At 51.6% G+C, this 115,343-nt stretch carries 96 protein-coding genes, 1 tRNA gene and 2 pseudogenes (1 of these 99 running past the window's edge); 36 read left to right on the top strand and 63 right to left on the bottom strand.

Annotated elements, in window-relative coordinates; genetic code table 11:
* The 7 genes from K7X24_RS00490 to K7X24_RS00460 form a co-directional block, all read left to right on the top strand.
* Positions 1-1,231 carry the 3' portion of a phage tail protein gene (locus K7X24_RS00490; RefSeq protein WP_224552241.1) on the top strand. Its footprint begins 428 nt before the window's first position, so only the last 1,231 of its 1,659 coding nucleotides appear in the window; the start codon falls outside the window, past its left edge; it ends in the stop codon at positions 1,229-1,231.
* Positions 1,231-1,848 carry a tail fiber assembly protein gene (locus K7X24_RS00485; RefSeq protein ID WP_224552239.1) on the top strand — a complete coding sequence of 206 codons (618 nt, stop codon included), beginning with the start codon at positions 1,231-1,233 and terminating at the stop codon, positions 1,846-1,848. Before K7X24_RS00490 ends, K7X24_RS00485 begins: the two co-directional genes overlap by 1 nt.
* A 540-nt stretch (positions 1,849-2,388) precedes the next feature.
* Positions 2,389-3,966, top strand: a complete 1,578-nt coding sequence (cydA, locus tag K7X24_RS00480; RefSeq protein WP_224552237.1) for a cytochrome ubiquinol oxidase subunit I — start codon at positions 2,389-2,391, stop codon at positions 3,964-3,966.
* A gap of 14 nt (positions 3,967-3,980) precedes the next feature.
* Positions 3,981-5,120: a cytochrome d ubiquinol oxidase subunit II gene (gene cydB, locus K7X24_RS00475; RefSeq protein WP_224552235.1), complete on the top strand. Its 1,140-nt coding sequence runs from the start codon at positions 3,981-3,983 to the stop codon at positions 5,118-5,120.
* Between the two features lie 19 nt (positions 5,121-5,139).
* Positions 5,140-5,244 (top strand): cytochrome bd-I oxidase subunit CydX, encoded by a 105-nt coding sequence (cydX, locus tag K7X24_RS00470; protein ID WP_010295317.1) that lies wholly within the window; start codon positions 5,140-5,142, stop codon positions 5,242-5,244.
* 141 nt (positions 5,245-5,385) lie between these two features.
* Complete coding sequence (locus K7X24_RS00465) at positions 5,386-5,751, top strand: YidH family protein (protein ID WP_039506273.1); 366 nt, start codon at positions 5,386-5,388, stop codon at positions 5,749-5,751.
* 3 nt (positions 5,752-5,754) lie between these two features.
* Positions 5,755-6,081, top strand: coding sequence for a DUF202 domain-containing protein (locus K7X24_RS00460; protein ID WP_029367413.1), 327 nt, complete (start codon positions 5,755-5,757; stop codon positions 6,079-6,081).
* A 53-nt stretch (positions 6,082-6,134) separates the two neighbouring features.
* On the opposite strand, the gene fdhE is transcribed toward K7X24_RS00460, so the two are convergent.
* The 8 genes from fdhE to hutW form a co-directional block, all read right to left on the bottom strand.
* The gene (gene fdhE / locus K7X24_RS00455) at positions 6,135-7,064 is read right to left on the bottom strand and encodes a formate dehydrogenase accessory protein FdhE (RefSeq protein ID WP_095995016.1); all 930 of its coding nucleotides are present in this window, start codon (positions 7,062-7,064) and stop codon (positions 6,135-6,137) included.
* Positions 7,065-7,164: 100 nt separating this feature from the next.
* Positions 7,165-7,290 (bottom strand): hypothetical protein, encoded by a 126-nt coding sequence (locus tag K7X24_RS21955; protein ID WP_263499209.1) that lies wholly within the window; start codon positions 7,288-7,290, stop codon positions 7,165-7,167.
* Positions 7,291-7,300: 10 nt separating this feature from the next.
* Entirely contained in the window at positions 7,301-8,752 is a 1,452-nt protein-coding gene (locus K7X24_RS00450; RefSeq protein WP_103862154.1) for a PLP-dependent aminotransferase family protein, read from the bottom strand.
* A 108-nt stretch (positions 8,753-8,860) separates the two neighbouring features.
* The gene (locus tag K7X24_RS00445) at positions 8,861-9,583 is read right to left on the bottom strand and encodes a glutamine amidotransferase (protein WP_010295329.1); all 723 of its coding nucleotides are present in this window, start codon (positions 9,581-9,583) and stop codon (positions 8,861-8,863) included.
* Between the two features lie 225 nt (positions 9,584-9,808).
* The gene (locus K7X24_RS00440) at positions 9,809-10,285 is read right to left on the bottom strand and encodes a YlaC family protein (RefSeq protein ID WP_010295331.1); all 477 of its coding nucleotides are present in this window, start codon (positions 10,283-10,285) and stop codon (positions 9,809-9,811) included.
* Between the two features lie 160 nt (positions 10,286-10,445).
* Positions 10,446-11,075, bottom strand: a complete 630-nt coding sequence (locus tag K7X24_RS00435; RefSeq protein WP_010295335.1) for an NAD(P)H-binding protein — start codon at positions 11,073-11,075, stop codon at positions 10,446-10,448.
* Complete coding sequence (gene hutX / locus K7X24_RS00430) at positions 11,072-11,572, bottom strand: heme utilization cystosolic carrier protein HutX (protein WP_010295337.1); 501 nt, start codon at positions 11,570-11,572, stop codon at positions 11,072-11,074. Before hutX ends, K7X24_RS00435 begins: the two co-directional genes overlap by 4 nt.
* A gap of 14 nt (positions 11,573-11,586) precedes the next feature.
* Positions 11,587-12,900 (bottom strand): heme anaerobic degradation radical SAM methyltransferase ChuW/HutW, encoded by a 1,314-nt coding sequence (gene hutW / locus K7X24_RS00425; protein WP_010295340.1) that lies wholly within the window; start codon positions 12,898-12,900, stop codon positions 11,587-11,589.
* 408 nt (positions 12,901-13,308) lie between these two features.
* On the opposite strand from hutW, the gene K7X24_RS00420 reads away from it, so the two are divergent.
* The gene (locus tag K7X24_RS00420) at positions 13,309-15,477 is read left to right on the top strand and encodes a TonB-dependent receptor plug domain-containing protein (RefSeq protein ID WP_224552233.1); all 2,169 of its coding nucleotides are present in this window, start codon (positions 13,309-13,311) and stop codon (positions 15,475-15,477) included.
* An 11-nt stretch (positions 15,478-15,488) separates the two neighbouring features.
* Positions 15,489-16,313 carry a hemin ABC transporter substrate-binding protein gene (locus K7X24_RS00415; protein WP_224552814.1) on the top strand — a complete coding sequence of 275 codons (825 nt, stop codon included), beginning with the start codon at positions 15,489-15,491 and terminating at the stop codon, positions 16,311-16,313.
* A 48-nt stretch (positions 16,314-16,361) separates the two neighbouring features.
* On the opposite strand, the gene K7X24_RS00410 is transcribed toward K7X24_RS00415, so the two are convergent.
* On the bottom strand, positions 16,362-17,954 hold the full coding sequence (locus tag K7X24_RS00410) for an ABC-F family ATPase (RefSeq protein ID WP_224552231.1): 1,593 nt from the start codon (positions 17,952-17,954) through the stop codon (positions 16,362-16,364).
* 479 nt (positions 17,955-18,433) lie between these two features.
* Complete coding sequence (locus K7X24_RS00405; protein WP_224552229.1) at positions 18,434-23,692, bottom strand: inverse autotransporter beta domain-containing protein; 5,259 nt, start codon at positions 23,690-23,692, stop codon at positions 18,434-18,436.
* Between the two features lie 1,655 nt (positions 23,693-25,347).
* Here K7X24_RS00405 and K7X24_RS00400 point away from each other — a divergent pair.
* The 4 genes from K7X24_RS00400 (at position 25,348) to treC (ending at position 30,705) form a co-directional block, all read left to right on the top strand.
* Positions 25,348-26,244, top strand: coding sequence for a PhzF family phenazine biosynthesis protein (locus tag K7X24_RS00400; RefSeq protein ID WP_224552227.1), 897 nt, complete (start codon positions 25,348-25,350; stop codon positions 26,242-26,244).
* 30 nt (positions 26,245-26,274) lie between these two features.
* Positions 26,275-26,820: a GNAT family N-acetyltransferase gene (locus tag K7X24_RS00395; RefSeq protein ID WP_224552225.1), complete on the top strand. Its 546-nt coding sequence runs from the start codon at positions 26,275-26,277 to the stop codon at positions 26,818-26,820.
* A 699-nt stretch (positions 26,821-27,519) separates the two neighbouring features.
* Positions 27,520-28,938: a PTS trehalose transporter subunit IIBC gene (gene treB, locus K7X24_RS00390; RefSeq protein ID WP_224552223.1), complete on the top strand. Its 1,419-nt coding sequence runs from the start codon at positions 27,520-27,522 to the stop codon at positions 28,936-28,938.
* Between the two features lie 75 nt (positions 28,939-29,013).
* On the top strand, positions 29,014-30,705 hold the full coding sequence (treC, locus tag K7X24_RS00385) for an alpha,alpha-phosphotrehalase (protein ID WP_224552812.1): 1,692 nt from the start codon (positions 29,014-29,016) through the stop codon (positions 30,703-30,705).
* Between the two features lie 148 nt (positions 30,706-30,853).
* Here treC and elaB read toward each other — a convergent pair whose 3' ends face one another.
* From elaB to lrhA, 15 genes are all read right to left on the bottom strand, one after another.
* Entirely contained in the window at positions 30,854-31,165 is a 312-nt protein-coding gene (gene elaB / locus K7X24_RS00380; protein WP_224552222.1) for a stress response protein ElaB, read from the bottom strand.
* Positions 31,166-31,426: 261 nt separating this feature from the next.
* Complete coding sequence (gene nuoN / locus K7X24_RS00375) at positions 31,427-32,884, bottom strand: NADH-quinone oxidoreductase subunit NuoN (protein WP_010295367.1); 1,458 nt, start codon at positions 32,882-32,884, stop codon at positions 31,427-31,429.
* Positions 32,885-32,890: 6 nt separating this feature from the next.
* Entirely contained in the window at positions 32,891-34,426 is a 1,536-nt protein-coding gene (gene nuoM, locus K7X24_RS00370) for an NADH-quinone oxidoreductase subunit M (protein ID WP_224552220.1), read from the bottom strand.
* Between the two features lie 100 nt (positions 34,427-34,526).
* On the bottom strand, positions 34,527-36,374 hold the full coding sequence (gene nuoL / locus K7X24_RS00365; protein WP_103941011.1) for an NADH-quinone oxidoreductase subunit L: 1,848 nt from the start codon (positions 36,372-36,374) through the stop codon (positions 34,527-34,529).
* Entirely contained in the window at positions 36,371-36,673 is a 303-nt protein-coding gene (gene nuoK, locus K7X24_RS00360; protein WP_005969835.1) for an NADH-quinone oxidoreductase subunit NuoK, read from the bottom strand. The genes nuoL and nuoK overlap by 4 nt, the downstream gene beginning before the upstream one ends.
* Positions 36,670-37,230 (bottom strand): NADH-quinone oxidoreductase subunit J, encoded by a 561-nt coding sequence (gene nuoJ / locus K7X24_RS00355; protein ID WP_039491528.1) that lies wholly within the window; start codon positions 37,228-37,230, stop codon positions 36,670-36,672. The genes nuoK and nuoJ overlap by 4 nt, the downstream gene beginning before the upstream one ends.
* A gap of 9 nt (positions 37,231-37,239) precedes the next feature.
* Positions 37,240-37,782: an NADH-quinone oxidoreductase subunit NuoI gene (gene nuoI / locus K7X24_RS00350; RefSeq protein WP_010278884.1), complete on the bottom strand. Its 543-nt coding sequence runs from the start codon at positions 37,780-37,782 to the stop codon at positions 37,240-37,242.
* Between the two features lie 17 nt (positions 37,783-37,799).
* Entirely contained in the window at positions 37,800-38,774 is a 975-nt protein-coding gene (nuoH, locus tag K7X24_RS00345) for an NADH-quinone oxidoreductase subunit NuoH (protein ID WP_010278889.1), read from the bottom strand.
* Positions 38,771-41,497, bottom strand: coding sequence for an NADH-quinone oxidoreductase subunit NuoG (gene nuoG, locus K7X24_RS00340; RefSeq protein ID WP_224552218.1), 2,727 nt, complete (start codon positions 41,495-41,497; stop codon positions 38,771-38,773). The genes nuoH and nuoG overlap by 4 nt, the downstream gene beginning before the upstream one ends.
* Before the next feature lie 187 nt (positions 41,498-41,684).
* Complete coding sequence (gene nuoF / locus K7X24_RS00335) at positions 41,685-43,034, bottom strand: NADH-quinone oxidoreductase subunit NuoF (RefSeq protein WP_224552216.1); 1,350 nt, start codon at positions 43,032-43,034, stop codon at positions 41,685-41,687.
* On the bottom strand, positions 43,031-43,576 hold the full coding sequence (nuoE, locus tag K7X24_RS00330) for an NADH-quinone oxidoreductase subunit NuoE (RefSeq protein ID WP_103862163.1): 546 nt from the start codon (positions 43,574-43,576) through the stop codon (positions 43,031-43,033). The genes nuoF and nuoE overlap by 4 nt, the downstream gene beginning before the upstream one ends.
* A 2-nt stretch (positions 43,577-43,578) precedes the next feature.
* Entirely contained in the window at positions 43,579-45,378 is a 1,800-nt protein-coding gene (gene nuoC / locus K7X24_RS00325) for an NADH-quinone oxidoreductase subunit C/D (protein ID WP_039484051.1), read from the bottom strand.
* A gap of 98 nt (positions 45,379-45,476) precedes the next feature.
* The gene (locus tag K7X24_RS00320; protein ID WP_005969846.1) at positions 45,477-46,151 is read right to left on the bottom strand and encodes a NuoB/complex I 20 kDa subunit family protein; all 675 of its coding nucleotides are present in this window, start codon (positions 46,149-46,151) and stop codon (positions 45,477-45,479) included.
* Positions 46,152-46,168: 17 nt separating this feature from the next.
* A complete protein-coding gene (locus K7X24_RS00315; protein ID WP_010278904.1) occupies positions 46,169-46,609 on the bottom strand; it encodes an NADH-quinone oxidoreductase subunit A in 441 nt (146 codons plus the stop codon).
* A gap of 677 nt (positions 46,610-47,286) precedes the next feature.
* On the bottom strand, positions 47,287-48,237 hold the full coding sequence (gene lrhA, locus K7X24_RS00310; RefSeq protein ID WP_224552214.1) for a transcriptional regulator LrhA: 951 nt from the start codon (positions 48,235-48,237) through the stop codon (positions 47,287-47,289).
* A 502-nt stretch (positions 48,238-48,739) separates the two neighbouring features.
* Between lrhA and K7X24_RS00305 the strand changes: the two genes are divergently transcribed.
* Positions 48,740-49,954, top strand: a complete 1,215-nt coding sequence (locus tag K7X24_RS00305) for a pyridoxal phosphate-dependent aminotransferase (RefSeq protein ID WP_039484049.1) — start codon at positions 48,740-48,742, stop codon at positions 49,952-49,954.
* A gap of 142 nt (positions 49,955-50,096) precedes the next feature.
* Positions 50,097-50,696 (top strand): 5'-deoxynucleotidase, encoded by a 600-nt coding sequence (gene yfbR / locus K7X24_RS00300; protein WP_103862164.1) that lies wholly within the window; start codon positions 50,097-50,099, stop codon positions 50,694-50,696.
* 44 nt (positions 50,697-50,740) lie between these two features.
* Here yfbR and K7X24_RS00295 read toward each other — a convergent pair whose 3' ends face one another.
* The 4 genes from K7X24_RS00295 to yfbV all read right to left on the bottom strand — a co-directional run bounded on the left by K7X24_RS00295 (position 50,741) and on the right by yfbV (position 54,689).
* Positions 50,741-52,573 (bottom strand): SLC13 family permease, encoded by a 1,833-nt coding sequence (locus tag K7X24_RS00295; protein ID WP_224552212.1) that lies wholly within the window; start codon positions 52,571-52,573, stop codon positions 50,741-50,743.
* A gap of 323 nt (positions 52,574-52,896) precedes the next feature.
* Positions 52,897-53,553 carry a sugar phosphatase gene (locus K7X24_RS00290; protein ID WP_224552210.1) on the bottom strand — a complete coding sequence of 219 codons (657 nt, stop codon included), beginning with the start codon at positions 53,551-53,553 and terminating at the stop codon, positions 52,897-52,899.
* Between the two features lie 21 nt (positions 53,554-53,574).
* A complete protein-coding gene (locus K7X24_RS00285) occupies positions 53,575-54,069 on the bottom strand; it encodes a YfbU family protein (RefSeq protein ID WP_010295396.1) in 495 nt (164 codons plus the stop codon).
* Positions 54,070-54,233: 164 nt separating this feature from the next.
* Positions 54,234-54,689 carry a terminus macrodomain insulation protein YfbV gene (yfbV, locus tag K7X24_RS00280; RefSeq protein ID WP_224552208.1) on the bottom strand — a complete coding sequence of 152 codons (456 nt, stop codon included), beginning with the start codon at positions 54,687-54,689 and terminating at the stop codon, positions 54,234-54,236.
* Positions 54,690-55,120: 431 nt separating this feature from the next.
* On the opposite strand from yfbV, the gene ackA reads away from it, so the two are divergent.
* From ackA to K7X24_RS00265, 3 genes are all read left to right on the top strand, one after another.
* Positions 55,121-56,323 (top strand): acetate kinase, encoded by a 1,203-nt coding sequence (ackA, locus tag K7X24_RS00275; protein ID WP_224552206.1) that lies wholly within the window; start codon positions 55,121-55,123, stop codon positions 56,321-56,323.
* Between the two features lie 79 nt (positions 56,324-56,402).
* A complete protein-coding gene (gene pta / locus K7X24_RS00270) occupies positions 56,403-58,541 on the top strand; it encodes a phosphate acetyltransferase (RefSeq protein WP_039491517.1) in 2,139 nt (712 codons plus the stop codon).
* 319 nt (positions 58,542-58,860) lie between these two features.
* Positions 58,861-59,721, top strand: a complete 861-nt coding sequence (locus K7X24_RS00265) for a DUF817 domain-containing protein (RefSeq protein WP_039506189.1) — start codon at positions 58,861-58,863, stop codon at positions 59,719-59,721.
* Between the two features lie 72 nt (positions 59,722-59,793).
* On the opposite strand, the gene yfcD is transcribed toward K7X24_RS00265, so the two are convergent.
* Both yfcD and yfcE read right to left on the bottom strand, forming a co-directional pair.
* Complete coding sequence (gene yfcD, locus K7X24_RS00260; protein WP_107333160.1) at positions 59,794-60,462, bottom strand: NUDIX hydrolase YfcD; 669 nt, start codon at positions 60,460-60,462, stop codon at positions 59,794-59,796.
* A gap of 123 nt (positions 60,463-60,585) precedes the next feature.
* Positions 60,586-61,137 carry a phosphodiesterase gene (gene yfcE, locus K7X24_RS00255; protein ID WP_224552204.1) on the bottom strand — a complete coding sequence of 184 codons (552 nt, stop codon included), beginning with the start codon at positions 61,135-61,137 and terminating at the stop codon, positions 60,586-60,588.
* Between the two features lie 265 nt (positions 61,138-61,402).
* Between yfcE and yfcG the strand changes: the two genes are divergently transcribed.
* The 3 genes from yfcG to K7X24_RS00240 all read left to right on the top strand — a co-directional run bounded on the left by yfcG (position 61,403) and on the right by K7X24_RS00240 (position 63,446).
* Entirely contained in the window at positions 61,403-62,029 is a 627-nt protein-coding gene (gene yfcG / locus K7X24_RS00250) for a GSH-dependent disulfide bond oxidoreductase (protein WP_103862168.1), read from the top strand.
* Between the two features lie 124 nt (positions 62,030-62,153).
* The gene (folX, locus tag K7X24_RS00245; protein WP_103941009.1) at positions 62,154-62,525 is read left to right on the top strand and encodes a dihydroneopterin triphosphate 2'-epimerase; all 372 of its coding nucleotides are present in this window, start codon (positions 62,154-62,156) and stop codon (positions 62,523-62,525) included.
* A gap of 15 nt (positions 62,526-62,540) precedes the next feature.
* Complete coding sequence (locus tag K7X24_RS00240; RefSeq protein ID WP_224552202.1) at positions 62,541-63,446, top strand: TIGR01777 family oxidoreductase; 906 nt, start codon at positions 62,541-62,543, stop codon at positions 63,444-63,446.
* A 178-nt stretch (positions 63,447-63,624) separates the two neighbouring features.
* On the opposite strand, the gene hisP is transcribed toward K7X24_RS00240, so the two are convergent.
* From hisP to pdxB, 14 genes are all read right to left on the bottom strand, one after another.
* On the bottom strand, positions 63,625-64,398 hold the full coding sequence (gene hisP, locus K7X24_RS00235) for a histidine ABC transporter ATP-binding protein HisP (RefSeq protein WP_103862171.1): 774 nt from the start codon (positions 64,396-64,398) through the stop codon (positions 63,625-63,627).
* Between the two features lie 17 nt (positions 64,399-64,415).
* Entirely contained in the window at positions 64,416-65,132 is a 717-nt protein-coding gene (locus K7X24_RS00230) for an ABC transporter permease (RefSeq protein WP_103971291.1), read from the bottom strand.
* Positions 65,125-65,814, bottom strand: a complete 690-nt coding sequence (locus tag K7X24_RS00225) for a histidine ABC transporter permease HisQ (RefSeq protein WP_010298525.1) — start codon at positions 65,812-65,814, stop codon at positions 65,125-65,127. The genes K7X24_RS00230 and K7X24_RS00225 overlap by 8 nt, the downstream gene beginning before the upstream one ends.
* A gap of 140 nt (positions 65,815-65,954) precedes the next feature.
* Complete coding sequence (locus K7X24_RS00220) at positions 65,955-66,734, bottom strand: lysine/arginine/ornithine ABC transporter substrate-binding protein (RefSeq protein ID WP_224552200.1); 780 nt, start codon at positions 66,732-66,734, stop codon at positions 65,955-65,957.
* Positions 66,735-67,265: 531 nt separating this feature from the next.
* Positions 67,266-67,838, bottom strand: a complete 573-nt coding sequence (locus tag K7X24_RS00215; protein WP_010285043.1) for a UbiX family flavin prenyltransferase — start codon at positions 67,836-67,838, stop codon at positions 67,266-67,268.
* A 231-nt stretch (positions 67,839-68,069) separates the two neighbouring features.
* Positions 68,070-69,587 (bottom strand): amidophosphoribosyltransferase, encoded by a 1,518-nt coding sequence (purF, locus tag K7X24_RS00210; protein WP_010285044.1) that lies wholly within the window; start codon positions 69,585-69,587, stop codon positions 68,070-68,072.
* Positions 69,588-69,608: 21 nt separating this feature from the next.
* Entirely contained in the window at positions 69,609-70,109 is a 501-nt protein-coding gene (gene cvpA / locus K7X24_RS00205; RefSeq protein ID WP_010298532.1) for a colicin V production protein, read from the bottom strand.
* A gap of 332 nt (positions 70,110-70,441) precedes the next feature.
* On the bottom strand, positions 70,442-71,209 hold the full coding sequence (gene dedD / locus K7X24_RS00200; RefSeq protein WP_039545286.1) for a cell division protein DedD: 768 nt from the start codon (positions 71,207-71,209) through the stop codon (positions 70,442-70,444).
* Positions 71,199-72,467 carry a bifunctional tetrahydrofolate synthase/dihydrofolate synthase gene (folC, locus tag K7X24_RS00195; RefSeq protein WP_224552198.1) on the bottom strand — a complete coding sequence of 423 codons (1,269 nt, stop codon included), beginning with the start codon at positions 72,465-72,467 and terminating at the stop codon, positions 71,199-71,201. Before folC ends, dedD begins: the two co-directional genes overlap by 11 nt.
* Positions 72,468-72,572: 105 nt before the next feature.
* Positions 72,573-73,490: an acetyl-CoA carboxylase, carboxyltransferase subunit beta gene (gene accD / locus K7X24_RS00190; protein ID WP_224552196.1), complete on the bottom strand. Its 918-nt coding sequence runs from the start codon at positions 73,488-73,490 to the stop codon at positions 72,573-72,575.
* Between the two features lie 224 nt (positions 73,491-73,714).
* Positions 73,715-74,377, bottom strand: a complete 663-nt coding sequence (locus tag K7X24_RS00185) for a DedA family protein (protein ID WP_010285058.1) — start codon at positions 74,375-74,377, stop codon at positions 73,715-73,717.
* A gap of 194 nt (positions 74,378-74,571) precedes the next feature.
* Entirely contained in the window at positions 74,572-75,423 is an 852-nt protein-coding gene (gene truA / locus K7X24_RS00180; protein ID WP_224552194.1) for a tRNA pseudouridine(38-40) synthase TruA, read from the bottom strand.
* A complete protein-coding gene (locus tag K7X24_RS00175) occupies positions 75,423-76,433 on the bottom strand; it encodes an aspartate-semialdehyde dehydrogenase (RefSeq protein WP_224552192.1) in 1,011 nt (336 codons plus the stop codon). Before K7X24_RS00175 ends, truA begins: the two co-directional genes overlap by 1 nt.
* 130 nt (positions 76,434-76,563) lie before the next feature.
* Positions 76,564-77,700 carry a 4-phosphoerythronate dehydrogenase PdxB gene (pdxB, locus tag K7X24_RS00170; protein ID WP_224552190.1) on the bottom strand — a complete coding sequence of 379 codons (1,137 nt, stop codon included), beginning with the start codon at positions 77,698-77,700 and terminating at the stop codon, positions 76,564-76,566.
* Positions 77,701-77,891: 191 nt separating this feature from the next.
* Here pdxB and K7X24_RS00165 point away from each other — a divergent pair, with 191 nt between their 5' ends.
* Together K7X24_RS00165 and flk are read left to right on the top strand one after the other, a co-directional pair.
* Entirely contained in the window at positions 77,892-78,863 is a 972-nt protein-coding gene (locus K7X24_RS00165; protein ID WP_103940999.1) for a DMT family transporter, read from the top strand.
* A gap of 103 nt (positions 78,864-78,966) precedes the next feature.
* Entirely contained in the window at positions 78,967-80,217 is a 1,251-nt protein-coding gene (flk, locus tag K7X24_RS00160; protein WP_224552189.1) for a flagella biosynthesis regulator Flk, read from the top strand.
* Between the two features lie 118 nt (positions 80,218-80,335).
* Here the strand turns inward: flk and fabB are convergent, their stop codons facing one another.
* A complete protein-coding gene (fabB, locus tag K7X24_RS00155) occupies positions 80,336-81,553 on the bottom strand; it encodes a beta-ketoacyl-ACP synthase I (protein WP_039532308.1) in 1,218 nt (405 codons plus the stop codon).
* Positions 81,554-81,726: 173 nt separating this feature from the next.
* Here fabB and mnmC point away from each other — a divergent pair, with 173 nt between their 5' ends.
* Complete coding sequence (gene mnmC / locus K7X24_RS00150; protein WP_224552186.1) at positions 81,727-83,754, top strand: bifunctional tRNA (5-methylaminomethyl-2-thiouridine)(34)-methyltransferase MnmD/FAD-dependent 5-carboxymethylaminomethyl-2-thiouridine(34) oxidoreductase MnmC; 2,028 nt, start codon at positions 81,727-81,729, stop codon at positions 83,752-83,754.
* Between the two features lie 68 nt (positions 83,755-83,822).
* Here mnmC and K7X24_RS00145 read toward each other — a convergent pair whose 3' ends face one another.
* From K7X24_RS00145 to prmB, 6 genes are all read right to left on the bottom strand, one after another.
* Positions 83,823-84,107 (bottom strand): YfcL family protein, encoded by a 285-nt coding sequence (locus K7X24_RS00145; protein WP_224552185.1) that lies wholly within the window; start codon positions 84,105-84,107, stop codon positions 83,823-83,825.
* A 33-nt stretch (positions 84,108-84,140) separates the two neighbouring features.
* A complete protein-coding gene (locus tag K7X24_RS00140) occupies positions 84,141-84,686 on the bottom strand; it encodes an elongation factor P hydroxylase (protein WP_010285076.1) in 546 nt (181 codons plus the stop codon).
* A 24-nt stretch (positions 84,687-84,710) separates the two neighbouring features.
* Entirely contained in the window at positions 84,711-85,511 is an 801-nt protein-coding gene (locus tag K7X24_RS00135) for a sulfite exporter TauE/SafE family protein (protein ID WP_010298556.1), read from the bottom strand.
* Positions 85,512-85,545: 34 nt separating this feature from the next.
* Positions 85,546-86,391: a penicillin-insensitive murein endopeptidase gene (mepA, locus tag K7X24_RS00130; RefSeq protein ID WP_224552183.1), complete on the bottom strand. Its 846-nt coding sequence runs from the start codon at positions 86,389-86,391 to the stop codon at positions 85,546-85,548.
* Between the two features lie 6 nt (positions 86,392-86,397).
* A complete protein-coding gene (gene aroC, locus K7X24_RS00125) occupies positions 86,398-87,483 on the bottom strand; it encodes a chorismate synthase (protein ID WP_224552181.1) in 1,086 nt (361 codons plus the stop codon).
* Positions 87,484-87,570: 87 nt separating this feature from the next.
* On the bottom strand, positions 87,571-88,503 hold the full coding sequence (gene prmB, locus K7X24_RS00120; protein ID WP_224552179.1) for a 50S ribosomal protein L3 N(5)-glutamine methyltransferase: 933 nt from the start codon (positions 88,501-88,503) through the stop codon (positions 87,571-87,573).
* 171 nt (positions 88,504-88,674) lie between these two features.
* Between prmB and smrB the strand changes: the two genes are divergently transcribed.
* Positions 88,675-89,217 (top strand): endonuclease SmrB, encoded by a 543-nt coding sequence (smrB, locus tag K7X24_RS00115; RefSeq protein WP_103160755.1) that lies wholly within the window; start codon positions 88,675-88,677, stop codon positions 89,215-89,217.
* A gap of 88 nt (positions 89,218-89,305) precedes the next feature.
* Here smrB and sixA read toward each other — a convergent pair whose 3' ends face one another.
* Positions 89,306-89,788 carry a phosphohistidine phosphatase SixA gene (sixA, locus tag K7X24_RS00110; RefSeq protein ID WP_224552177.1) on the bottom strand — a complete coding sequence of 161 codons (483 nt, stop codon included), beginning with the start codon at positions 89,786-89,788 and terminating at the stop codon, positions 89,306-89,308.
* A 934-nt stretch (positions 89,789-90,722) separates the two neighbouring features.
* On the opposite strand from sixA, the gene K7X24_RS00105 reads away from it, so the two are divergent.
* From K7X24_RS00105 to K7X24_RS00085, 5 genes are all read left to right on the top strand, one after another.
* Positions 90,723-91,271, top strand: coding sequence for a spore coat U domain-containing protein (locus K7X24_RS00105; RefSeq protein WP_224552176.1), 549 nt, complete (start codon positions 90,723-90,725; stop codon positions 91,269-91,271).
* A 183-nt stretch (positions 91,272-91,454) separates the two neighbouring features.
* The gene (locus tag K7X24_RS00100; protein WP_224552174.1) at positions 91,455-91,991 is read left to right on the top strand and encodes a spore coat U domain-containing protein; all 537 of its coding nucleotides are present in this window, start codon (positions 91,455-91,457) and stop codon (positions 91,989-91,991) included.
* Between the two features lie 35 nt (positions 91,992-92,026).
* A complete protein-coding gene (locus K7X24_RS00095; protein ID WP_224552172.1) occupies positions 92,027-92,800 on the top strand; it encodes a molecular chaperone in 774 nt (257 codons plus the stop codon).
* Positions 92,801-92,858: 58 nt separating this feature from the next.
* Positions 92,859-95,225 carry a fimbria/pilus outer membrane usher protein gene (locus K7X24_RS00090; RefSeq protein WP_224552170.1) on the top strand — a complete coding sequence of 789 codons (2,367 nt, stop codon included), beginning with the start codon at positions 92,859-92,861 and terminating at the stop codon, positions 95,223-95,225.
* A 4-nt stretch (positions 95,226-95,229) separates the two neighbouring features.
* Positions 95,230-96,240: a spore coat U domain-containing protein gene (locus K7X24_RS00085; RefSeq protein ID WP_224552168.1), complete on the top strand. Its 1,011-nt coding sequence runs from the start codon at positions 95,230-95,232 to the stop codon at positions 96,238-96,240.
* Here K7X24_RS00085 and fadJ read toward each other — a convergent pair.
* From fadJ to K7X24_RS00050, 7 genes are all read right to left on the bottom strand, one after another.
* On the bottom strand, positions 96,233-98,470 hold the full coding sequence (fadJ, locus tag K7X24_RS00080; RefSeq protein WP_411961306.1) for a fatty acid oxidation complex subunit alpha FadJ: 2,238 nt from the start codon (positions 98,468-98,470) through the stop codon (positions 96,233-96,235). The genes K7X24_RS00085 and fadJ overlap by 8 nt on opposite strands.
* Positions 98,467-99,780, bottom strand: a complete 1,314-nt coding sequence (fadI, locus tag K7X24_RS00075; protein ID WP_224552165.1) for an acetyl-CoA C-acyltransferase FadI — start codon at positions 99,778-99,780, stop codon at positions 98,467-98,469. Before fadI ends, fadJ begins: the two co-directional genes overlap by 4 nt.
* Before the next feature lie 210 nt (positions 99,781-99,990).
* Positions 99,991-101,190, bottom strand: a complete 1,200-nt coding sequence (locus K7X24_RS00070; protein ID WP_224552163.1) for a M20 family metallopeptidase — start codon at positions 101,188-101,190, stop codon at positions 99,991-99,993.
* 82 nt (positions 101,191-101,272) lie between these two features.
* Positions 101,273-102,127 carry a MetQ/NlpA family ABC transporter substrate-binding protein gene (locus tag K7X24_RS00065; protein WP_039491483.1) on the bottom strand — a complete coding sequence of 285 codons (855 nt, stop codon included), beginning with the start codon at positions 102,125-102,127 and terminating at the stop codon, positions 101,273-101,275.
* 54 nt (positions 102,128-102,181) lie between these two features.
* Positions 102,182-102,844 (bottom strand): methionine ABC transporter permease, encoded by a 663-nt coding sequence (locus K7X24_RS00060; protein WP_039491480.1) that lies wholly within the window; start codon positions 102,842-102,844, stop codon positions 102,182-102,184.
* Entirely contained in the window at positions 102,834-103,859 is a 1,026-nt protein-coding gene (locus tag K7X24_RS00055) for a methionine ABC transporter ATP-binding protein (protein WP_224552161.1), read from the bottom strand. The genes K7X24_RS00060 and K7X24_RS00055 overlap by 11 nt, the downstream gene beginning before the upstream one ends.
* A gap of 264 nt (positions 103,860-104,123) precedes the next feature.
* A complete protein-coding gene (locus K7X24_RS00050) occupies positions 104,124-104,420 on the bottom strand; it encodes a YfcZ/YiiS family protein (RefSeq protein ID WP_010298581.1) in 297 nt (98 codons plus the stop codon).
* Positions 104,421-104,800: 380 nt separating this feature from the next.
* On the opposite strand from K7X24_RS00050, the gene fadL reads away from it, so the two are divergent.
* Complete coding sequence (fadL, locus tag K7X24_RS00045) at positions 104,801-106,069, top strand: long-chain fatty acid transporter FadL (protein ID WP_224552158.1); 1,269 nt, start codon at positions 104,801-104,803, stop codon at positions 106,067-106,069.
* Positions 106,070-106,200: 131 nt separating this feature from the next.
* Here fadL and K7X24_RS00040 read toward each other — a convergent pair whose 3' ends face one another.
* The 3 genes from K7X24_RS00040 to mlaA all read right to left on the bottom strand — a co-directional run bounded on the left by K7X24_RS00040 (position 106,201) and on the right by mlaA (position 111,218).
* On the bottom strand, positions 106,201-108,117 hold the full coding sequence (locus K7X24_RS00040) for a hypothetical protein (protein WP_224552157.1): 1,917 nt from the start codon (positions 108,115-108,117) through the stop codon (positions 106,201-106,203).
* Positions 108,118-108,507: 390 nt separating this feature from the next.
* A complete protein-coding gene (mqo, locus tag K7X24_RS00035) occupies positions 108,508-110,088 on the bottom strand; it encodes a malate dehydrogenase (quinone) (protein ID WP_224552155.1) in 1,581 nt (526 codons plus the stop codon).
* A 368-nt stretch (positions 110,089-110,456) separates the two neighbouring features.
* Positions 110,457-111,218, bottom strand: a complete 762-nt coding sequence (gene mlaA, locus K7X24_RS00030) for a phospholipid-binding lipoprotein MlaA (protein WP_224552153.1) — start codon at positions 111,216-111,218, stop codon at positions 110,457-110,459.
* A gap of 766 nt (positions 111,219-111,984) precedes the next feature.
* Between mlaA and K7X24_RS00025 the strand changes: the two genes are divergently transcribed.
* From K7X24_RS00025 to K7X24_RS00005, 5 genes and pseudogenes are all read left to right on the top strand, one after another.
* Positions 111,985-112,059 (top strand) — tRNA-Arg (locus K7X24_RS00025).
* 161 nt (positions 112,060-112,220) lie between these two features.
* Positions 112,221-113,141: pseudogene (locus K7X24_RS00020) on the top strand (tyrosine-type recombinase/integrase); the annotation flags it as partial.
* 57 nt (positions 113,142-113,198) lie between these two features.
* A pseudogene (locus K7X24_RS00015) lies at positions 113,199-113,613 on the top strand (transposase); the annotation flags it as partial.
* Positions 113,614-114,019: 406 nt separating this feature from the next.
* On the top strand, positions 114,020-114,259 hold the full coding sequence (locus tag K7X24_RS00010; protein WP_224552151.1) for a YgiW/YdeI family stress tolerance OB fold protein: 240 nt from the start codon (positions 114,020-114,022) through the stop codon (positions 114,257-114,259).
* Between the two features lie 217 nt (positions 114,260-114,476).
* The gene (locus tag K7X24_RS00005) at positions 114,477-115,286 is read left to right on the top strand and encodes a DMT family transporter (RefSeq protein WP_224552149.1); all 810 of its coding nucleotides are present in this window, start codon (positions 114,477-114,479) and stop codon (positions 115,284-115,286) included.
* Positions 115,287-115,343 lie beyond the last annotated feature (57 nt).

The following is a 115,343-nucleotide window of genomic DNA, read 5'->3' as shown; positions in this document are numbered from 1 at the left end:
GAAAACTGACGTAGCCAATAAGCTGAATGCCCATGTTTCCATCCTCGATGCGCATCCTCAGTATGCCCCAAAAGCCAGTCCTGCATTCACGGGCACGCCAACAGCGCCGACTGCTGCATCCGGTTCTAATGACACACAGTTGGCTACCACAGCCTTTGTGAAAGCCGCCGTAGCAGCATTGGTTAATGGATCTCCTGCGGCACTCGATACGCTGCAAGAACTGGCTACCGCGCTGGGTAATGATCCGAACTTCAGCACAACTGTGTTGAATGCACTGGCGGGGAAGCTGGCAAAAGATCAGAACGGCGCGGATATTCCTGATAAGGCGAAATTCCGTGTAAATATGGGATTGGTGAAGCAAACATCGGTATCAGACTATACGTCCGGTTCGGTGCTAATTAACGGAGCGTGGGGACTGGGTGGCTCAGGGATAATGGCAGATGATGCGAATGAAATCATCCAGTCTGGGCAGTCTAAGTTCTTCAGAAGTTCAGCAAACAAAGACGTAAACATTAATTGGCCCAATAGTGATGGGTATGCATGGCGAGGAATTAATGTTGCCTGGGATACGAATGCGTCGTCAATGTTGGCATTTAACCAATCAAACGGCACAGCACCTGATCAGCCCCGAATGCATTACCGCACCCGCGCTGGAGGAATGAACAGCCCGTGGCTTAACGTATTGATGTCAAATCAATACACGGTTGATACCAATGGATATTTAAAAACACCGACTAGTGCAACGATGACATCTACCTCAATCGGTGCAATGTCTATCAATGATTTAGCTGGCATCCCACTGCCATTCCCCGGCGCTGTCGCGCCCGCTGGTTGGCTCAAATGCAACGGCCAGCAATTCGACAAAGCGCAATATCCCATTCTGACCTCTCGCTATCCCAGCGGTTTCCTGCCCGATCTGCGCGGCGAATTCGTACGCGGTTGGGATGACGGACGCGGCGCTGATGCTGGGCGTGCGTTGCTATCAGTACAGGGCGATGCGATACGCAGCCACAAGCATGCGCTCAAACTATCACACGAGGGAGGGGGTCAGTACGACGGAGGGGGGTTCCCGCCGCTGGATGCAACTGGCCCATTTGTTGTTCACAGTGAAAGTCAGCCTGACGGGTCATCATCATCATCATCTGGAGCGGGTAACCCGATGCATTCGTTTGGTGAGAGTGAAACCCGTCCCCGCAATATCGCATTTAACTACATCGTGAGAGCAGCATAATGAGCAACTATTCAACACAAATTAAAAACGCAGAACTGAACGAACGTGGGCTGGCAATCGATTCCGGCTGGATTACCGTTTATCACGTTAATTCCGAGACACGGGAATACCTGTCAGCGAGCTATGAGTATGTTATGCAAGGTGTTGGCCTGCCAGCCGACAGCTACGCAGACGAACCGCAATTGCCGCCTGTCGGCCAAGCCTTGCGCCGTAGTGCAGACGGTAAGGCATGGGAACAGGTGCCAGACCATCGCGGCCAGACGGTTTACAGTACGGAAACTCGACAGGCGCAGACGATGATGCAGTTCGGCGAACTGTCTGAAAATATGACATTTCTGGCTCCAGCAACCGAGTTTGATCAGTGGAATGGGGCGGTCTGGGTGACAAATCAGGAGGCCCAACAGCTTGCCGCAACCAAAAGCCTACAGCAGGAGCTGGCGGCACGGCGAGCGACGGCAAATACCCGAATTGCCGAGCTGAACTACGCAGTGGACTTAGCCATTGCCACGGATGAAGAGCAAGAGCGGCTAACCCAATGGAAAATTTATCTGGTGACGTTGAACCGCATTGATCTCACTGCGGCATCCGTCGTGTGGCCAGAAGCCCCTTCCGTGTAATCGCTGGCACCTGTATTTCATCATATCAATTAGGTGTGCCGTATTTAGCATACGGCACACGCACATCATCTCCACCTCATTAGTAAGGATATTCTGATAATTCCTCATTACTTTCATCGCCAAATGTAAAATTAAATAAAAAATGAAACTGTTATATTTATACATCTCAAATCTGTACTATTTTAATTAAATTAAATTCCCAACACCAATAAATATACAGAACAAAAAGCTAGAAAATAAAATTAAATAAAACTAAACACCAGGAGAAAATGTAAAATTAAAATATAAAACCAAAATAATGACATAAAAGATAAAAAAACCGAATCAACAAACTGTACTATTTATCCTTCAGTTTTTGCACGCTATAATCCCCGCACGTTTTATTCACTATTCATTCTTATCTCACTTCAATCAGTGACGTTAATTTCTGACGGATGCAAATACCGTCTGGCGGTAATTTATTCGCATTTTATTCATCACTATTTATTCCGGCAAGCATCGGAATAACAGCATTTTCCTGCCTGAAGCTAGGAGCCTAACATGTTTGATGTCGTTGAGCTGTCGCGGCTGCAATTTGCCCTGACTGCCATGTATCACTTTCTTTTCGTCCCGCTGACGCTGGGGTTGTCTTTCCTGCTGGCCATTATGAACACGACTTATGTGTTGACCGGCAAGCAAATCTATAAGGATATGACCAAATTCTGGGGCAAGCTGTTCGCCATCAATTTTGCGCTGGGCGTGGCAACTGGTCTGACGCTGGAATTCCAGTTCGGCACTAACTGGTCTTACTATTCTCACTATGTGGGCGATATTTTTGGTGCGCCGCTGGCAATGGAAGGACTCATGGCGTTCTTCCTCGAATCCACGCTGATCGGCCTGTTCTTTTTCGGCTGGGATCGTCTGACCAAAGTTCAACATATGCTGGTGACCTGGTTCGTCGCGCTAGGCTCCAACTTTTCCGCCCTGTGGATTCTGGTCGCCAACGGCTGGATGCAAAACCCGATTGCCGCCGAATTCAATTACGAAACCATGCGCATGGAAATGCTGAGCTTCGCCGAACTGGTGCTGAACCCGGTCGCGCAGGTGAAGTTCGTCCACACCGTGGCTGCGGGCTACACCGCCGGCGCGATGTTTGTACTCGGGATCAGCTCTTACTATCTGCTGAGAGGCCGCGATATCGCCTTTGCCAAACGCTCGTTCGCGATTGCCGCCAGTTTTGGTCTGGCCTCGGTACTGTCCGTAATCGTGTTGGGTGATGAATCCGGCTATGTGATGGGAGACGTACAAAAAACCAAGCTGGCCGCGATCGAAGCCGAATGGGAAACACAGCCTGCACCAGCCTCTTTCACGCTGTTCGCCATCCCCAATCAGGAAACGATGCAGAATGATTATGCGGTCCACGTTCCCTACCTGCTGGGGCTAATCGCCACCCGTTCGCTCGACAAACCCGTCGTCGGTATTAAAGATCTGATGGCACAGCATGAGATTCGCATTCGTAACGGCATGACGGCCTATGGTCTGCTGGAGGAACTGCGCTCAGGTAATACCGACCCCGCCGTTCGCGCGCAATTTGAGGCTGCCAAGCGCGATCTTGGCTACGGCCTGCTGCTTAAGCGCTATACCGATGACGTCGCCAACGCCAGCGAAAACCAGATCCAGCAGGCAACCAAAGATTCGATTCCTCGCGTCGCACCACTGTATATCGCTTTTCGCCTGATGGTGGGCTGTGGCGTGCTGATGCTCGGCATTTTTGCTCTGTCGTTCTGGAGCGTGATACGCGGCCGCATGGGGCAGCGCAAATGGCTACATCGCGCCGCGCTGTACGGGATTCCCCTGCCCTGGATCGCGATTGAATCCGGCTGGTTCGTCGCCGAGTACGGCCGCCAACCGTGGGCAGTCGGTGAAGTTCTGCCTACCGCCATCGCCAATTCGTCTCTGGAAGCACACGACATCTTGCTGTCGATGGGACTGATTTGCGGACTGTACTCGCTGTTTCTGATCGCAGAAATGTATCTGATGTTCAAATTTGCCCGACTGGGGCCAAGCAGTCTGAAAACCGGCCGCTACCACTTTGAACAACCGACGACACAATCCCTCGCGACACCTGCAAAACCTTAACGGGAGCCATAATAATGCTGGATTATGAAACATTACGTCTGATTTGGTGGGGATTGATTGGCCTGTTATTCATCGGCTTCGCCATCACTGACGGCTTTGATATGGGCGTGGGCATTCTGCTGCGCCTGCTGGGCAAGACCGATACCGAACGGCGAGTGATGATTAACGTGATCGCCCCACACTGGGACGGCAATCAGGTCTGGCTGATCACCGCGGCGGGCGCACTGTTCGCCGCCTGGCCGATGGTTTATGCCGCCGCTTTTTCCGGTTTCTACTTCGCCATGATTCTGGTGCTGGCCGCTCTGTTTTTCCGCCCGGTTGGCTTTGACTATCGCTCCAAGCTGGAAAACCACCGCTGGCGCAACATGTGGGATTGGGGCATTTTCATCGGCAGCGTCGTCCCCACGCTGGTGTTCGGCATCGCATTAGGCAACCTGTTGCAAGGCGTGCCGCTGAGCGTTGATAAGTATTTGCGCCTCACCTACCACGGCGGATTCTTTGGCCTGTTGAACCCGTTCGGGCTGCTGGCAGGCGTCGTGAGTGTCGCGATGATCGTCGCACACGGCGCGATTTACCTGCAAATGCGCACCACAGATGCACTTCAGCGTCGCGCGCAAAAAACCGCCCTAATAGCCAGCGCGCTGATGAGCATCACCTTCTTACTGGCTGGCCTGTGGGTCGTTACCGGAATCGACGGCTACCTAATTACCTCCACGCTGGATAAAGCGGCTCCGTCTAATCCACTGAATAAAGACGTGGTCCAGCAGGCCGGTGCCTGGTTAACCAACTTTAATGCGCATCCGTCGCTGTGGGCGATCCCCGCATTGGGTGTGGTTCTGCCGTGGTTCACCTGTCTCTTCTCGCGCGTGAACCGCTGCGGCTGGGGTTTTCTGACCTCGTCATTGACGATTGTCTGCGTGATTCTGACGGCAGGAATTACGCTGTTCCCGTTTGTGATGCCCTCCAGTTTCGATCCCAATGTCAGCCTGACCATCTGGGATGCGACGTCCAGCCAGCTTACGCTTCAGGTGATGACCATTCTGGCCTGCATTTTTGTTCCCACCATCCTGCTTTATACCAGTTGGTGTTACTACAAGATGTTTGGTCGGGTCGATGCGCGTTACATCGAAGAAAATAAGCACTCCGTTTACTAACGATTTGAGGAGAAAGAAAATGTGGTATTTCGCCTGGATACTGGGCACGCTGCTGGCCTGCGCGTTCGCGCTGGTCACCGCGCTGGCCGTTGAGAACCATGAAGCGGGCAAAGACGCCCCTTGAGAGAACGAAGCGCCGCCATCGGGCGCTTCATCATTTCGTACTGAGACAGTCATCAGGGCAGACGAAACTCGCCAAGGGCGCTAGAATGCAGACGCTGCGCCCAATCAGATGCCCTCTTTTAACCTGAAATCAGACGACGACATGACAACACCCAGACAGGACAAAACGCCGTGGTGGAGTCAGGGGAAAACCCCGGACTACCGCTTTTCATTAGCGAATGAGCGCACCTTTCTAGCGTGGATTCGCACCGCGCTGGCGTTTCTTGCAGGTGCGGTGGGTATCGACCAATTTACCGTTCATCTCGATCCGCTGGTGCGTCAGGGGCTGGCTCTGCTGCTGGTCGTCTGTGCGGCATTGCTCGGCGGTCTGGCCTATCGTCGCTGGGTCAGCAATGAGAAAGCCATGCGTCAGGAAAGTGATATGCCGTATACGCCGATGCTGCTGATCGTGACGCTATTTATCACCCTCATTGCCATCGCGCTTGCCGCCATGATCCTGTTCGGGTAGCACATGGAAACAACTCGCGATCCCGGTTTACAGCCGCAGCGAACCGGTATGGCCTGGACACGCACCCTGTTTGTGATGCTGATAAATAGCCTGCTGTGTTTTCGTTTAAGCATGGTAGATGACAGTCGCGCCGTTTTTGCCTGCGCTATCCTGCTTTTGTGCGTCTCCGCTCTGATGTCGGTGCTGGCGATTTTGCGCTACCGCTTTAACGCCTCTTGCCAACCGGTGTTATCACGCGTCAGCCACGGACTGATCGTCCTTACGTCATCGTCAATCGCGATAACTGCGCTGGTCTTGTTGCTGCACTTCAGCGGCGTGTGGCAAGGATAGGTTTTTTGCAAGAAAGGCGGTGAAGCCCGAACGTGCTTCACCGATTAGACTGGCTATTCGATCGAACTTTCCGGGAACAGGAAGGGATTGATGCTACTGCGAGAAAAACCTTCTTCCTCCATTTTCACATCCAGTACCAGCGATGCCAAATCGTCAGCGACGGCTTCTACACGGTGATCTTTTTCCTGATACAACAGTTTCAGATACGTGCCACAGTGACCACAGCTTTCCGCTTTGATAGCGGAATTCTCGCTATCCAGCGACCAATAGTTCAGCTCGCTCGATTCTTCACAGTTGCTGCATTTCACCCGCACCATGTGCCATTCGCTCTCGCACAGATTACAGTGCAGATAACGCAGCCCGCTGGAGGTACCTAACTGCACCACACCCGATACAGGAATACTGCCGCACACGGGGCAGAACTGGCGATGTTCGCCGGGTACGGCGCGCGCTTTACCGGGCAGTTGGCTTGCCATCTGCGCCCAAAACAGCGATAGCGCTGCCCAGATGAACGGGGCTTTATCATTGCTCTCGGCACGAAACTCGTGTTGCAACAGTGCCGTTGCCTGTTCTTCCAGCTCCTGCTCTGAGGCTTTTTCCAGATTCTCCAGCGTGGATAACACCTGTCCGCTGGCATCCGGTTTTAATTCTTCGATCAACGCACGCAGCAGCGTGTGCCAGTGCGCATCACGCGGGAACACCGCGATATCGAGCGGTGGACGTTCACCGGACTGTTTCAGCACATCACTCAGGTCAAGCTTCAACGGATGATCGTGCAATACCTTCTGCTGGGCTTCCACCACGCCTGCGGCGAAGGTGAGATAGTCCCCCAACGGGTGCTCTTCAGCTAACTGACGCAGACGCTCCGCGCGGCTGCTGTACAGGCTTTTCAGATTAGCAAAAAGCAGCGGAGGGATGTTCCCTTCCGGCATCGATTTTTCGTTCTGTTCTAACTGTTCCTGAGGAACAATGCGAATACTCATCAGGGTGGTTTTTCCTGTTATTTACGTTGTCTATCCGATAGATTTCGGGGTGCAGGAAGGCCGCCAGCGCGGTCCGAAAGATAGCAGGTATCGCTCAGCTTTAGCCGAGATTATACGCATCGTGCCTATCGACTTCCTGATTTCCGGCAAGGTTATGGCTGTTTTTCGCCATCAATGCCGCCACCTTCCGCCATGACGGAAACAGTAGCAGAAAAGCGGCAAACATCTCCACACCTCTAAAGGGGTGATCGGGTCAGACGTTCGCCTATCTGCGTCCGAATCAGCGATGCTAAGACGATCACACTTTGTTCGCAGCGATCGTCCCATTCGTAGGACGCGTTAAAGCGGAAATAGCGATCGTATTTGTCGCCGGTCGTGAACATTTTCCCCGGTGCAATGCTGACGCCCCGCTCCAGCGCACGACGGTATAGCTCCGTGCTGCTGACACCTTCAGGCAACTCCAGCCAGAGAAAATAGCCGCCTTGCGAATGATTAATGCGGACCTCGCCCGGAAAGTGTCGGCGTAGCGACTGTAATGCCGCATGTTTGCGCTGCTCCAGCGCTCGCCGCAGGCGGCGCAGGTGGCTGTCATAGCTGCTGGTCGCCAGATAATCCGCAATCGCCAGCTGCATCGGTGCACTGGTTGATAATGTACTCATCAGTTGTAAACGCTGAATGCTGCCCGCATGGCTCCCTGCCGCTACCCAGCCAATGCGGAACCCTGCCACCAGATTTTTAGAAAACGAGGAACAGTGCAGAATCGTGCCTTTTTTATCCAACGCCTTCGCGGGTAGCGGGCGTTGCAGGCCAGTGTAAAGCTCACTGTAGACGTCATCTTCTACCAGCCCAACACCGTGTTTCTCCAGCATCGCCACCAGCCGCTGTTTCTTCTCCCAGGACAGCGTGCAGCCAAGCGGGTTATGAAAATTGGTCATCAACCAACAGGCTTTGATCGGATAATCATTCAGCGCCTGCTGCAACGCGTCAAGATCGATGCCCTGCTGCGGATCGGTCGCTATCGCAATCGCTTTGAGTTTAAGGCGTTCGATCGCCTGTAGCGCACCGTAAAAAGCCGGGGATTCGATCACCACGTAATCGCCCGGCTCCGTCAGTACCTGAAGACTGAGATTGAGGGACTCCATCGCCCCCGCCGTAATCACAATCTCATCGGGCGAGACGGCAATCCCCTGCAACGCATAGCGCTGGGCGATGTTCTTCCTCAGGCTCTCATTACCCGGCGGCAAATTATCCAGCGCGCTCTGTGGCTGCATATGACGCGCCACCGAGGCCAGCGAGCGCGTCAGTTGACGCTGTGGAAAGAGCTGCGGATCGGGAAACGCCGATCCGAACGGCATCACCGCCGGATCTTTGCTGGCCTGAAGCACATCAAAAATGAAGGCATTGACGTCCACGTCTTCGGTCAACTGAACGCGCTCCTGCCCCACGGGCGAATGCAGGCTGTCTGCCGGTAATGCGGACAGCTGCGGTGCCGCGTAATAACCCGACTGCGGACGCGACACAATCAGCCCCTGACTTTCCAGCAGCTGATACGCGTGCAGCACGGTCATCAGGCTCATGCCCGAGTGCAGTGATTTTTCCCGCAGCGAGGGCAGTTTATCGCCCGGCTGCCAGATCCCTTCCTGAAGCTGCTCACGGATTTGGTGAGCGAGCTGTTCAAACTTTGCCATAGCGCTACGGTTTCGGTGGATGAGTCTGTCATGATTTTTGGCTCGACCATCACCGATGAGTGACGATCGAGAAGGACGCTTTATCGACAATAACGCGTTGTTCGAGGGCTATTTCGCCGCGTAGCGTTGTACAAAATCCAGCAGGATCTTGCGCGCCCAGACGGGTTCCTGCGGAATATCCATCATCCGATCGACATCCCACCCACCCTGTCGCAGGGCCGTTTCATTATGACGCAGGCATGTCAGCATGATGTCCGCGCTGAATTCCGGATGAAATTGTACGGTCAACACTTTATCGCTGTAGCGGATAATCTGGCAGCCATCCATCTCTGAACTCGCCAGAACCTGCGCGCCCGCTGGCGGTTCCAGCACGGATTGCTGATGCGTCAGATAAGCGCCAAACTGCTGCGGATAATCACGCAGTAAGATATCGTGCGCGGCAGCTTCATGGGTTGTCACAACCTGAACGCCGACTTCCTTGCCGTTCGGGTTATCCCCTACTTTGCCGCCCAGCGCATCGGCTAACAGTTGATGCCCATAGCACACGCCCAGCAGCGGAACATCCGCGTAATACGCTTCACGCAACCAGCCCGCGGTGTATTCACTCCAATCCAGCCGATCCGTGACCATCGACCACGAGCCGGAAATCACCACCGCCGCCAGCGTATCAAATGCCGGTAGCGGCTCCCCAAGATCGGGACGAACCACCTTCACCGGCTGCGTCTTACCCTGCACCGCATCGGTAAACCACTTTCCCTGCTGCCCCACCTGAGACGCGATGCCTTCCGGCGGTTGGCCCAACTGAATCACCAGCAATACCTTTTCGCTCATCGTCCTGTTCTGCCCGTATTTGAAAAACCATCAACCTGAAAAACCATCGGTCTGAAAAACCACAAGAATGCGGCGCTTGCTGCTTCTAATGAACGTAGCATTATGACTACATGAAAACCAGTATCTCGACGAAAACCAGCCACCATGAAAATCTGCGCATAGAAAAAGCCATGCGCATTATTTGGTCATCACGAAATGGGGCGGTTTGAGGGCAGAAAGAGCCTGCTAACGGGAAGGCTGTTGGTGGTAGGCCAGCGAGAAGACGTCGTAAAAATCAACGTCACCTTTGGTGCGTCGGATTTTCTCTATCCCCGCTTTCACGGCTGACGGCACCTGCTCGTTGTGTAACAGCTTATCCTGCGTGTCCTGCGACACGTGGCGGACAGTAAACCACTCGCCGTTATAGCAAACGCGGAGATCCAGGGTATCAATGTCTTCAAAGCGATAGGTCGGATTGATATCCACTGAGAGGGCCAGCGTCATCACCAGCAGGAAAACGGTAAAGCCGATCAGATAGGGCAAACCAAAATAAGGGGCATAAAAAAGGATGATCGCGACTGGCACGTAGCTCACCAGCATCGCGGCAAACAGATAGGGGTGAGACTGCATGAATTTACGGCTAAAACGTATTTTATTGTCGCGTTTTTCTTCCCGATTAATACGTTCGATCTCTTCGGTCAGAAGGCGTTTTACTTCATCCATCGTCATCACCATCGTGCTTGAGGAATACAACACTGCTTGCATCGATTAGAACATAGCCACATGAGAGATAACAGATACAGTTTTCGACAGATTGACTATAACAGTTTGACTGATGCCGGGATGAATTCTCCCGGCAACATTGACGACAAAATAGCGAAGGTTACGGAATGGCGGGCATCGTGAGATCGGGATCGATCAGATTGTAGATGTGATTGCCAAACACGGGTTGCTGCAACAGCTGATCAACCGCCAGCGCGACATCCCAGCGTGACACCAATCCCAGCGTAGCAGCACCCTGCGTCAGTTTTGCATTGTGCGTCGCGACCACGTCCAGCAGGCCGCCGGGACGAACGATACAGTGATCCAACGTACTGCTTTGCAACCAGCTTTCTGCCAGCGATTTCTCACGCACCGCGAAGCCAAACGCGGCTCTGGCGCGTGGCGACAACAGCGGCCAGCTATCGCCGCAGCCCAGTGACGTCACCAGCAGCATACGCTTGATGCCTGCCTGCTCTGCGCCATCGATCACCGTGCGATGGCCCTGATAATTTACCGTGCCGCCGCCCATTGTCGATACCACAATGGCAGAAGGCCCCGCCACACGACAGGCTTCCGCTACCGTTTCTGGGTCGCAGGCATCGCCTTCCACGACCGTCATTCCCTGCTCACGCCAGTGTTTGGCCTGTTCAGGATTACGCAAGACGAGTATGACCGCCTGCTCGCACTCAATGGCGCGCTGTAATAAGCAGGCGCCAACCCCATTGCCTGCGCCGAAAAGTAACCACGTCATACCTGCTCCGGTTGTAATTCACTCGCCAGCGCACGGAACGCCTCAACCTGAGCGCTCAGCAGCTGACGGTGGCTGTCTCGTCCAAGGAAAATTTTAAACATCGCTGCACCGCTGGCATTAAAGAACACCACGGACGCGGTGTCCATCCCCATGAACTTACGCTCAATAAATGCAATGTGCTGACAGCTCGTTGCACGGATATGCCCGCTCAGGCCATTTTTGCCGCGCAGGTTAAAGTAACCGTGACGGTGCGTACCGGTGGGTAGCTCGCTCTTGAATTCCAGAATCGCGTCTGCCGTGTGGCTGATGAGCGTCACTTCACCCCAGGTCGCAATCGTGTCCCAGACCTGATCGAAACGATCGCCCGTTGCCAGCGTACGCTGAGCCGCAGGCAAGGCCTCAACGACAGCAAACAGCGAGGTATTATACTTTCCGGCAATCTCTTCCAGTGTGCCATCAGGGTTGGTTGCCAGTAATTCATTCAGTGTCATGGTCATCGTTGCGTCTCCGGTTAGTGCGCATGCTCTTCGGCATTAAGCTGGGGGATAATTTGTTGTAATGCCTGCATCAGGTTATTCGCCCAGAAGCGGCCATCATTGGTCAGGCGCAGGCAGGTGGAATCGTCGCAGGTCAGCCCGGCCTGATGCCACTGGCTGAGTAACGGCTGAAGTTCACGGGCATGTCGCGTCAGTTGAGGCAGCTTGATACGCCCGACCTCAATACCCGCCTGAAGCTGATGCTGCCACGGCCCGGTAGGACTGGCTGGTGTCATCATCATGATCGGTTTTTGCCCCTGGTCGATCTGCTGGTAGTAGCGCTCCAGGCTGCGTTCCATCATGTAGGCTTGCCCGTTTATATTGCCGCCCGCACCGCTTCCCATTGCCAGACAGTCCGCGCCCTGTTTAATCAGCAGGTTGTACAAGTTGCGTTCACGCGTGGTGCGCGCCCAGTGACTGTTGCTAAGCTGGTGCCAGCCAGCATCGGCCAGAAATGCCGCGCCAGTTCGGTAAAAATCACGACGGGCCACTACATCAGGCAGCGCGACACGCTGGTTTTCGGCCGCTTTCGCCAGCGGCGTGGTCGGTAACAGATTAAGCGCATACAGATCGACGCCGTCTAACGGTAAATCACTGACGATCGCCAGATCTTCGCGCCAGATTTCCGGCGTTTGTTCCGGCAGGCCGAACATCAGATCGCACACTACGGCGGCTCTGTCTCGCTCGCACAGGCGCTCAAGGAAGCGAATTGACTGCTGCTTATCTGACGTACGCGCCATACGCTGGCGAATACGGGTATCGAACGTCTGAATCCCAATGGAGAAGCGGTTCGCTCCCGCGTCCAGACAGGCATCGATTCGCTCATCGTCAAAATCCATCGCCCGCCCTTCCACCGTGATTTCACAGTCTGGTGCCAGCGGCAGAGAGGTACGGATCGCGCGAATGATCTGTGACAGTTCATCGGCCGCCAGCGCCGTTGGCGTACCACCACCAAAGTACACCGCATGAATCGGCGCAGACTGATGCAGCGGGCTATCCGCTTCCATCGCCAGTTCCTGCAACAAATAGCGGGTATAGGTCGCCGTGCTGTCATCACGCAGTTTGTTTTGATAAAAACCGCAGAACGTGCAGTGCGTGGCGCAGAAAGGAATGTGCAGATAGAGCAGACGCTTACGCGCAGGCACGGTCTGCTGCTTCAGCGTCTGCCAACCGGCCGGAATCTGTTCTGGTGAAAGCGGCACATGGTTGCGCCAAGGCATTGCCATACGTCGGGCGCCAAAAGGCTGCTCACCGGGCTCGGCATAATACGGCGTCAAATCGATGTTCATTAACGGCCCCCAAATAATCAATAAAATAAATTAAATGATAATTATTTTTATTTGGCAACCTGCCCGGCAGGCAGAAAGGAGGCGGGTTATTCTTTTCGCGTTATTTTCTCTTTAAATTAACCGATTTGCTTATTTTGGTTAAAATTGCCGATATAAATAAACACGGTTATTTCTCATTACTTTCATAGCATTAATCCACTTCACTCACTTTAAATGTTAAATAAATGAAAACAAAAATCACTACATTAAAATTCGTTAATTTAACAACCAATAAAATATTGCAAGTCATTATTTAATAATAAATGAGATTGCAGTCACATTTTTTAATATTCATTCAAATTTAATTATCGCCGATTCCGCCCAAATGATAACGTTAATGATAATCATTAACTTTTCAGAGAAAAAGCCATGAATAAAAAGGCCACACACTGGGCTCTCTTTATGCTGCCTGCTATTTATAGCGGCGCAATTAATGCAGCGCCAAACGATTCATCTACAAATCATTCGACCACAAACAGCGATGAAATAACCGTTATTAGTGCAGGGAGAACGGAACAGAATTTATGGGAAAGTCCGGTCACGATGCAGGTTATCGATAATGAAAAGCTGAATAAATATACCGGCGATTCTATTGCTGAAACGCTGCGTGATATTCCCGGCGTCGATATTACCGATACCGCATTAGCCGGTCGTAAACAAATACGCATTCGCGGCGAAGAAGCCTCACGCGTATTAGTGTTAATTGACGGACAGGAAGTCACTTATCAGCGCGCTGGGCCAAACTACAGCCTCGGATTATTAATCGATCCATCTTATATTGAACGCATTGAAGTCGTGAAAGGCCCGCATTCGGTATTATATGGCTCTCAGGCTATTGGCGGCGTGATCAACTTTATTACCCGCAAAGGCGGAGACAAACTGCTGAGCGGCAAAATCAAAGCCGTTTATGACAGCGCGACCGCAGGCTGGCAGGAATCGGGTTTAGCCTACGGCTCCATCGGCAATTTCGACTATCGCCTCAGCGGCAGCTATAGCGATCAGGGCAACCGCAGCACGCCGGATGGCCGTCTGCCGGACACTCATTTCCGCAACAGCGGGCAGTCCGCCTGGCTCGGCTATCGCCTTGGCGATCATAAATTCGGCCTGTCGCTCGACAGCTTCAAACTCAGCACGCAGACCTACACCGATTCGACTGAATACGACAGCTTCAGCGTGCGCATTCCTGAATTGGAAAGAAAGAAGATCGGCCTGTTTTATGACTGGCAGCTCGGCGGCGATGTGCTGAAAAACCTGCATCTGGACGCCTATCAGCAAAATATCAAACGCGAATTCCGCAACGATCTGTCGCAGAGCGGTAATCCGCTGCGCTATAACGGCATGGCGCTTTATCAAGGCAAAATGGCGATGAGCACAGGAACCGACGACAAACAGACCAGTCGGGGATTGACCTTACAGGCGGATATCACGCCATTAGCCGGACACACGCTGATTGCCGGGGGACAATGGCTCTCCGATGTCGTGAAGCAAAATGCCTTTTCTGATGTCCGAGTGGCGGGATCATTATCGCCTATGGGAATGCCTTCTCTGTCGGTCAACCCCAGCTCGGTATCCAATAACCACTGGCGGCAGAATAGCTGGGCACTGTTCGCACAGGATGAATGGAAAATAACGCCAGACTGGACGTGGACGCTGGGTGCGCGCCAATACTGGGTTGAGTCACTCTCCTACGGCGGCCAGAAGACAGGCACCGTGAGAATGAACGGCATGGTAATGCCGAACAACAGTACGTCCGCCGCCGCGAAGGAAAGTGACAGCACATTAGTCACCGCCAGCAGCCTGCGCTATTCCGGCTTTGACAATATTCAACTGCGCGCCTCTTTTGCGCAAGGTTATGTCTACCCTACCCTGACGCATAAATTTTACGATACGGCGGCAGGCGGGAGCACCACTTACGGCAATGCCAATCTAAAGGCGGAAAAGTCGGATAACTATGAAGTCGGCATGCGCTATAAAGACGATAGCTGGCTGCTGGACAGCGCGATCTACCACTCACGCGCCAAAGACTACATCACCACGCTGAACTGCGCCGGTAACGCAGTCTGTTCCGGCAGCACGGACAGCAGCAGCCGTTATTACGCCAACGCCAACCGTGCGACCACGTACGGGATGGAAATGTATGCAGAATACCTCGGCTGGACGCTGTCTCCTTACGTTAACGGCAATATCATCCGCCGTGAGCTGGAACTGCCGACTCGCAGCACCTATCGCACGGGTGAACCCACCTTTACCGGTCGCGTCGGGGTCAAAAACATCACACTGTTCGAGCGCATGGAGCTGGAATCAGACCTCTACCTCCGGGCGGCCTCACGTGCGAAGGATGAAACGGCTGATACCGCCGTCCAACACAGCGGTTGGGCAACGGCCAATCTGGAATTTACCAGCACCTTCGGTAGCGAGAATCAGTATCAGGTCACGCTGGCGCTGAATAACCTGCTGGATAAGCGCTATACCACCGCGCATGAAAGTATTCCTGCATCCGGCTTCAGCACCGCGATCGGCGCCGCGTTCTCATTCTAAGAGTCATGATGATGAAAGCGATAATCGCGTTAATGCTTTTCGGGCTATCTTCCTTCACCTGCGCGGCCGAGTCGCGCGTGGTGATTGCCGGTGGCTCGCTGGTGGAAATCGTTTATGCGCTCGGCGCAGGCGATACAGTGGTAGGCGTGGATCAGACCACCACTTACCCGCCACAAACGGCAACGCTGCCAAAGGTCAGCAACTGGCAACAGCTAACGAGCGAAGGTATTTTGTCGCTTCACCCAACGCTGTTGATGACCTGGCAGGATGCCAATCCGCCACAGGTGCTTAATCAGCTTGAGCAGGCGGGCGTAAAGGTGGCGCGTTTTACCCGCACGCCCAGCACGCCAGCGCAGTTGCTTAGCAATATTCGTCAGGCTGGTGCGCTGCTCAATCGCGCTGAGGCTGCCGAGCAGTTGGCAACCCGTCTCTCTCAGCAGTTGAGTGCGGTATCAGAGCGGCTGGCTACGCGGAAAGATCGCGTCAGCGTCGTGTTTCTGCTGAGTGTCGGCAGCTCCGCAGCGCAGGTCGCGGGGAAAAATACCGTGGTGGATAGTCTGATAACACTGGCAGGCGGAAAGAATATTGCCACGCATAGCCAGTATCGTATTTACGGCGGTGAGGCAATGATTGCGGCGAATCCTGAGGTGGTTGTGGTGACGACGCAAAGTGTGGAAAACGGCGTGGAGGTGCTGGCGGCAGTACCCGGTTTGACGCAAACCGCAGCCTGGAAAAACCAACGTATTATCGCGCTCGATCAGGCGATTTTATTGGGAATGGGACCACGCGTCGCCGAGGCGGTGGAAGCACTGAATCACGGCTTCTATCCTGACTAATACATCCCTAAACAATACGGCCTCAATAATGAGGCCGTATTACAACGCTTACTGAATACCCTGACTACGCAGGTAATCTTCATAGTTACCGGTGAAATCAATCACTTTATTTGGCGTAATTTCCAGAATGCGGGTCGCCAACGAACTGACAAATTCACGGTCATGAGAGACAAACAGTAGCGTCCCTTCGTACATTTCCAGCGCCATATTCAGCGATTCAATGGATTCCATATCAAGGTGGTTGGTCGGTTCATCCATCACCAGGATATTTGGACGCTGCATCATCAGCTTGCCGAATAGCATGCGGCCTTTTTCACCACCGGATAATACCTTCACTTTCTTCTTGATATCATCCTGGCTGAACAGCAAACGACCGAGTATGCTGCGCACGGCTTGCTCGTCGTCTTTTTCCTGTTTCCACTGGCTCATCCAGTCAAAAACGGTCAGCGTCTCATCGAATTCGTATTCGTGATCCTGCGCGTAGTAGCCAATTTTTGAGTTTTCAGACCATTTCACCGTACCGCTATCCGGCTCGAAATCACCGACCAGCGTTTTCAGCAATGTCGATTTACCGATACCGTTGGCACCCAGAATAGCGACTTTCTCACCCACTTCGACCATCAGACCCAGCTTGCTAAACAGCGGGCCATTATCAAAACCTTTGCTCAACGCTTCAACTTCCAGCGCATTACGGAACAGTTTCTTATCCTGATCAAAACGGATAAACGGGTTTTGACGGCTGGACGCTTTCACTTCATCCAGTTGGATTTTATCGATCTGGCGTGCGCGCGATGTCGCCTGCTTGGATTTAGAGGCGTTGGCGCTAAAGCGGCTGACGAACGATTGCAGTTCGGAAATCTGCGCTTTCTTCTTGGCGTTATCGGCCAGTAGGCGCTCACGAGCCTGCGTCGCGGCCGTCATGTATTCGTCATAGTTGCCAGGATAAATACGCAGCTCACCGTAGTCCAGATCCGCCATGTGCGTACACACCATGTTCAGGAAGTGACGGTCATGCGAAATGATGATCATGGTGCTGTTACGCTCGTTCAGCACCTGCTCCAGCCAACGGATCGTATCGATATCCAGGTTGTTGGTCGGTTCGTCGAGCAGCAGAATATCGGGATCGGCAAACAGCGCCTGCGCCAACAGGACACGCAGTTTCCAGCCGGGAGCAATTTCACTCATCAAACCATAGTGCTGCTCAACGGGAATCCCCACGCCCAGCAACAGTTCGCCCGCGCGTGACTCTGCGCTGTAGCCATCCATCTCACCGTATTGCACTTCCAGATCGGCAACTTTATAGCCGTCGGCTTCACTCATTTCAGCCAATGAATAGATACGGTCGCGCTCTTCTTTTACCGCCCACAGCTCACCGTGGCCCATGATAACGGTATCCAGCACGCTGTATTTTTCAAAAGCGAACTGATCCTGACGCAGTTTACCCAGACGTTCATTAGGATCGAGGAAGACGTTACCGCCGCTCGGCACCAGATCGCCGCCGAGAATCTTCATGAGTGTGGATTTACCGCAGCCATTTGCGCCAATCAAACCGTAACGGTTACCGCCGCCAAACTTAACGGAAATGTTTTCAAACAACGGCTTGCTGCCGAACTGCATGGTGATATTGTTACTTAATAGCAAAGGATTTACTCTTCTCTTGTAGAAACGTGATTTTAGACACATTATGCCACAACGAAGCAACGGGATCGCCTACAGTTGTGTTCGTTTTTCAAGCAAACGCTAGGAAATGGCTGATAGCCTGCGAAGACAGACTGAAATGGCAGAAGAAACGACCAAGCAATAACAAAATAGAAAAAATACACTGAATTCTTCAACAACGCAGTTTAAATATCCTAAATGGATGATTTTTATCTAAAGAAATAAAAGCCCATAGAGAACCACAGAAAAAAAACCTTATACTCTTCATATAAACCATATCCAGCATAACGGTAACATCAACTTGGAAAAGCGATATTGTAGGGTTTTCCTGCCAGTGTCGGAGAGCTAAAATTTTCATAAATTTACATGGAACATAACCCTCTCAATACCTGAGAGGGTTTTTGTTAGAATATTATTGATTACCTCGTGAATTTTTCAAAATAACTCAAATTCATCAGCAATCAAAAATTATCTATTCTATCCACATACATTCCATCTCCGTTCCCTCCCCACCCATAACCCATCCCCGAATATTGGTAACTCTTCCCATTATAATCAACAATAACGTCAATGTTATATCTACCAGTATGGTCTCTCCAGCAATTCTGTGCGATTCGAGTAGTTCCAAAATTGATATTTTGATTTGTTCTCACCGCATTATGACTAGTTGGAAAATATGCGTCCGAGGAAAGCGAACCATTCTGGCTTGCATTAACACGAGCTCTCACCGACATTGGAGAAATTAACGTTTTACCCCCAAAACTGATTTTGTCCCCAGTGACGACTGCATTATTCCAGTGGTCTCGACCAAGGATAGATGATTGGCATGCATCATCTTTTCCCTTAGAGGTCATGGTTTCAATTTGCGATCGAACGGTGAATGTCGTCCATATTTTATTTGGTTCAAGGTTCTTGACGGAAATATCTGAAGACGGCTTAGTCGTTTCAAGTTTCCCGTACCCTTTAGCAATCAGTGCCACATGTATCTTTTTATCCCAAAATGAAGAATTTGGGTTCACCGTCGTGGTTTTACTCCCCGATGGCGACGGCTCTACTATGCTGGCAAGTTTATTTCCATCACTATCCAGAATATAAACGGTCACACTCTCCGGCTTACTGAATTCATCAGAGACATCAGCACTCCATGTAACAGAAAGCGAATCATCGGTAAAGACGGGCGTCCATGTACCTGAGCTACCTTTGCTTCCTTTACTTATGTAAGAGACATCACCCAGACTAATGGATGGCTTCGTATACACCATGACATCGTAGTAGCCAGAGCTGGCATTATAATAGTCATTAGCAAGTACTGTTAACGTCAGTCGGGTTTGCCCTTTGCCAACATTCCCCTCAATGGTTCCTGAACCGGATACGCTAACCACGTTTGTATTGCTGGACATCCATTTAATGCTGGCTTGCGGAGTCAGCGACGTAACCGGACTCTGTAGAGTGAAAGCTTCTTCGTCTGTGGTTTTCACAGTGGTCGTATTGAAACTCACATCTGCTGTCGCTTTGTTCAGAACGTATGTGACATCTGCTGAAGCGGCAAGGAACTGATCCGTTTCCGGCGTACTGACAGTTACGGTCGCGGCACCTGGTTTTACTGCGGTCAGCTTGCCGACGTTATCCACAGTGACAATTGCTGTATTTTTAGTCGTGTATACGGCCGTCAGCCCATCCAGCACATCGCTGTTGGTATAGTTGGCGGTAATGTTTCGTTCCCTACCATCAGCCCATATGGCAGTAATGGGATCACCTGTTCCGGCTTTCAGTCCTGGGTCGGCTCTGGATATATTCAGCGTATATGACGCCATTGCCTGGTTGTATTGTTCATTCCCCGGTGTATAGACAGAAATCCTGGCCGAACCTGCTTTCAGAAGAGTGACTCTCCCATTCCCATCAACAGTGGCGATACGACTGTCTGAACTCGACCATTTCTGTTCCACATCTTCAGGCATATCCCTAACGACCTGCGAGGCAGTGAAACTTCTCGTCCAGGTCACAGGTTGCTCTGCATTATCAAACCTTAAATCAGGTGTGATGGCCCCCACAGTAACGGTAACGGAATTCCCCACCTTTTTACCGTCAACCTTAGCATTGAGAGTGACCTTCCCTTTTGTTGTCGCGGTCCCAGTCGCCACGTAGCGTCCGTTTTGCTGATCCTGAACAGCACTGAGCTTAAAGCCTGCTAGGGAATCAGCGCCCTCTATTATCAATATTTTACCCGTAACTGGGTTGCCATAGCTGTCTTCCAAGCTGGCTGTCAGCGTTACGGTATCCTTACCGTCAGAGCCAATATTGGTTTTATCCGCATCAAAGGAGGTGTTTTTAATCTCCCCCGCCACAACAGTGACGCCATCTGCCTGAGCATAATTATCCGCATCAAGATATGCTGTCATCTGAAGCAGCCCAGCGGTATTACTTCTCACCGTTGTAGTCGCTACGCCCTTTTCATTCGTACGTGAAGTGGGTTCATAGCTTTCCGCCTGACCGCTAAGCTGCCAAGAAACCACCACATTATTCAGTAAATTCCCTTGTGCATCCGTAACCGTAGCATGGTATGTGACGCCTTTCTCATCACCCGCAGTCAGACTGGCTGTATCTGACACGATAGAGGACAGTTTCCAGCGATCTTTATCTCCTTTCACTGTCAGAATCCGGCTCATATTCAACGTTTGACCATCTACCTTAACTGACAGCGTGGCGGTGCCTGCCTTGTCACTGCTCACCACCATAATATAGCGGCCTTGTGTATTGCTGTTTTGCTGACTTTCACCAACCTTTACATCGCGGTTGTCGCTGATGCCGCTGACCGTTTTTCCAGTGAGTAGGTTGCCTTTACTATCACGTAACGTCAGCCTAAGTGTGGCTGTCTCTTTCCCTGCAACAATGACCGACGGAGAGAGCACCAGCTCTGAGCGGTTTTCATCCACATCACCTGCGCTGAACATAAACGGAGAGGCTGACGCTGACGATGCGTTCGTAAATGCTGTCACCACTACGTCACTGTATGCACGGGTACTGGTCACGGCCACTTCTGCTATCCCCTCCTTAGAGGTCAGAGTCTGGGCATGATTAAAGGATACAATGCTGCTGTTCTTATCGGATTTCCAATCCACTGGGATACCGGAAAGAAGGTTACCGTTGAGGTCTTTAATCTGCGCCCTGAATGTCACAGCTGTTACCCCATCAGCAACACCAGAAGCCGTATCAGTACTGACGGAACTCACGATGGCGGTCGCATTGTTACCGATGAAAGTGGTGTCTTTTGTGGTGGTCAAGCTATTGATGCTGGCCATCACACGTGAGGAGCCTGCAATGGTACTGACAAGGGTGGTGGTAACAACTCCTTGCGCATCTGTTTTTACTGTTTTCTCAGCAAGCGTAGCACCGCTATCTGTACTAAATGTGACCAGCACGTCTGGGACGGCGTTACCCTTTGCATCGGTAACCTTGGCTGTCACACTTTTTGGTGTCTTACCGTCAGCCAAAGAGACTTCAGGGAGAATACTTAAATTATTCTGTTCTACCCTCATAGTGTTCTGATCAGGATGAAAAGTTAACGTCAGCGTCTTTTCATCTCTGTCGTGAATATTGGCTGTAACCGTTGTATCACCAGCCTGTTGTGATGTAACCGGAACAATGACTGTGCCATCAGCTTCAGTGATGCTTGATTCCGCAACAGTGGCACCCTTGTCAGCTTTCAGCCTGATAGACTGGCCAGATACAGGATTATTATGGGCGTCAATAACGGTTGCTCGGAAACGGTTCTTTGATTTACCGTCAGCAATGGCGTTGTCCTCAATGACCTCCAGCGTATCAACCCGTGCGGTGGCATTATCTGCAGTCAGAATTACATCGGCTGACGCAAATTGCGTGTTCCGAGCTGATGGTGTTAATGTGAATGATTCAGGCACAGTGCCTGCCGTTACTGTCATCTCATATTCGCCCGCAGCGAGTCGGGTGAATGCAGATACAGTGGCATTGATGTTACCGCGCAGCTTAGATGTGCTCACAACGCTGATTTCATTTTCAGCAATATCAACTGGGCGCCCTTCTTTATCATTCACCTTCAGCACAAATTTCTGTTGTGAAACACCATTAGCAGGCTGTGAGGCTGACGAAGGCGAGAGTGAACTAGTGTTCGTATCAAATGCGGCTTGAGTGACAATGATCAGGGTATCGGCGCGGTCAGACACGTTCCCTTTTTTGTCGACTGCCACACCACTCACCGTATAGCTGTTGCCTCCCTCTCTGACAGAACGATGTTCCGGCACGACTACATGCCAATCGCTACCGTCCTGCACGATTTTGCCTCCTGCAGCAATGAGAGATGGAGCTGACCAGTCGATACGTTCCATACCGTGCTTGCTAGTTACTGATACGTCGAGTGGCTTCTGCTCACCCGCGTAACCCGTCACCAGATCGGCCGTCCTCAGGAGGATCACATCTTTTTTCTTGCGGTATTCCAGAACGATATTGTTGTTACGCTCCACTAGGTCATATCGACTACCGGCCAAGCTGCGCATGATCGCCACCGAGTCTGGATTGACCTGCTGCTGCCAAGGTACGCCTAGCTGGTAATTCATGTCCATACTGAAACGCGTGTCGCTTTTACCTGACTGCCCCTGACGCTGCTCTGCACCAAATGTCAGTAGCGGAACCGGAGTGTAATTTACGCCAGCCGTGATAGCATGCGGGTTCCTCTGTCGGCTGTCCTGACCGAAAAGGCCCACCTCATCCCCGTAGTACTGCTCATACATCAGCTTGCCACCCAACTGTGGCAGAGAAGGCACCCAAGCCTGCATCCTGACATCCCAGCCGTTTGCCGGACGCTCCTCGTAGTCTTTCAGCTCCGGCGACGTTTTCCAGCCTGTCAGGCGATAATAGATATTGGCGCCCAGTTTAAGAAAATTACGCCAATATTCCCCTCCCAGCCCTAGGCGAGAATGGTCCCGAGAAAGATCATAGTCGAGAAAAGTATTTGCACCCAGCATCCAATCATCGGCAAACCAACGGTATCCCCCACCCAAATTTGACTGGGTCCGTCCCTCAGTCCGGTGAATACTACCTTGGCTGAAGACAAGTCTGTCCTTTTGTTCGTACAAAGGGACAAGCAAGTCCAGTTGTGAGTTCTTCAGAGAGAAATTTTTATCCGTATCCAGTTGTACTCGTGCGGTCCCGAAACGGCTAAGCCACTGTTGAATTTCATCGCTGGCAGCCTTTGAGACTATGCCTTGTGCCATTGATGCCATTGCATCACTACCCGCACCGTTTGCCAGTGTTCCCCCCGCCTGCGCAGCATAACCGGCTACTTTATGAGCATGCGTATCATTGCCCTGCTCTTCTGTCAGTGACGCATCATCCCACCGAACTTCAGGCAATGGAGCAACAGGGACATCCAGCTCATCACCCTGCTGCAGATGATCAAAATCCTGGGAAAAAGTGCGAAACTGGTTCAGCTTGCGCAGTGCATCCAGAGTTATATGGTACTTCTTTGCAATGGTAGAAGCCGTTTCCCCTTCACCCAAGATGTATACCCGAGTCTGCAGCGCAGTCTGCGCCTGATTCTGCAGGAAGCGGTCGTGACCTCCTGCCCCAGCAATAGCTGGGGTAAATGCCGCTACGATCGGAAAAGAAACTTGGATACCGATATTCATCCAAGCAAGTAATTTAAGATGAAGCGGTACAAAATGGGTGTGTTTAAATCTGTCCTTCACAAAAAACTCCTAGAAAGACTGACCAGCTATAATCGGCCAGATCTGAACATAATTAATAATAAGTAAGGTCTTTAATAAATCGATAACTCGAGTCGGTGAAAATGCAGTTTTTTAGACACTCTTTTTACGTATGTATATATGGCGGCGTACCTCAATCCATAAAGTACGGATTGATTAAGTGCGGATTGATTTGAATGCGTTCTAATCATTAATTATCTTTTATATTGAAAAGTTGTCATACTCCTAACAATGAATTAAATTCCCATACAGCATTAAAACACCGCAAAGATGCCCTTTCTTTACAAAAAAAGTGTTCCACAAGAGAAATAAAGTCAGTACTACATAAAAATAAAGTTATATCCTCCCTCATTCGAAAGAGATATTTAAACAAGAAACCCATACAGTACAGATTCATTAGTAATTGATAAAATAAGGTTATTACACCCCATTAACTCTAGCACCAATAACGGGCAGCACATTTCTTAAAATATAAATCACCCTGTTAAAGAGAAGATATAGTTTTATCCTCCCAAAGAACACCACCTCACGAAGAATAAAAAATAGCTTGGAATAACTAACACATCGCCACATTAACTTACGCCCTAAATATAATTTTACACCACTTAATTTCCTATTCGGCCGAAGTATACACAAAAAAATATGATGGTCAAAAGCGAGGAATAAAAAACATGATAGATTCAAACTATTGACAGAAAATTTCCGCTCCGTTAAATACATTGTTATTTTTGTTTAAATAATTGATTTTTAAGTTAAAATAACTCTAAAGCCACAAAATGAGAATTTTATTAACCATTTGCATATGAATATACAAGCGAATAGGAATAGCGTTTTTTGATAAAACATTTAGATACCAGCGGGTAGTAATATTAGTCATGATTGTTAATGAGTTGCCAGGCAATCTTCTACGGAGCATCGAGTAATATCATGTTTTTGACTTTCAACTGAGTTGATGCAATTAATGTTGATATTAATTTCACAGCAAAATACAATACCAGTCTGAGTGTAGAAAATCATCGAACTATTTGAGATCGATATTCAATGGAACGAAAAATTACATAGGTTATATTTTCTTCCTTGTAATTTACGTAGTGACCTGGTTACTGGAATATCTTACACCACTTAAAAAAGGCTAAAAAGCAGTTGCAAATAAAAATTTGCAAACATTATCATTATTTCAACCAGGGAAACCGAGAAAATATTTATACTATTTTACCTGTACAAAAAATAAAATAAAAAAACCTTCGCGTAAATATTAATAATTAAATCACTACAAATAGGATGTGGGCCAAATAATTAATAGCTGAAAGAGTGATTTTTTCCCGGCTCTACATGCTTTCAGTAAAAATACTGAAGCAAATCACACCTAAAAAAAGCAGGCGAAGCAATTCAATTCTTAAATAAGAAGGCTATGGTGTGAAGGTATATTTTATACCGTATCTATGATTAATAGACACAGACAAGGATAAAGTAAATTATTATGCATGAGACCGCATGGCGATATTGTTGATACTTAGCACAGCATTTATACTCGAGTCGGAATGTGACTTGACACGCACTATGCCACAAGTGCGTGATAGAATCGCGGTTAGTTTTGAATAATATCTAAGCGATAGCGCATACAGGAGAGAAATGCGATGCCTATAGTACGTCGTTTCAAACAGGTTGACGTTTTCACCCAGCAGCCTTTCAAGGGCAATCCGCTTGCCGTCATTATGGAGGCGAAGGGATTAACCGATGCGCAAATGCAGGAGATCGCTCGCTGGACAAACCTGTCAGAAACCACGTTTGTCCTGCCAGCCACCGATCCTTTAGCGGATTACCACGTCCGCATTTTTACGCCAGAATCGGAGCTGCCCTTTGCCGGACACCCTACGCTAGGCACCGCACATGCCCTGCTGGAAGAAGGATTGCGTCCTAAATCTCCGGGCCAGTTGGTGCAACAGTGTGGCATTGGCCTCGTGCCGATCAACATCGGTGAGGATGAGAGCCTCGCTTTTCACGCGCCTCAGGCCACCATCGTTCCATTTGACGATGAACACCTGCCACTGCTGGAAAAAACGCTGGACATTACTGGTTTTGATCGTGCCGCTATCGATACCCGCTACCCGCCCACCGCGGTACACATGGGCATTCGCTGGCTCGTGATTCGCGTAGACAGCGCCGACACCTGCCTGAACATGATACCGGATGCAGAAGCACTCTCAGCCGTACAAAATCTCAGCCAGACCAACGGCATCGCTGTCTATGGCCCGCACGATGGCGCAACGCAAGCCGATTATGAAGTTCGCGCGTTCTACATCGAACGCGGCCATCTCAAGGAAGATCCGGTTACTGGCAGCGCCAATGCCTGTCTGGCTGCGCTGCTTCGCCAGCAGCATTCGACGAATAACGTCACCGCACCACTTAGCTACCTTGCGCGACAGGGCACTATGCTACAGCGCGATGGCCAGATTACCGTCACTTACCTGAACGATGAACCGTGGATCGGCGGGCACAGCGTCACGATCGTTGACGGTACGTTGCAGGGATGACGGTACGTTGCAGGGATAAGGAGGGGTTTTATGGCAGCGTCATTTACAGATGCACTGTATGCATTGCGTCATCAGCCCCATCTGTGCCTAACGATTCAGGAAGAAAGCGATGCTGATGCGCTCTTTACCCTGATTCAGCAGGGTAAAGAGCGTCTGCGGCGTACTTTACCCTGGCCGGATTCTGTTAAAACCGTCGATGACACACGTGAAACCATTCGCGCCAACAGAGAAGCATTCCTCGCCAAATTAGCCGCCGTGTATCTTATCCGCTGGGACGACGCGCTGGCTGGCATCGTCTCCTTCAACACGATTCAGGATAAAGAAGGCGTCATCGGCTATTGGATCGCCGAAGCATTTGAAGGCAAAGGCATCGTTTCTCAGGCCGTCAGCACGCTGATAACGGCCTATACCGATGCGAGCCTCGTTGATCGCTGCGTCATCAGAGCCTCAACCGCCAACACGCGTAGCAACGCTGTCGCTCAACGGCTTGGCTTCCGCTTTCACCATACGGAAAAAGACGCCGAGCAGATTGGCGAGCAATGGTTCGATCACAATATTTATCGCTATCCTGCCTGATATTACCCCGTATACCTTCCATCGCCTGATGCGCTGACCTCCCGGCTGCGCATCAGATTCGTGCTCTTCACGACGTATTCCCTTTGCCATATCGTTATATTTTTGTGACTAACATCACAAAAATGTTGAAATCCAATTTCATCTTCGCTACCATTAAAAACGTGATGAACATCACACTTAATTAACCCGTTAGAGGAGCCTGATAATGAAAATGATGCGCAAAATCAGCAAATTCTTTAAAAGAATGGGAGATGTTTATGTCAGTTACTGTGAACGTATTGGGTCAATCATCAGCCCGTTCTGATTGTGATATAAACAATCTCTGAAGCCGCCTCCTACAGGCGGCTTTTGTTTTTTCATCCTCTCTCACGCTCTGTTCATCCTCCTTTCCTTTTTGTCTACCCACACGTCGCAGATTTGTGCAGCACACCGCATGCCTGAACATTCTCTTTTAAAAACAGCTCAATACGTTTTCCTTTCACGGCAAAACCACCGTTAACAGACTATGCTTTTCTCTAGCTGTACTTGCTTCGCGTCCCCGACGTCTGCGCTAAAAGATATACCCTAAATAATTCGAGTTGCGTGAAGGCGGCAACCGAGCGAATCCTCAGGAGCTTACACAGGTAAGTGACTGGGGTGAGTAAGGGCAGCCAACACACAAGCAGCTTGAAGTATGACGGGTATAAAAAGGACATGACTATGAGTAAAGTTAAACAACAGGATATTGACCGTCTGATCGAACTGGTCGGCGGGCGTGAGAACATCGCGGCGGTCACGCACTGCATTACTCGTCTCCGCTTCGTCTTGCACGACTCATCCAAAGCCCATCCCAAGAACATTGAAGAGCTGCGTATTGTTAAAGGGTGTTTTACGAACGCCGGACAATTTCAGGTCGTGATCGGCACCAACGTGGATGAGTATTACAAAGCGCTGCTCGCCACCACGGGAAAAGGCGAGATTAATAAAGAAGAAGCCAAAGTCGCCGCTCGCCAGAACATGAGTTGGTTTGAACGCAGCATTTCACATTTTGCCGAGATCTTTTTTCCGCTGCTTCCCGCGCTCATCAGCGGGGGCTTGATCCTCGGCGCCCGTAACGTGATTGGCGATATTCCGATGCGCGACGGGCAAACGCTGGTACAGCTCTACCCGACCTGGCAAACCATCTACGATTTCCTCTGGCTGCTGGGCGAAGCCATCTTCTTCTATCTTCCCGTTGCAGTCTGCTGGTCAACCGTACGAAAAATGGGCGGCACGCCCATCCTCGGCATCGTGCTCGGTATCACGCTGGTATCGCCACAGTTAATGAACGCCTATCTTATCGGCCAACAAACGCCTGAAGTGTGGAATTTCGGCTGGTTCACGATCGAGAAGATAGGCTATCAGGCACAGGTCATTCCGTCCGTATTGGCTGGGATGGCGCTGGCCCTGATCGAAACGCGGCTGAAAAAAATTGTGCCAGATTACCTCTATCTGGTGGTCGTGCCCGTAACCTCGCTCATTCTGGCCGTTTTCCTGGCACACACGTTGATTGGTCCCTTTGGTCGTATGATTGGCGATGGCGTCGCCTGGGCCGTTAAGGCGGTGATGACAGGCAGCTTCGCTCCCGTTGGCGCCGCACTGTTTGGGTTCCTGTATGCGCCGCTGGTCATCACGGGCGTGCACCAAACAACGTTAGCGATTGATATGCAGATGATTCAAAGCATGGGCGGCACCCCCGTCTGGCCGCTCATCGCACTGTCCAACATTGCACAGGCGGCTGCCGTCGTCGGGGTGATTCTCGTCAGCCGGAAAACCAACGAACGCGAAATTTCTGTCCCTGCGGCGATTTCCGCCTTTCTTGGCGTGACCGAACCCGCCATGTACGGTATCAACCTCAAATACCGCTTTCCGATGCTGTGCGCCATGATCGGCTCCGCTGCGGCTGCACTCATCTGCGGGCTGTACGGCGTAACGGCAAATGGCATCGGCGTAGGTGGGCTACCGGGTATTCTCTCCATCAAGCCACAGTTTTGGGGAATCTTCGCCCTTGCCACGCTGGTTGCCACCGTCATTCCGATTGTATTGACATCGCTGGTCTATAAACGCAAAACCCGCAATGGCACACTCGATCCTACATAGCGGTGGCATATAATTATTGTCTCATTCAGGCCGTGCTTGCACGGCCCACTGTAATAAAGGAGCGACCTCATGACCATGAACGCCTCGCTTCCCTGGTGGCAAAACGGCGTGATTTATCAAATCTACCCGAAGAGCTTTCAGGACAGTACTGGCAATGGCATTGGCGACATCGCTGGCATCACCGCCCGACTCGATTACCTGCAACAGCTGGGCGTCGATGCGATCTGGCTGACACCAGTTTACCTCTCTCCTCAGGTTGACAACGGCTATGACGTCGCCGACTACTGCGCCATCGATCCAGCCTATGGCACCATGGCCGATATGGAAACGTTGATCGCGGAAGCGCATCAGCGCCGTATCCGTGTCGTGATGGACATGGTGTTCAACCACACCTCTACGCAACACCACTGGTTTCAGAACGCACAGGATCGCCGCAGCCCGTACCGTCATTTTTATATCTGGCGCGATGGTAATGACGGTGCACTGCCCAATAACTGGCGTTCAAAATTTGGTGGGCCAGCCTGGCAGTGGCACGCGGAAAGCAAACAATATTATCTGCACCTTTTTGCCACCGAACAGGCCGATCTGAATTGGGAACACCCACGCGTACGGGATGAATTAAAACAGGTGTGTGAATTTTGGGCGGATAAAGGCGTGGACGGGCTGCGGCTGGACGTCATCAATCTGGTCTCCAAGCAGCAAGACTTCCCATCTGATGCTCAGGGCGATGGACGTCGTTTCTATACCGATGGCCCCCTGATTCATGATTACTTGCAGGAATTCAGTCAGGATGTTTTTCAGCCCCGTGGCTTGATGACCGTCGGTGAGATGTCATCAACCTCGCTGGAGCACTGCCGCCGTTACGCCGCGCTGGACGGCAGCGAATTCTCCATGACGTTCAATTTCCATCATCTGAAAGTCGATTACCCCAATGGGGAAAAATGGACGATGGCGGAACCTGATTTTATCCAGCTCAAGCAGATTTTTAATCACTGGCAGCAGGGGATGCACAATCACGCCTGGAGTGCGTTGTTCTGGTGTAATCACGATCAGCCGCGCATCGTGTCACGCTTTGGTGACGAAGGCGAATTCCGTGTGCAGTCCGCCAAGATGCTGGCGATGGTGCTTCACGGTATGCAGGGCACGCCCTATATCTATCAGGGCGAGGAACTGGGTATGACCAATCCCGGCTATACACAGATTGAACAATACCGCGATATTGAAAGCCTGAATCAATTTGCTGAACAACGCGATCGCGGCCAGCCAGATACACAAACCTTAGCAATCCTCGCCAGCAAGTCACGCGATAATGGCCGTACGCCGATGCAATGGGATACCAGCAAGCATGCTGGATTTACGAGTGGTACGCCGTGGATTGCGCCATGCAAGAATTTCACCCACATCAACGCGGCACAGGCGCTGGCGGATAAAGACTCCGTTTTCTATACCTACCAGCAGCTTATTGCTATGCGTAAAGCGCTTCCGCTGTTGACGTATGGAGACTATCAGGATTTGCTGCCCGATCACCCTAACGTCTGGTGCTATCAGCGTCTCTGGGAGGGACAGCGGCTTCTGGTTCTGGCAAATCTCAGCAAACAGACTCAGCGCTGGCAGCCTCCGATTGATACCCATGACCGCAGCTGGAGACTGTTATTCAGTAATTACTCTGATGCACAGCCTCAGCCCGCCATACTGGCGCTACGCCCGTTTGAAGCTATCTATTGGGTACAAGGAATGCCAGAGAAAGAGGATAAGATTCAGGGCTAGAGGATATCGTGAGATGTAGCGGGTAACCCCGCTACATTGTCAGGTGTTTCACACAATCCATTCGGATGACATGATTTACTCGGAAATCCGCCCTATCCTGCTCATCGTTACTGAGCGATAGAGCGATTTTGACTCAGTGTGGAAGGAACTAGCGCTTAGCCAGCAGCAATCCCAACACCAGACCGACTGTGGCACCAATACCGATACCGTGCCAGGGTTTGTCATGCACATAAACATCGGCTTTGTCAGCCACCTGCTTGGCGCGCGCATAATAGCTGTCAGTCACACCAATGCGGGCTTTGACTTCCAGCAGCGCTTTTTCCGCACCCTTCTTCAAATCAAGGTAGGCTTGGTCTGCCTGATCGCCCGTATGGCGCAATACCTCATCCAGCATTTCAGACAGAAGTTTTAAATCATCATCAACACGAATTTCTTCAGGCTGTTTTTTGGTCGCTGCCATAAAGTGCTCCCTTCTGTTATGAAAAGTCATTAGTTATAAATCGTTGCCTTCTTAACTATAGACAATATTGTGCCGTTCCTACGGCTTCAACAGACCAGATCATTCCTAAAACGTATTTTGCTTCCATAAAAAAACGCAGGGAGCGTTTTTCAACGTCGCTTGCGACGGCCCGAAGGGTGGCGAGCAGGAAGCTCGCCATAAAAAAACGCCGTTGATTCTCATCAACGGCGCTTCATTACTCAAGCAGACTCTCGTCAGCGGTTACATCATTGGCTGCGCCAATTGCACCAGAGAGATAAGCGGCTGCGGATACAAACCAAAGAACAGTACGGCGATGGAGGAGATCAGCACGACCACACCACCCGCAGTTAAAGCCCAGTTGTTTGGCGTATCACGCTGCAACACCTGCGGCGCATTCAGGAACAAACTCACCATCACACGCAGATAGTAGTACAGACCAATGGCACTACCCAGCACGACCGCACCAGTCAGCCACCACAGTTCAGCATTAACACCGACCGCCAGCACATAGAATTTGCCGAAGAAGCCCAGCGTCATCGGGATGCCCGCCAGCGACAGCATCATCACCGTCATCACCGCAGACAGGATTGGTTTATGCCAGAACAAACCACGGTAAGAGAACAGTGAATCGGCATCCGGGCCACGGTACGGGCTAGACATCAGGCTAACCACACCGAACGCGCCCAGGCTGCTGAACAGGTAACCCACCAGATAAACACCGACGGTTTCCAGCGCCAGTTGATGGCTCTGAACCGCGATCAGGGCAACCAGCAAATAGCCCAAGTGTGCGATAGAAGAGTAACCGAGCAGACGTTTAATGTTGGTTTGCGATACCGCCATCACGTTACCGAACAGGATCGACGCGAACGCGATGACACCCAGCACGATTCTGACGGATTCGCTGTCAGCCATCGGCGCGTACAGGAACAAACGCATGACTGCACCGAAAACGGCAATTTTACCAGCCGTCGCCAGAAACGTAGACACCGGTGCAGGCGCACCCTGATACACATCAGGCGTCCACAGCTGGAACGGAACCAGAGACAGCTTGAAGCCCAGACCGACAATCATCATCCCCAGGCCTGCCAGCAACAGCGGCTCATGGATTTGGTGATCGCTTAGGCTCTTGCCGAGGCTGGCGAAGCTCATATCGCCTGATTCAGCATAAATCAGCGCCATACCAAACAGCAGGAAGGAAGACGCGGCTGCCGACAGCAGCATGTATTTAATACTGGCTTCCAGCGAACGTTTCAGGCGGAAGGCATAGCCGACCAGACCAAACAGCGGGAGAGAAAGCAGTTCGATCCCGATGAACAGCGAAGCCAGATGGTTGGCGCTCGACAGCAGAATCCCACCCAACGCGGCAATGAGAACCAGCAGGTAGAACTCATCACGATTGTCTGGGTAGCCTTGCAGCCACGGGTAGGCAAACGTGCTGGTTGCCAGACTGGCAAGCAGAACCAGTCCGGTATAGAACATCGAGAAGCCATCAACACGCAGCAGCGGCGTCACGTCCGTTGGGCCAACCTGGCCGACAAAGTACAGTGACAGCAACGCAATATTCAGGCCGATAACCGTCATGGTTGCGTTGACAAAATGGTTGCGTCGCCACGCAATGCACAGCATCACAACCACTACCGTCAATCCGACGATCAACAGCGGCGATAGCGCAATTAGTTGTTGAAGAGTTATTGTCATGGCGAATTACGGCCTTGTTGTTGAAATAATTGAATCTGGAGCAGACGACATAAACCACTGCTGGATATTTGACATCGCGGCACTGGAGGTATCCAGAATCGGTTGCGGGTAAACCCCTAACAACACCAGTAATACCACCAACAGCATCACGATAGACAATTCGCGGAGCGACATACTCTTCAATGGTTCATCAGATTTAGGCGTACCGTAATAAGCACGCTGAATCATGATCAGTGAGTAGACCGACGCAAATACCAGACCGAAGGTTGAGATCACCGTAATCACCGGCACAACCTGATAGTTGCCGAACAGAATCATGAATTCGCCGACAAAGTTACCTGTGCCCGGCATCCCCAAGGTTGCCACAGCAAAGAACAGAGACAGCGCAGGCAGGAACTTCAGACGCGACCACAGGCCACCCATTTCACGCATGTCACGGGTATGCAGACGTTCGTACAGTTGACCACACAGAATGAACAGACCCGCAGCGGACAAGCCGTGCGCAATCATCTGAATCACCGCGCCCTGATAAGCCAGTTGATTACCGGAATAGATGGCAATCATCACGAAGCCCATATGGGACACAGAGGTGTAAGCAATCAGACGTTTGATATCCGTCTGTTTGAACGCCAGCCAGGCACCGTAGAAGATACCAATCACACCCAGCCACATGGCAATCGGTGCAAAGGCATGGGAGGCGTTCGGAAACAGCGGCAGGCTGAAACGCAGCAGACCATAGGCCGCCGTTTTCAACAGGATCCCTGCCAGGTCAACAGAACCCGCAGTTGGCGCCTGGCTGTGTGCATCTGGCAGCCAACCGTGCAACGGCACGACAGGCATTTTTACAGCAAACGCGATGAAGAAGCCCAGCATCAACAGATATTCAACACCGTATGACATCGGCGTCTTCAGCAGGTCTTCATAGTTGAACGTCCAAACGCCGGTGGCATTGTGATGCACAAAAACCAGCGCCAGAATCGCGATCAACATGATCAGGCCGCTTGACTGGGTATAGATGAAGAACTTGGTTGCCGCCGTAATTCTGGTTTTACCGTCGGAGCCTTTATGCCCCCACAGCGCAATCAGGAAGTACATCGGTACCAGCATCATTTCCCAGAAGAAGAAGAACAGGAACATGTCGATGGCAAGGAACACGCCGATAACGCCGCCCAGAATCCACAGCAGGTTCAGGTGGAAGAAGCCCTGATAGCGCTGAATTTCATTCCAGGAACAGAGGATTGCCAACACGCCCAGCAACCCCGTCAGCACCACCATCAGCAGTGACAGGCCGTCCAGCGCAAGATGAATACCGATGCCGAAGCGCGGGATCCATGGCACATAAAACTCGGATTGCCATTGTGGTACGCCTGTTGGTGCGGTCAGCGAATAACCGCCTTGCAACCACAGTTGCAGAGACAGTGCGAGAGTCAGCCCCATTGCAATCAACGCTATCCAGCGCGGTACTTTCGTACCAAAACGCTCTAACTGCCAGCACAGTAGACCGCCGATAAAGGGGAGAAGAATTAGCCAAGGTAGTAGCATGGCGTTTTGTGTCCCTAAATTAAAGAAATCTGAAAACTTGCCGTGGCGGGCATCCCTATCTGCGGAATGCCCTACCTTTTATACGTTACCGGATACTGCCTTAGACCAGCAGTAACAAGGCCAGCACCAGTACGGCACCAAAGCCCATAGAAGCAACGTACCAGCGCAACTGACCATTCGCACTGAGCGCTAGCCCACGGTTACCCCAGCGGGTGACCGTAGCCGGAAGCGTCATCAATGCATTTAACGGATCACGCTGCAACAGCTTCGCGATAGCCAGATACGGTTTAACAAAGACATGGTCGTACAACCAGTCGAAGCCCCACGCGTGGAACCACCAGGTCGAGAAGAAACGACCTGGAGCACTCTTCGCGATGCTATTCACCGCCTGACGTTTACCCAGCCACAGCACAGCGGCAAGCAGAATACCAGCAATCGCCACCACGCCAGAGGTAATTTCCAGCGTCATCAACTGACCGTGTTCAAGCTCAGTCGTCGCCGGCAATACACCGTGCAACGGCGGAACAATCATCGCACCAATAAAGGTGGACAGAATCATCAGCACAACCAGCGGTAAGTGGTGAGAAATGCCTTTTCCTGCATGCGCTTTGGTTTTCTCTTCACCGTGGAACACGATGAAAATCATACGGAACGTATACAGCGAGGTCATGAAAGCACCGGCCAAGCCAGCCACCATCAGATTGACGTGACCATTTGCCCATGCGCCAGCCAGAATCTCGTCTTTACTGAAGAAGCCTGCGGTAACCAGCGGCAGTGCAGCCAGCGCCGCGCCCCCGACCAGGAAGCAGACATAAACCAGCGGAATCGTTTTACGCAGGCCGCCCATCTTGAAGATGTTCTGCTCGTGGTGGCAGGCCAGAATCACCGAACCAGAAGAGAGGAACAACAGCGCTTTAAAGAACGCGTGCGTCATCAGGTGGAAAATCGCGGCATCCCATGCCTGGACTCCCAGCGCCAGGAACATGTAACCAATCTGGCTCATAGTAGAGTAAGCCAAGACGCGCTTGATGTCGGTTTGTACCAGAGCGGCAAAACCCGCCAGCACCAGCGTGACTGCACCCACAATCCCTACCAGATGCAGAACATCCGGGGCCATCAGGAACAGGCCGTTAGTACGCGCAATCAGGTAAACACCCGCGGTAACCATCGTGGCGGCGTGGATCAGTGCAGATACCGGTGTTGGACCAGCCATCGCATCCGCCAGCCAGGTTTGCAGCGGCAACTGTGCCGATTTACCGACCGCACCACCCAGCAACATCAGCGTAGCCCAAGTGATTTCCGGTGAACCTTCAGCCAGTTTCTGCGGTGCCAATACCATCAGCTCGCGGAAGTTAAGCGTACCCAGCTCTTTGTAAAGGATGAACAGCGCAAAGGCGAGGAAGACGTCACCCACACGCGTAACGATGAAAGCTTTCATCGCCGCCGCGCCGTTCTTCGGATTGGTGTAGTAGAAACCAATCAGCAGGTAACTGCACAGCCCTACCCCTTCCCAACCGAGGTACATCAACAACAGGTTATCTGCCAGTACCAGAACGACCATACTCGCGATGAACAGGTTGGTGTAGGCGAAGAAGCGGGAATATCCCTCTTCCCCACGCATGTACCAGGAGGCAAACAGGTGGATAAAGAAGCCGACACCCGTTACAACGGACAGCATCGTCACCGAAAGGCCATCAAGCGTCAGCGTGACGCTGATGTCGAAGTTGCCGACGGCCATCCATGTCCACAGATGTTGATTAAAGAAGGTCACGCCGCCGTGCTGTTGACCCATGAAATCAGCCACAACCCAAGCGGTAACCAACGCTGCCAGACCAATCGAGCCAACACCGACAGTCGCGGACGTATTTTCAGACCAGCGACCGCGGGAAAATGCCAGCAACAGAAAGCCGAGCAGCGGGAAGAGTATTGTTAAATAGAGTAAGTTCATCCGCGCATCTCACTGACTGTATCAATATTCAGGGTCTGACGACGACGATACATTTGCAGCAACAATGCCAGGCCAATACTGGCCTCAGCCGCTGCCAGCGTAATCGCCAGAATGTACATCACCTGACCATCCGGCTGCTGCCAGTAACTGCCTGCGACGACAAAGGCCAGCGCAGCAGCGTTGATCATAATTTCAAGACTAATCAACATAAACAGCAGGTTACGACGAATCAACAGACCAGTCAGCCCCAGAACAAACAGGATAGCGGCTAAAATTAACCCATGTTGTAACGGAATCATGCGCGTTCCCCCGTTATTTTTTTCTCAACGTCCTGGTTCGCGCCTTCTTTACTGACAACGTCACCACGTTTATCTTCACGACCAATGTGGAAAGCGACAACCAATCCCGCCAGCAGCAGCATTGACGCTAATTCAACGGCCAGAACATAAGGCCCAAACAGACTGATACCTACGGCTTTCGCCTCAACAGGCGTACCCGTGATTCCCTGTTCTTTCAGGCTAAGGATGGCATTGACGACAATCGCCAGTAACGCCAGTGAAAGAATGCTCGGACCGATCCAGACGCTGGGTTTCAGCCAATTCCGCTCTTGTTCTTCTACGGAATTACCGAGGTTGAGCATCATGACCACGAACACAAACAGCACCATGATGGCACCCGCATACACGATGATGCTCAGTGCGCCAGCAAAATTAGCCCCCAGCGAGAAAAAGACGCCCGCAATCGCCATGAGCGAGGTGACCATATACAACAATGCATGCACAGGATTGGTATGCGTAATGACGCGCAGTGTCGCCAGTATCGCAATCAAGCCTGTGGTATAAAAAGCGAATTCCATGCTAGCTCCTTAGGGCAACAGGCCTTTGACATCAATGGGTTTGGCTTCGTTTTCAGCTTCGCCTTTGTCTTTCCCATCGATTGCCATACCAGCCATCCGGTAGAAATTGTATTCCGGATATTTACCCGGCCCCGATATCAGCAAATCTTCTTTCTCGTACACCAGATCCTGACGTTTGTAGTCGCCCATCTCGAAATCAGGCGTCAGTTGGATCGCGGTTGTCGGGCAGGCTTCTTCACAGAAGCCACAGAAGATGCAGCGCGAGAAGTTGACGCGGAAGAACTCGGGATACCAGCGACCATCTTTGGTTTCCGCTTTCTGCAATGAGATACAGCCTACCGGACAGGCCACAGCACACAGGTTGCAGGCAACGCAACGCTCCTCACCATCTGGATCGCGCGTCAGCACGATACGACCACGGTAGCGCGGCGGTGGATTCACAGGCTCTTCTGGATACATTCTGGTTTCGCGCTTCTTAAAAGCATTCGATCCCACCATACAGATACTGCGTATCTGGGTGCCGAAACCAACCACTAACTCTTTCAATGTCATGGTTTATTCACCCCTTCTTAAGCGTTGTACAAAATGACGGCCGCTGTCGCCAGCAGATTCAAAAGCGTTATCGGGAGACAGACTTTCCAACCGAAAGACATCACCTGGTCATAACGCGGACGGGGTAAAGAAGCACGAATCAGGATGAACATCATCATGAAAAAGCCTGTTTTCAGCGCAAACCAGACAAACGGAGGCAAGATTGGACCATGCCAGCCACCGAAGAATAAGGTCACCATCAGCGCGGAAACAGTCACGATCCCGATATATTCCCCGACAAAGAACAGACCGAATTTCATACCGGAGTATTCAATATGGTAACCATCTGCCAGTTCCTGTTCAGCTTCAGGCTGGTCAAACGGGTGACGGTGACACACCGCCACACCTGCAATGGCAAACGTAATAAAGCCGAAGAACTGCGGGATAACGTTCCACAGGTGTTCCTGAGAATCGACGATGTCACGCATGTTGAATGAGCCCGCCTGCGCGACAACCCCCATCAACGACAGGCCAATGAACACTTCGTAGCTCACGGTCTGAGCAGAAGCACGTACCGCACCCAGCAGCGAGTATTTGTTATTACTCGCCCAGCCGGCAAACAGCACCGCGTAAACGGCCAAACCCGCCATCATCAGGAAGAACAGGATACCGATGTTCAGATCGGCGACACCCCAGGTTGGCGTGATCGGCACAATCGCAAAGGCAATCAGCATTGACGTAAACGCGATCATCGGTGCCAGCGTGAAGATCACCTTATCGGTGAAATTCGGCACCCAGTCTTCTTTGAAGAACATTTTGATCATGTCAGCGACAAGCTGCAATGAACCGCCCCAACCTACTCGGTTCGGTCCATAACGTCCCTGGAAGAGGCCGAGCAGTCGACGTTCACCCATACTCATGAATGCGCCACAGGTCACCACAACCAGCAGAATCACGATCGCTTTTCCGACGGAGATCAGAATTTCGATTAATTCCGGTGTTAACCAACTCATTGTGCGGCCTCCCGCAGATTTTCAACGGTTGCACCCGCCAGCACCGGCGCAATACCCGGTAAGCCCAGCGGTAAACCAACCTGTCCCTGACTCAATGCCGCACTTAAGCGCAGTGGCAGACGTAGCGTTTGCCCTGCACAGGTCAACTCCAGCAACGTACCGGCGTTCACGCCCAGCGTTGCCGCATCAACCGGGTTCACCATCACATAAGGCTCTGGCATACGCTGCTGAATCACGTCAGAACGCTGTGACATTTCATCACTACCAAACAGGTGATAATACGGCGCAACGCGCCATTGACCCGCTTGTGGGACGAAAGCCGCAGGAATGTTGTCGAAATACGCCAGTGAACCTTCGCCAGCTTCGATCATACGCACACCGGGATCGCCATGAAGCAAATGTCCACCCACTTCGTCCTGGAATTTGTTCCAGGCTTGCGGTGAGTTCCAACCTGGCGCCCAGGCAAACGGAATCTGCTGACGATTGGCTGTCGGGCTGTTATTCCCTTCCATTGAGAAGGCAAACATGGTGTCTTTATCGACGGGCTGACGCGGTTCATGCACGCTGATATTGGCACGCATCGCCGTACGACCGCTGGAGCGAATCGGTGAACGTGACAGTTTCTGACCACGAATACGGAACGAAGCGTCCGGTGCGGCATCTTTGATTGCAGCTAGTTGCGGCAGAGCAGCAACACACGCATCAATCACGTTATCCAACTGCGTCCAGTCAACCTGACGGCTGTTATAGGTGATATACAGCGAGTGCAGCCAGCGCCAGCTTTCCAGCATCACAATCTTGTCGTTGTAGTACGTTGGGTCATAAACCTGGAAGAAACGCTGAGCGCGGCCTTCCTGATTCACCAACGTACCGTCGCTTTCAGCAAAGCTGGCGGCAGACAGAATGATGCTGGCCTTATCCATGATGCGAGTACGCTGATGGTCAACCACAATCAGGTTCTCAGCTTTTTCCAGCGCCGCGTCAACGCGAGCGATTGGAGCATGACGGTAGAGATCGTTCTCCAGAACCACCACGCTGTCAGCGTCACCGTTTTCCAACTGCGCCAGCGCATCATCCAACGAACCGCCACCCATGATTGACAACCCGATGCTGTTAGCAGCAGGTGCAACAAAGGTAATACCGACGTCAGAACCGCGATTCTTCAGCGCTTTGGCAACGTTTGCCGCAGCGGAGATCACTTCCTCGCTACCTGAATTGGTGCCGGAGATGATAAGTGGTTTTTTCGCACCAGCCAGCGCCTGTACGATGATATCGACTTTCTGATCGAGGCCCGCAGCCAGATCGGTAACTGCCGGTGCGCTGCTATCCAGACCGTGTGCAATAGCGAAACCAAGACGTGCCTGATCGGCAACTGGCGCACGGTAGTTCCATGCAGCGATGTCGTCCAGACGGGTGTTGTCGACGTTGGTGACAAACAGCGGGTGCTTGGCATGCTGACCAATGTTCATGATCGCCGCAATCTGCCAGTCAGCCACTTTCTGCGCTGCCGCCATTTCACGGGCTTTGCCTTTAACGGCCTGACGAACGGCCAGTGCGATACGTGCACCGGTCTGCGTCAAGTCTTCACCCAGAATCAGAACCGCATCGTAGCCTTCGATCTCACGCAGCGCTGGCGTTCTCACACCGCTTTCGCGCAGCACTTTCAGGATCAGTTGCAGGCGATTTTGTTCTTCCTGCGCGATACCCGTGTAGAAGTTTTCTGCACCCACCAGCTCACGCAAGGCGAAGTTGCTTTCAACGCTGGCACGCGGAGAACCGATACCGATCGTTTTCTTCGCCTGACGCAGCACATCCGCCGCACCTTGCAATGCCTGATCGGCATTCAGCGCGATCCAGTCATTACCGCGACGTTGCAACGGCTGATTCGGACGATCTTTCTGGTTGACATAGCCGTAACCAAAACGGCCGCGGTCACACAGGAAATAGTGGTTTACGCTACCGTTGAAACGGTTTTCGATACGACGCAGTTCGCCGTAGCGTTCACCGGGGCTGGTATTACAGCCGATGCTGCACTGTTGGCAGACGCTCGGTGCAAACTGCATATCCCATTTACGGTTGTAGCGCTCAGAGTGCGTTTTATCGGTGAAGACACCGGTCGGACACACTTCAACCAGGTTACCGGAGAACTCGCTTTCCAGCGTGCCATCTTCCGGACGACCGAAGTAGACGTTGTCATGTGCACCGTAAACGCCGAGATCTTTACCATCCGCATAATCTTTGTAGTAACGTACGCAGCGATAGCACGCGATACAGCGGTTCATCTCATGAGAAATGAACGGCCCGAGATCCTGATTGCGGTGGGTACGCTTGGTAAAGCGATAGCGACGGAAGTTCTGCCCCGTCATAACCGTCATATCCTGCAAATGACAGTTACCGCCTTCCTCGCACACCGGACAATCGTGCGGGTGGTTGGTCATCAGAAACTCAACTATCGTCTTACGGAATAGTTTCGCTTCTTCATCTTCAATCGCGATGAACGTTCCTTCGGTTGCTGGTGTCATACAAGACATCACCAGACGACCGCGGGTGTCTTCCGCGTTTTGGTACTGTTTTACCGCACAGAGGCGGCAGGATCCGACGCTCCCGAGCGCGGGGTGCCAGCAAAAGTAAGGAATATCAAGTCCCAGAGTCAGGCAAGCTTCCAGAAGGTTGTCTGCTCCGTTTACTTCATACTCTTTGCCGTCTACATGAATAGTAGCCATAGTCAGCATGCTTCCATAATGGCCCGTGTTACCACGAGCGCTAATCAAAAATTCTGTATACCCTCATCTTTCAAGTCGCAAATGCGTTGGCTACCTGCGCCTTGAAATCTATTGGGTTTATGAGGGTGGCTTATTTGCGCCACCCTGCGGATACATTCACTGCATCTCGCACGTGTTGAGCGATAGCTTACCAGCGCTCTTTCAACAGGTTAGGCTGGATACCGCCAATCGCCTTGAGGTTGCCTAAATACTGTTTAGAGATACCCGCTTCGAATTCTTCCCGGAAATACTTGATGGCACTTTGCAGCGGCTCGACCGCACCCGGCGCATGCGCACAGAAGGTGTTGCCCGGCCCGAGGAAACGGCAAAGCTGCTCCAGCGTTTCGATATCGCCAAGCTGGCCTTCGCCCTTCTCCAGCGCACGCAGAATCTTCACGCTCCACGGCAGACCATCGCGGCACGGCGTACACCAGCCACAGGACTCACGGGAGAAGAATTCTTCGAGATTGCGCGTCAGCGAGACCATATTGATTTCGTGATCGACGGCCATCGCCAGCGCGGTCCCCATACGGCTACCAGCTTTCGCAATGTGCTCAAAATCCATCGGCAGATCGAGATGGCTTTCCGTCAGGAAATCCGTACCTGCACCACCCGGTTGCCAGGCTTTCAGCTTCAGACCATCGCGCATACCGCCCGCGTAGTCTTCCAGAATTTCACGCGCAGTCGTACCGAACGGCAGTTCCCACAGGCCCGGGTTCTTGACGCGGCCGGAGAAACCCATCAGTTTCGTGCCTGCATCTTTACTTTTACCCGCAGACAACCCCTGATACCACGCTGCGCCGTGCTCGATAATGGCTGGCACGTTACACAGCGTTTCCACGTTGTTGACGCAGGTCGGTTTGCCCCAAACACCCGCAGACGCCGGGAATGGCGGCTTGGAACGTGGGTTGGCACGACGGCCTTCCAGTGAGTTAATCAATGCGGTTTCTTCACCGCAGATGTAACGCCCAGCGCCCGTATGCACGAACAGTTCGAAATCGAACCCGCTACCCAGAATATTTTTGCCCAACAGGCCAGCCGCTTTCGCTTCTTCGATTGCGCGACGTAGGTGAACAGCCGCTTCGATGTATTCACCGCGCAGGAAGATGTAGCCACGGTAGGCTTTCAGCGCAAAGGCGCTGATCAGCATACCTTCAACCAGCAGATGAGGCTCTTGCTCCATCAGCAGGCGGTCTTTATAAGTGCCAGGCTCCATTTCATCCGCGTTACACAGTAGGTAGCGGATGTTCATGCTCTCGTCTTTCGGCATCAGGCTCCACTTCAAGCCTGTCGAAAAGCCCGCGCCGCCACGCCCTTTCAGGCCAGCGTCTTTAACCAGTGAGACCACTTCATCCTGTGCCATGCCGGTTAACGCTTTTTGCGCGGCGACATAGCCGTTTTTGCTGCGATATTCATCCAGCCATACTGGCTGTTTGTCTGCACGTAAACGCCAGGTCAGAGGATGCTGCTCAGCAGTCAGAACAATGTCTTTACTCATTGATACTGCTCCAATAACGATTCAATTCCTTCCGGCGTCACATGGCTGTGGGTATCATCGTCAATCATCATTGACGGCCCCTTATCACAGTTCCCCAGGCAGCAGGTCGGCAACAGCGTGAAACGTCCATCGAACGTTGTCTGTCCCGGTTTGATGCTGAGCTTACGCTCAAGCGCGGCCTGAACGCCCTGATAGCCATTGATGTGGCACACGACGCTGTCGCAATAGCGAATAATGTGGCGTCCAACAGGCTGGCGATAAATCTGGCTGTAGAACGTTGCCACGCCTTCCACGTCACTGGCGGGGATACCCAGCAGATCGGCAATCGCGTGGATAGCGCCATCCGGCACCCAGCCACGTTCTTTTTGCACAATTTTCAGTGCTTCGATTGACGCCGCGCGTGCATCTTCGTAGTGATGTTTTTCGTGCTCAATGGCGTCACGTTCGGCGTCACTCAATACAAAAGCATTGTCTTTTGTCAGCGAATCGGCAGCAGGTTGTCCCAGTGCGTCAATATGATCGTGATTGTTGTGATCATGCATAATTAGCGGTCCACATCTGACATTACGAAATCAATACTGCCGAGGTAAACGATCAGGTCGGATACCAGACATCCGCGAATTACAGAAGGAATCTGTTGCAGATGCGCATAGCTCGGCGTGCGAATACGGGTACGGTAGCTCATCGTGCCGCCGTCACTGGTCAGGTAATAGCTGTTAATGCCCTTCGTTGCCTCAACCATCTGGAATGATTCATTGGCAGGCATAACCGGTCCCCAGGAAACCTGAAGGAAGTGGTTAATCAGCGTATCGATATGCTGCAACGTGCGCTCTTTTGGCGGCGGCGTCGTCAGCGGGTGATCCGCTTTGAACGGGCCTTCCGGCATGTTCTTGAGGCACTGATCCAGAATACGTAAGCTCTGACGCAGCTCTTCAACTTTCAGCATAACACGGCTATAGCAATCGCTGATGCCGTCGCCTACTGGCACTTCAAAGTCAAAGTTTTCATAGCCGGAATATGGACGCCATTTACGCACGTCAAAACCGATACCAGTAGCACGCAGACCTGCACCCGTTACGCCCCATTCCAATGCTTCTTTCGCATTGTAGGCAGCAACGCCCTGAGTACGGCCTTTCAGAATGGTGTTCTGCAATGCAGATTTGACATAGGTGTCCAAACGAGCCGGCATCCAGTCAAGGAATTCACGCAGCAGACGTTCCCAGCCGCGTGGTAGATCGTGCGCCACACCGCCAATACGGAACCACGCTGGGTGCATACGGAAACCGGTAATCGCTTCAACCAAATCGTAAATTTTCTGGCGGTCAGTAAACGCAAAGAACACCGGTGTCATCGCACCGACGTCCTGAATATAGGTACTGATATACAGCAGATGGCTATTAATACGGAACAGCTCAGACAGCATTACGCGAATCGTCTTGACGCGATCCGGCACCTCAATGCCAGCCAGTTTTTCCACTGCCAGCACGTACGGCATTTCGTTAACGCAGCCGCCGAGGTATTCAATACGGTCGGTATAAGGGATGTAGCTGTGCCAGGACTGGCGCTCGCCCATTTTCTCCGCACCGCGATGGTGGTAACCCACATCAGGCACGCAGTCGACGATTTCTTCGCCATCCAATTGCAGGATAATACGGAAGGCACCGTGTGAAGAGGGGTGGTTCGGACCGAGGTTGAGGAACATGAAGTCCTCATTTTCAGTACCGCGCTTCATACCCCACTCTTCCGGTTTGAACGTCAGCGATTCCATTTCCAAATCTTCTTTCTGCTTGGTCAGCTCGAAAGGATCGAATTCGGTCGCACGCGCCGGATAATCTTTACGCAATGGATGCCCTTCCCACGTCTGCGGCATCATGATGCGCGTCAGGTGCGGGTGACCATCAAAGGTCATACCGAACATCTCCCAAGTTTCCCGCTCATACCAGTTGGCATTCGGGAACAGCTTGGTCACGGTCGGCAAATGCATATCATTTTCAGCCAACGCGACTTTCAGCATGATGTCGCGGTTACGCTCGATGGAAATGAGGTGATAAAAGACGGAGTAGTCGGCGGCAGGTAAACCCTCACGATGGGTGCGCAGGCGCTCATCCATACCGTGCAGGTCAAACAGCATGACATAAGGCTTCGGCTGTTTTTTCAGGAATGCGACAACATCCAGTAATTGCTCACGTTTGACCCACACAACAGGGATACCTGTGCGGGTTGCCTGTACAGTAAATGCATCTGGTCCAAAACGGTTACACAGTTCGCCAACGACCGGATCGTTAAGATGATCGCGGGTTTGCCAGCCTGGCTGAGCGAGATCGTGTGTCGTTAAATCTGTCATAAATATGTCACCACATTAAATGTGCTATTTCTGTAGCTGATAATGACCGCACACTATTATCGGGGTATTACACGGCCACCGGGTTTATCATCTACAGGTCAAATCTCATCAGGCGAACGCAGGTTGGTCACAGCGATTCGCTCGCCGCGTTTGCGCTCACGCTCAGATTGCATGTTGGCGCGGTAAACGCCCTGTTCACCCACCACCCATGACAGAGGGCGGCGTTCTTTACCGATGGATTCTTTCAGCAGCAACAGCGCTTGCATGTAGGCTTCAGGACGCGGAGGGCAGCCCGGAATATACACATCAACAGGCAGGAATTTATCTACGCCTTGAACGACGGAATAAATATCGTACATACCGCCGGAGTTAGCACATGCGCCCATGGAGATAACCCATTTAGGCTCAAGCATTTGCTCATACAGACGCTGAATAACAGGGGCCATTTTGGTAAAACAGGTTCCCGCTACCACCATGAAGTCGGCCTGACGTGGCGATGCACGTAGAACCTCAGCACCAAAACGCGCAACGTCATGAACAGCAGTAAATGACGTCACCATTTCTACGTAGCAACAAGACAAGCCAAAGTTATACGGCCACAGGGAGTTCTGACGTCCCCAGTTCACCGTATCGTGTAATGCATGTTCCAGTTTGCCCATGTAGACACTGCGGTGAACATGTTGCTCCAGAGGGTCGGAAACGATCTCCTGACGTTGCAGGGGATAACGGTCATTCTCACCGTCCGGCTCTATGCGGGTGAGCGTATAGTCCATCTTAAAATGCCTCGCTGTTACTGCGGATGATTGTTGGTAGTGTTGATGATGTCTGATTTAACGACTTGTCTCTTGGAACGTACTGGAGTCCAGTCAAGTGCCCCAACGCGAACCAGGTAAATCAAACCAGCCAACAGCACCAAAATGAAAATGGTTGCTTCAATGAAGCCAATCCAGCCGCTTTCTTTGATAGACACAGCCCAAGCGTAGAGATAGAGGGCTTCAACGTCGAAGATAACGAAGAACATAGCGACAAGATAAAATTTAGCAGACAGGCGTAACCGCGCTGAACCTACGGAATCGATACCAGATTCATAAGGTACGTTTTTGGCTCTGCCTTTTGCTCTTCCACCCAGCAAAAAACCACCGGTCAGCATGAAGACGCAAAGGCCTACGGCAATGATTAGGAATAGCCCAAATGCCCAATGATGGGCGAGGATTTCAGTAGTTGTTGACATTCTCTTTGCTTACTCATCAAAAGTAGCGGGTAACATCCCTGCTCTGTTATCGGCAGTTATTAATGCGCCACATCGATTAAAAGGAAGGATAATAACCACAAAAAAGCACGGAAACGTATCAGGTAAGCCTTGCTTGGTATGGTTGAGCCCCTAAATTTGTAACCTTTTTTCAACCTTACTAAAAATACCAGTACATTACTTTACATGCACGCTGTTTTGTTAACATTTTGTGTTCTCACTCGTCGCTAAAACGAGTCAGTACTTTCGTCGATTAACCCGCATACAGCGACACAGAAAGCAAGTTCACCGCGCCACTATACCATTTTCACAGAAAATGCCTGTTCCCCCATGGGGTTATTAGGGGTATTTTTTGATCCAGCACACATTTTTACCAATTTAGTTAGTAAAAAAATCAAGGTGATGCTGGATAAGGTTTGACGCCATTTTCCACAACATTATTTTAAAAAAATAGAACCGACGTTTTATAAAACGGAAAGGGTTATTAATCTCGCCACGCCTAGCCTATTGATGTGAAATGGAAAACGCAAATTGGGATCGGAGTAAAAAATCAGGCCAAGAAGGCGCTACCGATGTGGGTTTAACAGGTTAGTCATAAATCATCATCATTCGGGGGGCATCCCTACCCTCCCCGAATGATACTGAACTACCCATTACGATTAGATCGCGTTCTTCAGCGACGGATCGGAAGACAGTTTTCCATTCGCGCTGTTTGCTAACAGGCTGACAGGCGTAATGTGAGAGGGCTTCCCTGATTCAACCACATTGAAAATTGCCGTCGCCAGTTCGTTCTCCTGGTTAGGATTCTGGCAGAGGAAATAGCGTGTTTCAGGCAATCTCGGCAACCCTTCCTCCTCGCCGAGCACTCGCAGTTCTGGGCTCATCATTTCTACTGAACGCACTGTGATGCCCATTCCAGCCTTCACCGCAGCTCGCACAGCAGACAGCGTTGAAGCCACATAAGCAATTCTCCAGGGGATCCCTGCAGCCGTCAGCTGCTGCGTAGCCAGCGTACGGAAAGGGCTCGGTTCATCCAGAACAACCAGAGGTACGGGTTCTTGCGCTCGGAACTGATAATCCGCGGCGCAGTACCATAGCGTCGGAGAACTACGCAATAACACATGAGGAAACACCACACCGTTCATTGTAGTAATGACCAGATCTATTTTTCCCTCATTCAGCATTTCCATCATTTCGGCGCTACGTTTTACGCTAACGTTGACGGAAAGTTTAGGAAATACGGATGTCACCCGATGTAGAATATAAGGAAGGATGGTATCTGCAGTATCATCAGACGCTCCAATGGTCAGCGTACCTTGAATATCGCTGTACATTAATGAAATACAGGCTTCATCATTGAATTGTAATATTTTTCTGGCATAACCCAGAAACTGAATACCATGTTCAGTCAGCAACTTATTACGCCCGTGCCGAGCAAAAAGCTCCTTTCCGATGAGTTGCTCCAGCCGCTGCATCTGCTGGCTGACAGCCGATTGAGTTCGATTAACTGCGGCCGCCGCAGCTGCAAACGTATTTAAATCTGCAACGGCAACAAACGTCCTCAGTAAATCAAGATCGAGATTAAGTACTGGTCGATTTGCACTGGTCATACGATTTTTCACTTATCTATTTTAATTTTAACAAAATATTCCTGGTGTTTTATTACATGTACAGGTAATGACCGATACATTTAAAGACACTATCGCAGACGCACGATAAGGGCAAAAAATACTTATATTTCGTTACCACTATCGCCTTTCCATTGGTAAGACATCATGTAATTAAATGGCTCACCAGCCTTAATCCTTAATTCAATAACAACGGCACCTTCCCTTTATTTCACCTTGCGAAATAAATACGCTCCACACTTAAATAAACGAGATCTCCCTGTCACCCTATTTTGGCGCTAAAAAAGTGCGGCATGAACAGTCGTCCGCCCCCCTACCATATCGCACCATCCAACGAGTACACAACCATATAGTGCAGATGCGCAATCATTTGCAGCGAAAGCGATAATCATTCTTCAAAAGGTACTATAGGAGGAGTACATTAAGCAGGTTATGCTATTCCGTCTGGGAATATGCGCTCTCTGCAAAAAGGTTCGTACTATTTATGTCTCCGATTGAAAAATCCAAGAAGCTGGAGAACGTATGCTATGACATCCGTGGCCCAGTCTTAAAGGAAGCCAAGCGGCTTGAAGAAGAAGGTAATAAAGTCCTTAAACTGAATATTGGCAACCCTGCCCCTTTCGGCTTCGAGGCACCGGACGAAATTCTGGTCGATGTCATCCGTAATCTGCCAACGGCACAGGGCTACTGTGATTCCAAAGGCCTCTATTCCGCCCGTAAGGCCATCGTTCAGCACTATCAGGCGCGGGATATGCGCGATATGACGGTCGAAGACGTCTATATTGGTAACGGTGTTTCCGAACTCATCGTGCAATCCATGCAGGCGCTGCTTAATCCGGGTGATGAAATGCTGGTCCCTGCGCCGGATTACCCGCTTTGGACCGCAGCAGTTTCCCTGTCTAACGGCAATGCCGTTCACTATCTCTGCGATGAATCCTCCGATTGGTTCCCCGATCTGGATGATATCCGTAAAAAGATCACGTCCAATACTCGCGGTATTGTGATCATCAACCCGAACAACCCAACGGGTGCGGTCTACAGCAAAGAGCTGCTGCTGGATATCGTGGCGATTGCACGCGAACATAACCTGATCATTTTCGCCGACGAAATTTACGACAAAATTCTGTATGACGACGCGCAGCATCATTCTATTGCCGCTCTCGCGCCGGATCTGCTGACGGTCACGTTCAACGGACTTTCCAAGACCTACCGCGTAGCGGGTTTCCGTCAAGGCTGGATGGTACTGAACGGCCCGAAAAAGCACGCCAAAGGGTACATTGAAGGGCTAGAAATGCTGGCTTCCATGCGTTTGTGTGCCAACGTGCCAATGCAGCATGCGATTCAAACCGCGCTAGGTGGCTATCAGAGCATCAGTGAATTTATTCAGCCCGGCGGACGCCTGTACGAGCAACGCAACCGTTCCTGGGAACTGATCAATCAGATCCCCGGTGTATCGTGCGTAAAACCACGCGGCGCGCTGTATATGTTCCCACGCATTGATGCTAAGCGCTTTAATATCCACGACGACCAAAAACTGGTGCTGGATCTCCTGTTGCAGGAGAAAGTGTTACTGGTTCAGGGAACTGCATTTAACTGGCCTTACCCAGACCATGTACGCATTGTCACGCTGCCGCGTATTGATGAACTGGACATGGCAATCCACAAGTTAGGTCGTTTTCTGGGTCACTACCACCAATAGCCCAACAGTCATCGTGCCTATCCTCGCCGGGCAATCACCGCTCGGCGAATACCTCACCTCCGTTTGCATAATCTCTGGCAAGTGCCCACAATAGAAGCCCACGATATTGCTATTTCACCGCGCTGTTGTCTGAGAGATCGCCATGAATCAGAGCCACTTTTTCGCCCATTTATCTCGTCTAAAACTCATCAGCCGTTGGCCGCTCATGCGCAACGTGCGCACGGAAAACGTCTCCGAGCATAGCTTGCAGGTCGCCTTTGTCGCCCACGCGCTGGCAGTAATCAAAAACCGCAAATTCGAAGGTAGTCTGAATGCAGAACGCATCGCACTATTGGCGATGTATCATGATGCCAGCGAGGTGCTGACCGGTGACATGCCGACGCCCATCAAGTACTACAACGCGCAGATCGCACATGAGTACAAGAAGATAGAGAAGATTGCACAGCAGAAACTGATTGAGATGTTGCCGGAAGAGTTACAGCAGGATTATCGCATGCTGCTGGATGACCACTACACCAGCGAAGAAGAACGCCTCATCGTTAAACAGGCAGACGCCCTGTGCGCCTACCTGAAGTGTCTGGAAGAATTATCGGCAGGCAACGCAGAATTCACGCTTGCCAAAGCACGACTGGAAAAAACCTTGCAGCTGCGCCACAGCCCGGAAATGGACTATTTCATGACGGTGTTCGTGCCCAGCTTTAGCCTGTCGCTTGACGAAATCAGTCAGGACTCACCGCTATAACATTTGCCGTTATACGCGAGCAACGAGAACAACAGCTGACACCGTCAGAACGGATACAGCCACGGCACCATCACTACGCTGACCAACATCACCAGCACGGTAAAGGGGACGCCAATGCGTACAAAGTCCCCGAATTTATAACCTCCTGGCCCCAGTACCAACGTATTCACTGGTGACGACACGGGTGTCATAAATGCGGCAGATGCCGCCACGGCGATGATCATCGCAAAAGGATAAGGCGACACGCCCATCTGCTTCGCTGCGGCAATTGCAATGGGTGCCATCAGCACCGCCGTCGCCGTGTTGGAAATAAACAGGCCGATCACGGCACACAGTATGAACAAGCATACCAGCATCACATGCGGCCCAGCGTTCCCGGCAACATCCATCAACCCTTTAACAATTAGTGCGACCCCCCCCGTTTGCTGCAACGCCAGCGCAAACGGCATCATCCCGACGATAAGAATAATACTCGGCCAGTGAATGGCTCGATAAGCACTTTCCATGTCGATGCAGCGGAATTTCCCCATCAGCAAACACGCGATCAGCGCGGCGACCGCATTCGGTATTTCATCCGTCAGCATCATCGCTACCATCAGCGCCAAGCAAAACAGCGCGTGTGGAGACTGACTCACCGCGGGCGCAACGTCATCCACTTCGGCAGGGAGATTAAGTAAAAGGAAATCGTTTTTCTGCGTGTGCAGTTGTCGAATCATGCGCCAGTCACCCATCACCAGCAGAATATCACCGAGCTGGAGCGGTTCATCGGCGAGGATGCCTTCCATCGCTTCACCTGCCCGGCGAATCCCTACGACGCTCAGGCCATAGCGGCTTCGAAACCCGACGTCGTACAGCGTTTTACCCAACAGCTCAGAGTCAGGAATCAAAGAGACTTCCGCCATTCCGACATCACGCGCCTGCTCGGAGAAATACTCACCGCGCAGCACCATCGGTTCAAGCCGCTGTGCAGTGCAAAATTCGCGTAAGTCCACCTCAGAAGCCGACATGTCGATCAGTAAGACATCATTCAGGCGAAGTTCGGTATTGCCCGCCACGCTGATCATCACACGGCGAAATTTACGCCAGCGCTCAATCCCGACTACGTTCGCCCCAAAGCGCTGACGCAAGCGTAAATCATCAAGACGGTGGCCGATAAAAGGCGATCCTGGGCGAATCGCCAGCCGACGTGCCCTGCCCGTCAGTCGGTAATCACGAATCAGATCGCGAAACGTTCTTCTCTTCCACATCTCTTTTGCTGTTGCCGTCTCGGCGTCGCCAAGCCAGTAACGCGCTACCATCATATACGCCACGCCCAGCAGCAATACCACCATCCCTATCGGCGTCACGCTGAAAAACCCAAAGCCCGCAACACCTTCACGCATCAGCTCGCTGCTCACTACCATATTCGGCGGCGTTGCGACCAACGTCATCATGCCGCTAATCAATCCGGCAAAACTCAGCGGCATCATCAGCCTTCCGGGGGAAATTTTCATCCGAGCGGAAACACTCAGCACCACGGGAATAAAAATCGCGACAACGCCAGTGGAGCTCATGAAAGCCCCCAGCAGCGCAACGGTGACCATCAGTAAGATCAGCATCTTCATCTCACTGCTGCCCGCCACGCGGACCAGCCAATCACCGACCTGATAAGCAACACCGGTACGAACCAACCCCTCACCAATCACAAACAGGGCTGCAATCAATATCACGTTAGGATCGCTGAACCCTACCAATGCTTCAGATAGCGTCAGTGTACCACTCAGTACAAACGCGATAATGACCAACAGCGCGACAACGTCCATGCGTAATTTATTGGTGGTAAACAACACAATGGCGATCAGCAACAGGGATAAAACCCAGAGAAGTTCGCTATTCAAAACGGTTCCCCTGACGGAAAAATGCATATTGAGAGGTGAAGGTTCAGCATGCCATAAAAAAAAAGCAGGCGCATTTTTCAACACCGCGTAGCGGTGGCCCAAAGGGTGGCAGACGTTGGTATACCCTAAATAATTCGAGTTGCAGGAAGGCGGCAATCGCACGAATCCCCAGGAGCTTACACAAGTAAGTGACTGGGGTGAGTAAGAGAAGCCAACACACATGCAGCTTGAAGTATGACGGGTATAGTCTGCCATAAAAAAACCTCGCGGATGCGAGGTCTGATCATATTTAGTCACAGTTTTGTCATTATGTTACAGACAACCTACTGGCGCAGAAGCACCTTAGCGCCGTTCAGTGATGGTTCTATTTCTATCTGCTCCAGCGAATCAAGGATCAGATCGACCTGATCCAGTTTCGGCGTGTCTGCTGGTGCCTTCACCGCAATGACCTTGCAGCCAGCCGCCAAACCCGATAGCACGCCTGCGGGTGCATCCTCAACGACGACACACTCTTCCGGCTTCAGCCCTAGCTGCTGTGCGCCAAGTAAATAGGCATCGGGGTGAGGTTTACCTTTAACAACCTGCTCCGCTGTAATAAAGGCACGAGGAGCAGGCAGTTCTCCGCGATGATGACGGGCGCTGGCAATCGGCACCGTGCCGGATGTCACAATCGCCCAGGGAATATCCAGCGCATCCAAACGTTCCAACAGCGCCTTCGCCCCTGGCATGGCAACAATTCCCTGCGTGTCAGACGCTTCTGTTTTTTCCAGCGCATCAAACTCTTGTTGAATCGTTTCTTCGCTTTGCCCTTGAAGAAAGTGACGCAGGGAGGTGATTGCCTGCTTGCCATGAATAAAATCCAGCACTTCCTGTGGTTCAATATCGTGATCTTTTGCCCAGTTAATCCACGCACGTTCTACAGCAGGCAGTGAATCAACCAGCGTACCATCGAGGTCGAACAGAAAACCTTTACACTCCACAGAAAGCCCCTTTTTCATTAATCAGGCGTTGATGATCTGTGCGATCTCAACTGCACTCAAGTGATACTGGCGCGGGCAGGATTGCCAAACAGCCAGCATTCTGTTGTATTTTTCCCACATTTTTGTCTGAGCGTTAAACCCATGCGTACCCGCATCAAAGTGGGGATAGCGACCTTCAACATGTACCATAAAGCGTACAAAACCGAGGTAGCGTGCTTCCGTTGCGGCATCAAAGCCCAGGAAGGTCAGGCGACGCTCATCCAAATCCTGCTTATCTTTCAGATTGGTCCACGACACCTGCAAGGCATGATGCATTTCCATGATGTTAATAATGGTGCGGCACACCTCTTCGGTCAGCTCGCCAAACTCACGGTCCAGTTCGCGCATCTGCAAACCATAACCACGCTCGATAATCGTTTGTAACCGGCGATAGCGCTCGGCGTTGTCGGGATCGAGCATCGTCATCATTTTATATTGATTTGAAAGGATCAATCTCTGGGCATTTGTCATTTCCATGTTGCTCTCCTGAACCTCTTTGGTGTAAGCCAATATCGCTAAATAGGTATTGGCCTCAGAATCGCATACTGAATCGTGTCACGGTAGCGGTAGCCACCGCTTCTTTGATTTGAAACAGGGGAAAGAACAAAATAGCCATCAACCCGCACACAGCCTGACGCCGATCACAAATCATCCAGGAAGGTTTTATCAAGCTGGTTAAACGCACGCTTCAGCACATCCGCCAACGCTTGGTAAGTTGGCGCTTCTTCCAATGGCGCTAATGCCTGGCCTGACTCCAATAGCTTATGACGAATCTCATGGAACCACTGCGCCAGCGTCGGCGGTAAAGGTGTCACAGAACGGCGACCCAGCCACCAGAGCCCCTGCAACGGCAAACTACAGGCAAACAGCGCGGTGGCGATGGCGGGGCCGAGCTGGCCACCGAGCGCAATCTGCCACGTTAAGGTAAACACCGCCAGCGGCGGCATGATGCGGATACCGAACCGCGTCGCTCGCGCCACGCGGTTTTCAGGAAAGACGGGCGCCAGCCGCTTTTCTGCTGGCCACGCTTTCATGTAATGCTGCCCACGTTGGAGTAGCTGTAGCCAACTGATTCTACTGTCTGGTTTCGTCGCCATAGCCACACCTCAACTTTACAGATAAAAAATAAAACTTTTGCACAAATCAACAACTCAAGTTGATAAGGTTAAAATATATTTTGTGTTTAGCCTACGCTATCGGTATCCTAGATCGGCCTTTTGGCCGCTGTATACCTAAAGTAGTATGACTACACGCAAGGAGTATAATTCCCTTCGCGACATAAGCGCAGCCAACGGCCATAACGCGGTTATCCATCGCTTTAAAAGCTGCGGTTTACATCAGGTCGATGTCATATGGTTGTATCGATTATCCGATATAACCTACATCATAGTATCGACCCTATTTCATCATCATACCTTGGTGTATCACACCAAGGTATGATGTTAATCATAAATGCCAGCAGCGGCATGCGATACGCTATGCCCTGTATGACATTTTTTTTAACCATGTATAACAAGTAGGTACTTCCATGTCGAGTAAGTTAGTACTGGTTCTTAACTGCGGTAGTTCATCCCTGAAATTCGCTATCATCGATGCGATTAACGGAGAAGAGTACCTGTCTGGTTTAGCCGAGTGTTTCAACCTGCCTGAAGCCCGCATCAAATGGAAAATGGACGGCGGTAAACAAGACGCCGAACTGGGTGCCGGTGCAGCTCACAGCGAAGCGCTGAACTTCATCGTCAATACCATTCTGTCTCAGAAACCGGAGCTGTCAGCTCAACTGGTTGCTATTGGTCACCGTATCGTTCACGGCGGTGAGAAGTTCACCCAATCCGCGATCATCACTGATGATGTTCTTCAGGGTATCAAAGATTCCGTACCTTTTGCACCTCTGCACAACCCGGCGCACCTGATCGGCATCGACGAAGCACTGAAATCTTTCCCACACCTGGCTGATAAAAACGTCGCTGTTTTCGACACCGCGTTCCACCAGACCATGCCGGAAGAATCCTACCTTTATGCACTGCCGTATAAACTGTATAAAGAAAACCACATCCGCCGCTACGGTTTCCACGGCACCAGCCACTACTTTGTTTCTCGTGAAGCCGCTAAAGTGCTGAACAAACCAGTAGAAGAGCTGAACGTCATCACTTGCCATCTGGGCAACGGTGGTTCCGTTACTGCAATCCGTAATGGCGAATGCGTTGACACCTCAATGGGTCTGACTCCGCTGGAAGGTCTGGTGATGGGTACGCGCTGCGGCGATATCGACCCAGCTGTGATTTTCCACCTGCACGACGCACTGGGCATGGACATTGATAGCATCAACACCCTGATGACCAAAGAATCTGGTCTGCTGGGTCTGACTGAAGTGACCAGCGACTGCCGCTACGTTGAAGATAACTACGAGACGAAAGCAGATGCTAAACGTGCAATGGACGTTTACTGCCACCGTCTGGCGAAATACATCGGTTCTTACGCTGCACTGATGGAAGGCCGTCTGGATGCCGTCATCTTCACCGGTGGTATCGGTGAAAACGCCGCAATGGTTCGTGAACTGTCGCTGAAAAAACTGGGTCTGCTGGGCTTCGACGTCGATCACGAGCGCAACCTGGCTGCACGCTTCGGTAAAGGTGGTAACATCGCTAAAGATGGCACCCGCGCGGCGCTGGTTATCCCGACCAATGAAGAGTTGGTCATCGCCGAAGACGCTTACCGTCTGACTGCGTAAAACACGTAACTCCCAACACCGTCAGCCAAGGCTGACGGTGTTGTTTTTGACTAACGAGCAACCGTAAAGAGGTTCGGCCGTGTCCCGTATAATCATGTTGATCCCAACTGGCACCAGCGTTGGTCTGACAAGCGTCAGCCTGGGTGTCATCCGCTCCATGGAACAGAAAGGCGTCCGCCTGAGCGTGTTCAAACCTATTGCCCAGCCGCGCAGTGGCGACAATACGCCAGACCAAACGACTACCATTATTCGTGCTAATTCCGCCATCAGCGCCGCCGAGCCGCTGGCGATGAGCCGCGTTGAAGCCCTGCTGAGCTCCAACCAGCAAGACGTGCTGATGGAAGAAATCATCGCGCGCTACCACGAAAACACCAAAGACGCTGAAGTCGTTCTGGTTGAAGGTCTGGTTCCTACCCGTAAGCACCAGTTTGCTAACGCATTGAACTATGAAATCGCCAAAACGCTGAACGCAGAAATCGTCTTCGTACTGGCGCTGGGTAACGATTCCCCAGCACAGTTGAAAGACCGTATCGAACTGGCGCGTTCCAGCTTCGGCGGCAGCAAAAACAAAAACATTACTGGCGTGATCATCAACAAACTGAATGCGCCAGTAGACGACCAGGGCCGTACTCGCCCTGACCTGTCTGAAATCTTTGATGATTCCACCAAAGCCAGCGTTGCCAACATCGATCCGAAGCAGTTGTTCGCTAACAGCCCGCTGCCGGTTCTGGGCTGCATCCCGTGGAGCTTTGACCTGATTGCTACGCGCGCCATCGATATGGCGAAGCACCTGAATGCTCGTATCGTCAACGAAGGCGACATTCAGACGCGTCGCGTTAAGTCTGTAACCTTCTGCGCACGCAGCATCCCTCATATGCTGGAGCATTTCCGTCCTGGCTCACTGCTGGTGACGTCCGCTGACCGTCCTGATGTTCTGGTTGCCGCTTGTCTGGCTGCCATGAATGGCGTGGAAATCGGTGCCCTGCTGCTGACTGGCGGCTACGAAATGGATCCGAGCATTGCCAAGCTGTGCGAACGTGCCTTCCAGACTGGCCTGCCAGTATTTATGGTCGACACCAACACCTGGCAGACCTCACTCAGCCTGCAAAGCTTCAACCTTGAAGTACCGGCTGATGACCGTCAACGTGTTGAGAAAGTGCAGGAATATGTTGCACGCCACATCGACACCCAGTGGATCGATTCACTGAGCGCAGAATCTGAGCGTTCACGTCGTCTGTCTCCGCCAGCGTTCCGCTATCAGCTTACTGAGCTGGCGCGTAAAGCAGGCAAACGTATCGTTCTGCCAGAAGGCGATGAACCACGTACCGTTAAAGCAGCGTCTATCTGTGCTGAACGCGGTATTGCTCACTGTGTGCTGATCGGTAACCCAGAAGAGATTCAACGTGTTGCTGCCGCTCAGGGCGTAGAACTGGGCAAAGGCATCGAAATCGTCGATCCGATTGTCGTGCGTGAACGCTATGTTGCACGTCTGGTTGAGCTGCGTAAGAGCAAGGGCATGACCGAAGTGGTTGCGCGCGAACAGCTCGAAGACAACGTGGTTCTGGGTACGCTGATGCTGGAACAGGGCGAAGTTGACGGTCTGGTTTCTGGTGCCGTTCATACCACCGCTAACACCATCCGTCCGCCGTTGCAACTGATAAAAACAGCACCGGGCAGCTCGCTGGTGTCTTCTGTGTTCTTCATGCTGCTGCCTGAGCAGGTTCTGGTTTACGGCGACTGCGCCATCAACCCAGACCCAACTGCAGAGCAATTGGCTGAAATCGCTATCCAGTCTGCTGATTCCGCTACCGCATTCGGTATCGACCCACGTGTTGCGATGATCTCTTACTCTACCGGTAACTCCGGCGCGGGTAGCGATGTTGAGAAAGTGCGTGAAGCGACTCGTCTGGCGCAGGAAAAACGCCCTGATCTGGTCATCGATGGTCCGTTGCAGTACGACGCCGCTATCATGGCTGACGTTGCACAGTCCAAAGCGCCGAACTCGCCAGTTGCGGGTAAAGCTACCGTGTTCATCTTCCCTGACCTGAACACCGGTAACACCACGTACAAAGCGGTACAGCGTTCTGCCGACCTGATCTCCATCGGGCCAATGCTGCAAGGCATGCGCAAACCGGTTAACGACCTGTCTCGTGGCGCCCTGGTAGACGACATCGTTTACACCGTTGCCCTGACCGCCATTCAGGCTACACAGCTCTAATCGGTATCCTAAATAATTCGAGTTGCTTGCAGGCGGCAACTGCACGAATCCCCAGGAGCTTACTCAAGTAAGTGACTGGGGGTGACAAATCTGCTGGGAGCAGATTTGAACGCTGCTTGCAGCGGCCCTTTAGGGCGAGGCCCACGACGGGCCGAGTATTTAAAGGAAGCCAACGCACAATCAGCTTGAAGTATGACGGATATATTCAGATTAATTCTGTTATCTTCTATGCCAGCCTCAGCGCTGGCATTTTTTATTGCTCTCCGCACAAAAAACCACACCGAGCAGGCTCAAGAATAACCATAAACAGGGTCTATGGATGACTGTAATACGATTATTGGATCAACACTTTCAGCAGCAGTTGGAAAAAGGGATCACGCCTTCATCGCCAACAGGGTTAACCCGTTTTTTGATTGAATTTCTCTATTTCGGCGTCAAAGAAGCCCGCGCCTGTATCTTCGTAGGCCTGTTCTTTCTTGCTGTTTTCAGCGTGCCGAAAGCGGGCTGGTTCGCTATCCCTCGCTATGATTTGCTGTTGATATTCGCCATTGTGATTCAGGGGTGGATGATCGCCAGCAAGCTGGAAACCTGGGATGAGTTAAAAGCCGTTACGCTGTTTCACCTCGTAGGTTTTGCGCTTGAGGTGTTTAAAACCTCATCAGGTATTCGTTCCTGGTCTTACCCTGATTTCGCCTACACCAAGGTACTGGGTGTACCGCTGTTTGCCGGATTCATGTACGCCTCTGTCGGTAGCTATATCATTCAGTCCTGGCGGCTATTCGATCTGAAAATTCGCCATCACCCGCCCTACTGGCTGGCAACGCTGGTCGCGCTACTCATTTATGCCAATTTCTTCACCCACCACTACATCGGCGACTATCGCTGGTACATTGCCGCATTGGCTGTCGGGCTCTATGCACGTACCACCGTCATTTTCACGCCTTACGATCGGGAACGACGAATGCCGCTGTCACTGGCCTTTATTCTGATCGGCTTTTTTATCTGGCTGGCTGAAAATATCAGTACGCTTTTCAGTGTTTGGAGCTATCCAGAACAGCTCGGAGCCTGGTCGATGGTTCACGTAGGGAAATGGAGCTCGTGGGCTTTGCTGGTGATCATGACGTTCACCATCGTGATTTACCTGAAGGACATCAAGAAGAGTATTCATGTTCCCGAGTGATAACCCGCAGTTTATCACTCGGAAAAATAGACGCCGCAGCGGAGAAAAAGCAGCGGCGAGACAGGGAAGAAATTATTTCTGTGAATCAGCGTCTGATGGAGTAACGACGTTGCTGTCGTTTTCATCATGAGCATTTTCATCATGGATATTTTTATTATTAACAGCAGGTGTTGCAGCGGCTTCGACTGCCTCGTTCAGCTTACGTGAAATCGGCTTGCCATAATCCTGATCGCTATAGCGCGTCAGCCACAGCGACAGAGCTTTCAGCGAGTCCGGCGTAAATTCATCGCAGCGTGCGGTGATTTCTTGCGGCGTCAGCCAGCTAACCTCATCAACCTCTTCTTCCTGTAGCGCAAACGGCCCGTGGGTGACGCAGCTAAACAGCCCGCCCCATACCCGGCAATTCTCGCCTTCGTAATAGAACAAGCCGTGCTCTGCGAACGGCACACCTGCAATGCCAAGCTCTTCTTCGGCTTCACGGCGTGCGGATTCCAGCATCTGCTCACCGCTTTGCACTACGCCGCCAGCGGTCGCGTCCAGCCAGCCTGGATAGAAATCTTTGATTTTCGTCCGGCGCTGCACCAGAATTTTACCCATTCCATCATGCACAACAATGTAAGTAGCACGATGGCGAAGACTCTGAGCACGCATCTGCTGACGACTTGACTGAGCAATTACCTCGTTGTTTTCATTGACGATATCAACCCACTCTGTGCCTGCTGCCTGACTTTGTTCCGCCATCCTCTGAAACCCTTTAGTATTGGCACGTTGCTACGCGCGTCTGTTTTAAATGATCGAACTTTGCTGTGAATATTCCCTGCTGCCTTGCTGTTATTCAAGGTCAAAAACAGGGTATACGCTAAATTAGTGCCTAATCGCGACCTGTGCAATAGGTTCGCCGCCGTGTAACGGTAGAACCCGCAGTTCGTCTTGTTCAAGTAAACCGTAGCTCGCGGGGTATCCCCCTTTCGGCAAGCTCACTGAGCCGGGATTGAAAAAATAATATTCCCCGCGTTGTTCAGCAACGGGGATATGAGTATGACCATATACCAGCACATTCCCCGCGTGTAGCGGTGGCATATTATCTGGATGATAAAGATGACCGTGCGTCAGGAAAAGGCGATTCTGCGGCAATAGCACATGTTGCCAGGGTGCCGTTATCGGAAAGGTCAGCAGCATCTGATCAACCTCGCTGTCGCAATTTCCCCGTACGGCAATGATACGTGACGCATAAGCGTTTAGCCGGGTAGCCACTTCCGCAGGCTGATACGCCTCCGGCAGCAGGTTGCGTGGGCCATGATTGAGAAAATCGCCCAGCAAGATAAGCCAGTCGGCCTGACTCTGCTCAAAGACTTCCAGCACGCGCTCCGTCGCACTGAGGGAACCGTGTATGTCGGACGCAAACATCAACTTCATCGTTATCTCCACAACGTTTATATCAACAATGCTACACCCACAACGCCGCCCGCATCCTTCATCGGACGTAGTCTACCAAAGTTGGCAGCACGCTTCCGGTAAAGATCGTATAACGAGGTGCGCCATCGTTTATTTTTCACTCGTAGAAGTGGTAGGGTAAGGGCCCGTTCCTCAATACGCTATTCTGACAGCGCATCGTTCTCTGAAGCGATCAACTGCCATACAGTCCATGATGTTTTTCTGAATTAAAACGGAGACTTGATTCATGATTGACCTGTATTACGCACCAACCCCTAACGGGCACAAGATCACCCTGTTTCTGGAAGAAGCTAATCTCCCCTACCAGCTCCACCGCGTGAATATCAGCAAAGGCGAACAGTTCAAACCGGAGTTTTTGGCTATCTCGCCTAACAACAAAATTCCCGCGATTGTCGATACGCAGCCCGCGGAAGGTGACACGCCAATTAGCCTGTTTGAATCTGGCGCGATTCTGCTCTATCTGGCGGAAAAGCATAGCGTGCTATTGAGCACGTCATTACGTGAGCGTACGGCCACACTACAGTGGCTGTTCTGGCAGGTCGCCGGTTTCGGGCCAATGCTGGGGCAGAATCATCATTTTAACCACTATGCTCCTCAGCCAGTGCCTTACGCCATTGAACGCTATCAGCAGGAGACGCAGCGCCTGTATCGCGTGCTGGATAAACATCTGCAAGACAGCCCTTGGCTAGCAGGAGAAAATTACAGCATTGCCGATATCGCGACCTACCCGTGGGTCGTTTCTTATGCTCGCCAGCGCGTCGACCTTGATGATTACCCAGCGGTGAAGGCGTGGTATACGCGTATCAGTGAGCGCCCGGCAACGCAACGGGCTTACCAGCTCGCCGAGCAATAAAATTCTGGCATCATCTCATTCGGCCTTTGGGTATCTTCTGCTATGGTAATCAACATATTGTCGTTAACGATACCCCTGACGCTGCGGTTTAGTCGCAGCAACAGAAGCAACCGAGGGCCGAGCAATGCCACATCATCCTTCTGACGCCATTATTCGTATAAAAAATCTGCGGCTGCGCACCTTCATCGGTATCAAAGATGAGGAAATCACGAATAAGCAGGATGTGATCATCAACGTTGTGATTCACTACCCAGCAGAACAAGCACGCAACAGCGAAAATATTGCCGATGCGCTGAACTACCGCACCATCACCAAAAACATTATTCGCCATGTAGAAGATAACCGCTTCGCTTTGCTGGAAAAATTAACGCAGGATGTGCTCAACATCGCCAGCGATCACGAATGGATAACCTATGCTGAAGTAGAAGTAGATAAACCGTTTGCCCTGCGATACGCCGATTCGGTTTCCATGACCCTGCGTTATCACAAGGCATAAAGATAAGGGGAAGCGATGCAACTACTCATAACAGGCGGAACCGGCCTTATTGGCCGCCATCTTATCCAACGATTACAGCTGCTTTCCCATGACATCACGGTACTGACACGCGATCCTGAGCGCGCTCGAGGCGTTCTCGGCAATCAGGTGGAATATTGGTCCACGCTGAGTAATGTCACCTCACTGAACGACTTTGACGGCGTCATCAATTTGGCGGGCGAACCTATCGCCGACAAACGGTGGACGCCACAGCAAAAACAGCGTCTGGCAAAGAGCCGCTGGAACATCACCGAACAGCTTGCCACGCTGATAAAGGCCAGCAGTGAGCCGCCAGCGATTTTTATCTCAGGATCCGCTGTCGGGTATTATGGCGATCAGGGAGAAGCGCTGGTCACCGAAGATGAATCCCCAGTCGATGAATTTACACATCATCTGTGCGCCCGCTGGGAAGCGCTGGCGCAGTCCGCCGAAAGTGATAAAACCCGCGTCTGCCTGCTGCGCACCGGCATCGTTCTGTCAGCACAGGGCGGCGCGCTGGCAAAAATGCTGCCGATTTTCCGTCTCGGACTTGGCGGGCCGATGGGTTCCGGCAAGCAATATATGCCGTGGATTCATATTGATGACATGGCGAACGGCATTATTTATCTGCTGAACCAGCCGATACTGAACGGCCCTTTCAATATGGTTGCACCCTATCCGGTTCATAATGAACAATTTTCTGCCATGCTGGCACACGTATTGGATCGTCCCGGTTTCTTACGGGCTCCCGCTTTTGTGATCAAACTACTGATGGGAGAAGCGTCGACGCTGGTACTGGGTGGACAGCGCGCCATTCCGCAGCGGTTAGAAGCCGCAGGCTTTACTTTCCGTTTCATTGAGCTGGAAGAAGCCCTGCAGGACGTCATCAAAAAACCGAGCTGATAACTATCCATCTCAGGTTGCTGGTAGCCTTTTCGCAGAACGGGAACGATGATAATGGGATAGAAGAGTAAAGCGTCCGCGCCAAGGATGGCGCGGCTCGAGCGTACAGGGATGTATTCACAGCGTCTTTACGATCTACCCATTATCATCGCTCAATGCACATCATCAGCCCCAAAACCTACTTCAACGCACCGGACAAAAACTGCTGCAAACGTGCACTTTTCGGGCTACCGAAAAGCTGATCCGGTGGCCCTTCTTCTTCAATTACGCCCTGATGCAAGAAGATAACGTGGCTGGAAACATGACGGGCAAACTCCATTTCATGCGTCACCACCACCATCGTTTTCCCTTCTTCCGCAAGCTGCTGCATGATACGCAACACCTCGCCGACCAGTTCGGGATCCAGCGCTGACGTAGGTTCATCAAACAACAAAACTTCCGGCTCCATCGCCAACGCCCGTGCAATAGAAACGCGCTGCTGCTGACCACCGGAGAGATCCGACGGGTATTTCTGTTGGGCCACATCCGTGATCCCAACCTTGTTCAGATAGAACACCGCCCGCTCACGCGCTTCCGCTTTACTGAGCCCTAACACCTGAATTGGCGCTTCCATCACGTTCTCTAACGCCGTCATGAAGCTCCACAGATTGAAGTGCTGAAATACCATCGTCAGGCGCGTCCGCAGCATCTGAAGCTGCTTTTTATCAAACACCTTCAGCTGTCCGTCAGTATCACGCACCATGCGAATTTCCTGATCGCTGACGTAAATCGCGCCTTCACAGGGTTTTTCCAGAAAATTAATGCAGCGCAGTAAGGTACTTTTCCCCGAACCGGACGACCCGATAATCGAAATAACGTCACCCGCTTTCGCCTGTAATGAGATCCCTTTCAACACCTCATGCTGGCCATAACGTTTACGCAGTTCCGTCACCATCAGTTTGTTATTCGACATACTCTTTTTTCCTGCGTTTAATGGGATGAACGGGTATAAAGATGACGTAACCAGTGCCGTTCCGCCTTTCTGAACAGCCCAATTAACACAAACGAGATCGCCAGATAGATGACCGCCGCAATGCCAAAGGCATAAAACGGCTGGTAGGTTGCCGCATTGATATCACGGGCAATCTTCAGAATATCCGGCACCGTTACGGTAAAGGCCAGCGCCGTTGAATGCAGCATCAGAATCACTTCGTTACTGTACGCAGGCAGCGCAATACGCAGTGCACTCGGTAAAATAATGCAGCGATACTGCTTAAAGCGGGAGAAGCCATATGCTCTGGCCGCTTCAATTTCCCCATGAGGTACCGAGCGGATTGCTCCCGCAAAAATCTCTGTTGTGTACGCACAGGTATTAAGCGCCAGCGCCAGAATGGCACAGTTTAGCCCGCTGCGAAAAAAGGCATTCAGTAGATCGGTGCCGCGCACAATCTCCAGGCTATACACGCCGGAATAGAACACCAGAAGCTGCACGTAGAGCGGCGTACCGCGGAACACATAGGTGAATAGCCAAACCGGAAAGCTGAACCGGCGTCGCGGCGACACGCGGGCAATCGCCAGTGGTAGCGCCATCAGCCCGCCAATAACGACCGAGGAAATGAGCAGCCAGAGCGTCATCGCCAGCCCGGTCAAGCGGTAACCATCACTCCACAGGAGCGGCTGCCAATATTGTTGCAGGATCTCACTCATAGTTTATTTTTTTGACTCCCTGCGAATAGTGCCTTTCCAGCCACCACAACACGCCGTTAGAAATGGTGGTAAAAATCAGGTACATCGCCCCGGCAACCAGCGCAAAATAAAACGGTTCGTGTGTGCCCTTTCCGGCCAGTTGCGTCGCCTTAATCACATCATTCAGGCCAAGCAATGACACCAGCGCCGTCGCTTTCAGGATCACCTGCCAGTTATTGCCGATGCCCGGTAGCGCAAAGCGCATCATGGAAGGAAACAGAATACGGCGGAACACCTTCATGGGAGAGAAACCGAACGCGACGGCAGCTTCGATTTGCCCACGCGGCACGGCAAGATAGGCACCACGAAAGGTTTCCGTGAAATACGCGCCGTAAATAAAGCCCAGTGTAATAATCCCGGCAGTCAACGGATCGATGTCAATCTGATCCAAGCCGATCGATTCCGTCACGCCGTTTAAGACAATTTGCAGACCGTAGAAAATCAGCAGCATCAGTACCAGATCGGGAATACCACGAATCAGCGTGGTATAGCAGGAAAAACACCCCGCCAGCAGACGGTTGGAAGACAGCTTCGCCGACGCACCAATCAGGCCGATAGCCAGCGCCAGCAGTAACGAACTCGCGGCCAGCTCCAGCGTCATGATGGCACCATCCAGAATTAGCTGGGAATAGCCATAGAGCATCAATGATATCCGTTGAAATAGCGGTTAATGGCACGCTGCGTCATCAGTCAGGAATACGGCACGAGAGGAACGATCCCGTGCCGCATGCCCTACGATCCCGCTACACATGTGATAAAGAAATGAGAGTCACAGTGGCGACATTAGCCGCCGTAGACGTCAAAATCGAAGTATTTTTTCGCGAAGGTATCGTAGGTACCGTCTTTACGCATTTCTTCAAAGGCTTTATCCAGCGCGGCTTTCAGCTCAGTATCCGCTTTGCGCAGACCCATACCGGTCCCCACACCGAAAAATTTGTCATCTTTTACCGCCAGGCCAGCAAATTCATAGTCTTTACCCGCATCAAGCTTCAGGAAACCTTCACTTGCGGCGACTTCATCCTGAAAGGCTGCATCAATACGGCCTGCGGCCAGATCGGCATAAATCAGATCCTGATTTTGGTAAGCGACAACGTCAACGCCTTTCGGCTGCCAGTTAGCATTGGCAAAGGCTTCCTGTGTTGATGCCTGCAATACGCCAACACGTTTGCCGCCCAGAGAAGCTAACGTAGGTTCAATGCTCGCCCCTTTCTTCGCAATCAGGCGTGAATTGGCCGCATACAGCTTCTCGGTGAAAGCAATTTCCTGCTGGCGTTTTTCGGTGATGGACAGAGAAGAGATAATGGCATCGATTTTTTTAGCTTTAAGGGACGGAATTAACGCATCAAAGTCGCTTTCTACAAACGTACAGTTAGCCTGAATACGCTTGCACAGCTCTTTCGCCAGATCGATATCAAACCCAACCAGTTCACCGCTGGCGTTTTTGGATTCAAAGGGAGCATAGGTAGGATCGGTACCAATTTTAATATTCTTAGGAATCTCCGCCATCGCGCTACCCGCAGCCAGAATGAGTGCCAACGGCAAGACTTTGATCAGTTTCTTCATATTGCTACCCTTATCATGAGTGATTGATGTCATGTGTCGTCAATGTCGGAACGATTTATACCCGTCATACTTCAAGTTGCATGTGCGTTGGCTGCGTTCACTCCCCCGAATCACTTACCTAAGTAAGCTCATCGGGATTCCTTCTCTTGCCGCCTTCCTGAAACTCGAATTATTTAGGGTGGATTGTTTTAAAAATGAACGATATGAGTGCTATTTGTTTTCTATGCCGACTATTACCGTTTTTGTAGCAGTTTTCATGCCACAATGAACGTAGGGATGTCGTAAAAACCCCATGAGCGAAGCGCGCAGAAAGTAAGGGTTAACCATTTGATTCTGCAATATTTTCAGAGGATATTTTTAGCGTGTAACAATAAGGATAGATAACATTGGCATGAATACAAAAACTTAAATGCACCATTTTGGTGCTTTTGCGCACAAAATTAGTGCAATGTGATAAAAAGGCACAAAAAAAGGGCAGTAAACGTTTACCGACCCGAGAGAAAAAAATAGCGTGTCTGAGCCGCTATCCTGCTACGACGCACCTTGCCAGCGGATAAAGAGATCTTTTGGCAGGTCGATGTCAAACTGGTCCAGAATACGATTCACCGTCTGATCGACAATATCCTGCACACTTTCTGGGCGATGATAAAATGCAGGCACCGGCGGCATGATTATCGCCCCCAGTTCAACGGCGGTGGTCATCAACCGCAAATGCCCTAAATGTAGCGGCGTTTCACGCACCCCCAGTACCAGAGGACGACGCTCCTTCAGCACCACATCAGCCGCGCGGGTCAATAGATTGTCGCTGTAGCTGTGCACAATGCCGGAAAGGGTTTTTATCGAACAGGGTAAAATCACCATCCCCGCCGTTTTAAACGACCCCGAAGAGACGCTGGCAGCAATATCACGCGTGTCGTGTACCACATCGGCCAGCGCCTGCACGTCACGCAGGCTAAAATCCGTTTCTAACGCCAGCGTCTGTCGGGCGGCCTGACTCATGATCAGATGCGTTTCGATACCTTCCAGCGTCTGTAAAACCTGTAGCAGCCGGATGCCGTAAATGACGCCGCTGGCACCGGAAATTCCTACAATGAGTCGCTTCATTCATACTGCCTCTGGCTGGCCGCGTCAGCAGAAACGCGGAAAAATCATCTGCGCAAACTTTGCCGCATTGATTAGCGATAAGCAAGGATAAGCACCGAAACACTGTTTTCTCTATGCTATTTTTCTCTCCATACAAAATTTTCTCTACATACAACTTTTCTCTACATACAACAAAGGGGAGGACACTTTCGCGTCCTCCCCCTTCAACACAGCTTAATGTGCGACTAGCTGTTAACCTTCGTTGTGCAATTCCAGATCTTCAACTTCATTCTGGCTACGCAGCGCTTTGGCATCGTCGTTACGTAAAACTTCCAGATAATCCAGATAACCTTGATCGACATCCTTTGTCACGTAAATTCCGTTGAACACCGAGCATTCAAACTGAGCGATATCCGGGTTATCTTCACGCGCGGCTTCAATCAGATCGTCGAGATCCTGGAATATCAGCTCATCGGCACCAATAATTTTACAGATTTCATCCACTTCGCGACCGTGGGCAATCAGTTCATTGACACTTGGCATATCGATGCCGTACACGTTAGGGAAGCGAATTTCCGGTGCCGCTGAGGCCAGATAAACACGCTTGGCTCCTGCTTCACGAGCCATCTCCACAATCTGCTCCGACGTTGTACCACGCACGATGGAGTCATCCACCAGCAGTACATTCTTGTCACGGAACTCAGCACGGTTGGCGTTCAGCTTACGGCGTACCGATTTCTTACGCGCCTGCTGCCCCGGCATGATAAACGTGCGGCCAACATAGCGGTTTTTCACAAATCCCTGACGATACGGCTTGTTGATAATGCGCGCGATTTCCAACGCAATATCACAAGAGGTTTCAGGAATCGGGATCACGACATCAATATCGAGATCTTCCCACTGGCGCGCAATTTTTTCACCGAGCTTCTGGCCCATGCGAACGCGTGCGCTGTAGACCGAAATTTTATCGATGAAGGAATCCGGGCGAGCGAAGTAGACATATTCGAACAGGCACGGATTGCTCTTTGGATTCTCTGCACACTGGCGGGTAAACAGCTGCCCTTTTTCCGTAATGTAGATCGCTTCTCCCGGCGCCACATCGCGTAAAAATTCAAAGCCCAGCGTATCCAGCGCGACGCTTTCTGACGCCACCATATACTCGCTGCGGCCATCTTCCAGATCGCGCTTACCAATCACCAGAGGACGAATCCCATTAGGATCGCGGAAAGCCACCATACCGTGACCGATAATCATGCCAACACAGGCATAGGCACCGCGAATTTGCTGGTGCGTCGCGGCAACGGCCGCAAAAATATTATCGGCTTCCAGCGGGTAGTGTTGGAAACGGTCCAGTTCTCTGGCGAAAATATTCAGCAGAATTTCAGAATCAGACGTGGTGTTAACGTGACGGCGCTCCTGCTCGAACAGCTTTTTACGCAGTTCGTGGGCGTTAGTCAGGTTACCGTTGTGAGCCAGCGTGATGCCGAACGGAGAGTTAACATAGAAAGGCTGTGCTTCCGAGGCGCTGGAACTGCCCGCAGTCGGATAACGCACATGGCCAAGCCCCATGTTGCCCTGTAAGCGTTGCATGTGCCGCGCTTCAAACACATCTTTCACCAGGCCATTGGCCTTACGCAGGCGAAAACAATTAAAGGCATCGATGGTCACAATACCCGCAGCATCCTGCCCACGGTGTTGCAACACCGTTAACGCGTCATAAATCGACTGGTTGACCGGTGTAAAACCGGCGATACCGACAATACCGCACATGGTGTCTTTTCCTCATCAGCGCTACCGCAGCGGTAAATGCTGCGGCAAGAAACTTGACGTGCTTTGCAGGTAGTCAAAAAACCACCTGATAATATAACTGAACTGCGGGATTAACTGGGATTGCTTCCAGTCATCACTTTGTGAAAAACCGGTGAACGTATCCAGAAAGAATAGCAGTGCGGAAACGATCAGCACCCCACGCAGCGCACCAAAACAGATGCCCAGAACGCGATCGGTGCCGGATAATCCGGTACGTTCAACCAGTGAACTAATCACATAGTTGACGATAGCTCCCACAATCAACGTTGCAATAAACAGAATGGCAATCGCAATGCCGTTACGCACCAGCTCATCATCAAAACGGGTGAAGTAGACCGCGAGGTAAGCGTAGTAATGGCTGGCGACAAAAAAAGCACATCCCCAGGTTACTAACGACAGCGCTTCGCGAACAAACCCCCGGATCAGGCTAACCAGAGCCGAAAATCCGATGATGCCAATAATGACGTAATCAACCCAAACCATGAACTATCCTAATAATGAACGATGCTACCGATAAGCCGCTACGTCATCCTGTTCGCGGCGCATTCTAACAGAAAAAGAAAACGTTTGCGTAGCGTATTTCCGCCGATTTCATCGATAGATAATCAGGCGAAAAAACCGACAAGACGTCATGCCTGATTCTATTAACTCTCGGCATCTCAAAACTCACAGCAGGCATCTTAAAACAGATGCGGGGCGACGTATCACCGATGTGAACCTCATCCCCGCGGCCTGCTTTTGCTTATTTACGTGCTCGACTGCTTTACGTGGCCAACTGCGAACCATCCATCACGTAATCATCACGCTCGACGACCTCAACGAACGGAATGTGCTCGCACCTGACCGCTTAGCCCACTGAGCTGTTTCAGCTCGCCCAGTGAAGACTCCAGCTTCTGCTTCGAGGCATCCGGTCCCACGTAAATACGGGTGATTTCGCCTGAAACCGGCGTTGATGGCACGGTATACGCGCGGTAGCCAGAGAGACGAAGCTTAGCGACAATCTCGTTCACCTTATCCGCGTTTTTCAGCGCACCAAGCTGCACAATATAGGCCTGTCCGACAGGCGCTTGCTGCGTCGGCTGCGTTTCAGGCTTCACTTCCGGTTTGGGTTCCGGTTTAGGCTCTGGCTTAGGTTTCACCTCTGGTTTCACTTCTGGCTTCACCTCAGGTTTTGGCTGAGGCTTCGGCGTCACCGGCGCGGGCGTCTGAACCGGCGGACGCTCAACCACCACTGGCGGTGCCGTCATGGCTGGCGTATTCGTGCCAGAATGGGACGATGGCGGCGCCTGCGTCGTGGTTTCAGGTGCTGTAGTTGTAGATGATGTGGATGATCTCGCTTCGGCTTCAGCGTTGTTTTGCATCGCCGCTTCCGCCCCTTCCGGCGGCTGACTCGGCAAGGACGGGTTCAGCGCAGGCAGCGCTTCCATCTCATTGCTGTCACCCGGTTTGGGGATCAGCGGAATCGATGCAAACTCGTCTTCGTAGTGCTTTTTCTTGCCGTCCAGAAGGCCGGGTAAGACGATCACGCCCAGCGCGACCAGAATAACCGTACCGACCAGCCGATTCTGAAATTTACTCGCCATTCGCCTTCTCCTCATCCAGCGCTTCCATCACATGCGCTACCGTATGAAAAGATCCACACACAATGACGATATCCTGCTCCGTCGCCTCGGACATCGCCTGCTGCCAGGCGGTAACGACATCGGGGAACGATTGGCTGCGCGTCAGGTGCTCAGCAATCTGCTGAGCCGTTGCGCCACGCGGCCCTTCCAGCGGTGCGCAATACCACTCATCCACCACGGGTGTTAAGTGGGCCAGCGTACCGGCGATGTCTTTATCCGACAGCATGCCGACGACAGCCCGCACTTTTCCGGTTTTCGGCAGCCCGACCAAACGGTTTGCCAAATACGCCGCCGCATGAGGGTTGTGCGCAACATCAAGAATCAATCGCGGTGACGCCTGCACGGTCTGAAAACGACCGGGTAATACTGCGTGCTGCAAGCCTTGTCGAATCGCCTCTTCACTCACGTTGAGTGAAGAATAGTGCAATGCAGCCAGTGCCGTAGCGGCATTGGCTAACGGAACGTTGGGTAACGGCAATCGTGATAGCTCGCGCTGTTTATCCTGCCAGCTCCACGTCTCGCGCTGCATTGAATATTCCCAGTCGCGACCACGGCGGCGCAGTTGCGCGCCTTTCTCAACGGCAACGTCGGCAATCGTTTCTGGCATATCCGGCTCGCCAACAACGGCTGGTCTCCCCTGCCGAAATATCCCGGCTTTCTCGCGGCCAATGCTTTCCCGATCGTTACCTAACCAATCGGTATGGTCGATCGCGATGCTGGTTACCACGGATACATCCGCATCCACAATATTGGTGGCATCCAACCGCCCGCCTAGCCCGACTTCCAGAATGACGACATCCAGATTCGCCTGCTTGAAGAGTTGCAGCGCCGACAGCGTACCGAATTCAAAATAGGTGAGCGATACCGCCCCTCTCCCTGCTTCGATATCCGCAAACGCTTGAGTATGCAGCGCTTCAGGCAATTCTTTGCCCTGAATACGCACTCGCTCGGTATAGCGAACAAGGTGGGGAGAACTGTACACACCCACCCGCAGCCCGGCGGCTAACAGAATGGACTCCAGCGTACAGCAGGTCGTTCCTTTGCCGTTTGTCCCCGCGACGGTGAAAACCGTGGTGGCAGGCTGGAGCAGTTGGAGATGTTCGGCAACCTGCTTAACGCGATCCAGACCTAAATCAATGGCCTGAGCGTGCAGGTGCTCAAGATAATGAAGCCACGTGACCAAAGGTGACGTGGCTTGAGGTATTTGAAGAGTATCCATGAGTCCCGTTCACTAGCTTACGGTTCATTGCGGGCAGAGCGTGCGTATTGCTACTCGGTCGAGAACGACGTGGTCGAGTACCACACGTCCTGCCCATCATGTCAATTATGCGTCATCCTGTGATGATTCAGACGGCGCATCGCTGCGGATTTCCACGTCATCGTTGCCCGGTTCTGGATGGTTCGTCAGTTTGGCAAGAATAGTGGCCAGCTTGTAGCGCATTTCCGGACGACGAACGATCATATCGATCGCCCCTTTCTCAATCAGGAATTCACTGCGCTGGAAGCCCGGCGGCAGTTTTTCACGCACGGTTTGTTCGATAACGCGTGGGCCGGCAAAACCGATCAGCGCTTTCGGCTCGGCAATGTTCAGGTCGCCCAGCATCGCCAGACTCGCGGAAACACCGCCCATAGTCGGATCGGTCAGTACTGAAATGTAAGGCAAGCCACGATCGCGCATTTTGGCCAATGCGGCACTGGTTTTCGCCATTTGCATCAGCGACATCAGCGCTTCCTGCATACGCGCACCGCCACTGGCGGAGAAGCACACCAGCGGACAACCGTCTTCCAACGACTGCTCAACGGCACGCACAAAGCGCGCACCCACAACAGACGCCATTGAACCGCCCATGAAAGAGAACTCAAATGACGCGACGACAATCGGCATGCCGTACAGTGTGCCTTTCATCACGACCAGCGCATCTTTCTCATCGGACTGTTTCTGTGCAGAAATCAGACGATCTTTATATTTTTTGGAATCCCGGAATTTCAGGACATCCTTCGGTTCCAGTTCGCTTCCCAACTCGACAGTGTTTTCTTTATCCAGAAAAGCCTGTAGACGGGCGCGCGCGGAAAGGCGCATATGGTGATCGCACTTCGGGCAGACACCCAGATTGCGCTCCAACTCAGCACGATAAAGAACCTGACCGCAGCTATCACATTTTGTCCAGACCCCTTCAGGGATGTTCGCTTTGCGGGTCGGTGTAATATTGCTTTTGTTAAGAATTCGTTCAATCCAGCTCATTGATAACCTTTCTGCTTGAACCTGGCAAATGCCAGTCCGCTGTTCATGTTATTCCCTGACAACATTGCCAATGAAAAAATGCCTGAGACGCACGACAATCGCGGTACAAAGGCATCGGCACCAAGGGTGTTCCCAAGAACAGACCATAAATGCTGCCCATTAAACCATAACGTTCCGGTACTGTGGATAAAAAACTGGTCAAACCGGATGTTAAAATACTTCACTTATTTTACATTGCCGCGCGAAGCCGCTCTACGGTGACGGGCAATCTCAATAATGCCCGGCAGGATAGAGAGAAAAATAATCGCGACAATCAGTAATTTCAGATTTTCCTGCACTACCGGCAAATCGCCAAACAGATAGCCCGCATAGGTGAATGACAACACCCACAGCAGCGCACCAATGACATTATAGGCTGCAAAATGCCGATAGCTCATGTGCCCCATCCCAGCGACAAACGGCGCAAATGTTCTCACAATCGGGACAAAGCGCGCCAGAATTATCGTCTTGCCACCGTGACGTGCGTAAAACGCATGCGTTTTATCCAGATAGCTGCGGCGGAAAATCTTTGAGTTCGGGTTGCTAAACAGCTTCTCACCGAACAGTCGTCCAATAGTGTAGTTCACCGCATCGCCCGTAATCGCGGCCACGATCATCAGGAACACCATCGTGTGCACATTCAGATCGTTCGACGGCAGCGCCGCCAGCGCCCCTGCGACAAACAGCAGCGAATCTCCCGGCAGAAACGGTGTCACCACCAGTCCAGTCTCACAGAACAGAATCAGGAACAAAATGGCATAAACCCAGACACCATATTGCGCCACCAGTTCCGCCAGGTGAACGTCAATGTGCAGAATAAAATCAATAATAAACTGTATAAACTCCATCACAACTTCTTCTCCCCAAAGTGTCTATCGAACGCACGCGGTCGATATACGCAAAGCAGCCGCACTATCCGTGTTGCCTTGCGTATAGCACGCTGAATAGCCTCGTCTTTAATACGCATCGCACCCTGCCTTTTGGCCTACGGCCATCTGGCAGCGTGCAACAGGTAAAAGGCGCACTCGTTACAACAAAAACGTCAATCGGCTAAAAAGAGCGGCCCCATCGTAGGCTGCGGCAAAGCAAAACGCGCGGGATAATCTACCGCCACCAAATACAGCCCTTCGGCTCTGGCCGTTGCGCCAGCCAGCGTACGATCTTTGGCCGCCAGCAGCTCTGCAATCCACGACTCGGGGCGATTGCCACAGCCGACGTCCATCAGGCTGCCAACAATATTACGCACCATATGATGAACGAACGCATTGGCCTTAATATCTACCACGATATAGTCACCGTGACGTGTAACCTTTAAATGATTTACATAGCGCCACGGCGTGCGCGACTGGCACTGCACCGCCCGAAAAGAGGTGAAATCATTCTCCCCCAACAGGCATTGCCCGGCACGTTCCATGCTTCCCACGTCTAACGGGTGATAAAAGTGCGTCATACCACGCGAAAGCACAGCAGGACGATAGCGGTGATTGTAGATGACATAGCGGTAGCGACGTGCCGTCGCGCTGAAACGCGCATGGAAATCCTCATCCACCGTTTTCACCCAGCGCACCGCGATATCTGGCGGTAAATTTGCATTCACGCCCATCGTCCACGCGGCATCTTTTCGGATCGCATGCGTGGTAAAATGCACAACCTGCCCGGTGCCGTGAACGCCAGCATCGGTTCGCCCGGCGCAAAACACCTCTATCGGTTCATCCGCGACTTTGCTCAGCGCCTTTTCAAGACAGGCCTGCACGCTAGCGACATCAATCTGGCGCTGCCAGCCATAATAGAGGCTACCGTCGTACTCAATGCCGAGCGCAATTTTCAGCGGGGCGCGTTCGTTTTCCGCAGCGGCATCGGCCTGAGTCGCCTCCGCCTGAGTGGTTTCCGACATTACCCGAGATACTCCTGCACCAGACATTCTGCCGTTTCCACCGCCATCAGCGCGCCGCCAAAGCGAGCGTTATCGGCAACCGACCAGAATTGCAGTAGCTCAGGAATACCGTAATCATTACGCAGACAGCCGACGCTCAGTTGCCCATTGCCGGACGCATCGCCAACCTGCGTCGGGTAATCCTGCTCGTCGCTTACCTCAATATTCCCGGCATTGAGCAGTTCATCACGCGCTTCTTCCGCAGACAGCGGACGCAGTGATTCAAGATGAACAACCTGCGCATGACCATAGAACACAGGGGACTGAATGCAGGTCACTGAAATCGGCAATCCGTCATCCTGCAAGACTTTACGCACCTGATCGACCAGAACGCGCTCTTCACGCACGCTGCCTGCATCATCAGGCAGTAAAGGCAACAGATTGAATGCCAGCTGTTTCGGGAAAAGCCCGGCCTCAGGCGGAACACCATTCAGCAGACGCGCACTTTGTCCCGCCAGATCGTCTATCGCCGCTTTACCGAGCGCGGAAACCGACAACATATTGACGACATGCAGACGCGAGAGCCCAGCCGCATCAGTCAACGGCTTAATCACCGTCAGCAGTTGGCTGGTCAGGCTGTCGGCCACCGCGACAATATTGCGGTTACGATAATCTGCCAGCGTATGTGTATTCACGCCGGGTACGACCAGCGGGACATCCGGCTCCAGCGCAAACAGACCGCTGCTGTCGATAACCAGACAGCCCGCGTCTCCTGCGTCTTCCGCATAGCGGGCGCTGGCATCCTGACCGGCGACAAAAAATGCCAGCTGCGCCTGTGACCAGTCAAAATCGGCCACATCGGTGACCAGACAGGATTTGCCGTTAAAACGTATGGTTTCACCCGCGCTACGTTCACTGGCCAGTGGATACAGTTCACCCACTGGGAATTCGCGTTCCTGCAATAATTCCAGTAACGCCGTGCCTACTGCGCCCGTTGCGCCCAGCAGAGCAATATTCCAGCCGTCAGACATTTGGTTCTCTCCCAAATTTTGAATGAAACACAAATCATGAATGGAACCGACAGACGATAGTGACGCCGTCTGTCAGTTTATGAATAAAAAAGTGTGATACTCGCGCAACACCGTCGTCAGAGGAACACCGTTAACGTGCATCCCGCACTGACGCTGTGAATCCCAGCGCGTTCAGGCAATCTGCGCTGTCAGCATCGGCGCAGATAACATGGAGTGACGACCATTCGCGTCGTTCCTGATAATGTTTACGCAGGCGATCGAATTCGCCTTCCTGATGCGCTACGTGGCGCAACAACGCATCGTCCCGACGCACATCATACACCAGATGCACCAGACGTTTTAGCAGCGCCTCATCCAGCGGTGCGGTCAATGTCACTTCAGCATACTCTGGCGCAGGCAAAAGCGACGAAAGCGCCACCTGCTGCGGGGTTCCGATAAACTCGCTCCACGCCTCAAACACCTGCGTGGTGCCGCGCGCTTTTCCTTCCAAGGTATAACCAGCAATATGCGCTGTGCCGATGTCTACCCGCGCCAGCAAGTCGGTCGATAACGCGGGCTCCGGCTCCCATACGTCAAGAATGACGCTGAGTTTTTTACCCTGTTGCAGCGCCTCAAGCAGTGCAGCGTTGTCCACCACCGGGCCACGACAGGCGTTAATCAGAATACGTCCGTCCGCAAATGCATTCAGTACGGCAGCATCAACCAAATGGTGAGTACGGTACGGGCCATCGAGATACAGCGGCGTATGCAGCGTCAGAATGTCAGCATCACGCACCAGCGTGTCGAGCGGCAGGAAATCGCCCGCATCACAGCGATCGGCACGCGGCGGATCGCACAGCAGCGTTTTCACACCCCAGGCCTTCAGACGCGCATCCAGACGTCTGCCAACATTGCCCACGCCGACAATCCCTACGGTTTTATCACGCAGTTGAAAGCCATCACGCTCGGCCAGCATCAGCAAAGAAGAAAAGACGTACTCCACTACCGCGATGGCGTTACAGCCGGGGGCAGCAGAAAACGCGATCCCGTTGGCGTTAAGCCAGGTGTCATCGACATGATCGGTGCCTGCCGTCGCGCTGCCGACAAATTTTACCGCCGAACCAGACAGCAGATCCGCGTTCACCTTCGTGACCGAACGCACCATCAACGCATCCGCGTCTGCCAGCAGATCGCGCGGCAAAGGACGTCCCGGCAAGGCCTGCACTTCCCCCAGACGGCTAAATAGCTCGCGGGCATATGGCATATTCTCATCAACCAGAATCTTCATTGTCTTCTCCGACATCGGTAGCCAGCCAAAAAAAGCGGGGAGATATTTTGCCACCGAATGGGGCAGAAACCCAAGGCAATTACGACGCGATATCTTTCCGTTATCGGTTCACACCCAATGAGGATCTGGCAAGATGGCCGTCATAGAAAGCCGACGCCATACAAGGTTGATAGTCGTCACATGGCTCTGTTATGTTGTTTGCCATTGCCGCACTTGCCCCATTTTTATCGACCAGACTGGCAATTGGTGCGTTTTCCGTCTGGTCTGTTATGAGAAACCCAACGTTGAACGCCCTATTTCCTACCATTGCCGTCCTGATCTGGTCAATTAACGTCATCGTCAACAAGCTTTCCGCGAGCGTTATTGACCCAGCTGCTATCTCGTTTTATCGCTGGCTTCTTGCGTTCCTCGTCATGACGCCGTTCATGCTGCCAACGCTTCGCCATCATGCAGTGGCCATTCGTCAACACGCTTGGAAACTGCTCGTGCTGGGTCTGCTTGGTATGGTGCTGTATCAAAGTCTGGCCTATTACGCGGCACACACGATCAGCGCCGTAATGATGGGAATCATGGGGTCATTAGTCCCGCTACTCACCGTCCTGCTCAGCATCCCTCTGCTGCGTCTGGCCCCCACACTGGGCGTCGTGCTCGGTAGCCTGCTGTCGCTGGTCGGGATTGTCTGGCTGATCGGTGAGGGACACCCAGAACAGATTCTGGCGCAGGGCATCGGCCCCGGTGAATTCATGATGTTTTGTGCGTCGTTGTCCTATGCGCTCTATGGCGTACTGACCAAACGCTGGAGCATCCCGTTGCCCAACTGGGTGTCGCTCTATGTACAAATTGCCTTTGGCGTCGTCGTACTGATTCCAAACTTCCTGCTGACGGACAATGTACAGCTCAATGCCGATAATCTGCCGCTGGTGATTTTCGCTGGCATCATGGCTTCAATCATTGCACCTTTTCTGTGGATTCAGGGGGTTATGCGTCTGGGAGCCAGCAAAGCCTCCATCTTTATGAATCTGACGCCGATCTTTACGGCGATGATCGCGATTGGCTTTTTGCACGAGCCTTTGCACCATTATCATCTGGTTGGTGGGGGCATCACACTACTCGGCGTTATCCTCGCCCAGCGTTTGCGCATTCCATTAGCGCGTAGCTCATAAGCCTCCATAAGATTAGTGCCGTTTTAGGCGACGCATGACTATCGGCCGTCACAGGAGATTGCTATGATTCATCTCAATCATGACGGCAGTGAGGATAACCGATATGCAACCTGTAAGTGGCCCAGGTGCCCCGCTGCCCAGCGAACGCTCGGTTACGCCGACCACCACATCGTCAACTTCCACATCATCAGCTAACGCCGCAGGTTCCGCCAACGGCGATCGACCGCTGACGCTGGCGCAGCGCACGACGCTAGAAAATCTGGTGCTTAAAGTTGCCGCGCTGACCACGTCAAAGGCAGCGGAAGTCTGGACGACGGTAAAACAGGGATTAGGGCTGGCAGAAAATAATGAACTGCTGTCCCGCCACTACCAGCCTGCCGAGCAGATACTCCAGACGCGCTTAACGCAGGCGCAAGATAGCAGTGGACGTCAACAGCTGCTTCAACGTCTGACCGATATGCTGTCTCAGGGAAATAATCGTCAGACGGTCAGCAATTTCATCCAGCAACAGTTCGGTAGCACCACGCTAAGCGCGCTGAATAAAACGCAGCTACAGCAGGTTGTTACGCTGCTGCAAAACGGGCAAATTCCGCAGTCAACAGCATCAACCACCGCGTCGCAAACCGCTCCAGCCGCCAACTCGCCCGATCGTCCGCTTTCTCCTGCGGAACAGCGCGGCTTGAATCAGTTAGTCACCCGATTAGCGACCATGACAGGGGAACAGCCTGCAAGGGTGCTGAACAATCTGATGATGATGCAGAATCTTAGCCCGGGCGATGCCATCCCGTTAAAACATCTGCCACTGATCACGCAGTTCCTGCAAGCACAGGTTGAGCAGACGCAGACGCTGCTGCGCGCCACCCCGCCAGCGCCGCAGGGAACACCGACAAATGCAGGCACGACAGGCGCAGCGTCAGAACCGCTGACAACCAACACCACCAATACGGCTAACGCGAATCCATCATCGGCAGCGAATCTGTCATCACAGCCGCTATCGGCACAGAACGCGCTGCTTTCCCCGAACCTCGCCCCGTTGCAGGCTTTGCTACAACAGCCTATGACCGCGCAGGAACAGCACTTATTGATGGATTACACGCAGAATCGCTTCAATATCGGATTACAAACTCCGCTGACGCCGATGCAGGTCAGCGATCTGCTGACGTTCCTGTTTACGCAGCGCATTCAGCGCGCACAGGAAACGGACTGGACCACAACGTCACAATTGCTGCATCCACTGTTTAACCCGCTGATTGCCTCACTGCCGCTCAGCTGGCAATCCCTTTTCCATAAGCCGATGTTCCTAGTGATTATCAGCACCTGCGTGGCTGCATTTTTGCTTTGGGTATTGATCTAAGCGCCAACACTGTTAAGACCAGACTTATCGCTCATGCCCATGAGCCAAAAAAAACCCCGCGGCTTGCGCCTGCGGGGTTGGTATTTATTTGAATAATAGTGTTCGAATGATAAACCGATTATTTATCGAGTTTTCTCATTACCAGCGCGGCGTTGGTGCCACCGAACCCGAAACCGTTAGACATAACCGTTTTCAGTTCTCGCTCGGTCATTTCAGTGATGACATTCATGCCTTCAGCACGTTCATCCAGCGTTTCCACGTTGATGCTCGGCGCAATAAACCCGTGTTCCAGCATCAACAGCGTGTAGATGGCTTCCTGAACGCCTGCGGCCCCCAGAGAGTGGCCGGTCATCGCTTTAGTCGCAGAAATCGGTGGAACATTGTCGCCGAAAACTTCGCGAATCGCCCATAGTTCTTTCACATCACCCACAGGCGTAGAGGTGCCGTGCGTGTTGATATAATCGATCGGTGTATCGATATCCTGCATCGCCATCTTCATGCAACGTACCGCGCCTTCACCTGACGGTGCAACCATATCCGCACCGTCAGACGTCGCGCCATAGCCGACCACTTCCGCATAGATGTGCGCGCCACGCGCCAGCGCGTGCTCCAGCTCTTCTACGACAACCATACCGCCGCCGCCAGCAATGACGAAACCATCACGGTCAGCGTCATAGGTACGGGACGCTTTTTCTGGTGTCTCATTGTATTTGGTGGACAGCGCGCCCATCGCATCAAATTCACAGGCCAGTTCCCAGCACAGCTCTTCGCCGCCGCCAGCAAAAACGATGTCCTGTTTACCCATCTGAATTTGCTCAACCGCGTTACCGATACAGTGTGCGGAAGTTGCACAGGCAGAGCTGATGGAATAGTTCACGCCGTGAATTTTGAATGGCGTTGCCAGACAGGCGGACACCGCAGAACCCATCGATTTGGTCACAACGTAAGGACCAACCGCTTTCAGGCCACGTGGGCTACGCATGGCGTCAGCGCCAAACACCTGATAGCGCGCAGAGCCACCGGAACCGGCAATCAGGCCAACGCGTGGGTTATTCTGATAAACCTCATCAGACAGCCCGGAATCTTGAATCGCCTGCTCCATGGATAAGTAGGCATAGATCGATGCATCACTCATAAAACGCACAATTTTGCGATCGATGAGGCCAGTGGTGTCCAGTTTGACATTCCCCCAGACGTGACTACGCATGCCGGAATCTTTCAGCTCTTGAGAGAAAGTAATGCCCGAGCGGCCTTCCCGCAATGATGCCAGAACTTCCTGCTGGTTATTACCGATGCTTGATACGATCCCCAGGCCAGTAATCACTGCACGTTTCATGTAATACCTCTTCTTCCACTTATAGAGTTTGGGATTTCGCTTCGCACTTTAGCGTACAGTTGTAAGCTGAACAAGTCCGATCAGCCAAACTATCGCGAAATCATTGCTAAATTTGCGCCACAATATTCAGCCCGATAGAATCTCATCATCACTTGAATAATGAGCTTTTTGTCGTGACCAACCTCCCCATCCAACACGCGTCGTTAAGTTGGAACGCTCAGGGTACACCTGTATCGCAACAGTTTGATGACGTCTATTTTTCGAATCAGGATGGGTTGGCAGAAACCCGTTATGTGTTTTTAAAGGGCAATCAGTTTCCTGAGCGTTTCACCACGCACCCGCGAACAGCCTGCGTGATAGCAGAAACCGGCTTTGGAACGGGCCTGAATTTTCTGACGCTGTGGCAAGCATTTGCCGACTTTCGTCAACAACAGCCACAGGCGACCTTGCGCCACCTGCATTTCATTAGTTTCGAGAAATTCCCCCTGCGTCGGCATGATTTGGCTGCCGCACACGCACAGTGGCCGGAGCTGGCCGCATTTGCAGATGAATTGCGAGAGCAATGGCCGCTACCGCTACCGGGCTGCCATCGTCTGATTCTGGCGCAAGGTACTATCACGCTCGATTTATGGTTCGGTGACGTTAACGTCTTACTGCCTGAGCTGGATGATACGCAGAACCATCAGGTCGACGCCTGGTTTCTGGACGGCTTCGCGCCTTCCAAAAACCCAGACATGTGGACGGATAATCTGTTTCAGGCAATGGCACGTTTGTGCCGTAAAGAAGGCACGTTCGCCACCTTTACCGCCGCAGGCTTTGTGCGTCGCGGTCTGCAACAGGCGGGGTTTCAGGTCAGTAAAATTAAAGGATTCGGGCAGAAACGCGAAATGCTGAGCGGCATCCTTCCCGATGCGCTTTCCGTCACGTCGCCGACGCCGTGGTATTCGCGCCCAGCCGCCAGCACGACTGACGATATTGCGATTATCGGCGGTGGTATTGCCAGCGTGCTCACTGCACTGGCGCTGCAACGGCGCGGTGCAAACATCACGCTCTACTGCGCGGAAGCACAGCCTGCCACGGACGCATCCGGCAATCGTCAGGGGGCGCTTTATCCTCTGCTGAATAATCGGCACGATGCGGTGTCCCGCTTTTTCTCTCTCGCCTTTGACTTTGCTCACCGCAGTTACACTGCGCTGGCGCAGCAGGGTCTGGAGTTTGAGCATCAGTGGTGCGGCGTCAGCCAGCTCGCCTGGGATGAAAAAAGTGCGCGTAAAATCGAACAAATTCTGCAAGGGGAATGGCCGGAAGAACTAGTCGTCAGCGTGGATGCGCAGCAACTGGAAAATCAGAGCGGCCTGAATCCCAGCGTAAACGGCATCACTTATCCTGACGGCGGTTGGCTGTGCCCGGCAGAGCTGACAGCTTCTGCACTGAAGCTGGCAGAGCAAAACGGTCTGTCGGTACAGATGAGTACAGCCATTTCCACACTGGAGAAAACGGACGACGGCTGGGCACTCACCCTGAGCACAGGCCAGCAGGTAAACCATGCGGTCGTGGTGCTGGCAAATGGTCATCACATTACCGACTGGCCACAGACATCCCATTTACCCGCTTACGCCGTGCGCGGGCAGGTCAGCCATATTCCGACCAATCCGGTGTTGGGGAAGCTCAAACAGGTCTTGTGCTACGACGGCTATCTGACGCCAGTGAGTCCGCAACATCAAACGCACTGCATCGGAGCGAGCTATTTACGGGGTGAAACACACTGTGATTATCGGGAAGACGAGCAGCAAGAAAATCGCCAGCGCCTGCTGAATTGTTTGCCCGACGCAGACTGGGCGAAAACGGTCGATGTTAGCGATGCGCAAGCGCGTCAGGGCGTCCGCTGCGCACTGCGCGACCATCTACCGCTGCTTGGCGCCGTGCCGAACTATGAACAAACGCTGACAGACTATGAAGATCGACTGCATCCTCAACACCGTGCTGACACGGTGCCAAGCGCACCCTATTGGCAGGATCTGTTTATCATCGGTGCGTTAGGCTCACGCGGCCTGTGCTCCGCCCCACTCGCGGCGGAAATTTTGGCCTCGCAGATGTATGGCGAACCGCTACCGCTGGACCGCGATACGCTCGCCGCACTCAACCCAAATCGTTTCTGGGTAAGGAAACTGCTGAAAGGTAAACCTGTAACGAAGGATTAATGGGGAAGAAAGCGGTGCTGGTTCAACTAAACCAGCACTGACAGATTAACGATTAGCACACATGAAAATCAGTGCGTACTATTCTGTGCCTGCTGGAACAGACGTTCCCACATCCCGTTAACCAGCATCTGATCCGGCGGTGACAGTTCGCCGTTTTTGATGGCGTTATCAATGCTGTCGCTAACGCGCACATGCAGTGCTTCAAGCGTCTGTTCACCGTTCTCTTCCGCTTCAGCCACCGACACCGTCAGATGACCACGCAAATAGCCGCCAGCAAACAGTTCGTCATCGCTGGCATGCTCTACCATGTCATCAATCAGCGCCAGAATGCGCGTTTCAAATTCTGCGATCATTTCTTATCCTCAAATTTTTGCAGTTCCCGTGCATCACAGATCGGCTGGATACGGGAAGCTCGCCGCCGTCAGCGGTGGCGTATTGTAAAACGATTGTAATGCACGAATAAAGCTGGCCGGACGCGCGGGAATCCCTTCTTCCAGATACTGCATCACTTGCGCATGCACGCGCCGCTGGAAATCAATACGGTCCGGTTCGCAGTCGCCGTTCAGGTTGTCGCAGCTGACGTTAAACGGAAAGCCCGCAGCAACACAGAACAGCCAGTCGAAGGCCTGCGGTTTGATTTCTACTACCTCAAACTGACTTTGCGTCGAGGCATCGCGGCCATCCGGGCAGTACCAGTAGCCGAAATCGACCTGCAAGCGCCGCTGGGCACCGGCAATGCACCAGTGAGAAATTTCGTGTAGCGCGCTGGCATAAAAACCGTGGGCAAACACAATCCGGTGATACGGAATGTCATCATCCGCTGGCAGATAAATCGGTTCATCGTCGCCTTTTACCAGACGGGTATTGTATTCATCGCCAAAGCAATCATTAAAAATATCAATCAGCTGTTGATAGTGGTGCGTCGTAGTCATGTTATCTGTTGTTATCATTTGTTGTCATAAAAACTGTCCCAGCCAAACAGCAATCTCGTGCCCGTGGCTGTCATAAATCAGCTTGCCACTCATGACGGCGGAAACCAGCACCAGCATAGGACGAATCAGCTTTTGCCCTTTCGTCATCACCATTTTGGCTCCCAGCCGTGCCCCGAGGATCTGCCCGATCAGCATGACGCCGCCGACCACCCAAACCACTTTCCCGCTGAGCATGAAAAACAGCAGCCCGCCGAAATTGGAGGTAAAGTTCAGGACTTTGGCATGCGCCGTCGCTTTTGCCAAATTGAAGCCATACAGGGTGACAAAGGCCAGCGCGTAAAACGACCCCGCACCGGGGCCGAAGAAACCGTCATAAAAACCGACACAGCTGCCTGCCACAATCGCAAATGGAAGTGGCGACAGGCGACGCTGCCGATCTTCATCGCCGATTTTTGGCGTTAATAAAAAGTAGAGACCGATACCAATAATCAGTAATGGCAGCAACTGACGCAGAAAATCAGCATTGATCTGCTGGATCAGCCAGGCACCAAAAGTCGAGCCGGCAAACGTCAGCGCAATCGCCAGTTTCTGTTCGCCCAGATTCACCGCACGGCGACGGATGAAATACAGGCTGGCGGAAAAGGATCCGCCAACGGCTTGAAGTTTATTCGTTGCCAGCGCCTGCGCCGGGGATAACCCCGCCGCCAGCAAGGCAGGGATCGTCAATAACCCGCCCCCGCCCGCAATCGAATCAATAAACCCTGCCAGCGCCCCGACAAAAAATAGTACGGCCAGCATTTCTGGCCCAAGCACTAACCAGTCCATAATTATTTTTTATCTCGCGACATATAGTTACTCGTTATCTCGCAGCAAAATGTCTGTCGAGCAGTGCCTGACAAGACGGAGGCAACGGCGGCGGCGTAGTTTTTTCTGGGGCTTCGGTACTCGGCTGTTTTGGCTGGAACCAGCTGGTTAACTCGGCACCGCATCCGTCACCGGCAGGTGGTTCGTCCTGATCCTGACACTCAAGGCTGTCCGCTGGGCAACGCAGGCGAACATGCATATGCGCGCGATGCGCAAACCAGGGGCGAACTTTACGCAGCCAGTCACGATCGTGACCTGCTTCAACACACAGCTGTTTTTTAATCGCCGGATTGACGAAGATGCGCGTCACGTCGCTATCCAGCGCAGCGGTTTTGATCAGGTTGGTAATTTCCGGTCGCCAGACACGTGGGTTAACGTTAAGTCCGCTGGCATTAACCAAATCGATAGGCTGCGGTTTCAGCAACTGCTGATCGCTCCAGCGCTGTCTGGGCAATTGCAGCCAGATGTCGACATCCAACCCGGATTGGTGACTGGCGTGGCCGCTGCTGAAGCGTCCACCGACCGGCATCCCCATATCCCCCACCAGCACATTACCAGAGGTCGTGCGCTTAACCTCGTTGCTCAGGCGGTGAATAAACGCCAGAAGATCGGGGTGACCGAAATAGCGGCGCTGATCGACGCGCATCACCTGATAATCCAGCGACTGCAATGGCAGCGGCTGGGCACCGATGATGCAGCCATTGGAAAAACTACCAATTGACTGCGGCGTACCCGCAACCGGATGCGTTATCTCCTGCCAGGGCGTTTTCGCCCATGCGGCGTTCGACAACAGCGGCGCGCTCAGTGCCAGCGCGAGAACCCCGATTAACCCTTGTTTCATTATTTTTTACCAGCGAGGAACCAGACTGTTCACATCCCCACACTGTGCACGTTGGCGCAGCAGGTGATCCATTAACACAATCGCCATCATGGCTTCGGCAATCGGCACCGCGCGAATACCCACACACGGATCGTGACGCCCGCGCGTGACCATTTCAGTCGCTTCGCCCTGACGGTTGATCGTTTTCCCCGGCACCATAATGCTGGAGGTCGGCTTCAACGCCAGATGCGCAACAATATTCTGACCACTGCTGATCCCGCCTAAAATGCCGCCAGCGTGATTGCTTTGGAAACCGTCTGGCGTGATTTCGTCTCGGTTTTCACTGCCACGCTTGGTGACAACCGCAAAGCCATCGCCAATTTCGACGCCTTTTACGGCGTTGATGCTCATCAATGCGTGAGCCAAATCGGCATCCAGACGATCAAAGACCGGTTCGCCTAATCCGACAGGTACCGATTCAGCTACAACGCTGACCTTTGCGCCAATGGAGTCGCCCTCTTTTTTCAGCGCACGCATCAGTTCATCCAAAGCTTCCAGCTTGTCGATATCTGGGCAGAAGAACGGGTTTTGCTCAACCTGTTCCCAATCTTTCAGCTCGCAGGTGACATCGCCAATCTGAGACAGATAGCCACGGACCTTCACACCATGTTGCTGTTGCAGATACTTCTTCGCAATGGCCCCTGCGGCAACACGCATCGCCGTTTCACGCGCGGAAGAGCGGCCACCGCCACGGTAATCGCGCTGGCCGTATTTTTGCTCATAGGTGTAATCGGCGTGGCCGGGGCGAAAGACATCTTTAATCGCACCATAATCCTGAGAACGCTGGTCGGTGTTTTCAATCAACAGGCCAATGCTGGTCCCTGTTGTCACGCCTTCAAAAACGCCGGACAGAATCTTGACCTGATCGGGTTCACGGCGCTGCGTCGTATAGCGGGATGTTCCCGGGCGGCGACGATCCAAATCGTGTTGCAGATCTGCTTCCGTCAGCGGGATCCCCGGCGGTACGCCGTCAACAATACATCCCAGCGCAATACCGTGGGATTCACCAAATGTAGTGACGCGGAAAAATTGCCCAATACTGTTACCTGCCATCACAACTCCTTCGCATGTGTTCTGTTTCTGCCTTACCGTCCGGCCAGATTCGCCAACGGTAAGACCAATGAATATCGTCATGACCGATTAATCACGGCAATCACTGAAATCCGCTTTTAAATCAACAAGTTGTGATTGTGTTAGCATAAACACGCCGTCACCACCGTTATCAAACTCCAGCCAGGTGAACGGGATGCCTGGATATTGATCGATCAGGTGCACCATGCTGTTGCCCACTTCGCAAATCAGCACGCCGTCGTCGCTAAGATAGTCTGGCGCACAAGCCAGAATACGGCGAACCAGATCCAGGCCGTCGTTGCCCGCCGCCAGCCCCAGCTCAGGCTCGAACCGGAACTCCTGCGGCAGATCGAACATATCTTCTTCATCCACATACGGTGGATTGGTCACGATTAGATCATAGCGAATCGCCGGTAAATCGCGGAACAGGTCAGAGCGAATCGGCGTCACGCGGTATTCCAGACCGTGCTGCTGAATATTTTGCTCGGTTACCGCCAGCGCATCGCTGGAAATATCGACCGCATCAACCTCCGCTTCCGGGAACGCCTGAGCGCAGGCAATTGCAATACAGCCGCTGCCCGTGCACAGATCCAGAATATGGTTTGGCGTTTTTGGCAGTTGCTCATCAAAATAATTATTGATCAGCTCACCGATGGGAGAGCGCGGCACCAGCACGCGTTCGTCCACGTAGAATTCCAGACCGCAGAACCAAGCCTTGTTGGTCAGATAGGCGACCGGGATACGCTCATTGACGCGGCGGATCACACGTTCAACAATGCGCTGCCGTTCGCTGGTGATCAAACGGGACGTGTACATATCTTCAGGAATATCGAGCGGCAGATACAGGCTAGGCAAGACGAGCTGTATGGCTTCATCCCAGGGATTATCCGTCCCGTGACCGTAATAGACGTTGGCTGCGTTAAACCGGCTGACAGCCCAGCGCAACATATCCTGAATGGTATGAAGTTCACTGACGGCCTCATCGACGAAAATTTTGTCCAAGGGTGTCCTCCGCAGACAGTTCTGAATGGCAAATTGGCGCTTAGTTTGCCATGAAGCCCGCGACAAATCAGCAGATATAACCGACTGAACGCGCTCCGATACAGACTTTTATTTAGCGACAGCGGGGAGACAAGGTAAACTGATCGAATGTTGGCGCAAGATGAATGAAACATGAGTAATAAATATTCGCTGAATGACGACGAATTGCAGCTTTTTCGCACGTCCATCACTGGCACAAAAAAATTGCGTCAGGATACCTATACCCACAAACCGCTGCGCAAAAAACCAGGCGAATTGCCCGCCAAACGGGTATTGCAGGAGCAGGTTGATGCCAGTTTTTATTTTTCGGATGAATTTCAGCCACAGCTGGATGCAGAAGGCCCAACGCGCTATGTCCGCCCGGGTGCCAGCCATTATGAATTGAAGAAGCTTCGACGAGGAGATTATTCACCGGAGCTGTTTCTGGATTTGCACGGCCTGACACAGCTTCAGGCGAAGCAGGAGCTGGGCGCGCTGCTGGCGGCCTGTCGGCGGGAGCACGTTTACTGCGCCTGCGTGATGCACGGGCACGGCAAACATATCCTTAAGCAACAAACGCCACTCTGGCTGGCACAACACCCTGACGTGCTGGCTTTTCATCAGGCCCCGAAAGAGTTTGGTGGGAGTGCCGCGCTGCTGGTGTTGGTGGCGTTGGAAGCCCCTTCGCTTGAATAAACTCACCCTTATTCAAAAAAACAATGAGGCATGTAAGTTCATTACACGCCTCATACCGTATGAATTCAGGAAATTGGGGTTAATCGTATCAGGATTTTGCGTTCAGTTGGGCCGGGCTGACTTGCCAGTGCAGAACACCATGACAGGATTCCACGTCCACTTTCACGCAGGCAATAGCAGAGGTAGCGAACATCGGCGCGGTTTCATTCTGGCATAATTCGGCAACCAGATAGCCCACCAGCGGCAGATGCGAAATAACCAGAACCGCCCCCACGCCTTCTCTCGCCAGAGTTTGCAGGTAATAGCTGACAAGCTGGGCATCGCCGCCAGGCGTCAGCTCATTCAGGCAATCCGCTTCTTCCGGCAATGGCAACGCGTTTTTCACCACGTCAAGCGTTTGCTGGGCGCGTAAATAAGGACTCACCAGAACACGCTCAATATCGATGTTTTGCTCGTTCAACCAACACGCCATCTGACGAGATTCATCACGACCGCCGTCGCTCAATGGCCGGACAGCGTCGCTCGCTGCATCAAGTACTGCATCACCATGACGCATTATCAACACTTGCATATTACACCGCTATGTTAATGAAATATATGGCATATCCTTCATACTTCATGCCGCATACACGCTGGCTTTTCTGCCATTCAAGTTATGTAGGGTATCAACCGTTTTATTACTGTAGGTTACCTGAGTTTCTCACGTTGATAAACTCACCAGGCACTCGGTTTCGGTAGGTGACACGCCCCGATCCCATTGACTCGTAGTAATTCCATGATAAATAAAAGGTTTAAAGGAGGACAACAGAATGTGTTTCCTCAAGCATATATAACCATGAATTTAGGGTGAAGATCATAGTCACTGCAAAAAATCAATTACTTGGAATAAAAAACTAATTAAATTAAAAAAACAGCCCAAAATACTAGTTATTATGATTTTAACAGAAAATCAAACTATTTTAACATATATCAATTTTACAATATTGTTAAACACACACTCTACTTCTATCTTTATTTTAAATAGTGTTTTTTTGTTCTTCATTTTATATAAACAAGATAATCATACGGAATATAGCGTCATATAATAAAATTAGATTGCTCTTCTATTTATGGACAATTATGCAGCTCAGGATAAAACTCGAAGAATCTTTCTTTTATTTTTATATGCTCGAAATTACTCATCACCACGGAAGAGAAAATTAGCAACACGTTTCCTTTATAGCGTTACTTTTACCATACGGAAAGTACTGAAAGTATTAACGATATATATTTCAGCAGTGTGGCATTTTTGTGTCAGTGGTTCGTACCATCAGGAAAGAGGATAATCCCTCTGTATTTTCCCGATCGGTTAACCCATTCCATATAAATATCCGTACTGACTAAAACGACTCGTTATGACTTCTTTTGTAATAGTTACTCGTAATGAGCAGTTTTCATGGAAATCAATGTACTTTCGTGAAGACACTTTCGATAAAAATAAGTGAGATGCATATAAAGGAATCGTTATGAATTCTAAGCATATAACATTACCTATTCTGGCTACACTATTCACCACATTTGGCCTCTCCACCACCGCCAATAGCGTGACGATTACTGGTCAAATTCCCGTATCTCTGACCATTAATGCGGCCTGTACGGTCAACAACGGGGGAGGCGCGGGCACCCAATGGGGAACCATCGATTTTGGCCCTCATTCAGACCTGACGGAAAATATTGACAGCCAGGTTAGCAGCACTGGGGGCAGCGGAATTACGGTCAGTTGCTCTGTTGGCACACCTGCAACATTAAAGATAGGTGCTGGTGCAAACGCCACGGCTTCGCTACGCAGGCTTGCTCCGAGTACAGGAACCTACAACGTACCTTATCGCCTATACAGTGATTCAACCCGCTCGACAGAAATTCCGCTCGCTAGCGCCACTGGCATTGCCATTGTTGCAACCGGCAACCCACAGCTGATTCCGATTTATGCGCGTATCCAACCATCAGACCAGACCGTGCTCGCCCCCACCGCAGGAGCTTATACCGACACCGTCGCTGCAACGATCGAGTGGTGATTTTTTACAGGCCGACATGCCCGCCTGTCGGCCTTTTTAGGGTCACTGATCCACAAGGAAAGGAGCCGTTATGTCACTACATCTCATACGCGATGACGTACTTACTACCTGCGCTCCGCCGTCCCACTCGGCTCTGTGCGCCTCCCGTGTTACCAGCCAAACCACGTAACTGCTGGTATTGCGATGCGTATCCCGTCGATATTATTTTTATCAGTTCTGCTGCACAGCGCCATCGTCCCTACGGTAGCGATGGCGCTCACCGTGAGCAGTACATTCGATGTCACGGCAACGATACAAAAAGGCTGTGTTTTTGGCACCAGCACGGCAAGCAGCCAGCCCAACATGGGTACGCTGAATTTTGGGACACGCAGCGCCACGGCGACCAACGTGGATATCGCCAGCACCAGCGGCGGTGGGTCAATTATCGCGACCTGTACGCCAGGCATCAGCGCCGTTATTGAACTGAGCTACGGCACTAATGGCGGTGACAGCACACAACGTTATCTGAAAAATGCAGCAGGAACGCGCCTGTTGGCTTATCAACTCTACCGCGATGCGGCACGCACACAGGTATGGGGAACGGGAGGTCTGGCACTCAACATCGCCTCTTTTCCGGCCACACCCCAGACCTACACCGTTTATGCCCGCTATTTTGGCGGCACGCCTCTGCCTCCCCCAGGGGTTTATACCGATAACGTGACCGTCAGCCTGACTTATTAAAAACAAAACAGGGTGAACACAGGATGAAAAGGAAAATGACGTTTTTTATTCGGGCAATGGTTTTTTTATTAAGCAGTTTCGCCTCGTATTGCTTTGCCGCCAGCTCTATTCTTGTTTGGCCTATCTATCAGGTTATTGAGTCAGATGAGAGCAGCTCGGCGCTGTGGCTGGAAAACAAGGGTAATGCGCCCGTCGGCTTGCAAATCCGCATCATGTCGTGGAAGCAGATCGATTTTCAGGATCGTTATGCTGAACAAAGTAACGTGATTGCCACACCGCCGTTCATGACGCTGGAACCGGGTAAACGCAATATGGTGCGCCTGATTCGCGTCAACCCCGCGTCTGCCAATACCGAGCAGGCTTATCGCATCATCGTTGATGAAATTGCCGCTCCCAACCAGCAAAACTCACCACAGATGGGTCTGCAATTCCAGATGCGCTATCTGCTGCCGTTGTTCCTTGATGGTGCAGGCGTCTGGACGCATATTCGCCCAGGTAAACAACGTGCCAACGCAGAACCAACTCTACCCGTGCTGAGTTGGCGAATCGGCGCAATTGGGGGGAAAAACTACCTTTATGTTCGCAACCATGGTGTGGTACATGCCCGTCTGAGTAACGTCTATTGGTCAGCCGACCAAAGCGGGAAAGGAAGCCGGATAAAGGTAACCGACGGCTTTTTAGGCTATGTGCTACCGGGGCAGGAGATGCGCTGGCCGCTGCCCGCAGGCGAATCAACACCAGGTACGGCGATGCAGCTCTTCACCAACCTGATCGATATCACCGATCCCATTTTGATAAAACGCGAATGATGGTTCGGTTAACGGCAGAGTCGTGTCTATTGGCTGTAAAGCTATGGTGAAGCCAGGTATGAAGCGCAAAACAGCTGTCTTCCCCCTGCTCATGTATGCTCCATTTGTGCTGTTTTATTCTGCGACGATTTTTGCGGAAGACTATACCGATCTTCCCGCCCCGCCCAGCGCCATGCCCTCACTCAGTGAATCCGTTTACTATTTAACGCTTTCCGTTAACGGACAGAGCGATAACACGATCGTCCCTGTCATGTATCGTGCAGGGAATTATTATGTCGATGCGGCAACGCTGCGTTCGAATCACATCCGTCTACCGGACCAAAGCACAGGGCTCGTCAATGTCAGCGAACTACCAGAAGTCACCGCCGATTACGATCAGACCATCCAGCAGCTAAAGCTCACCGTACCCACGCTCTGGCTACCAGAGCAATCCGTTGAAGGCGGAGGGCAAGATATGGCACGCTTCCCCGCTCGCAGCAGCCCCGGTGTGTTGTTCAACTACAACCTTTATTACACCTCACCTCGCAGCAACTCGGATTCGCTCAGTAGTTGGATGGAGCAGCGCGTTTTCAGCCCCTACGGCACCTTATCCAATACGGGGATCTACTATTTCACGTCGGGCAGCAATACCACGCAGCAAGATGGCTATCAGCGTTTCGATACCTATTGGCGCTACAACGATACTGACCGCATGATCACCTATCAGGCCGGCGACCTGATTAGCAATTCTCTAACGTGGAGCAACTCGGTGCGTATGGGCGGCCTGCGCATCGCCCGCAATTTCGGCCTTCGCCCAGATATCGTCACCTACCCGATGTTGCAATACACCGGTACCGCAGCCGTCCCCAGCACGCTGGATCTGTTTATCAACGGCTATAAAGCGAACAGTACCAGCCTGAACGCAGGCCCTTTCACCCTCACGAATACACCTTACCTGAACGGCGCAGGGGAAGCGACCGTCATTACCACTGATGCCCAAGGGCGGCAAGTTTCCACCACGATCCCCTTTTACGTCTCCAATTCATTGCTGAGAGAGGGATTAAGCGACTTCGATTTGTCCGTTGGTGTTTTGCGCCAGGACTATGGCATACAGAATAACGCCTACACTGACGATCCTGCCATCAGCGGCATCTATCGCTATGGGTTAACCAATAAACTGACGGTATCAGCACATAGCGAAGCGGTACAGGATCTTTATCTGCTCGGCGCAGGGGCGGATTTTACTCTTGGCCGCTGGGGTACGCTGAGTTCGTCCTACAGTCAGAGCGAAAAAGAAGCTACCGGGCACCAATATACCGCGGGCTACTCCTACTACACCTCCGCGTTTGGCCTGAGCTTTCAGCACGCCAAACGCAGTGAGGAATACCGCGATTTAACCGCCGTCATCACGGATGGCCACCTCAGCCGAGAAAGCTATCAGGCAACGGTCAGCAGCCAAATCTTCGGTGAAGGCAATGGCTCGTTCGGCGTGGGTTATTTCGATATCCGCGCGTACGATTCAACCCGTACCCGCCTGCTGAACCTCTCTTTCAGCCGACAGGTCTGGCAAGGTAGCTCTATTTACCTCGCTTTTAACAAAGCACTGGGAGAAAACGGCTACAGCGCCCAGCTCCAGTTCGTCATGCCTTTTGGTAAAAACGGCAGCATCAATGCCGGAGTCCAACGCGACAGCAATGGCGATTATTCACCGCGTGTAGGGGTGAACCGTACCGCGCCAACAGAAGGCGGATTTAGTTGGAACGCCTCGTATGGCGCGGGCAGAACCCCCTATCATCAAGGCTCGCTGAACTGGCGCGGCCCTTACGCCACACTTTCTGGCGGGGTGTATGGCAATGAAGGGAATACGACACAGTGGGGCGAGATGAGTGGTTCGCTGATCTACATGAACGGAGGGATTTTCCCCAGTAACCGCATCAATGACGCTTTTATTGTTGTCGATACCGAAGGATACCCCGATGTCCCAGTAAAATATGAAAATCAACCGGTGGGAAAAACCAACAAACGTGGCCATTTACTCGTACCGTGGGTCGTGTCCAATTACCCTGCGAAGCTGGAAATCGATACGTTACAACTGCCAGCCAACGTCACCACCCCACAGGTGGAATCACGTGTGTCGGTAAAAGAAGGCAGCGGCACCGTCGTGACGTTCCCTGTTCATATCGTGCGGTCTGCCAACGTTATGCTGCGCAATACGGACGGTAACCCGCTTACCATCGGCACCTGGATAACAGACGAAGCCAGCGGCAACACGACCATCAGCGGCTATGATGGCCTGGCCTATTTCGCCAATCTGGGAACATCGACTCGCTTACGCTTTAAACAAGAAGATGGACGGCTTTGCCGGGTGGAATTTTCACTGCCGGAGTCACAGACCATGATGGCAACCATCGGCCCGCTTACCTGCCAGACTGACCCAAAAGGATAACACGATGCTGACCCCGATAACGCCGATCCCGCGCCTCTTCGCCACCAGCCGGCGGTCAGCCCGTTGGCTACATCTGCCCTTCCTGCTGGCGGCGCTGTATTACACACCTTTTAGCTACGCTGCCTGTACCACTCCCCCCAGCAACACCACGCTGGGACCTTACGCCTCTTCCGTCGTCGGCGTTAATGGCACGCCGCAGATTGTGGCATCGGGAAGTGGGTTTCGCTGTACGGGAAGTATATTGAGTTTGGCCAGTACCAATACCATTACCGCCACCATACAGAGTGACAGCAACCCTAGCGGTACCACCATGAGGATGCGCAGAGGGACAAGTTCAGATTACGTCCCCTACAACCTGTGTATGGATTCTGGCTGCGGCACGCTCTATAACATCAACTCGACCTATACCTGGAGCCGGACCACCTTTCTGGACATACTCGGTCTGTTCAATTCCACTGACGGCACAATGCCGATCTATATCCGCACCAGTACAGGCAACAACGTTTCCGCTGGCACCTATACCGATACAGTGACCATCAAATGGGATTATCGACTTTGTTCAGTGGGCTTATTAGGTGCTTGCATTTACGAAGAAGGCTCAACCACCTCAACCCTCAATATCACCATGACTATCACCAATGATTGCCAGATCACCAGTGCACCGAATGTCAGTTTTGGAATTGCAGCGTTTCCCGCCGATTTCGCGGCGGTCAACAGTAGCCTCGGCGTTCGCTGTACGTTGCTGGGGGCGTATACCGTCAAGCTGGTCAGCACCCACCCCGACGATGCCAACTGGCGCAGAATGACGGCCACCGTTGGCAGTGCGCCCTACTATTTGCAATATCAGCTCTATCGTACTGGGAACATCGCCTGGACAGAGACTAACGATTACAGCGGAACGGGTACGGGGATTACGCAGAGTATCCCGTACACCGCCCGCATTAACGCCAGTCAGGCCAGCAAGCCAGAGGGCGCGTATAAAGATACCGTCACGATTAACGTCACGATCAACTAGTGCTAAGGTCTTCATCGGTTGGCGGATAAAACGTCCGCCGACCTTCCCGCATCGCGAGCAGACGTTCACAGGGTGCGAACCGATCGCCATACTGTTGTTGCAATACCAGCAGCGTTTTCACTACCGTTTCCATCCCCAGACGATCCATGTAGTGGAACGGGCCTCCGAGGAAAGGCGGAAAGCCAATGCCAAATACCGCGCCGATATCACCGTCACGAGCGCATTGAATCACACCTTCATCCAGACAGCGCGCCGCCTCATTCAACATCATCATCACAGCACGCTGGCTGATTAACGCAGGGTCAATATGGGCCTTCGGCGTCACATCCAGCAGCGGATAAATCGCGCTATCCACCTCTTTCCCCGTGTGCCAGAAACAGCGCGTTTTATTGTATCGATAGAACCCTTTCCCATTCTTACGCCCTTTGCGCCCATCTCTCAGGATCGCATCAAACGCGGGTGGAGAGGAAAAGCGGTTGCCCAGTTCTTCACTCAGCACCGGCACAATTTTGGTCGCCACATCAATGCCGACCTCATCAAGCAATGCAAGCGGACCGACAGGGAAGCCAAAACGCACCAGCGCATAGTCAATCGATTCGATCGGTTCCCCTTCCAGCAGGCAATAAGCGGCTTCGTTGATATAGGGCGCTAATATGCGATTCACATAAAAACCGGCGCTGTCGCCCACGACGATCGCGGTTTTCCCCTGCTTTCTCGCCAGAGCAACCGTCGTTGCGACCGTCTCTGCGCTGGTGTGAGCGTGAGGGATAACTTCAACCAGCGGCATTTTGTCCACTGGGCTAAAGTAGTGCAGACCCACAACCTGTTGCGGACGGCGTGCACCCTCTGCGATCTGGTGGATCGGCAGCGATGAGGTATTCGATGCGAAAATCGTGTGCGGTGCAGCGTGCTCTTCAATCTCCGCGACCATTTGCCGCTTCAGCGCCAAATCTTCGAAGACTGCTTCAATGACGATATCCGCATGTTCGAAACCGCGGTAGTCCGTACTGCCGGAAATTAACGTCATCAACCGCTGGCGCTCTGTCGGCTTCATTCGTTTGCTCTGGACACGCTTGGTCAGCAATTCCCAGTTGTACTTCAACGCATGATTAATGCCCTGCTCATTGATATCTTTAATGCGCACCGGCACCTGCCCGCGCGTCGCCGTCACGCTGGCGATCCCTCCGCCCATCAACCCACCGCCAAGAATACCGACGCGATGAATTGGCTTAGCATCAGCCGCCGCCCCAGAGGTTTTCTTTAATGCATTCGAGGCAAAGAACAGGTGACGCAGCGCCGCAGATTCTGGCGTCATCACCAGCTTGCCGAACGCTCTCGCCTCGTGCCGATAGCCTTCTTCTTGGCCTTTTTCCATACCTTGACGCATCACCTGCATAATCTTTTCAGTGGCAGGATAATTGCCGTGTGTTTTCGCGCGAGTCTTGCGTTTCACTATTTTGAAAAGCAGGCGCCGAATACCCGGACTGCCCAGAAAACGCGAACGCCAGCCCAGCGGCACCGCTTTGCGTTTTCCTTTTTTGAGAATCCCGACCGCCGTCTCCAGCAGGATATCGTGCGGGACGGCCTCATCAACCAGTCCCTGTCGTAATGCCTGACTCGCACGGAGGTGGCGACCGGTCAGAATAAGATCCAGCGCGCTATCCAGACCAATTAACCGTGGCAAACGCTGCGTTCCGCCCGAACCGGGGAGAAGGCCAAGTTGCACTTCGGGTAGCCCCAGCACCGTTTTTTCATCCAGCGAGCAGACGCGATAGTCGCAGGCCAATGCCAGCTCCAGCCCACCGCCCAGACAGGCACCGTGGATCGCGGCCACCACGGGAAACGGCAGCGCGGCAACCTGATCAAACGTTTTCTGCCCTTGCTTCGCCAGATTTTCTGCCTGTTCAGCGCTGCTGCACTGGTTCAACATGGTGATATCCGCACCGGCGATAAACGAATCAGGCTTGGAGGAAATAAAAATCAGCCCTCTGAGCGTCGCATGCTGTCGCGCCTGCTCGAAGACCGAGAGAATTTGTTCTGCAAATTCGCGCTTTAGCGTGTTCACCTTCTCGCCGGGGACATCAATACAAATAACACCGATATTGTCCGGCCGAATGGTAAGGGAAAAGGCAGACGGGCTTTCCGTTGCAGATGATGTTGTTTCCATTGCAGACGATGTTGTTTCCATTGCAGACGATGTTGTCACGGAGAAAGGCTGTTTATCGTTCATGGCGTCACCTCCAGTACCATTGCTGCACCCAGCCCGCCAGCCGCGCAGGCGGTGGTTAATCCCAACCCGCCGCCGCGACGACGCAGCTCATTCAGCGTTTGGGTAATCATCCTCGCCCCAGTGGCAGCAAAGGGGTGTCCATAGGCAATAGATCCCCCTAACACATTGAACTTGTCGCGATCCACCTCGCCTAGCGCAGCGTTTCTACCCAGTTGATTCCGTGCGAATTCATCGCTGGCAAACAGTTTGAGATTTGCCAACGTTTGGGCGGCAAAGGCTTCATGCATATCAATGAGCGTTAGATCGGCCAGCGTCACACCGGCCCTTGCCAACGCCAGCGGGGAGGCATAAGCCGGCCCCAGCAACATATCACGCTGCACGCCGATGGCGCTGAATGCATAGCTGCGCAGGTAGCCAAGCGGCGTGAGCCCCAGACTTTTGGCCTTAGACTCACTCATCATCAATACCGCCGCCGCACCATCCGTCAGCGGCGTACTGTTCGCCGCCGTGACCGTACCGTGTCGGCGATCGAACGCTGGGCGTAAGCGGGAATATTGATCCAGTGCGGAATCATGACGCACATTGTTATCTTCGCTCAGCGCCTTGTCATAAGGTGGGACGTAAGCCGTCATGACTTCATCGCGCAGCACGCCGGATTCCCAGGCCTGAGCCGCCAGCTTGTGCGAGCGGTGCGCCAGTTCATCCTGCTCTTCACGCGTGATACCGTAGGTTTTTGCCATCTGTTCGGCGGTATCACCCATGCGCAGCCCGGTGGAATACTCCGCCACGGCGGGTGCAACCGGCAGCAAATCTTTCGGGCGCAGGCTACTTAACAGTTTCAATTTCTGCCCCAGCGTCCGAGCCTTGTTCATATCCACCAGCGTTCTCGCTAGGGCTTTGCTGACACCAATCGGCAACACAGAAGAGGAATCTGCCCCGCCAGCAATGCCAACTTCCACCGTCCCCGCCATAATGCTTTCCGCCACGTTGGCGACCGCCTGAAAGCTGGTGGCGCAGGCGCGCGACACGCTGTAGGCATCGGTATGCACACTCATGCCTGTGCCGAGCACGATCTCTCTGGCAATATTTGGCGCTTCAGGCATTTGGACCACCTGTCCGAACACCAATAGTTCGATCAGCTTAGGATCGATACCCGTCCGTACCAGTAATTCACTGGTGACGAATTTCCCTAACTCGATGGCAGGCACGCCATGATAGGCCGTTGCCTGCCGGGCAAATGGGGTGCGTAATCCGCTCACGATCGCAATGCGATCGCCACGACGGGTTGTCAGAGGTAATACCTCGCTCATAAACGCTCCTGTTAACCGAAAATATTCCCGTTAACTAAAAATAAAGTATGCACACAACAGGTCAGACCTGATTTCATTGTTAACCAGATAGTTACATTACGCAAAGCAGCGCAACATAAAAGTGTGAGGAGTATGCGATTGTCAGCTAGGAGGGCACACGGGATCGCCGCTGAAACGGTGATTTCAGCAGCAATCCGTTATCTATTGCCGTCAGGAAGGAGAATGAGTGCGAAGGAAGTCCGCTTTCACACTTTCCAGCAGAGAAGGGTCAGTCAATAGGCGGTAGCCCGAGAGCGCCAGTGCCTGTGCTGCCACCAGCAACGCACGATCACCCTGTGGGGAAACGGCAGCTTCACGAAACTCAGGCGTATGGCCAATAAGATCGTCAGGACCAATTTTAATGTAGCAATGGCTAACGGGGATGACGTGGCTGGCATTACCGGCATCCGTTGAGCCGAGACCACGACGCGGCTGATCAGAAAGCCCTTCACCCAGCGCCACCAGTTCCTCTCCGACGATAGTGTCCAATGGTCGGTTGATAATCAAATCCTTAACGGGATTCTGGAATCGCTCAACGTTCAGCGTACTACCCGTCGCCAGCGCAGCCCCTTCCGCCACCGCCCGTACTCTTTCACTGACGGCCTGCGCCCGTTGCCAGGTTGAAGCGCGAATATAAAACCGTGCGGCCGCATACTCGGGAATAATATTCGGCGCCTCTCCGCCGTGGGTAATAATGCCATGAATGCGCGTATCACCCGGTAACTGCTGTCGTAGCGCGTTGATGCCGGTAAAGAGTTGAATCACCGCATCCAGCGCGTTAATCCCCTCTTCCGGCGAGGCCGACGCGTGGGCCGCTCGACCGGTAAAATGGAAATCCAGCGGATCGACCGCCAGACTAGCGGAAGTCAGCTGTGTTTTACCTGAACCGTGGATCATGAACGCGGCATCAATGCCATCAAACACGCCAGCATCAGCAAAGCTTCCTTTGGCGCTGCCGTTGGCACCGCCCTCTTCTGCCGGTGTGCCAAATACCCATACCTCTCCGCCGGTTTGCTCCACAACGTGGGACAGCGCAATGGCCGCCGCCACGCTGCTGGTACCGATCAGGTTATGGCCGCAGGCATGCCCCAACTCCGGCAGCGCATCATATTCGGCCAGATAGCCAATCCGTGGCCCGCTGTTTGCCTGTCCTTTGCGCGCGACGAAGCCCGTTTCATGCCCAGCGACATCCCGCGTTACGGTAAAACCCGCGTCACGCAGCAGATCAGTAAGGGTTTCAGCGGCAAAATACTCCTGATTGCCCAGCTCCGGCCGGGCATGGATCTGGTGGCTGACCTGTAGATATCGCTGCGCGGCCTGTTCAACATGGGACCGAATGATGCCGCGATGATGGGGGATTAATTCACTCATTTTGCGCCTCCTGACGTCATCGTTGCGCTAGCTGGCATGGTTAAGCAATCTGGCTTCAGCAAATTGGATTTAAGCGAAAGGCTCACTGTTTTCTCAAATCGTCTTCCAGTTGTTTGAGCTTGTCCTGCAAATCTTTGGCTGGCAGATCCACCACAACCGCAACGCCTTTCGTATCCTCTTTCACCGCAGCGATCACATCAGGTTGGTGATACAACGCCACAATCCGCTGATAGACCGGGTTGTCTTTATCCTTTTCACGGGCGGCAAACACGTTCACGTAAGGCAACGCAGACGGTGCGGTAGGATCGTCCTGAAACAGGATTTTATCGGCAGGTAAACCAGCATCGACCGCCACGCCCTGATTGACCACCGAAGCGGCCACATCCGCCAGCACGCGCGGCGTCTGCTGTGCGACTACCGGTAGAATTTTCAGTTTGCGCGGGTTTTCGATAATATCGTCAGGCGTCGCGTGCAAGCCCGCGCCGTCCTTTAACTTCAATAAGCCAGAGGATTGCAGCACATTGAGCGCACGTCCCTGATTGGAAGGATCGTTTGGCAAGGCAATCTGCGCCCCCTGCGGGATATCCGCTAGAGCACGATACTTCTCCGAATACAGCGCCATCGGCACAATTTGTGTCGCGCCGATCGGCACAATCGTCAGTTGGTTATTCACGTTGAACTGGCTGAGGAAAGCCAGATGTTGAAACGCATTAAGATCGACATCGCCGCTGGCCAACGCTTTATTCGGCAATGCATAATCCGAAAAGCTGATGAGTTTGATGTTGATGTTTTCCGCTTTCGCTTTTTGCGCCAGTACCTTCCAATACGCGTCTTCGCTTCCGGCCACGCCGATTGTCACGTCCACCGGTTTTTGTGCTGCACCCGCCTGCAAGGAGAGCGTCAAAAGCGCCCCCAATACCATCTTTTGCCATTTCATTGTTCGCTCCTTAAATGAATACCGTTTTGAATATCGCGCACCTGACACGCCGTTCTAGCGCCGCATGATGCGACGAGAGAAATAGTTGCCCGCATGCTGTGCCAGTTGAACCAACACAATCAGAATGACCACCGTGACCACCATGACGGAGGTGTTAAACCGGTTGTAGCCGTAGGTCATCGCCAGATTTCCCAATCCGCCGCCGCCAACCATTCCGGCAACGGCAGAGAAATCGACCAGCGCCACGGTAATAAATGTCAGCCCCATAATCAGCGGGCCCAAAGCTTCCCGAATCAGCACGCCAGTAATGATTTGCAAAGGCGTGGCTCCCAATGCGCGGGCAGCTTCAATCATGCCGGGGTCGACCGACATCAGGTTGTTTTCCACCACCCTCGCAATCGCACAGGCGGCAACCAGAATCATGGGGAAAATGGCGGCGGCAATACCGATGGTGGTGCCCACAACCATGCGCGTCATCGGACTGACCGCGACCAGAAAAATAATGAAGGGAACGGGGCGCACGATGTTGATCAGCAGATTCAGCAACACAAACAGCACGCGATTCTCAAACAAGCCACCTGCGCGGCTCAGAAACAGCAGCAGGCCCAAGCCAATACCCAGCACGCTGGCGAACAACAGGGTCACCAGCACCATTGCCAGCGTTTCGCCTGTGGCAACCAGCAGCGTCTGCCAGAATGTCGTCCAATCAACCTTCATCGCTCACCTCCCTGACTTTTACCGTTTGCGCCAGTGTTTCCAGCGCGGCAGCAATGCTGTCCGGCGGGCCAATAAATTCCACAATAAGGCTACCGAACAGTGCCCCCTGCAACTCGCTGATGTTGCCGTAAATAATGTTGTAATCGATAAGCGGATGCAGGCGTGCCGTCTGTGACAGCAGCGGCACGCTGGTTGAACCATCATGAAAAATGAGCTGGTATAACGCGCCAGAATGACGTGATTGCAGCGTTTGTAATAACCGAGGAGGAAGACGATCGTTAAAAATAGAACGCACAAAGTTGCGCGTGGTTTTATGCTCGGGGCGAGTGAAGATATCGACCACGCGGCCCTGTTCGATGACGCGGCCTTGCTCCATAACGGCGACACGGTGGCAAATGCGACGGATCACATTCATCTCATGCGTAATCAACAAGATGGTGATGTTATATTGCCGATTGATACTCTCCAGCAGTTGAAGAATATCCTCCGTGGTTTCGGGATCCAGCGCCGAGGTGGCCTCGTCGCAGATCAGAATATCCGGTGAGCTGACCAGCGCTCTGGCAATGCCAACGCGCTGCTTTTGTCCCCCAGAAAGCTGTTCGGGATAGTGATCCTTCTTATCTTCCAGACCGACAAAGCGCAGCACTTCATCAACACGTTGCTGTATCTGCTGGCGATCCATTCGAGCCAAACGCAGCGGCCAGGCGACATTGCCCGCCACCGTTCGCGACTGAAATAAATTGAACGTTTGAAAGACCATGCCGATACGCCGCCGGAGTTGGCGCAACCCTTCTGCGGAAAGCGCGGTAATATCCTGCTGGTTAACCGTCACTTTTCCTTCCGTTGGTTGTTCCAGCAAATTAACCAGACGCAACAGCGTGCTTTTCCCCGCCCCGCTGAACCCGATGATGCCGAATATCTCCCCTTTATCGATATCCAGCGTGACATCTTTCACCGCATAAAGCGTTTTACCCTGTGTCGTAAACGATTTACTAACGTGCTCAAAACTGATCAAAACAGGACTCTACTTGATGTAAAAAATAATACTGAAATTAAATAGAATCACAGAGTTATCTACCAGAAACAAAAAATGCTATCCAATTGCGATTGTTAGCTAAAGACGTGGCAGAAGGGGAAAGAAAGGATGAATTTCAGCGCAACACGTTATCGTGTTGGACAACATCAATTCAGCATGAAAGGGAGAAGAGAGAAACAGCAGGGAGAAGCAAAAAAAGGTCTGGCAGACTAGGCGATAAGGCCATGCCTGCCAGAGGAATACTTAACGCAGGCCGAGCTGGAAAATCATCGTTTCGGCCTGGCAGCTGAATGTGAAATCAATATCCAGTTTCACGCCGCCGTCTACGTCTTCCAGCGTGCTGGTGATTTCGCAAGGGTCAGACTCTACCGCACGCGCTTTTTCCGTCAGCGCGGCCAGTGCCGCTTCCGCCTCAGAACGACCGCCGAAAACATTGCTGTAAGACGCCGTGCAATCCGTGTTATCCATGATTGTGCCGACATCGACACAGCAGCAGGCTGCGGTTTCTTCAGCACTGCATTTGTTGATTACGTTCGTCATGCTACTTTCCTCTTCAGACGCGGGAGATTTGATCCAGTTCAAATATTTTTATCTTCCTTATATTTTACTCCCTCATCCTGAAGCAGTGCTAGCACTTCATGCTGACCAGTAATTTTAGTGATATCAATCACATTATGGTGTTATGCGGCAGTAAAATTGAGTCACATCTCTTCACACAAATTAACCAAAACGTTAAGTAGATCTAAATTTTGCATCATTATAGAAATATTTCGAATACACAAAAGCAACATTATCGTATTCCCAACTTATACTTTGGCAACTGGTCTGATTTGTCAGGCTGAGTGCGCCCCCTACAATGCGCGTCCCTTGTTACCTCGTGTAACAACGTTAAATAACAAGCATATAAAGAGGTTTTGGTCATGAACCAGAAAAACCTGTTCAAAAAATCCACAATTGCTGTTGCGGTGGCCCTGTTTTCAGCAAATGTGTCCGCAGCTGGTTTCCAGCTAAATGAATACTCATCATCTGGTCTGGGACGTGCGTTTTCTGGTGAAGGTGCCGTCGCTGATAATGCGACCTCCGGTAGCCGTAACCCTGCGACCATGACCATGTTTGACCGCCCGTCCTTCTCCGGTGGTGTTACCTATATCAACCCAGATATTGATGTTCAGGGAAAAAACTCCCTGACTGGGCAAGATACCAGCGCCAAAAATATTGCGCCGCACGCCTGGGTGCCGAACCTACACTTCATCATGCCGCTGAATGAGCAGTGGGCGGTTGGCGCTTCTGCCACCACCAACTATGGCTTAGCAACGGAATTCAATGATAACTATGCCGCAGGTTCTATCGGCGGCCAGACCGACCTGTTGACATCAAACCTGAATCTGAGCGCCGCCTATCGCCTGAACCAGCATTTCAGCTTTGGTTTAGGGGTTAACGCCGTTTATGCTGATGCAAAAATTGTGCGTCATCTCGGCGATCTCAGCCCGGCACTGCCACGCACCACAGAAATTGCACGTTTGGAAGGTAAAGAGTGGGGCTACGGCTGGAACGCCGGCATCCTGTACGAAATCGATGAAAACAACCGCGTCGGCCTGACCTATCGTTCCAAAGTCGACATTGACTTTAACGGTGACTACAGTAACCAACTGCCCGCTGGGCAAGGAGCCCTCAATGGCGCGACAATCCCTGGCAAGCTGACTCTGAATCTGCCAGAAATGTGGGAAGCGTCTGCCTACCACCGCGTGGCACCGAAGTGGGCGGTTCACTACAGCTTAACCTACACCAGTTGGAGCCAGTTTCAGGAGCTGAAAGCAACGGGGAACAGTGGTAACACATTGTTCCAGAAAGAAGAACACTTCCGTGATGCTTACCGTATCGCACTCGGTACCACCTATTATCATGACGATAACTGGACGTTCCGTAGCGGTATCGCGTTTGATGACAGCCCGGTACCTGCCGATAGACGTTCTATCTCGATCCCCGATCAGGATCGTTTCTGGTTGAGCGCAGGCACCACCTATGCCTTCAATAAAGACGCATCAGTTGATGTTGGTGTGTCCTACATGCATGGTAAGAGCGTTAATATCAGCGAACGTGCACCTGGCGCCTTCAGTGCTGTTCAATATGACTTTACCTCTAAAGGTAAAGCCTGGCTGTACGGCGTGAACTTTAACTATGCGTTCTAAATAAAGTACGCGTTCTACTCTCTACTACTCAGAACGTGATAAAGCAGGTAAGTCAACTTACCTGCTTTTTTATTGCCCTAATACAACAAGGCAAAGCACCTCAAAAGACCCGTGTCAGCCTCAAGATGCAACTATTGGTTATCACTGAATTTTTTAATTTTAAAAACTTCCCAAGGGCCTGGAGGAGTATATTGGCCATTTACAACCCCAGCACCATTAGGATTGAATTTGTCTATATTTGATCCATCCAAACGTAAATAAACATCCGGAAACTGCACTGATCTAATAGTAAAGTTTTCTTCACTATTTTTTTCTATATAAAATCTATCCCAAGGGCCGGGAGGAGTATATTGGCAATTAACAATCCCAGATCCTGAATAAATATTTTCGTTTACATTATTTCCATCCAGACGTAAATAAACATTAGGAAACGCTAAGGAACGTATTCGGCTAATATTATTTTCATCCGTTTCAATTGAAAATTTCTCATACTCTCCAGGAGGCCCATACTGTGCATTAACGGTGCCGAATCCTGCAGAATTTTGTTGGTTACTTCCCGAACCATCTATTCGTAAAAATACATTTTCGAAGTTCACAGATTCAATAGTGAAATATTCTTTACTCTGTTCAATGCGCTGTAATGTTACATTTGATGCAATAAATGCCAGTGCATTATCAACAAAATCATTTAGGAAAATTAATGGTAATTTTTTAGGTGCTATTTTGGCAGCATTACTTGATATCCACGGATAAGTTGCTTTATCAAAACTTAATTTTGTTGACATTAACACGGAAGAGGCATCGCTAAGGGCGAAAAGCCCAGAAGCGATATATGCTGGCCAATTAATTGCATTAGTCGCCGTATCCTGAAGCTGAAGAACGGTATAAGCATCCCCTGCTGGGGGCGTTGGTTTGATGCGTTTTAGCGCCTTAATAACATTATCAGGGTTTAATGTGCTGTAATCAGCATCGCTGTATGAGTCATATTTTGGTGCTACATTCCAGTCTGCAATTTGGTTTAGAAAGATTAATCTTTTGTTTTCAGCAATGAGGTTCTCGTAACTGGCACCTAGATCTGATGCATTTCCTATCTTTATAATATTTTTGAATCTACGATTTACTGTTGATACGATGGATTCTAACTCTTCCTGTTTTGGCTCTATTATTGCGTCAATGAAACCCTGTCTGTTCAAGCTGACCACAACAATCTCAGTTGGATGGTTTTCAAGCCACGCCAATACATCAGTCAGGAAAAAAGTCAGGGAGTATCCCGGTATAAATGAATGTATATGGTAAATTTCAGGTGCTACAGAGTTGAATGGAGAGGGGAGTTTTCCTGGTCTGAAATCAAAATAACGACATCCTAAATCTAGCTGGGTAGTGATATTATCTTTTTGAGTAACAGATAATCCTATTAATGCTCGCCTAATTTTGGGTAGCCCTAAAGCCACTAAAATTGGAACCGTAACGCCTAAAAAAGGCGCCAAAAAACCTAGAAATGCAGTTAATAAAGCACTGTTATTAAGTATTTTATCCAAGGCTTTTAAATCGAAAGAGCCTGCATCATGAGAACCCGCCAACGCAAAATTGTAAAATGGTGATGATTTAAAACTTGGATTTTTTTCTGCGGCTCTCCCCATCCAATTATTCATATTAACTGTCAGATACACATAAGTCTGATCCCTATTAGTTAAGCCAGAAGAACCAGAACCTGCATCGTAGAAACCATAAGATATTGCAGACGTTCTATTTATTATTGAAGGCGTTTTCATCATGTCTTCAAAGTCTCCACTCATATTGCCAGTGAGACCATTTATTTCAGCTTTGCGACGATGGGGAGGCGCACTGCCAATAACCCAAGAAAACGATCCTGTCACATGGAAAGGTAAATCTGTATTGACTTCAAGTTGATTAAATTGAAACAAATCGTTTGCAAAAAATTCTTTTCTAAAATCAGGATTTTTACTTCCTGCATCATATTTTAATCCTAATACACCAAGACCAAGACCATTAACATAAACACCAAAATCCACACCTTTACTTGGCATAATCGCTATCCTTAAAGAATATAATAATGTTGGTTTTTGAGAAGATAAAACACTACCCCAAAAAGAGGTAATTTAAGTTTTAGAGCCATTTTCAAAAAAAAGCAACAGACAAAATTTATTTTTTTAATGTTAAAAAAATGTGTGGTGGTGAATGAATAATTCTGGATACAGGCAGGTTTTGGCTATGAGATAGCCTAAGCCACATAATCCACTGGCTGGAAGTCATGTAATACATCACTTATTTCGAAAAATTAGACAGAGCGTTACTATATCTAACGGATTGATAAAATTTATTTTTCCTTATCGTAGTCCGACGAGTTACGATTCTTGAGTCGGCATGAAAAAAGGCCGCTTACGCGGCCTTACATTGTGTGCTCCGGTTAATACCGATTACTCAGGCTTAACCTCAATATAATCCAGGCCCAGCGTGCTGCTGGTGTAGCTGCGGATTTTATTGGTCATTTCAATATTACCGTCCAGCTTTTGACCATAAGACGGAACAATCTCTTTCAGCTTGCTCTGCCACTCTGGTGTCGCCACTTTATCTTTAAACACTTTTTCCAGCAGGCTCAGCATAATCGGCGCGGCGGTAGACGCGCCCGGAGAGGCACCCAGCAGCGCGGCAATTGAGCCATCTTGTGAACTGACGATCTCCGTACCCAGCTTCAGCACACCGCCTTTATCTTCATCTTTTTTGATAATTTGAACACGCTGTCCGGCAATCGCCAGTCTCCAGTCTTCTTTCTTGGCGTTCGGGAAATATTCCTGCAACGACGCAAAACGGTCATCGTCATCCATCATGACCTGACTGACCAGGTATTTCACCAGATCGAAATTATCCAGACCGACATGCGTCATCGGCATCACGTTGGAGAAAGTCACAGAACCGATCAGATCCCACAGCGAACCGTTTTTCAGGAACTTGCTGGAGAAGGTGGCAAATGGCCCGAACAGCAGGACTGGCTTACCGTCAAAAATACGGGTGTCCAGATGTGGAACGGACATCGGTGGTGCACCTACAGAAGCTTTACCGTACACTTTTGCCATATGGCGCTTCACGATTTCCGGGTTTTCTGTCACCAGGAATTCGCCGCCAACTGGGAAGCCACCGTACAGATCGGCCTCAGGAATACCGGATTTCTGCAACAGTTGCAGTGCCGCCCCACCCGCACCGATAAAGACGAATTTCGCCTTAATCACGCTCTCTTTTTCGCCGTTCTTCAGATCGGCGTAAGTCACGCTCCAAGTGTTGTCCGCATTACGTTTGATATCACGCACTTCTGAATTCAGGTGCAGCGCAAAGTTGGGCTTGGCTTTCATCGCGCTAACTAGCTGACGCGTGATTTCACCGTAGTTCACGTCAGTACCGATAGGCATACGGGTTCCGGCAATCTTCTGAGCCGGATCGCGACCTTCCATCACCAGCGGAACCCATTCTTTGATCGTATTAGGATCATCAGAGAACTCCATGCCACGGTACAGCGTGCTGTGCTGCATCGCATCATAGCGGTGTTTCAGGAAAGCGGTGTTCTCATCCCCCCAGACAAAGCTGATGTGCGGCACACTGTTAATGAAAGAATGCGGATTATTCAGCACGCCATTCTTCACCTGATAGGACCAAAACTGGCGCGAGATTTCAAAGGCTTCGGTAATTTCTAGCGCTTTGCTGATATTGATGGGGCCGTCGGGATTATCCGGCGTGTAGTTAAGTTCCATGAAGGCCGAATGACCCGTACCGGCGTTATTCCAGCCGTTAGAGCTCTCTTCCGCCACGTTATCCATACGCTCAACCATATCGATAGACCAGTCTGGTTGCAGCTCCTGTAAATACACGCCCAGCGTAGCGCTCATAATGCCCCCGCCGATCAGTACCACATCCGTTGTCTTCTCTGTCGTTTTAGCCTCTTCAGCCATCGCCAGTGGGGCAACCACCACGCTTAGGCAAAAGAACATAGCAAGTAATTTTTTCATGCTTAATCTCTATTTTTATCAATGCAGGTAAATAGAATTCCAGACATTCATTAACACACGGACACACCACCATGAGTGAAAGGCACCATTCTTATGACCTTTTTGTTAATCACCTTGCTAACAAAAAAATCAGCGTGCTGATGCATTTCAGCCACGATAGCTAGCCGTATCGGTTAACGACATAACATTATTGTTATCTGGCAGGAGGAAATAAATTTTAGTAAGTAAATAAATGAATGAACAACAATGTCATAACTTTTAAGAAACAAACCACAGAATCATTATGGTTAAAATCAGTTTAGCAGTGTTTTGTAAAAGCAAAAGGCACCCAGAGCAGGTGCCTTTGAAATGAGCGATAATGTGCAAAGCTATTCAGCTGAATCGATCTCGTCGAGCGAATCTTCAATCGCTGCAGCATTTGGGTTCTTCTGCGGGGTGATTTGCCCATCACTGGCGAGGAAATCATGACGCTGGAAATAGGCTTCACGCATCATCAGGTAAGGATCGGAAGAATTACGCAGCAAACCGTCGGAATCCAACAACTGTGCTCGCGTTTCCAACCCTTCGATAGCCCACTTGCCTGCGGACATCCAGAACGTCAGATAGCTCAGCATCGGGTACAGCGTATCCACTACACCACCGCCGTCCTCACGGGGTGTCACGCTACCGTAGCCCGGTACTACCACATAAGGTCCGTATCCAACGCCATAATTACCCAGCGTGCTACCAAAGCGGCGAGACTCTTCTTTCACCAGTTTAGGATTAGCCATTGATGCCACATCAATCAGACCGCCCATCCCGAGCAAGGTATTCAGGAAGAAGCGGTTAAAGTGAATCATCGCTTTATACGGTTTACCTTCAATGAAGTAGTTCACCATTGTCGCCGGCTCTTCCAGATTACTGAAGAAGTTCCCCAGTCCATTACGCGCAGGCGTCGGCACATAATCGCGCCAGGCAACAGCCGCTGGACGAACCAGATAAGGATCCAGTACGTCATAGTTAAAGCTGAACATAGTACGGTTAAAGCCTTCAAGCGGATCAGAACGTCCTTCTTGAGCTCGATCCCCGGAACTGGCGCAGCCGATGAGTAACACGCTGGCAAACACCACCCCACTCAGGCGGTAATTCATATCTGTTCTCCCTGATTTATAGTGTGCTATACCCGTCATACTTCACGTTGCATGTGTGTTGGTTACGATACTCGGTACACTTGCGTGTACCTCGCCCCGTTGGGGCCGCTGCAAGCAGCGTTCAAACCTGCCGCTGGCAGGTTTGTCACTCACCCGAATCACTTACTTGGGTAAGCTCATCGGGATTCCTTCACTTACCGCGTTACGAGGCGCATAAATGAGCCTCGCCCTACGGGCCAACGCTTTGCGTTGTTCAAAACACTAACGTTTTGTCCTGCAACGCGAATTATTTAGGGTACATACCCGCGACCGAAAATGAATATTCTCAGTATCAACTCCAGCCTATCAGGCTGAGCGACAAGGACGGGATATCGGCCAACAGTGTAGCATTTTATTGCTCTATCGCTACGTTGGCTTGCGCATTACTGCATTTTCAGAGGTTTGCCATTTTTCTTATAGGGACAACACGCGCTCCCGCGTGGATAACAGCACGGTATTTCATTATCCCTCTCACAGCACAGCTGTGCCAGCCTAAATCAGTGAACCACGCGCCCTCATCCCATGTCGTAAAAACGGCTACGCTTATCATCGGAGTGCAATCGCATTATTGTGGCCATTGAAGCAGTTCACCGCACGTAAAACGCCAAAAGCTGCGTAAAAACGAGGAAAAGGGCCCCCGTAAAACATCAATTGTCGATATATTGAGCAAACGCGCCGTTAAGTGCTTATTCTCAGAGCAAAAATGCGTATAATGGCTGTGCTTTACGTCCCCGTAGTTAAACGGATATAACAAGCCCCTCCTAAGGGCTAGTTACTGGTTCGATTCCAGTCGGGGACACCATAACCCTCTCTTACACGCTCTCTAATAGTCTAAAAAATCCTTTAAAAACAACAAATACAGTCAGAGCATAGTCTTAACTGATACCATAAAATCTTGTAGAAGCTATACACAGATGCGTATAAAATCGTGTATACATTCAGTTCGATCTTTTTCTTATACATATGCTGCTAACCGATCTCAAAATTAAAAAGGCGAAAACCCAGGACAAGCCCTACACACTTAACGACAGCAGCGGCTTATCTTTGCTGATTGATCCAAAAGGCTGGCGCTTCCGCTATCGGTTTGCCAATAAACCTAAGCTCATATCGTTTGGTACTTACGATACCGTATCCCTGGCTGAAGCTCGTAAAAAATGTGATGAAGCCCGATCTATGTTGGCCAATGGCATTAACCCCAGCGACGCACGCAGAGCCGATAAGCTCTCTTTGTTGTTCTCTACGGAAAACACCTTTGAAACCGTAGCGAGAGAATGGCACACGTCAAAACTCACTACCTGGTCGGGAGGGTACGCCAAAGAAGTTATACACTATCTGGAAAAATAAATTTTCCCGTTCCTGGGTAAACGTCCGATAGACCAGATCACGCTGCTTGAACTCTTAGCCGTTCTGCAAAAGATCGAAAAACGCGGGGCATTAGAGCAAGCCAGCAAAACCCGCCGCCGCTGTGGTGAAGTATTCCGTTACGCGGTTGTCACGGGACGCGCTATGTATAACCCTGCGCCGGATCTGGCCAACGCCATGAACAAGCCAAAGAACAATCACTTTCCGTTCCTCACCGAAAGCGAACTACCCGATTTTGTTCAGGCGCTCAATAATTATAAAGGAAGCCAGATCACCAAATATGCCACTCAGCTTTTAATGCTGACCGGAGTTAGAACCCTTGAATTACGCGCGGCTGAATGGGTCGAATTCGGTTTAGATAATGCACTGTGGGAAATACCCAAAGAACAGATGAAGAAACGTCGTCCGCATTTGGTGCCGCTATCCACGCAGGCGATTGCTATTCTGAAAGAACGGAAAGTGCTTACGGGATATTATCAACCGGTTTTCCTTGGTCGAAATGACACTGTAGTCCCCCTGAATTTAGTCTTACCACTTAATAGCGTTCTCTGGTTAAAATACAACCAACGGAGACTCATTATGAAGAAAGCGCGTTTCACTGAACTCAGATCCTGCGGGTTTTGAAAGAGGTTGAAGGTGGGCGGCATGTGAAGGATGTCTGCCGCGAAAACAGTGTGTCGGAAGCCAGCTATTACAACTGGAAAGCCAAATATGGTGGCATGGTGTCCTCCGATATTAAGCGAATGAAAGAGCTGGAAGAAGAGAATCGCCGATTAAAGCAAATGTACGCATCCCTCAGCTTAGATCATAAAATTCTTAAGGATGTTGTTTCAAAAAAACTTTAACGGTGCCTGAGAAGCGTGAGCTGGTGCGTTACGTTATGAAGGAACATCAGGCCAGTGAACGACGCGGGTGCCGGATTATCGGTATCAGTCGAAGTCTGTTGCATTATTGCCCGAACACGGCACGAGATCTGCCTGTAGTCGAGGCGCTACATAACAACCCGTGAGTGGACTTCAGCGGCGATATGCCTTCTCTGCACGACAAGCTGGCCTGACGGCCGACTCTTCAAAATCATATCAGAGCTACCTGCAAAAGGCACCGGCTGTTATCGGCACCTGCGGGCGGCTTACTGGCATTTGTCAGAAAAGTATAACCAGAGAATCTATGATGAAGCCTGCAACTGATATGACAACATAGCGTCCTTCCCGTTTCCGTTCCTTACCGGTTATCGCGCTATTTGCGTGCTCACCGCTGCTGACGCATGCGAAAGACGGAGGATACCTGAATCATGAATCTGTGCCGCAGAAGGGCGACTTATACGCCGGACATTTTCTGAAAAAAGAGGATGCCCAGTCGCGTATCGTGAATCGTGAATCGTGAATCGTGAATCGTGAATCGTGAATCTCAACGATTACAGCAACAACACCTGGATAACGCTGGAAGGCAATATCATCAGCCAGGCCAGTGAGAAGGACTATGTGTTCCGTGATACCACTGGGAGCATTCCGATTGTCGTTAAAGACAGCGCGTGGCATGGCCATGAGGTGGACGCCATTGAAGTCGTGCGTATTCACGGATTTCTGACGCGCGAGAACGGCAAGCCGGTGATGTATGTCAGCGACCTGTCGCTTCCTTAACCCTGATCCGAACGGGACATGCCCGCAGCAATTACGGGCATATCCTGAAACTGTCTCATGCGAAAACTGCCTGCCAGGTCAGGGGCATCCGGATCGCATTCACCACTGAAAATAAATTATTAAATTACTTTACCTTTATTTCAGTAAACATTTCTTTCGCGGAAAATACGGTCAGTTAATTCATTTTTATAGCCTGTGCAGACTGTCCGGAGGATATATGGCACACCTTAAATACCACCTGTTGCTGGTTTTCAGCACCATCATTATCGCGGGTTCGTTTATTTCGGCGCAGGCACTCTCTGCAGACGTTGCGCCAGCTTCGCTTGCGCTGATGCGCTTTTGCCTAGCGGCACTGGTTTTGGCACCTTTTATCCTTTTTAACGCAGGCAGGCGCCGGACCTTTATCCGCATCCTGCCTAAAGGATTAATCATCAGTTTCTTCTACGCCACCTTTTTTATGATTATGTTTAAGGCGCTGAAAATGACCACCACGCTCAACACCGGCACGCTTTATACCCTGGTGCCATTTCTGACCGCCGTGGTCAGTATTTTCCTCTTCAGGGATAAAATCTGGGCTGGCACGCTCCTGGTTTACCTCATCAGTACCATTGGTACAGTATGGGTGATCAGCCGAGGGGATATTGATGTTCTCCTGCACCTGCAGCTTAACCAGGGTGATGCAGTCTTCCTGATTGGGTGCCTTTCTATGGTGGGATTCTCGGTGTCGATGAAGCTGCTCTATAAAGGCGAGGAGATGCTGGTCTTTGTATTCACAACGCTAGTTTCTGGCGCGGCATGGATGGGTGGTGCACTGATACTTTCCGGTGAAGTCCCTGATTACTCAGGCATGGATTTTGAGCAGTTTCTGCATATGGGTTACCTTGCCGTTTTTGCCACGCTGCTGACCTCTTGGATTATGCAGATTGCGACCGTGAAGCTGAGCCCGCGCCAGGTTTCCGCTTATATCTACCTGAACCCGGTCTTTGTGGCCTTCTGGTGTGGTCTAGCAATATTGGACACTCATTAAGGTTTTTTACGCTGCATGCTTTTCTTTTGCATGCGGCGTCTGACCATTATTGAAGCC

This window comes from Pectobacterium versatile (genome assembly GCF_020166435.1).
Lineage (GTDB): Bacteria > Pseudomonadota > Gammaproteobacteria > Enterobacterales > Enterobacteriaceae > Pectobacterium > Pectobacterium versatile.
The sequence above is the reverse complement of the archived record's forward strand: the minus strand, read 5'-3'. Positions and strand labels throughout refer to the sequence as shown.

Bases quoted from the DNA above. Each gene is read 5' to 3' on its own strand.
- K7X24_RS00485 (WP_224552239.1), top strand. From the start codon at position 1,231: ATGAGCAACTATTCAACACAAATTAAAAACGCAGAACTGAACGAACGT.
- cydA (WP_224552237.1), top strand. From the start codon at position 2,389: ATGTTTGATGTCGTTGAGCTGTCGCGGCTGCAATTTGCCCTGACTGCC.
- cydB (WP_224552235.1), top strand. From the start codon at position 3,981: ATGCTGGATTATGAAACATTACGTCTGATTTGGTGGGGATTGATTGGC.
- cydX (WP_010295317.1), top strand. From the start codon at position 5,140: ATGTGGTATTTCGCCTGGATACTGGGCACGCTGCTGGCCTGCGCGTTC.
- K7X24_RS00465 (WP_039506273.1), top strand. From the start codon at position 5,386: ATGACAACACCCAGACAGGACAAAACGCCGTGGTGGAGTCAGGGGAAA.
- K7X24_RS00460 (WP_029367413.1), top strand. From the start codon at position 5,755: ATGGAAACAACTCGCGATCCCGGTTTACAGCCGCAGCGAACCGGTATG.
- fdhE (WP_095995016.1), bottom strand. From the start codon at position 7,064: ATGAGTATTCGCATTGTTCCTCAGGAACAGTTAGAACAGAACGAAAAA.
- K7X24_RS21955 (WP_263499209.1), bottom strand. From the start codon at position 7,290: ATGTTTGCCGCTTTTCTGCTACTGTTTCCGTCATGGCGGAAGGTGGCG.
- K7X24_RS00450 (WP_103862154.1), bottom strand. From the start codon at position 8,752: ATGGCAAAGTTTGAACAGCTCGCTCACCAAATCCGTGAGCAGCTTCAG.
- K7X24_RS00445 (WP_010295329.1), bottom strand. From the start codon at position 9,583: ATGAGCGAAAAGGTATTGCTGGTGATTCAGTTGGGCCAACCGCCGGAA.
- K7X24_RS00440 (WP_010295331.1), bottom strand. From the start codon at position 10,285: ATGGATGAAGTAAAACGCCTTCTGACCGAAGAGATCGAACGTATTAAT.
- K7X24_RS00435 (WP_010295335.1), bottom strand. From the start codon at position 11,075: ATGACGTGGTTACTTTTCGGCGCAGGCAATGGGGTTGGCGCCTGCTTA.
- hutX (WP_010295337.1), bottom strand. From the start codon at position 11,572: ATGACCATGACACTGAATGAATTACTGGCAACCAACCCTGATGGCACA.
- hutW (WP_010295340.1), bottom strand. From the start codon at position 12,900: ATGAACATCGATTTGACGCCGTATTATGCCGAGCCCGGTGAGCAGCCT.
- K7X24_RS00420 (WP_224552233.1), top strand. From the start codon at position 13,309: ATGAATAAAAAGGCCACACACTGGGCTCTCTTTATGCTGCCTGCTATT.
- K7X24_RS00415 (WP_224552814.1), top strand. From the start codon at position 15,489: ATGAAAGCGATAATCGCGTTAATGCTTTTCGGGCTATCTTCCTTCACC.
- K7X24_RS00400 (WP_224552227.1), top strand. From the start codon at position 25,348: ATGCCTATAGTACGTCGTTTCAAACAGGTTGACGTTTTCACCCAGCAG.
- K7X24_RS00395 (WP_224552225.1), top strand. From the start codon at position 26,275: ATGGCAGCGTCATTTACAGATGCACTGTATGCATTGCGTCATCAGCCC.
- treB (WP_224552223.1), top strand. From the start codon at position 27,520: ATGAGTAAAGTTAAACAACAGGATATTGACCGTCTGATCGAACTGGTC.
- treC (WP_224552812.1), top strand. From the start codon at position 29,014: ATGAACGCCTCGCTTCCCTGGTGGCAAAACGGCGTGATTTATCAAATC.
- elaB (WP_224552222.1), bottom strand. From the start codon at position 31,165: ATGGCAGCGACCAAAAAACAGCCTGAAGAAATTCGTGTTGATGATGAT.
- nuoN (WP_010295367.1), bottom strand. From the start codon at position 32,884: ATGACAATAACTCTTCAACAACTAATTGCGCTATCGCCGCTGTTGATC.
- nuoM (WP_224552220.1), bottom strand. From the start codon at position 34,426: ATGCTACTACCTTGGCTAATTCTTCTCCCCTTTATCGGCGGTCTACTG.
- nuoL (WP_103941011.1), bottom strand. From the start codon at position 36,374: ATGAACTTACTCTATTTAACAATACTCTTCCCGCTGCTCGGCTTTCTG.
- nuoK (WP_005969835.1), bottom strand. From the start codon at position 36,673: ATGATTCCGTTACAACATGGGTTAATTTTAGCCGCTATCCTGTTTGTT.
- nuoJ (WP_039491528.1), bottom strand. From the start codon at position 37,230: ATGGAATTCGCTTTTTATACCACAGGCTTGATTGCGATACTGGCGACA.
- nuoI (WP_010278884.1), bottom strand. From the start codon at position 37,782: ATGACATTGAAAGAGTTAGTGGTTGGTTTCGGCACCCAGATACGCAGT.
- nuoH (WP_010278889.1), bottom strand. From the start codon at position 38,774: ATGAGTTGGTTAACACCGGAATTAATCGAAATTCTGATCTCCGTCGGA.
- nuoG (WP_224552218.1), bottom strand. From the start codon at position 41,497: ATGGCTACTATTCATGTAGACGGCAAAGAGTATGAAGTAAACGGAGCA.
- nuoF (WP_224552216.1), bottom strand. From the start codon at position 43,034: ATGAGTAAAGACATTGTTCTGACTGCTGAGCAGCATCCTCTGACCTGG.
- nuoE (WP_103862163.1), bottom strand. From the start codon at position 43,576: ATGCATGATCACAACAATCACGATCATATTGACGCACTGGGACAACCT.
- nuoC (WP_039484051.1), bottom strand. From the start codon at position 45,378: ATGACAGATTTAACGACACACGATCTCGCTCAGCCAGGCTGGCAAACC.
- K7X24_RS00320 (WP_005969846.1), bottom strand. From the start codon at position 46,151: ATGGACTATACGCTCACCCGCATAGAGCCGGACGGTGAGAATGACCGT.
- K7X24_RS00315 (WP_010278904.1), bottom strand. From the start codon at position 46,609: ATGTCAACAACTACTGAAATCCTCGCCCATCATTGGGCATTTGGGCTA.
- lrhA (WP_224552214.1), bottom strand. From the start codon at position 48,237: ATGACCAGTGCAAATCGACCAGTACTTAATCTCGATCTTGATTTACTG.
- K7X24_RS00305 (WP_039484049.1), top strand. From the start codon at position 48,740: ATGTCTCCGATTGAAAAATCCAAGAAGCTGGAGAACGTATGCTATGAC.
- yfbR (WP_103862164.1), top strand. From the start codon at position 50,097: ATGAATCAGAGCCACTTTTTCGCCCATTTATCTCGTCTAAAACTCATC.
- K7X24_RS00285 (WP_010295396.1), bottom strand. From the start codon at position 54,069: ATGGAAATGACAAATGCCCAGAGATTGATCCTTTCAAATCAATATAAA.
- yfbV (WP_224552208.1), bottom strand. From the start codon at position 54,689: ATGGCGACGAAACCAGACAGTAGAATCAGTTGGCTACAGCTACTCCAA.
- ackA (WP_224552206.1), top strand. From the start codon at position 55,121: ATGTCGAGTAAGTTAGTACTGGTTCTTAACTGCGGTAGTTCATCCCTG.
- K7X24_RS00265 (WP_039506189.1), top strand. From the start codon at position 58,861: ATGACTGTAATACGATTATTGGATCAACACTTTCAGCAGCAGTTGGAA.
- yfcD (WP_107333160.1), bottom strand. From the start codon at position 60,462: ATGGCGGAACAAAGTCAGGCAGCAGGCACAGAGTGGGTTGATATCGTC.
- yfcE (WP_224552204.1), bottom strand. From the start codon at position 61,137: ATGAAGTTGATGTTTGCGTCCGACATACACGGTTCCCTCAGTGCGACG.
- yfcG (WP_103862168.1), top strand. From the start codon at position 61,403: ATGATTGACCTGTATTACGCACCAACCCCTAACGGGCACAAGATCACC.
- folX (WP_103941009.1), top strand. From the start codon at position 62,154: ATGCCACATCATCCTTCTGACGCCATTATTCGTATAAAAAATCTGCGG.
- K7X24_RS00240 (WP_224552202.1), top strand. From the start codon at position 62,541: ATGCAACTACTCATAACAGGCGGAACCGGCCTTATTGGCCGCCATCTT.
- hisP (WP_103862171.1), bottom strand. From the start codon at position 64,398: ATGTCGAATAACAAACTGATGGTGACGGAACTGCGTAAACGTTATGGC.
- K7X24_RS00230 (WP_103971291.1), bottom strand. From the start codon at position 65,132: ATGAGTGAGATCCTGCAACAATATTGGCAGCCGCTCCTGTGGAGTGAT.
- K7X24_RS00225 (WP_010298525.1), bottom strand. From the start codon at position 65,814: ATGCTCTATGGCTATTCCCAGCTAATTCTGGATGGTGCCATCATGACG.
- K7X24_RS00220 (WP_224552200.1), bottom strand. From the start codon at position 66,734: ATGAAGAAACTGATCAAAGTCTTGCCGTTGGCACTCATTCTGGCTGCG.
- K7X24_RS00215 (WP_010285043.1), bottom strand. From the start codon at position 67,838: ATGAAGCGACTCATTGTAGGAATTTCCGGTGCCAGCGGCGTCATTTAC.
- purF (WP_010285044.1), bottom strand. From the start codon at position 69,587: ATGTGCGGTATTGTCGGTATCGCCGGTTTTACACCGGTCAACCAGTCG.
- cvpA (WP_010298532.1), bottom strand. From the start codon at position 70,109: ATGGTTTGGGTTGATTACGTCATTATTGGCATCATCGGATTTTCGGCT.
- dedD (WP_039545286.1), bottom strand. From the start codon at position 71,209: ATGGCGAGTAAATTTCAGAATCGGCTGGTCGGTACGGTTATTCTGGTC.
- folC (WP_224552198.1), bottom strand. From the start codon at position 72,467: ATGGATACTCTTCAAATACCTCAAGCCACGTCACCTTTGGTCACGTGG.
- accD (WP_224552196.1), bottom strand. From the start codon at position 73,490: ATGAGCTGGATTGAACGAATTCTTAACAAAAGCAATATTACACCGACC.
- K7X24_RS00185 (WP_010285058.1), bottom strand. From the start codon at position 74,377: ATGGAGTTTATACAGTTTATTATTGATTTTATTCTGCACATTGACGTT.
- truA (WP_224552194.1), bottom strand. From the start codon at position 75,423: ATGTCGGAAACCACTCAGGCGGAGGCGACTCAGGCCGATGCCGCTGCG.
- K7X24_RS00175 (WP_224552192.1), bottom strand. From the start codon at position 76,433: ATGTCTGACGGCTGGAATATTGCTCTGCTGGGCGCAACGGGCGCAGTA.
- pdxB (WP_224552190.1), bottom strand. From the start codon at position 77,700: ATGAAGATTCTGGTTGATGAGAATATGCCATATGCCCGCGAGCTATTT.
- K7X24_RS00165 (WP_103940999.1), top strand. From the start codon at position 77,892: ATGTTGTTTGCCATTGCCGCACTTGCCCCATTTTTATCGACCAGACTG.
- flk (WP_224552189.1), top strand. From the start codon at position 78,967: ATGCAACCTGTAAGTGGCCCAGGTGCCCCGCTGCCCAGCGAACGCTCG.
- fabB (WP_039532308.1), bottom strand. From the start codon at position 81,553: ATGAAACGTGCAGTGATTACTGGCCTGGGGATCGTATCAAGCATCGGT.
- K7X24_RS00145 (WP_224552185.1), bottom strand. From the start codon at position 84,107: ATGATCGCAGAATTTGAAACGCGCATTCTGGCGCTGATTGATGACATG.
- K7X24_RS00140 (WP_010285076.1), bottom strand. From the start codon at position 84,686: ATGACTACGACGCACCACTATCAACAGCTGATTGATATTTTTAATGAT.
- K7X24_RS00135 (WP_010298556.1), bottom strand. From the start codon at position 85,511: ATGGACTGGTTAGTGCTTGGGCCAGAAATGCTGGCCGTACTATTTTTT.
- mepA (WP_224552183.1), bottom strand. From the start codon at position 86,391: ATGAAACAAGGGTTAATCGGGGTTCTCGCGCTGGCACTGAGCGCGCCG.
- aroC (WP_224552181.1), bottom strand. From the start codon at position 87,483: ATGGCAGGTAACAGTATTGGGCAATTTTTCCGCGTCACTACATTTGGT.
- smrB (WP_103160755.1), top strand. From the start codon at position 88,675: ATGAGTAATAAATATTCGCTGAATGACGACGAATTGCAGCTTTTTCGC.
- sixA (WP_224552177.1), bottom strand. From the start codon at position 89,788: ATGCAAGTGTTGATAATGCGTCATGGTGATGCAGTACTTGATGCAGCG.
- K7X24_RS00105 (WP_224552176.1), top strand. From the start codon at position 90,723: ATGAATTCTAAGCATATAACATTACCTATTCTGGCTACACTATTCACC.
- K7X24_RS00100 (WP_224552174.1), top strand. From the start codon at position 91,455: ATGCGTATCCCGTCGATATTATTTTTATCAGTTCTGCTGCACAGCGCC.
- K7X24_RS00095 (WP_224552172.1), top strand. From the start codon at position 92,027: ATGACGTTTTTTATTCGGGCAATGGTTTTTTTATTAAGCAGTTTCGCC.
- K7X24_RS00090 (WP_224552170.1), top strand. From the start codon at position 92,859: ATGAAGCGCAAAACAGCTGTCTTCCCCCTGCTCATGTATGCTCCATTT.
- K7X24_RS00085 (WP_224552168.1), top strand. From the start codon at position 95,230: ATGCTGACCCCGATAACGCCGATCCCGCGCCTCTTCGCCACCAGCCGG.
- fadJ (WP_411961306.1), bottom strand. From the start codon at position 98,470: ATGAACGATAAACAGCCTTTCTCCGTGACAACATCGTCTGCAATGGAA.
- fadI (WP_224552165.1), bottom strand. From the start codon at position 99,780: ATGAGCGAGGTATTACCTCTGACAACCCGTCGTGGCGATCGCATTGCG.
- K7X24_RS00070 (WP_224552163.1), bottom strand. From the start codon at position 101,190: ATGAGTGAATTAATCCCCCATCATCGCGGCATCATTCGGTCCCATGTT.
- K7X24_RS00065 (WP_039491483.1), bottom strand. From the start codon at position 102,127: ATGAAATGGCAAAAGATGGTATTGGGGGCGCTTTTGACGCTCTCCTTG.
- K7X24_RS00060 (WP_039491480.1), bottom strand. From the start codon at position 102,844: ATGAAGGTTGATTGGACGACATTCTGGCAGACGCTGCTGGTTGCCACA.
- K7X24_RS00050 (WP_010298581.1), bottom strand. From the start codon at position 104,420: ATGACGAACGTAATCAACAAATGCAGTGCTGAAGAAACCGCAGCCTGC.
- fadL (WP_224552158.1), top strand. From the start codon at position 104,801: ATGAACCAGAAAAACCTGTTCAAAAAATCCACAATTGCTGTTGCGGTG.
- K7X24_RS00040 (WP_224552157.1), bottom strand. From the start codon at position 108,117: ATGCCAAGTAAAGGTGTGGATTTTGGTGTTTATGTTAATGGTCTTGGT.
- mqo (WP_224552155.1), bottom strand. From the start codon at position 110,088: ATGAAAAAATTACTTGCTATGTTCTTTTGCCTAAGCGTGGTGGTTGCC.
- mlaA (WP_224552153.1), bottom strand. From the start codon at position 111,218: ATGAATTACCGCCTGAGTGGGGTGGTGTTTGCCAGCGTGTTACTCATC.
- K7X24_RS00005 (WP_224552149.1), top strand. From the start codon at position 114,477: ATGGCACACCTTAAATACCACCTGTTGCTGGTTTTCAGCACCATCATT.